This is a genomic window from Empedobacter sp. UBA7248 (genome assembly GCF_002472945.1).
In the GTDB taxonomy this organism is placed as follows: domain Bacteria; phylum Bacteroidota; class Bacteroidia; order Flavobacteriales; family Weeksellaceae; genus Empedobacter; species Empedobacter falsenii_C.
This window is the reverse complement of the sequence record NZ_DKSU01000016.1, coordinates 313330-425846: the sequence shown is the minus strand read 5'-3', so window position 1 is coordinate 425846 and position 112517 is coordinate 313330. Positions and strand designations below refer to the sequence as shown.

Annotated in this window: 98 protein-coding genes, 1 other RNA gene and 2 riboswitches (1 of these 101 running past the window's edge); of the genes, 63 read left to right on the top strand and 36 right to left on the bottom strand. The window is 32.5% G+C overall.

Features of this window, described 5'->3' with window-relative positions; translation table 11 throughout:
* Nucleotides 1-284: 284 nt before the first annotated feature.
* The 5 genes from B4A23_RS16510 to B4A23_RS16490 all read left to right on the top strand — a co-directional run bounded on the left by B4A23_RS16510 (nucleotide 285) and on the right by B4A23_RS16490 (nucleotide 7057).
* Complete coding sequence (locus B4A23_RS16510; protein ID WP_291121521.1) at nucleotides 285-728, top strand: cytochrome c oxidase assembly factor Coa1 family protein; 444 nt, start codon at nucleotides 285-287, stop codon at nucleotides 726-728.
* Nucleotides 729-803: 75 nt separating this feature from the next.
* Nucleotides 804-988, top strand: a riboswitch (cobalamin riboswitch).
* A gap of 99 nt (nucleotides 989-1087) precedes the next feature.
* Nucleotides 1088-3085 (top strand): TonB-dependent receptor, encoded by a 1998-nt coding sequence (locus B4A23_RS16505; protein WP_291121519.1) that lies wholly within the window; start codon nucleotides 1088-1090, stop codon nucleotides 3083-3085.
* Complete coding sequence (locus B4A23_RS16500) at nucleotides 3082-4218, top strand: YncE family protein (RefSeq protein WP_291121517.1); 1137 nt, start codon at nucleotides 3082-3084, stop codon at nucleotides 4216-4218. The genes B4A23_RS16505 and B4A23_RS16500 overlap by 4 nt, the downstream gene beginning before the upstream one ends.
* A gap of 9 nt (nucleotides 4219-4227) precedes the next feature.
* Nucleotides 4228-5400: a PKD-like domain-containing protein gene (locus tag B4A23_RS16495; protein ID WP_291121515.1), complete on the top strand. Its 1173-nt coding sequence runs from the start codon at nucleotides 4228-4230 to the stop codon at nucleotides 5398-5400.
* An 82-nt stretch (nucleotides 5401-5482) separates the two neighbouring features.
* Nucleotides 5483-7057 carry a DUF5074 domain-containing protein gene (locus tag B4A23_RS16490; RefSeq protein ID WP_291121512.1) on the top strand — a complete coding sequence of 525 codons (1575 nt, stop codon included), beginning with the start codon at nucleotides 5483-5485 and terminating at the stop codon, nucleotides 7055-7057.
* A 54-nt stretch (nucleotides 7058-7111) separates the two neighbouring features.
* Here B4A23_RS16490 and B4A23_RS16485 read toward each other — a convergent pair whose 3' ends face one another.
* Complete coding sequence (locus B4A23_RS16485; protein WP_038336827.1) at nucleotides 7112-7573, bottom strand: Lrp/AsnC family transcriptional regulator; 462 nt, start codon at nucleotides 7571-7573, stop codon at nucleotides 7112-7114.
* 106 nt (nucleotides 7574-7679) lie between these two features.
* Nucleotides 7680-7818: riboswitch (cobalamin riboswitch) on the top strand.
* Between the two features lie 86 nt (nucleotides 7819-7904).
* Between B4A23_RS16485 and metE the strand changes: the two genes are divergently transcribed.
* Nucleotides 7905-10226, top strand: a complete 2322-nt coding sequence (gene metE, locus B4A23_RS16480; protein ID WP_291121509.1) for a 5-methyltetrahydropteroyltriglutamate--homocysteine S-methyltransferase — start codon at nucleotides 7905-7907, stop codon at nucleotides 10224-10226.
* Nucleotides 10227-10311: 85 nt separating this feature from the next.
* Here the strand turns inward: metE and B4A23_RS16475 are convergent, their stop codons facing one another.
* From B4A23_RS16475 to leuS, 3 genes are all read right to left on the bottom strand, one after another.
* On the bottom strand, nucleotides 10312-11253 hold the full coding sequence (locus tag B4A23_RS16475; RefSeq protein ID WP_291121507.1) for a hypothetical protein: 942 nt from the start codon (nucleotides 11251-11253) through the stop codon (nucleotides 10312-10314).
* Nucleotides 11254-11259: 6 nt separating this feature from the next.
* A complete protein-coding gene (locus B4A23_RS16470; RefSeq protein WP_291121504.1) occupies nucleotides 11260-11796 on the bottom strand; it encodes a GNAT family N-acetyltransferase in 537 nt (178 codons plus the stop codon).
* A 196-nt stretch (nucleotides 11797-11992) separates the two neighbouring features.
* Complete coding sequence (leuS, locus tag B4A23_RS16465; protein ID WP_291121502.1) at nucleotides 11993-14851, bottom strand: leucine--tRNA ligase; 2859 nt, start codon at nucleotides 14849-14851, stop codon at nucleotides 11993-11995.
* A 110-nt stretch (nucleotides 14852-14961) separates the two neighbouring features.
* Here leuS and B4A23_RS16460 point away from each other — a divergent pair, with 110 nt between their 5' ends.
* On the top strand, nucleotides 14962-15372 hold the full coding sequence (locus B4A23_RS16460; protein ID WP_291121499.1) for a hypothetical protein: 411 nt from the start codon (nucleotides 14962-14964) through the stop codon (nucleotides 15370-15372).
* Here the strand turns inward: B4A23_RS16460 and B4A23_RS16455 are convergent.
* Together B4A23_RS16455 and B4A23_RS16450 are read right to left on the bottom strand one after the other, a co-directional pair.
* Nucleotides 15369-16397, bottom strand: coding sequence for a sensor histidine kinase (locus B4A23_RS16455; RefSeq protein WP_291121496.1), 1029 nt, complete (start codon nucleotides 16395-16397; stop codon nucleotides 15369-15371). The two genes, B4A23_RS16460 and B4A23_RS16455, sit on opposite strands and share 4 nt — an antisense overlap.
* A gap of 9 nt (nucleotides 16398-16406) precedes the next feature.
* Nucleotides 16407-17087: a response regulator transcription factor gene (locus tag B4A23_RS16450; RefSeq protein ID WP_280061925.1), complete on the bottom strand. Its 681-nt coding sequence runs from the start codon at nucleotides 17085-17087 to the stop codon at nucleotides 16407-16409.
* Between the two features lie 148 nt (nucleotides 17088-17235).
* Between B4A23_RS16450 and B4A23_RS16445 the strand changes: the two genes are divergently transcribed.
* The 5 genes from B4A23_RS16445 to B4A23_RS16425 all read left to right on the top strand — a co-directional run bounded on the left by B4A23_RS16445 (nucleotide 17236) and on the right by B4A23_RS16425 (nucleotide 23338).
* The gene (locus B4A23_RS16445) at nucleotides 17236-20043 is read left to right on the top strand and encodes a TonB-dependent receptor domain-containing protein (RefSeq protein ID WP_291121493.1); all 2808 of its coding nucleotides are present in this window, start codon (nucleotides 17236-17238) and stop codon (nucleotides 20041-20043) included.
* A gap of 35 nt (nucleotides 20044-20078) precedes the next feature.
* Nucleotides 20079-21245: a hypothetical protein gene (locus tag B4A23_RS16440; RefSeq protein WP_291121491.1), complete on the top strand. Its 1167-nt coding sequence runs from the start codon at nucleotides 20079-20081 to the stop codon at nucleotides 21243-21245.
* Nucleotides 21246-21441: 196 nt separating this feature from the next.
* Nucleotides 21442-21768 carry an iron-sulfur cluster assembly protein gene (locus B4A23_RS16435; protein ID WP_038336809.1) on the top strand — a complete coding sequence of 109 codons (327 nt, stop codon included), beginning with the start codon at nucleotides 21442-21444 and terminating at the stop codon, nucleotides 21766-21768.
* A 58-nt stretch (nucleotides 21769-21826) separates the two neighbouring features.
* Nucleotides 21827-22798 carry an SPFH domain-containing protein gene (locus B4A23_RS16430; protein ID WP_280061922.1) on the top strand — a complete coding sequence of 324 codons (972 nt, stop codon included), beginning with the start codon at nucleotides 21827-21829 and terminating at the stop codon, nucleotides 22796-22798.
* 162 nt (nucleotides 22799-22960) lie between these two features.
* Complete coding sequence (locus tag B4A23_RS16425) at nucleotides 22961-23338, top strand: hypothetical protein (RefSeq protein ID WP_291121489.1); 378 nt, start codon at nucleotides 22961-22963, stop codon at nucleotides 23336-23338.
* A 64-nt stretch (nucleotides 23339-23402) separates the two neighbouring features.
* Here B4A23_RS16425 and metG read toward each other — a convergent pair whose 3' ends face one another.
* Nucleotides 23403-25439 carry a methionine--tRNA ligase gene (gene metG / locus B4A23_RS16420; RefSeq protein ID WP_180905497.1) on the bottom strand — a complete coding sequence of 679 codons (2037 nt, stop codon included), beginning with the start codon at nucleotides 25437-25439 and terminating at the stop codon, nucleotides 23403-23405.
* A 95-nt stretch (nucleotides 25440-25534) separates the two neighbouring features.
* Between metG and B4A23_RS16415 the strand changes: the two genes are divergently transcribed.
* Entirely contained in the window at nucleotides 25535-26059 is a 525-nt protein-coding gene (locus tag B4A23_RS16415) for a GNAT family N-acetyltransferase (protein WP_180905496.1), read from the top strand.
* 12 nt (nucleotides 26060-26071) lie between these two features.
* Complete coding sequence (locus tag B4A23_RS16410) at nucleotides 26072-26293, top strand: hypothetical protein (protein ID WP_291121486.1); 222 nt, start codon at nucleotides 26072-26074, stop codon at nucleotides 26291-26293.
* Nucleotides 26294-26347: 54 nt separating this feature from the next.
* Here the strand turns inward: B4A23_RS16410 and B4A23_RS16405 are convergent, their stop codons facing one another.
* The 4 genes from B4A23_RS16405 to B4A23_RS16390 all read right to left on the bottom strand — a co-directional run bounded on the left by B4A23_RS16405 (nucleotide 26348) and on the right by B4A23_RS16390 (nucleotide 31765).
* Entirely contained in the window at nucleotides 26348-28684 is a 2337-nt protein-coding gene (locus tag B4A23_RS16405; RefSeq protein WP_286501601.1) for a penicillin-binding protein 1A, read from the bottom strand.
* A gap of 6 nt (nucleotides 28685-28690) precedes the next feature.
* On the bottom strand, nucleotides 28691-29152 hold the full coding sequence (locus B4A23_RS16400; protein ID WP_084106949.1) for a gliding motility lipoprotein GldH: 462 nt from the start codon (nucleotides 29150-29152) through the stop codon (nucleotides 28691-28693).
* On the bottom strand, nucleotides 29136-30809 hold the full coding sequence (locus tag B4A23_RS16395) for a PSP1 domain-containing protein (protein WP_291121484.1): 1674 nt from the start codon (nucleotides 30807-30809) through the stop codon (nucleotides 29136-29138). Before B4A23_RS16395 ends, B4A23_RS16400 begins: the two co-directional genes overlap by 17 nt.
* A gap of 86 nt (nucleotides 30810-30895) precedes the next feature.
* Nucleotides 30896-31765 carry an MBL fold metallo-hydrolase gene (locus tag B4A23_RS16390; RefSeq protein ID WP_291121481.1) on the bottom strand — a complete coding sequence of 290 codons (870 nt, stop codon included), beginning with the start codon at nucleotides 31763-31765 and terminating at the stop codon, nucleotides 30896-30898.
* A 118-nt stretch (nucleotides 31766-31883) separates the two neighbouring features.
* Here B4A23_RS16390 and gltX point away from each other — a divergent pair, with 118 nt between their 5' ends.
* On the top strand, nucleotides 31884-33392 hold the full coding sequence (gltX, locus tag B4A23_RS16385) for a glutamate--tRNA ligase (protein WP_291121479.1): 1509 nt from the start codon (nucleotides 31884-31886) through the stop codon (nucleotides 33390-33392).
* A 53-nt stretch (nucleotides 33393-33445) separates the two neighbouring features.
* Here gltX and B4A23_RS16380 read toward each other — a convergent pair whose 3' ends face one another.
* Nucleotides 33446-33817 carry a DUF779 domain-containing protein gene (locus B4A23_RS16380; RefSeq protein WP_291121477.1) on the bottom strand — a complete coding sequence of 124 codons (372 nt, stop codon included), beginning with the start codon at nucleotides 33815-33817 and terminating at the stop codon, nucleotides 33446-33448.
* 28 nt (nucleotides 33818-33845) lie between these two features.
* Nucleotides 33846-35351 carry an aldehyde dehydrogenase family protein gene (locus tag B4A23_RS16375; RefSeq protein ID WP_286474546.1) on the bottom strand — a complete coding sequence of 502 codons (1506 nt, stop codon included), beginning with the start codon at nucleotides 35349-35351 and terminating at the stop codon, nucleotides 33846-33848.
* A 141-nt stretch (nucleotides 35352-35492) separates the two neighbouring features.
* On the opposite strand from B4A23_RS16375, the gene ssrA reads away from it, so the two are divergent.
* Nucleotides 35493-35890, top strand: a transfer-messenger RNA (tmRNA) gene (ssrA, locus tag B4A23_RS16370).
* Nucleotides 35891-35934: 44 nt separating this feature from the next.
* Here the strand turns inward: ssrA and B4A23_RS16365 are convergent.
* Nucleotides 35935-36774: an HAEPLYID family protein gene (locus B4A23_RS16365; protein ID WP_291121474.1), complete on the bottom strand. Its 840-nt coding sequence runs from the start codon at nucleotides 36772-36774 to the stop codon at nucleotides 35935-35937.
* Nucleotides 36775-36960: 186 nt separating this feature from the next.
* On the opposite strand from B4A23_RS16365, the gene B4A23_RS16360 reads away from it, so the two are divergent.
* Complete coding sequence (locus B4A23_RS16360) at nucleotides 36961-37662, top strand: hypothetical protein (protein WP_280046197.1); 702 nt, start codon at nucleotides 36961-36963, stop codon at nucleotides 37660-37662.
* A gap of 71 nt (nucleotides 37663-37733) precedes the next feature.
* Here B4A23_RS16360 and B4A23_RS16355 read toward each other — a convergent pair whose 3' ends face one another.
* Together B4A23_RS16355 and B4A23_RS16350 are read right to left on the bottom strand one after the other, a co-directional pair.
* On the bottom strand, nucleotides 37734-37964 hold the full coding sequence (locus tag B4A23_RS16355; RefSeq protein WP_038336269.1) for a ferredoxin: 231 nt from the start codon (nucleotides 37962-37964) through the stop codon (nucleotides 37734-37736).
* 13 nt (nucleotides 37965-37977) lie between these two features.
* On the bottom strand, nucleotides 37978-39270 hold the full coding sequence (locus B4A23_RS16350; RefSeq protein ID WP_286486825.1) for a peptidase U32 family protein: 1293 nt from the start codon (nucleotides 39268-39270) through the stop codon (nucleotides 37978-37980).
* Nucleotides 39271-39424: 154 nt separating this feature from the next.
* Here B4A23_RS16350 and B4A23_RS16345 point away from each other — a divergent pair, with 154 nt between their 5' ends.
* Nucleotides 39425-39766, top strand: a complete 342-nt coding sequence (locus B4A23_RS16345) for a DUF4377 domain-containing protein (protein WP_286486826.1) — start codon at nucleotides 39425-39427, stop codon at nucleotides 39764-39766.
* A 39-nt stretch (nucleotides 39767-39805) separates the two neighbouring features.
* Nucleotides 39806-40579 carry a TrmH family RNA methyltransferase gene (locus B4A23_RS16340; protein ID WP_291121470.1) on the top strand — a complete coding sequence of 258 codons (774 nt, stop codon included), beginning with the start codon at nucleotides 39806-39808 and terminating at the stop codon, nucleotides 40577-40579.
* A 62-nt stretch (nucleotides 40580-40641) separates the two neighbouring features.
* On the opposite strand, the gene B4A23_RS16335 is transcribed toward B4A23_RS16340, so the two are convergent.
* The 8 genes from B4A23_RS16335 to B4A23_RS16300 form a co-directional block, all read right to left on the bottom strand.
* Nucleotides 40642-41556 (bottom strand): hypothetical protein, encoded by a 915-nt coding sequence (locus B4A23_RS16335; protein ID WP_291121467.1) that lies wholly within the window; start codon nucleotides 41554-41556, stop codon nucleotides 40642-40644.
* Between the two features lie 29 nt (nucleotides 41557-41585).
* Nucleotides 41586-42059: a ribonuclease HI gene (rnhA, locus tag B4A23_RS16330; RefSeq protein WP_038336544.1), complete on the bottom strand. Its 474-nt coding sequence runs from the start codon at nucleotides 42057-42059 to the stop codon at nucleotides 41586-41588.
* Between the two features lie 3 nt (nucleotides 42060-42062).
* The gene (locus tag B4A23_RS16325) at nucleotides 42063-43913 is read right to left on the bottom strand and encodes a M1 family metallopeptidase (RefSeq protein ID WP_291121465.1); all 1851 of its coding nucleotides are present in this window, start codon (nucleotides 43911-43913) and stop codon (nucleotides 42063-42065) included.
* Nucleotides 43910-44656, bottom strand: coding sequence for a lysophospholipid acyltransferase family protein (locus B4A23_RS16320; protein WP_291121463.1), 747 nt, complete (start codon nucleotides 44654-44656; stop codon nucleotides 43910-43912). The genes B4A23_RS16325 and B4A23_RS16320 overlap by 4 nt, the downstream gene beginning before the upstream one ends.
* 155 nt (nucleotides 44657-44811) lie before the next feature.
* Complete coding sequence (locus B4A23_RS16315; RefSeq protein WP_291121460.1) at nucleotides 44812-47199, bottom strand: GumC family protein; 2388 nt, start codon at nucleotides 47197-47199, stop codon at nucleotides 44812-44814.
* Nucleotides 47200-47201: 2 nt separating this feature from the next.
* The gene (locus tag B4A23_RS16310; protein ID WP_286513759.1) at nucleotides 47202-47963 is read right to left on the bottom strand and encodes a polysaccharide biosynthesis/export family protein; all 762 of its coding nucleotides are present in this window, start codon (nucleotides 47961-47963) and stop codon (nucleotides 47202-47204) included.
* Entirely contained in the window at nucleotides 47953-49893 is a 1941-nt protein-coding gene (locus B4A23_RS16305) for a polysaccharide biosynthesis protein (RefSeq protein WP_291121457.1), read from the bottom strand. Before B4A23_RS16305 ends, B4A23_RS16310 begins: the two co-directional genes overlap by 11 nt.
* A gap of 105 nt (nucleotides 49894-49998) precedes the next feature.
* On the bottom strand, nucleotides 49999-51261 hold the full coding sequence (locus tag B4A23_RS16300; RefSeq protein WP_286486836.1) for an OmpA family protein: 1263 nt from the start codon (nucleotides 51259-51261) through the stop codon (nucleotides 49999-50001).
* Nucleotides 51262-51482: 221 nt separating this feature from the next.
* Between B4A23_RS16300 and B4A23_RS16295 the strand changes: the two genes are divergently transcribed.
* The 4 genes from B4A23_RS16295 (at nucleotide 51483) to B4A23_RS16280 (ending at nucleotide 54180) form a co-directional block, all read left to right on the top strand.
* A complete protein-coding gene (locus tag B4A23_RS16295; protein ID WP_038336277.1) occupies nucleotides 51483-52418 on the top strand; it encodes a ribose-phosphate pyrophosphokinase in 936 nt (311 codons plus the stop codon).
* A gap of 45 nt (nucleotides 52419-52463) precedes the next feature.
* Nucleotides 52464-53048 carry a 50S ribosomal protein L25/general stress protein Ctc gene (locus B4A23_RS16290; RefSeq protein ID WP_038336278.1) on the top strand — a complete coding sequence of 195 codons (585 nt, stop codon included), beginning with the start codon at nucleotides 52464-52466 and terminating at the stop codon, nucleotides 53046-53048.
* Nucleotides 53049-53187: 139 nt separating this feature from the next.
* Nucleotides 53188-53622 carry an RrF2 family transcriptional regulator gene (locus B4A23_RS16285; RefSeq protein ID WP_038336279.1) on the top strand — a complete coding sequence of 145 codons (435 nt, stop codon included), beginning with the start codon at nucleotides 53188-53190 and terminating at the stop codon, nucleotides 53620-53622.
* A 60-nt stretch (nucleotides 53623-53682) separates the two neighbouring features.
* The gene (locus tag B4A23_RS16280) at nucleotides 53683-54180 is read left to right on the top strand and encodes a hemerythrin domain-containing protein (RefSeq protein WP_052217884.1); all 498 of its coding nucleotides are present in this window, start codon (nucleotides 53683-53685) and stop codon (nucleotides 54178-54180) included.
* Nucleotides 54181-54380: 200 nt separating this feature from the next.
* Here B4A23_RS16280 and B4A23_RS16275 read toward each other — a convergent pair whose 3' ends face one another.
* The 3 genes from B4A23_RS16275 to B4A23_RS16265 are packed head-to-tail and all read right to left on the bottom strand — an operon-like array spanning nucleotide 54381 to nucleotide 58544.
* A complete protein-coding gene (locus B4A23_RS16275) occupies nucleotides 54381-55439 on the bottom strand; it encodes a glutaminyl-peptide cyclotransferase (protein ID WP_291121453.1) in 1059 nt (352 codons plus the stop codon).
* 54 nt (nucleotides 55440-55493) lie between these two features.
* Complete coding sequence (ruvC, locus tag B4A23_RS16270; RefSeq protein WP_038336282.1) at nucleotides 55494-56042, bottom strand: crossover junction endodeoxyribonuclease RuvC; 549 nt, start codon at nucleotides 56040-56042, stop codon at nucleotides 55494-55496.
* A 30-nt stretch (nucleotides 56043-56072) separates the two neighbouring features.
* Complete coding sequence (locus tag B4A23_RS16265) at nucleotides 56073-58544, bottom strand: phosphoenolpyruvate carboxylase (protein ID WP_291121450.1); 2472 nt, start codon at nucleotides 58542-58544, stop codon at nucleotides 56073-56075.
* A gap of 215 nt (nucleotides 58545-58759) precedes the next feature.
* On the opposite strand from B4A23_RS16265, the gene B4A23_RS16260 reads away from it, so the two are divergent.
* Together B4A23_RS16260 and B4A23_RS16255 are read left to right on the top strand one after the other, a co-directional pair.
* A complete protein-coding gene (locus tag B4A23_RS16260; RefSeq protein ID WP_291121447.1) occupies nucleotides 58760-59470 on the top strand; it encodes a hypothetical protein in 711 nt (236 codons plus the stop codon).
* Between the two features lie 22 nt (nucleotides 59471-59492).
* On the top strand, nucleotides 59493-63161 hold the full coding sequence (locus B4A23_RS16255; protein WP_291121445.1) for a hypothetical protein: 3669 nt from the start codon (nucleotides 59493-59495) through the stop codon (nucleotides 63159-63161).
* 36 nt (nucleotides 63162-63197) lie between these two features.
* Here the strand turns inward: B4A23_RS16255 and B4A23_RS16250 are convergent, their stop codons facing one another.
* A complete protein-coding gene (locus B4A23_RS16250) occupies nucleotides 63198-64709 on the bottom strand; it encodes a GH3 auxin-responsive promoter family protein (protein ID WP_291121442.1) in 1512 nt (503 codons plus the stop codon).
* A 52-nt stretch (nucleotides 64710-64761) separates the two neighbouring features.
* On the opposite strand from B4A23_RS16250, the gene B4A23_RS16245 reads away from it, so the two are divergent.
* The 6 genes from B4A23_RS16245 to thrC all read left to right on the top strand — a co-directional run bounded on the left by B4A23_RS16245 (nucleotide 64762) and on the right by thrC (nucleotide 71094).
* On the top strand, nucleotides 64762-65553 hold the full coding sequence (locus tag B4A23_RS16245; RefSeq protein WP_291121439.1) for a DUF2797 domain-containing protein: 792 nt from the start codon (nucleotides 64762-64764) through the stop codon (nucleotides 65551-65553).
* 153 nt (nucleotides 65554-65706) lie between these two features.
* The gene (locus B4A23_RS16240; RefSeq protein ID WP_125348889.1) at nucleotides 65707-66135 is read left to right on the top strand and encodes a hypothetical protein; all 429 of its coding nucleotides are present in this window, start codon (nucleotides 65707-65709) and stop codon (nucleotides 66133-66135) included.
* A 216-nt stretch (nucleotides 66136-66351) separates the two neighbouring features.
* Nucleotides 66352-67848: an aspartate kinase gene (locus B4A23_RS16235; protein ID WP_291121437.1), complete on the top strand. Its 1497-nt coding sequence runs from the start codon at nucleotides 66352-66354 to the stop codon at nucleotides 67846-67848.
* A 29-nt stretch (nucleotides 67849-67877) separates the two neighbouring features.
* Entirely contained in the window at nucleotides 67878-68804 is a 927-nt protein-coding gene (locus B4A23_RS16230) for a hypothetical protein (protein ID WP_291121435.1), read from the top strand.
* 3 nt (nucleotides 68805-68807) lie between these two features.
* Nucleotides 68808-69776: a homoserine kinase gene (locus B4A23_RS16225; protein ID WP_291121433.1), complete on the top strand. Its 969-nt coding sequence runs from the start codon at nucleotides 68808-68810 to the stop codon at nucleotides 69774-69776.
* A 10-nt stretch (nucleotides 69777-69786) separates the two neighbouring features.
* Entirely contained in the window at nucleotides 69787-71094 is a 1308-nt protein-coding gene (gene thrC / locus B4A23_RS16220; protein ID WP_291121430.1) for a threonine synthase, read from the top strand.
* 73 nt (nucleotides 71095-71167) lie between these two features.
* On the opposite strand, the gene ilvA is transcribed toward thrC, so the two are convergent.
* The 5 genes from ilvA to ilvD form a co-directional block, all read right to left on the bottom strand.
* The gene (ilvA, locus tag B4A23_RS16215; RefSeq protein ID WP_291121428.1) at nucleotides 71168-72451 is read right to left on the bottom strand and encodes a threonine ammonia-lyase IlvA; all 1284 of its coding nucleotides are present in this window, start codon (nucleotides 72449-72451) and stop codon (nucleotides 71168-71170) included.
* A gap of 217 nt (nucleotides 72452-72668) precedes the next feature.
* The gene (ilvC, locus tag B4A23_RS16210; RefSeq protein WP_291121426.1) at nucleotides 72669-74150 is read right to left on the bottom strand and encodes a ketol-acid reductoisomerase; all 1482 of its coding nucleotides are present in this window, start codon (nucleotides 74148-74150) and stop codon (nucleotides 72669-72671) included.
* 43 nt (nucleotides 74151-74193) lie between these two features.
* The gene (gene ilvN, locus B4A23_RS16205) at nucleotides 74194-74787 is read right to left on the bottom strand and encodes an acetolactate synthase small subunit (protein ID WP_180905464.1); all 594 of its coding nucleotides are present in this window, start codon (nucleotides 74785-74787) and stop codon (nucleotides 74194-74196) included.
* Nucleotides 74788-74793: 6 nt separating this feature from the next.
* Nucleotides 74794-76554, bottom strand: a complete 1761-nt coding sequence (ilvB, locus tag B4A23_RS16200) for a biosynthetic-type acetolactate synthase large subunit (protein WP_291121424.1) — start codon at nucleotides 76552-76554, stop codon at nucleotides 74794-74796.
* Nucleotides 76487-78178: a dihydroxy-acid dehydratase gene (gene ilvD / locus B4A23_RS16195; protein WP_291121421.1), complete on the bottom strand. Its 1692-nt coding sequence runs from the start codon at nucleotides 78176-78178 to the stop codon at nucleotides 76487-76489. The genes ilvB and ilvD overlap by 68 nt, the downstream gene beginning before the upstream one ends.
* 481 nt (nucleotides 78179-78659) lie before the next feature.
* On the opposite strand from ilvD, the gene mfd reads away from it, so the two are divergent.
* From mfd to B4A23_RS16120, 15 genes are all read left to right on the top strand, one after another.
* Complete coding sequence (mfd, locus tag B4A23_RS16190; protein WP_291121419.1) at nucleotides 78660-82028, top strand: transcription-repair coupling factor; 3369 nt, start codon at nucleotides 78660-78662, stop codon at nucleotides 82026-82028.
* A gap of 227 nt (nucleotides 82029-82255) precedes the next feature.
* On the top strand, nucleotides 82256-82621 hold the full coding sequence (locus B4A23_RS16185; protein ID WP_038333379.1) for an NADH-quinone oxidoreductase subunit A: 366 nt from the start codon (nucleotides 82256-82258) through the stop codon (nucleotides 82619-82621).
* 29 nt (nucleotides 82622-82650) lie between these two features.
* The gene (locus B4A23_RS16180; RefSeq protein ID WP_038333376.1) at nucleotides 82651-83223 is read left to right on the top strand and encodes an NADH-quinone oxidoreductase subunit B; all 573 of its coding nucleotides are present in this window, start codon (nucleotides 82651-82653) and stop codon (nucleotides 83221-83223) included.
* Between the two features lie 9 nt (nucleotides 83224-83232).
* On the top strand, nucleotides 83233-83772 hold the full coding sequence (locus B4A23_RS16175) for an NADH-quinone oxidoreductase subunit C (protein WP_038333373.1): 540 nt from the start codon (nucleotides 83233-83235) through the stop codon (nucleotides 83770-83772).
* Nucleotides 83773-83774: 2 nt separating this feature from the next.
* On the top strand, nucleotides 83775-85016 hold the full coding sequence (locus tag B4A23_RS16170) for an NADH-quinone oxidoreductase subunit D (protein ID WP_038333370.1): 1242 nt from the start codon (nucleotides 83775-83777) through the stop codon (nucleotides 85014-85016).
* A 15-nt stretch (nucleotides 85017-85031) separates the two neighbouring features.
* A complete protein-coding gene (gene nuoE, locus B4A23_RS16165; protein WP_038333366.1) occupies nucleotides 85032-85523 on the top strand; it encodes a complex I 24 kDa subunit family protein in 492 nt (163 codons plus the stop codon).
* Complete coding sequence (gene nuoF / locus B4A23_RS16160; protein WP_038333361.1) at nucleotides 85523-86881, top strand: NADH-quinone oxidoreductase subunit NuoF; 1359 nt, start codon at nucleotides 85523-85525, stop codon at nucleotides 86879-86881. Before nuoE ends, nuoF begins: the two co-directional genes overlap by 1 nt.
* A 7-nt stretch (nucleotides 86882-86888) precedes the next feature.
* Nucleotides 86889-87971, top strand: coding sequence for a 2Fe-2S iron-sulfur cluster-binding protein (locus B4A23_RS16155; RefSeq protein ID WP_038333449.1), 1083 nt, complete (start codon nucleotides 86889-86891; stop codon nucleotides 87969-87971).
* A gap of 24 nt (nucleotides 87972-87995) precedes the next feature.
* Complete coding sequence (gene nuoH / locus B4A23_RS16150) at nucleotides 87996-89045, top strand: NADH-quinone oxidoreductase subunit NuoH (RefSeq protein ID WP_038333358.1); 1050 nt, start codon at nucleotides 87996-87998, stop codon at nucleotides 89043-89045.
* 22 nt (nucleotides 89046-89067) lie between these two features.
* Nucleotides 89068-89568, top strand: a complete 501-nt coding sequence (gene nuoI, locus B4A23_RS16145) for an NADH-quinone oxidoreductase subunit NuoI (RefSeq protein WP_038333352.1) — start codon at nucleotides 89068-89070, stop codon at nucleotides 89566-89568.
* A complete protein-coding gene (locus B4A23_RS16140; protein ID WP_038333350.1) occupies nucleotides 89568-90086 on the top strand; it encodes an NADH-quinone oxidoreductase subunit J in 519 nt (172 codons plus the stop codon). Before nuoI ends, B4A23_RS16140 begins: the two co-directional genes overlap by 1 nt.
* Before the next feature lie 16 nt (nucleotides 90087-90102).
* On the top strand, nucleotides 90103-90429 hold the full coding sequence (gene nuoK / locus B4A23_RS16135; protein ID WP_026357457.1) for an NADH-quinone oxidoreductase subunit NuoK: 327 nt from the start codon (nucleotides 90103-90105) through the stop codon (nucleotides 90427-90429).
* A gap of 2 nt (nucleotides 90430-90431) precedes the next feature.
* Nucleotides 90432-92324, top strand: coding sequence for an NADH-quinone oxidoreductase subunit L (gene nuoL, locus B4A23_RS16130; protein ID WP_291121416.1), 1893 nt, complete (start codon nucleotides 90432-90434; stop codon nucleotides 92322-92324).
* A gap of 7 nt (nucleotides 92325-92331) precedes the next feature.
* Complete coding sequence (locus B4A23_RS16125) at nucleotides 92332-93750, top strand: complex I subunit 4 family protein (protein ID WP_038333343.1); 1419 nt, start codon at nucleotides 92332-92334, stop codon at nucleotides 93748-93750.
* A gap of 20 nt (nucleotides 93751-93770) precedes the next feature.
* Nucleotides 93771-95159 (top strand): NADH-quinone oxidoreductase subunit N, encoded by a 1389-nt coding sequence (locus B4A23_RS16120; RefSeq protein ID WP_038333340.1) that lies wholly within the window; start codon nucleotides 93771-93773, stop codon nucleotides 95157-95159.
* 125 nt (nucleotides 95160-95284) lie between these two features.
* Here B4A23_RS16120 and B4A23_RS16115 read toward each other — a convergent pair whose 3' ends face one another.
* Nucleotides 95285-96055 carry an XRE family transcriptional regulator gene (locus tag B4A23_RS16115; protein ID WP_291121414.1) on the bottom strand — a complete coding sequence of 257 codons (771 nt, stop codon included), beginning with the start codon at nucleotides 96053-96055 and terminating at the stop codon, nucleotides 95285-95287.
* 276 nt (nucleotides 96056-96331) lie between these two features.
* Between B4A23_RS16115 and B4A23_RS16110 the strand changes: the two genes are divergently transcribed.
* On the top strand, nucleotides 96332-96496 hold the full coding sequence (locus B4A23_RS16110; protein ID WP_291121412.1) for a hypothetical protein: 165 nt from the start codon (nucleotides 96332-96334) through the stop codon (nucleotides 96494-96496).
* Nucleotides 96497-96528: 32 nt separating this feature from the next.
* Entirely contained in the window at nucleotides 96529-96732 is a 204-nt protein-coding gene (locus B4A23_RS16105) for a hypothetical protein (RefSeq protein WP_135835641.1), read from the top strand.
* 82 nt (nucleotides 96733-96814) lie between these two features.
* Here B4A23_RS16105 and B4A23_RS16100 read toward each other — a convergent pair whose 3' ends face one another.
* On the bottom strand, nucleotides 96815-97312 hold the full coding sequence (locus B4A23_RS16100; protein WP_291121409.1) for a hypothetical protein: 498 nt from the start codon (nucleotides 97310-97312) through the stop codon (nucleotides 96815-96817).
* Nucleotides 97313-97327: 15 nt separating this feature from the next.
* Nucleotides 97328-99397, bottom strand: coding sequence for a phage tail tape measure protein (locus tag B4A23_RS16095; protein WP_291121407.1), 2070 nt, complete (start codon nucleotides 99395-99397; stop codon nucleotides 97328-97330).
* Nucleotides 99398-99584: 187 nt separating this feature from the next.
* On the opposite strand from B4A23_RS16095, the gene B4A23_RS16090 reads away from it, so the two are divergent.
* The 15 genes from B4A23_RS16090 to B4A23_RS16020 all read left to right on the top strand — a co-directional run.
* Nucleotides 99585-100820, top strand: coding sequence for a DUF2586 family protein (locus tag B4A23_RS16090; RefSeq protein ID WP_291121405.1), 1236 nt, complete (start codon nucleotides 99585-99587; stop codon nucleotides 100818-100820).
* 26 nt (nucleotides 100821-100846) lie between these two features.
* Nucleotides 100847-101266 (top strand): hypothetical protein, encoded by a 420-nt coding sequence (locus B4A23_RS16085; protein ID WP_291121403.1) that lies wholly within the window; start codon nucleotides 100847-100849, stop codon nucleotides 101264-101266.
* 84 nt (nucleotides 101267-101350) lie between these two features.
* Nucleotides 101351-101677, top strand: coding sequence for a hypothetical protein (locus B4A23_RS16080; RefSeq protein WP_291121401.1), 327 nt, complete (start codon nucleotides 101351-101353; stop codon nucleotides 101675-101677).
* A gap of 183 nt (nucleotides 101678-101860) precedes the next feature.
* Nucleotides 101861-102568, top strand: coding sequence for a DUF6046 domain-containing protein (locus tag B4A23_RS16075; RefSeq protein ID WP_291121399.1), 708 nt, complete (start codon nucleotides 101861-101863; stop codon nucleotides 102566-102568).
* Nucleotides 102558-103643 (top strand): hypothetical protein, encoded by a 1086-nt coding sequence (locus tag B4A23_RS16070; protein ID WP_291121397.1) that lies wholly within the window; start codon nucleotides 102558-102560, stop codon nucleotides 103641-103643. The genes B4A23_RS16075 and B4A23_RS16070 overlap by 11 nt, the downstream gene beginning before the upstream one ends.
* On the top strand, nucleotides 103644-104129 hold the full coding sequence (locus tag B4A23_RS16065) for a hypothetical protein (protein WP_291121395.1): 486 nt from the start codon (nucleotides 103644-103646) through the stop codon (nucleotides 104127-104129). It begins immediately after the preceding gene.
* 4 nt (nucleotides 104130-104133) lie between these two features.
* Nucleotides 104134-104337 (top strand): hypothetical protein, encoded by a 204-nt coding sequence (locus B4A23_RS16060; RefSeq protein ID WP_291121394.1) that lies wholly within the window; start codon nucleotides 104134-104136, stop codon nucleotides 104335-104337.
* Nucleotides 104337-104624: an oxidase gene (locus tag B4A23_RS16055; RefSeq protein ID WP_291121392.1), complete on the top strand. Its 288-nt coding sequence runs from the start codon at nucleotides 104337-104339 to the stop codon at nucleotides 104622-104624. The genes B4A23_RS16060 and B4A23_RS16055 overlap by 1 nt, the downstream gene beginning before the upstream one ends.
* Complete coding sequence (locus B4A23_RS16050) at nucleotides 104624-104977, top strand: hypothetical protein (protein WP_291121390.1); 354 nt, start codon at nucleotides 104624-104626, stop codon at nucleotides 104975-104977. The genes B4A23_RS16055 and B4A23_RS16050 overlap by 1 nt, the downstream gene beginning before the upstream one ends.
* Nucleotides 104955-105257: a hypothetical protein gene (locus B4A23_RS16045; protein ID WP_291121389.1), complete on the top strand. Its 303-nt coding sequence runs from the start codon at nucleotides 104955-104957 to the stop codon at nucleotides 105255-105257. The genes B4A23_RS16050 and B4A23_RS16045 overlap by 23 nt, the downstream gene beginning before the upstream one ends.
* Before the next feature lie 3 nt (nucleotides 105258-105260).
* Entirely contained in the window at nucleotides 105261-106139 is an 879-nt protein-coding gene (locus B4A23_RS16040) for a hypothetical protein (protein WP_291121387.1), read from the top strand.
* Nucleotides 106129-106626, top strand: coding sequence for a hypothetical protein (locus tag B4A23_RS16035; protein WP_291121385.1), 498 nt, complete (start codon nucleotides 106129-106131; stop codon nucleotides 106624-106626). Before B4A23_RS16040 ends, B4A23_RS16035 begins: the two co-directional genes overlap by 11 nt.
* Nucleotides 106623-107456, top strand: coding sequence for a phage baseplate protein (locus tag B4A23_RS16030; protein WP_291121384.1), 834 nt, complete (start codon nucleotides 106623-106625; stop codon nucleotides 107454-107456). The genes B4A23_RS16035 and B4A23_RS16030 overlap by 4 nt, the downstream gene beginning before the upstream one ends.
* 4 nt (nucleotides 107457-107460) lie before the next feature.
* Nucleotides 107461-110085, top strand: a complete 2625-nt coding sequence (locus tag B4A23_RS16025; RefSeq protein WP_291121382.1) for a hypothetical protein — start codon at nucleotides 107461-107463, stop codon at nucleotides 110083-110085.
* Between the two features lie 324 nt (nucleotides 110086-110409).
* Nucleotides 110410-112517, top strand: partial view of a hypothetical protein gene (locus B4A23_RS16020; RefSeq protein ID WP_291121380.1) — the 5' portion only. 409 nt of this gene lie beyond the right edge of the window; only the first 2108 of its 2517 coding nucleotides appear in the window; it begins with the start codon at nucleotides 110410-110412; the stop codon falls past the right edge of the window.

The window sequence follows — 112517 nt, the reverse complement described above, 5'->3', positions numbered from 1 at the left end:
TTATTTTCTTGAGGCTTTTTTGTGTTCAATAAAGTTATAGGTTTTAAGTGCTACGTTCTACGTATAACATAAAACTTATTACGTAATACTTCATAAACACCCCTATAATCCCCTCAAGGGGATAGTTTGTTTAGATCTTTATTCTGTAAGTCTTAAATCTTACGTCTTATAACTTAAGATTCTTCATTTCGCTACGTTCCAAGTAACAGTATTATTTTTGTTTATAATTTAAATTTAACAAGCGAACGCCCAAATTTATTATCTTTACTTAAAACCTAAACATTATGGAAGAAAATCAGTATGATAATCAATTGTTACCAAAGGAAAGTTGGTTTAAACGTAATTGGAAATGGGTAGTGCCTATTGGCTGTTTGTCGTTTGTGATTTTATTTTTTGCGTTGTTAATTGGAGGTGCTTTTTTGGGTTTTAGTAAGTTGACATCTGATAGTGACGTGACGAAACATGCAATCAATATTATTAATCAAAATCCTGAAGTTCAACAGAAATTTGGTACGGATGTTAAAACGGATGGAATGTTTAGTGGAAATATTTCTGTTTCGAATAATACAGGAGAGGCGAATATTTCTGTTCCGATAAAAGGGACAAAAGGTTCTGGAACTGCAATTATTGTTGGAGAGAAAGAATTTGATAAATGGAATTATGAAAAGATTGCGGTTCAGGTTGATGAAACTGGAGAAGTGATCGAAATAAATAAAGTAAAAGAATAAGCTAACGAATGAGTTAGCTTTTTTTGTTTAGCTATTATTGATAAAGATTTAATTGTTTATTCAAAATAATAATTTTACTTTTGATTAACATTTGGTGCGAACTTAATCGTTCGGTAACAGGGAATCAGGTGAAAATCCTGAACAGACCCGCTGCTGTAAGCTCCATATTTTTTAGATACATATATCCACTGTTCATAAAATGGGAAGGATTTCTAAAAAAGGAGTAAGTCAGAAGACCTACCAAAATGATAAATGTTGAATGCTTTCGGGGACTAAAGCGTGAAGTTCAAATTTTGGATAGGTTCGTCCTTTCAATACTTCTTCATACACTCTCGTTAGCAACAATTGATTATTGCTAAATGAGAAATCTAAAAACTATAATTATTTGTTGCAGCTTGATTTTGCTTTCATGTCGCATTGCCTCTGCGCAAATTATTCATGATAGTATTTTAGAGCTTCAGCAAGTTAATATCTTAAAAAATAATGCAAAAGCCGTTGTTCCTGTTCAGGAATTGAAAGGAGCGGAGCTAGAGGCTTTAAATAGCCATTCTGTGGCAGATGCTGTTCGTTTTTTTGCAGGTGTACAAATCAAAGATTACGGTGGAGTTGGAGGTTTAAAAACTATTGATGTTCGTGGGATGGGATCTCAACATGTTGCAGTTTTTTATGATGGAATTCAACTTGGAAATGCGCAAAATGGAATTGTCGATTTAGGGAAATTTTCTTTAGACGATATGGAAGTGATTTCTTTATATAATGGTCAAAAAAGTAATATTTTTCAATCAGCGAAAGATTATGCTTCTGCTTCTGCTATTTATCTTCAAACCAAAAAAACTGTTTTTATTGGTGATAAAAAAACAAATGCTACACTCCGTTATAAGCTAGGTTCGATTCAATTAATCAATCCTTCAATTCGTATTGAACAAAAAATTACGGATAGATTATCAGCTGTTTTGAGTGCTGAATATGTTAAAACTAATGGTGTATATAAATTCCGTTATCAACGCAAAAATTTGGATGGAACAACTGCATACGATACAGTTTTGAAACGTAGAGATGGACAAGTTGATGCAAAACGTTTGGAATTAGGATTGATCGGAAAAGGAAATCAATCGAATTGGAATGTAAAAGGATATTTATATGATTCTGATCGAGGAATTCCTGCTGCAATTGTTCGTGGTCGATTTGATGGACGTGGACAAACTTTGGTTGATCGAAATTATTTTGTTCAAGGAAAATATGAAAAACGATTCAGAAACTTTCAATCAAAGATAAACGCAAAATTTGCTTATGATTTCACTCATTATACAGATACAGTTTCGACCGTAAAAACAGAAAATAAGTACACACAACGCGAGTTTTATGTGTCTTGGGCAAATCTTTATTCGATTACAGATAATTGGGATGTGAATGTTGCAACAGATTATCAGTTTAATAATATGGGAGCAGATTTAAAGAATTTTTCTTTTCCTACTCGTCATACAAATCTTGTAGCGTTCGCGTCTACTTATCGTCTTGGAGGTTTGAGTTTACAAGGAAGTTTATTAGGAACTTTTGTAAAAGAATCAGTAGAAATGAACACAAGTGCTCCAGATAAAAATGTATGGACGCCAACAATCATCGCCAACTATCAACCATTTAAATCTCATGATTTTAATGTCAGAGCATTTTACAAACGTATTTTTAGAATGCCAACGTTCAACGATTTGTATTATACAAATATTGGTTATTCTAATCTTCGACCAGAATATTCAACGCAATATAATGTTGGTTTTACTTATTCTAAATCAACTCCAAATTTTTTCAAAAATATTACAATTCAAGCCGATGCTTTTTACAATGAAGTAACTGATAAAATTGTTGCTGCGCCTTCGGGAAGCTTGTTTCGTTTTACGATGTTAAATTTGGACGAAGTCAGAATAAAAGGGTTGGATGTTAAAATTCGATCAACATTCCAACTGGGAGAAATAGAAGTTTCACCAATGCTTAACTATGGTTTTTTGCAAGCGTTAGATTATTCGAATCATAAAAAAAGTTACTACAAAAATCAAATTCCATATACACCAAAACATAGTGGCTCTTTTGTTTTAGCGGCTTCTTATAAAACATGGAATTTTAATTACAGTTTTATTTATGTAGGCAAACGTTATGACGTTCATCAAGATAATATCAAAACAAATCGTCTTAATCCTTGGTTTACAAATGATTTAGGAATACATAAAGAATTTAGGTTGAATCAAAATTTGTTCAAAGTTTCTTTTGAATTAAATAATGTTTTGAATCAACAATATGATGTCGTTTATAATTATCCAATGCCAGGAAGACAATTCAAACTAATATTAAGCGCAAACTTATGAGAAATTTCAAACAATTATTCGGCTGTTTTTTAACAGCAATCACTTTTTATGCTTGTCAACAAGATACTTATTTGATTGAGAAAGAAGAAGAAGGTGTAACCGATCCCGAAAAAACTGATGTCGTTGGTTTTTATTTGCTTAACGAAGGAAATATGGGAAGTAATAAAGCAACAATAGATTATATGGATTTTACTACAGGAACCTATAATAGAAATATATATGCAACCGTAAATCCTACTATGGTAAAGGAATTGGGTGATGTTGGGAATGATATCAAAATTTATGGAAATAAGTTATATGCGGTTATCAATGTATCAAACTTTATCGAAGTAATGGATGCAAGAACAGCCAAACATTTGGGAACAATTCCTTTGGAAAATGGTCGTTACATCACGTTTGCAAATGGTAAAGCGTATGCATCTTCGTATGCTGGTCCTGTTACAATCGATCCGAAAGCGCCCTTAGGAAAAGTGGTCGAAATTGATACGATTAATTTATCGGTTACACGACAAGTGACGGTAGGTTATCAGCCAGAAGAATTAGAAGTTGTTGGGAATAATCTGTATGTAGCAAATTCAGGTGGTTATCGAGTTCCTGAGTATGATAAAACAGTTTCTGTGATTGATTTATCAACATTTAAAGAAACCAAAAAAATTGATGTAGAAGTAAATCTTCATCGTTTAAAAAAAGATGCAGATGGTGATTTATATGTGACTTCTCGTGGTGATTATTATAACGTTCCATCAAATTTATATGTGTTAGATAGTAAAACGCATCAAATCAAAAAGAAATTTGATATTCCTGTTTCTAACTTTACGATTGTTGATAACAAACTCTATTATTATTCAAACGAATTTAGTTACACAACTTTCGAATACACAAAAACTTATGGTGTAATTGATACTAAAACAGAACAAGTTATTAACAAAACATTGGTCAATGATCCTGTTATTAATGAAATCGAAACGCCTTACGGAATTGCTGTAAATCCTCAAACCAAAGATCTTTTTCTAACCGATGTCGGAAATTATGTTTCGATGGGTTACATCTATTGTTTTGATAAAAATGGTGCTTTTAAATGGAAAACTGCTGCCGGAAATATTCCTGCTCATTTTGCTTTTGTCTATAAATAAAATTTACATATGAAATATTCTAAAATCTTACTAACCGCATTAAGTTTTGCTTTAATACAAAGCTGTAGTGATGATGAAAACATTATCGAGACAAATCCTGATAATGCTACTTTACAAGCATCTTATGATGCAGCACGTTTAAAAATTGTTTCAATTGAACCAACTGTTTCTGGTTTTGAAAATGCAACATATACATGGAAACTTGGTAATGAAATTATTGGCAATGAGAAAACCTTAGGTTTTGTTTCTGATAAAGTTGGTGCTTATGATTTAACATTAGAAATTACTTCAGGAGCAACTTCTAAAACAATAAAAACAAAGGTTAATGTTACACAAGAATTATCTACTTACAGCAAATATATTTCTCAAGTCTTTGATTATTTGCCTGCAGTTGGACAATTCACAAATGCTTTACCAGCTTATGTAACAGGAGAAACTCAAGCTGATATGACAGCCAAAGCTGCTAAGGCTTTAGTAGGAGAAAAATCTACAATGATTACGCTTGGAGGTTACGGAGGATATGTGGTATTTGGTTTTGACCATACGATTATGAACCAACCAAACAAACGCGATTTTAAAGTTTTAGGAAATGGTTTTGCTGGATCTTCTGAACCTGGAATTGTAATGGTTGCATATGATAAAAATAAAAATGGAAAACCAGATGACGACGAATGGTACGAAATTGCCGGAAGTGAGTATACGAATCCAAATACAATAAAAAATTACACCATAACGTATACTAAGCCAGACGAAAATAAAACACCTGTAAAAGGTACTATTGGATGGCAAACAGATATTGAGTATATAAAATGGTCTGATAATCAAGGAAATTCAGGTTATAAAACTAAAAATTCTTATCATAAGCAATCGTATTATCCATTGTGGTTTGGTTCGGATCAGTTAAAATTTACAGGTACACTTTTACCAAATAACTACACGGATCAAAGTGGAAATGGGACATATTGGGTAGGAAAACAATATGCTTATGGTTATGTAGACAATGCGTCAAATAGCAGCGAAGATTCAAACATTGATATTGATTGGGCTGTTGATAAAAATGGAAATCCTGTTAAATTATTAGGAATCGATTTTATCAAAGTTTACACAGCAACAAATCAAGAAGCAGGTTGGTTAGGCGAAATCTCAACAGAAGTTGCAGGTGCTTATGATTTACATTTATAAATTTTAAAATAACATTCTAAATATTTTTATCCGAGGCTGTCATTTTTGGAATGATGGTTTCGGATTTCTAAAAAAACAATACATGAAGAAATTTTTACTTTCGATTTTTACAATAGTAGCAATTCAAACAAGTTTTGCACAAACAAAGGAATACACAAACGGCGTTTTTATTTTGAATGAAGATTGGTTTGGTCATACAAATGGATCAATCAATTTTATGAATCCAGATTATTCTATCGATTATAATATTTACAAAACTGCGAATACCAATGAAGAATTAGGTGTTACGCCTCCTTTTGCAACAATTTATGGTGATAATTTTTTCATTGTTTCAAAACAAGGAAATCGTTTAGTTGTAGCTGATTCGAAAACTTTACAGAAAAAAGCCAGCTTCGAAACAATTGGTGGAGACGGAAGAAGTTTTGTAGGTGTTGATGCTAAAACAGGATATTTAGGGACTTCAAGTGGACTTTATTTGTTTGATATTGAAAACTTGAAATTAGGATCTTTAATTGAAGGTGCTGATAAATTTGGTGCTTTAGCAAATATTATTCGAACTTCTACTTATGTTTTTGCCGTAACACAAAAGGGTGGAATATTAGTAATTGATCCAAACACTAACAAAATTAAGCAAACGATTGCTGGAAGTTTTATTTCTGTAGTTCAATCTAAAGATGGAAATGTTTGGGGAGCATTGGCAAATAAATTGGTTAAAATAAATCCTGTGACTTTAGAAACGACAGAAATCTCGATTCCAACGAAAACAATTCCGAATACTTGGGGAGCGTGGAATGCAGGAAGTTTTTGTGCATCAACAAAAGAAAATGTGATTTACTTTTTCCCAGGTTCTGGTTGGTCTGTTAGTCCTACAATTGTAAAATATGATGTGGATAAAAATGAATTCAATGAGAATTTTGCTACAATTCCTGGTCAAGATGAGCAATATAAACAAGTTGTTTATGGAGCTGGTTTACGCGTAGATCCTGTGTCAGATGAATTAATTGTAACAACAACAGAAAATGGATATGGAACACATTACCAAAAAAACTGGATCCATAAATTTGATAATAAAGGAAATTTAACGAAAACAATTCCTTTAAATGATTATTATTGGTTCCAATCTTTACCTATTTTTCCAGATAATGCAGCACCAATTATTAATGATTTAGAGACGACTTATCAAATCAACTCAGCAACAACAATTGATTTGAAAGATAAAGTTTCTGATTTAGATAATTTATCAGCAGCAATTGTAAAAGATTTAGAAATTATTGAAAATGATGATGTCGCTGAAATTTCGATTAATGATAAGGAAGAATTAGTAATTAATCCATTAAAAAATGGAACAGCTAAAATTAAACTTTCTTTCAATTCGAATGGAAAAGTTGTTTCACAAAACATCACAATTTCATTAGCTGTTTTAGGAACAAGTGATCTAAATAAATCATCAATTAATGTTTATCCAAATCCTGTTAACAATGTATTGTTTATCGAAACAAATGAAGCTTCAAAAGCCGAAATTTTCGCTATTACAGGAACTAAAATGACAGAGAAAACACTTCAAAAAGGGAAAAATCAATTAGATGTTTCTTCTTTACCAAAAGGTGTTTACATCATAAAAGTTAACAATTCTACTTTCAAAGTAATCAAAAAGTAGTGTGTTATTTATTTGTGGAAAAAAGGTTGAGCATTGCTCAACCTTTTGTTTTTATTAAATATTGATTCCGTACGTATTTTTTATTTCGGCCATCACAAAAGAGCTGTGCGTACTTCCTATACTTTCTAAAGCGCCCAATTTATTGAAAACAAAATCTTGATATTGCTTCATATCCAAAACTTGCACTTTTAAGATAAAATCATATTCGCCCGAAATATTATAACATTCCACCACTTCATCAATCAACAAAATATCTTCTACAAGTTTATTCCCAATCGTGCGATCATGTTGTTTTAGCTTGATGCTGCAAAAAACCATAAAGCCTTTGTTTAGTTTTTCGGCATCCAAAACCGCTCTATAATTTTTGATATAACCTTGTTGTTCCAACCTTTTTATACGTTCAAAAACGGGTGAAGGAGATAAATTAACTAAAGCAGCAATTGCTTTTACTGTCAATTTCGAATCTTTTTGTAGAATTCTTAATAGTTCTAAATCGGTTTGATCTAATGTTTCCATCCAAATAATATTCTTTTCAACACGATATTATATCGTTGTTTAAGTGTTTTGTTTTGTAAAATTAATCATAATAAGTTGTAAAATCTTATTTTTTCAATTTTTTCAATTTTTTATTTTGTCTTATTACATTTGTGAAGAAATAAATAACAAATTATTGGGGAATCGTGTGAGAATCACGAGCTGTCGCGCAACTGTAAGTAATTCAAATTACAAGTCAGATTACCAATAGAAACAAAAGATGATACTTTCGCGATTTGAAGTCTGTCTGTCAAAATAGTTTTACTATTTATCAACTCGCGTTTGTGTTTTTGAACATTAAAAAACAATCAAAATGCAAACACAAATTTTAGGTTATCCAAGAATTGGCGCTAACCGTGAACTAAAAAAAGCCTGCGAAAATTATTGGGCAGGTAAAATTGAACTACAAGCTTTATTGCAAACAAGCCGTACAATTACCAAACAAAATTGGGCATTGCAACAAGCTGCCGGAATTGATTTAATTCCATGTAATGACTTTTCTTTTTACGATCAAGTTTTAGATTTTACATTATCAGTTGGTGCAATTCCAGCGCGTTTCAATACAGTTGCGTTAAATAAAAAGAATACAGAATTAGACTTATATTTTGCGATGGCAAGAGGCTATCAAAAAGATAATTTAGATATTACAGCGATGGAAATGACAAAATGGTTTGATACAAACTACCATTATATCGTTCCAGAATTTGTAAAAAATCAAGAATTTAAATATTTCTCAAACTCAATTGTAAACGAATTTATCGCTGCCAAAAAAGAAGGTTTTAATCCAAAAACTGTTTTAATTGGACCGATTACGTATTTATTATTAGGAAAAGAAAAAGAAGAGGGATTTGATCGAATTGATTTAATTCAGAATTTATTGCCAGTTTACTTTGAAATTATTCATGATTTAATCAATCATGGAGCAAATACAATTCAGTTCGACGAACCTTTTTTAGCTTTAGATTTAGATGAAAAATCAAAAACGGCTTATCAAGAAGTTTACAAAAAAATAAGAAAAGAATTTCCTCAACTTACAATTCAGGTCGCAACTTATTTTGATGGATTGAAAGATAATACAGCTTTAGCAATCAATTTACCAATTGATATTTTGCATCTTGATTTGGTTCGAGACGAAAATCAAATTGATGAAATATTGAATCAAATTCCTTCTCAATTAAAACTTTCTTTAGGTTTAGTTGATGGTCGAAATATTTGGAAAAATGATTTTCAAAAATCGCTTTCAACCATAGAAAAAGTTGTGAACAAAATTGGAGAAAAACGAGTTATTATTTCAACATCTTGTTCATTATTACATTCGCCTTGTGATTTAGATTTAGAAACAAACGAAAAAAATCTTCCGACAACAATCAAAGATTGGTTTGCATTTGCTAAGCAAAAATTGGAAGAAGTTGCTTTCTTAAAAAATTATTTCTCAAACCCGAATGACGAAAAATTGATTCAACAATATGAAGCGAATCAATTTTCGATTAATAATAGAAAAAATTCTCTATTAATTCATCAAACTCAAGTTAAAGAACGAGTAAATGCAATAAAAGATGAAGATTATAATCGTACAAATAGTTTTGGACAGCGAAAAATTGTGCAACAAAATGTGCTAAATCTTCCTCCTTTTCCTACGACAACAATCGGATCTTTTCCACAAACACAAGAGGTGAGAAGTTGGCGTGCGAAGTATAAAAAAGGAGAATTATCTGCCGAAGAATATGATACTTTACTGAAACAAGAAACCAAGCGTACGATAGAATGGCAAGAAGAAATTGGCATTGATGTTTTGGTGCATGGTGAATATGAGCGCAACGATATGGTGGAATATTTTGGTGAAAAATTAGCCGGATTTGTCTTCTCTAAAAATGGTTGGGTTCAGAGTTATGGAACGCGTTGTGTAAAACCGCCTATTATTTTTGGTGATGTTTATCGTCCAGTTCCAATGACGGTTTATTGGTCGAAATATGCACAATCTATCACAGAACAAAAAGTAAAAGGAATGTTGACAGGTCCAGTTACGATTTTGCAATGGTCTTTTGTTCGCGATGATCAGCCAAGATCTACGACATGTAAACAAATTGCATTGGCGATTCGTGATGAAGTTTTGGATTTAGAAAAAGCTGGAATTAAAATTATTCAGATTGATGAGCCTGCAATTCGAGAAGGTTTACCATTGAGAAAAAATGAATGGCAAAATTATTTGAAATGGGCGGTTGATTCGTTCAAATTAGCGTCAAGTAATGTTGAGGATTCTACGCAAATTCATACGCATATGTGTTATTCAGAATTCAATGATATTATCCAAAATATTGCTGATTTAGATGCGGATGTTATTACAATTGAATGTTCGCGTAGCCAAATGGAATTGTTAAATGCTTTTTCAGATTTCAATTATCCAAATGATATTGGACCTGGAGTTTATGATATTCACTCGCCTCGCGTTCCGTCGAAAGAGGAAATGGTTGATTTGATAGAGAAAGCGGCAAAAGTTATTCCGGCAGATCAATTATGGGTGAATCCTGATTGCGGACTAAAAACGCGTCATTGGGAAGAAACTGAAAAAGCATTAATCGAAATGGTTGCGGCGACAAAAGAATTAAGAAAAATATATACGCCAAAAGCGATTTAAGCTTAACATCCTACTTTTATGACTTAAGTAGTGTAGTGTTATTTATTTGTGAAGAAAGGTTGAGCATTGCTCAACCTTTTGTTTTTTAATAATAACTTATCGTTCGTTTTACAACATATTTTAAATCTCCATTTGTTGAAATAGAAGCTTTTATCCAATTATTTTTCGAATCATATTCATACGAAACTTGATAAGAAGTTAAAACAGTTTGTCCATTTCGGAAGGATTGTTTTTTGAAATTGACAATTTCATTTTTCGAATCAAAATCAGCTTGATAAGCCAACGTTTTATTTGTGTCAAATGATTGTAATTTCGAAATATTTCCATTCTCAAAAAACATTATTTTGCTCGAATTTCCAGCAATTTCTTCCTGAAAAATAGGTGTTTCTTTATCGTAAATATAATACGATTTTCGTCCTTTTTTTCCATCAAAAGAAGTCATTTCGTCCAAAACCAATAAGCCATTTTTGTTATACGTCAAATTATTTTCACTAATCGTAGAACCTTCCACCTTTGTTGTGATTTTATCCAACTTATTTGAATAATTAAAAATCGTTTCATAACTCGATTTTGACGATTTTCCTTCAATCTTTTCGGTCAAGTTTATCAACCGATTTTTATTGTCATAAACAAAGGTTTTGTCCGAAGCAATTCGTTTTGGATCTTCACCATTGTTAATAACTATATTCGTCTGTTTATCAATAAAATTTGAGTTATTGTAATCGTAATTAACATAGTTATAAACAGCTAATTTTCCTTGATAATCCAAATAATTTGTTCGCTTTGTTAACAATCCTTTTTGATTAAATTCTAACGAAATTTGATTGTAAAATTCATTCTCCAAAAAAGGTAAAGTTGTGGTATTTCCTTTTGCATCTGTTGCAGTTGAAGTCACTTTTTCTACCTTTCCTTTCAGATTAAAATCAGCTAAAGTTATTTTAACTTCATAATCATTCGTCGAAATTTTTTGTGCAAAACTACATGTCGAAACAAGAATTGTACATAAAAGTATAATAGGATGTTTCATGATTAATTATTTCTTCAATTCATACCAAAAGCAATCCAGATCCCACATGTCCAGATGAAAAGTTTCAGTGACTTCGAAACCTATTTTTTCTAAAACATTTCTTGATGCTGCATTTTCTGTATGTGTTATAGCATTTAGTTTAAAATCAGTCATATTTTCACGGTAAAAATCCATGCAAGCTTTCGCAGCTTCTGTCGCGTAACCTTTTCCCCAAGTTTCTTTTCGGTAACGATAGCCAAAATCTAAGAAATCAAATCGATTATTCATCGCTTCTTTTTCGGTCATGTATTTAAAACCAGTCCAACCAATCATTTTTCCCGATTCTTTCTCCACAACAGCTACACGTCCATGTCCAAGTTCTTGGTATTGAATCAATAAATTTTGGATGATTTCTCTTGTTTCATCAATCGTTTTAATTGGTTGATTTTTCAGAAATATATGAACTTCTGGTTGAGAATCCATCTCATAAAAATCTTGCAAATCATCCATCGTAATTGGACGTATTATTAAACGCTCCGTTTCTAAAGTTGGTAAATATTTCATTGAGTTATAGTTTTGATTAAAGATAGTATAAAAAATAAAATCCTCGCAATTGCGAGGATTTTATATTGGTATTTTGAAACCGTCAATTCGAGTGAAATTCTGAAAGAATTTAGTATCGAGAATAAGGTTTTAAAATTCTGTTCTCGATACAATTTTTATACATTTCATTTCTAAAAATCACTCGAACTGACGAATTTTATCCAACGATATTAATGATTTTTCCAGGAACAATAATGATGTTTTTTGGTGTACGATCACCCAATTGTTTGATTGTACGTTCGTCATTCATTACTATTTCTTGAATTTCATCTTTTGACAACGATAAAGGTAATTCTAATAAGAATTTCATTTTACCATTGAATGAAACTGGATATTCTTTTGCATCTGCAACTAACCATTTTTCTTCAAAAACAGGAAAATCTGCATGTGCAATTGACGTTTCATGTCCTAATTTTGACCATAATTCTTCAGCAATATGTGGTGCATAAGGAGAAATAATAATTGCCAAAGGCTCTAAAATTGCACGTTTAGTTGTTTTTAATTTTCCTAATTCGTTTGCAGCAATCATAAAAGTAGAAACCGATGTATTAAAAGAGAAATTGTTTACATCTTCATCCACTTTTTTGATGGTTTGATGTAAGACTTTCATTTCTTCTTTTGTTGGTTCATCTTCTGTGACGAAGAATGTTTCTTCTGCTCCTGAATGATACAATCTCCAGAATTTTTTCAAGAATGAATAAACTCCAGATAAACCTTGTGTATTCCATGGTTTAGATTGCTCAACTGGACCTAAAAACATTTCGTATAAACGTAAAGAATCTGCTCCATATTGATTACAAATATCATCAGGATTTAAGACATTGAATTTAGATTTTGACATCTTTTCAACTTCGCGTCCTGTGATGTATTTACCATCTTCTAAAATAAATTCAGCTGTAGCATAATCTTCGCGCCATGTTTTGAATTTTTCTGTATCTAATTCATCTCCTCCATCTTTCAACATATTAACATCGACGTGGATTGGAGTTGTTTCGTGTTGATCTTTTAAACCTTTCGAAACAAATGTATTTGTACCATTAATACGGTAAGCAAATGCACTCATTCCCAAAATCATTCCTTGGTTAATCAGTTTTTTTGCATATTCATCTGTAGGAACGAATCCTTTATCAAACAAGAATTTTTGCCAAAAACGAGAATACAACAAGTGACCAGTCGCGTGCTCAGATCCACCCATGTACAAATCTACATTTTGCCAATAATCAACCGCTTCTTTTGACACAAATTCGTTGTCGTTTTTCGCATCCATGTAACGTAACCAATACCAAGAAGAACCTGCCCAACCTGGCATAGTGTTCAATTCGATAGGGAAAATCGTTTCATTGTTGATTAAACTATTGTCTACAACTTCGTTTGTTGTTGTATCAAACGCCCATTTTGTTGCACGTCCCAATGGTGGTTCACCATCTTTCGTTGGCAAATATTCGTCAACTTCTGGTAAAATAATTGGCAATGCAGCTGTTGGAATTGTATAAGGCATTTCGTCCTTGAAATAAACCGGAACTGGTTCTCCCCAATAACGTTGACGAGAGAAAACAGCTTCGCGTAAACGGAAGTTTGTTTTTCCTTGTCCAAAACCTTTTTCTTCTAAAGCTTCAATTGCTTTTGCAACCGCTTGTTTATAATCTAATCCGTTTAAGAAATCAGAATCTTGTAATTCGAAACCACCTTTTTCTGTAAAAGCAGCTTCAGAAATATCTTTCCCTTTGAAAATATTAATAATTGGTAAATCGAAATGATTTGCAAAAGCAAAATCACGCTCATCACCAGCTGGAACAGCCATTACAGCACCAGTTCCATAAGAAGCTAATACATAATCACCAATCCAAATCGGAAGTTGTTTTCCTGTGAAAGGATGAATGGCATAAGCGCCTGTAAATTCTCCTGTAATATTTTTAGCATCTGCTAAACGATCTCTTTCAGAACGTTTTGAAGTATAATCGACATAAGCATCAACTTTTGCTTTGTGCTCTGCAGTTGTAATTTGAGAAACCAAAGGATGCTCTGGCGCTAAAGTCACGTAAGAAACACCAAAAACAGTATCAGGACGAGTTGTAAATACTTCGATTTTATCACCGTCGAAATTAGAAATTTGAAATTCGATACTTGCTCCAGTCGATTTACCAATCCAGTTTTTTTGTGATTCTTTGATCGGATCTGGCCAATCTAATTTATCTAAACCTGTTAATAAACGATCAGCATAAGCCGTGATACGCATCATCCATTGTGTCATTTTTTTTCGCACAACAGGGAATCCTCCACGCTCAGATAATCCGTTAATCACTTCGTCGTTTGCTAAAACAGTTCCTAAATCTGGACACCAGTTTACTTCTGCTTCTGCTAAGAATGTTAAACGATATTTTAATAAAATTGCTTGTTGTTCTTTTTCAGAATAGGCATTCCATTGCTCTGCTGTAAAGATTTCGATATCATCATCCGCCACAGCGTTTACATTCGCATTACCTTCAGTTTTGAATGTTTCAACTAATTTAGAAATTGATTCAGCTTTATCAGTTGAATTATCATAATATGAATCAAATAATTGATTGAAAATCCATTGTGTCCATTTATAATATTCAGGTTCCGAAGTTCTGATTTCGCGATCCCAATCGTATCCCAAACCAATTTTTTTCATTTGGTTTTCGTATCCAGCAATCACATTTCCTTGTTTATCAACTCCACCTTCGATATTCGTTGTTGTTGTAATCGCAGGATGTTGACCTGTTTGAATCGCATATTGTTCCGCAGGCAAACCAAAAGAATCGTAACCCATTGGGTGTAAAACGTTGAAACCCTTTAATTTTTTGTAACGAGAATAAATATCAGACGCAATGTATCCAAGTGGATGGCCTACGTGTAATCCAGCTCCAGAAGGGTAAGGAAACATATCTAATACGTAAAATTTAGGTTTTTCTGATTGATTTTCAGCTTTGAACGTCTTTTCTTCAATCCAAAATTTTTGCCATTTTGGTTCGATTTCATTCGGATTATATTGCATTATTGGAAGTTATATTAAAATTAAATTTATGCAAATTTACATTTTTTATGTATCTTTTAGGATAGAATGGCGATATTTGTACATTAACAATCAACAACTAAACCAAATCCATGAAAAAAGAATTGATATTATATTATATCGGTATCCTTATTTTTTTTACTATCCTTATTTTTTCTGTTAGACATATCGTAAATACAACACGTGTTTTTGTGGGGTACGAAGATGGCTTTAATCCTGTTAATATCAAATGGGATTTTGATGAAAAGGATTCAACACTTCGTGTCAAAGATCCTATTTATGTCAGAAATGATTACTATTTGATTGACTATAAAGACAAAGAATTCTTAAAAAAAGATACAATTCTTTATGCTGAACTTTTTGAGGATTCGTTAGCTGTAAAAGGAAATGTACTGAATTTGAAACCTCCTTATTTCTTATGGAAAGAGGCTAAAAATGACACGTTGAAAGTTTTTAAGCACAACATTACCTTGAAATTTACTAAGAAGCAAGAACAATATTAAGCCTTCTGTAAATAAAACGAAAAAGTAGAACCTTTTCCTATTTTACTTGTCACATAAATTTTCTGTTTATGGGCTTCTAAAATATGTTTTACAATTGCTAAACCGAGTCCAGACCCGCCATTGTTACGATTTCGAGATTTATCAATTCGGTAAAAACGTTCGAAAATTCGGTCAATGTCTTCTTGTTTTATCCCAACACCTTGATCTTTTATCGAGATTTGAATTTTATCATCATATTCTTCAAAATCGATGTCAATTTCTGTATTTGGATTTGAATAATTGATGGCGTTTACAATCAAATTAATCAAAACTTGTTGTATTTTCTGAATATCACCTACAACTTTTATCGGTTGATGAATAGGATAATTTAGTGAAATTTTGATGTTATTTTTTTCAGCTTTAATTTCTAATAAATCAATCACATCTTGTACAAGTGCCGTCAAATTGAAAACCGAAAATTCGATATTGATTCGTCCACGTTCAAGTTCTGCAATCATGTCCAAATCTTTGACCAAATAAATCAATCGATCAACCGATTTATTGATTCGGTTTAAGTATTTATCACGAATAGATTCATCTTCAACTCCGCCTTCTATCAGCGTTAACAAATAACCTTGTACCGAAAAAAGAGGTGTTTTTAATTCATGTGAAATATTCCCTAAGAAATCTCTTCTGTAATTTTCTCGCTCATGCAAAACATCAATTTCTTTGGATTGATCTTCTGTAATTGTAGAAATTTTTTGAGAAAGTTCTTCAAAATCCATTGTACTGGATTGAAATTGTGGAATATTTTTCGAGATTTCAGTAAAATCTTTTTTTCGTTGATTTTTTAAAGAAAACCAATAAAATATTGATAATCCAATCAATAAAAGAAGCATTAAACTGATGAAAAATAGTTTTTCTTGGAGAATAAAATCAATATTTCCAAACCATAAAAAAGAGAACAAAACAAATCCTAAAGCCAAGAATAATGTACTGAGAAAGGCAAATAGAAAAATGTTTTGAACTTTGAAAGTTGAAGCCATTACGAGCTTTTAGTCATTTATTTTGTATCCAATTCCTTTGATTGTTGAGAAACGATCGTTCCCAAATTTTTCGCGTAATTTGCGCATATGTACGTCAATTGTACGTCCACCAACTACAACTTCATTTCCCCAAACTTTCTCCAAAATTTCTTCACGCTTGAAAACACGTTCTGGATTTGAAGCCAACAAAGCAATCAATTCAAATTCTTTTCGAGGTAACAAAAAGTCTTGCCCTTGGTAATTTACTTTATAGGTTTCGCGGTTAATCTCGAAATTATTCAATTTGATAAATTCGTCTTTTGGCGCTTCGTTAGGTTGTTTTAATTTCAATAAAGCATTTAGTTTACTAATTAAAACTTTTGGTTTGATAGGCTTTAAGATATAATCATTTGCACCAGCATCATAACCAGCTAATTGAGAAAAATCTTCGGCACGAGCAGAAAGAAAAACGACCAAAGTATCTTGAAAAGAATCTAATTTTCTCAACTCTGCACACATTTCCATTCCGTCCATTTGTGGCATCATTACATCTAATAGAATCAAATCTGGGCGAAAAATTTTGGCTTGTTTCAAACCTTCTAATCCGTTTTGAGCTGTTTCTACTTCAAAACCTTCTTTTTTTAAGTTGTAACCAATGAATTCTAAGATATCTGGTTCGTCGTCAACTAATAAAATTTTAATGTTCTTCATAATTGTTTGTAATAACTAAATAAAATTAGTCGATGTAAAATTAAGCTTAAATTTTAGGAGAAATTAGGTAAAAACATTTCTTAACATTCATTTAAAGTTACGATAATTTCATAACAATTACCTAACAAAACCTTTACAATTTCTAAAAATGTTTTTCATTGGATTGCAGCAACTTTGCCATCAAACAAACACGAATTATACAATCGCAATGAAACGCAATTTAACTTTACTTTTATTATTAGGTTCGGCAGCACTTTTTGCACAGACTAATATTAAATTAGAAGGAACTTTATTTGATCAAAAAACAAACCAACCACTTTCTGAAAAAACTTTTGTGGTTGAAGGATTAAATATTCAAGCAAAAACAGACGATAAAGGTCACTACGAAATTTCAGTTCCAGATGATACCTACCAATTAGATATTAAAGTAGACGGTTATCAATCTGTTTCTCAAAATTTATCAGATTCGAATACATTAAATATGTATTTGAAACCAGAAGATTTAAAAGATACAAAGATTGATTTATCTACAGCTGTTGTAACAGGTAGAAAAGATAAATCTGGAGAAGCTTCTTTACTTAATATTCAGAAAAAATCTGTAAAAATGGTAGAGAATATTGGTGCAGCAGAATTGGATCGTAAAGGTGTAAGTGATGCGGCTTCGGCAGTTGCGAAAATGGCTGGTGTTACAAAACAAGAAGGTACAGGAGATGTTTTTGTACGTGGATTAGGAGATCGTTATAATTATACTTCATTGAATGGTTTACCAATTCCGTCAGAAAATCCTAGTAACAAGAATATTAAATTAGATTTATTTCCAACAGATGTTATTGATTACATTTCATTGAGCAAAACATTCAATGTAAGAATGATGGCTGATTTTGGAGGAGCAAATATCGATATTGCATCAAAATTATACGAAGGAAATGGTTTATTAGAAAGCGGAACAGGATTAAATTTGAATTCTAACGCGATTACCAATAAAAACTTCAATTTGCAAGATGGACCAAATTGGTTTGGTTTTCAAAAAACAAAAATTCCAGCAAATGCAACAACTGGATATCACTTTACAAATAGTTTCAATCCTCAATCTAAATCTGCTGTAGCGGGAGGTTTCAATATAAAAGGAGGAAAAAGTTACAAGTTTGAAAACGGAGCAAAATTCGGATTCTTTGCAACAGCTGCTTTTGATAACTCAGCGCAAAGTATTGAGAAAGGTTTAGCACGTTCTGTTGATGCTCAAGGAAATAATTTGAAAGGTTTCAATGAGTACACAAAAGATAGTTATAATACGAATACAACAGGAATGGTGAATTTGTATTATGATTTTAATCCAAATAATAGATTAAGAGCAAATAGTATTTTTATTAACAACACTTCTCAAAGTTTACAAGAATACAAAGGATTTATTAGAGATTTAGCGGAAGATAATAATGGATTTATTCGTAGAGGAACTTATGAAAGAAACCAAGTTTTTGTCAATCAATTATTAGGAGATCACAGATTAGATGATAAATCTGAGTTTCATTGGGGCGTTTCTTACAATACAGTGAAACAAGATATGCCAGACCGTTTGCAAAATACAATGCGTTTGGATAAGCAATCTGGACAATATGTGTTAGCTTCTCAAGACGCTTCGTTAAGTAACCGTTATTATCAAAATCTTAATGAGAACGAGGTTTCTGCTAACTTGGAATATAACCGAGTTTTTGGTGGTGATTTGAAAGACTATAAAGCTAAAATTTCTATTGGATACCAAGGTAGACATAAAGAAAGAGATTTTGAAGCGAATCAATTTAACTTCAAAATTTTGAGAAGTGGAATTCAAGTTGACCCAAATAATTTAGATGCTTTCTTCAATCAATCAAATTATGGTTCAGGTTTCGAAATTACAACATTTGATATCAAATCTGACGGAAGCTATAGATCGCAAGTTTACAGTGGACAAAAAGATATACAAGTAGGTTTTGCTGAGGTAGAATATAATTTTACAGATCGATTAACAGCTGTTTTGGGCGTTCGTGCAGAATATCTTAAACAAAGTATTGATTGGTACACAGCTTTATCACAAGGTAAAAATTCTTTCGATCAATTCGAATTATTACCAAGTTTGATGTTACGTTATAAATTAACAGATAACCAAAACTTACGTTTTGCAACATCTAAAACATATACACTTCCTCAATTTAAGGAAACAGCTATGTTTGTTTATGAAGATGTAACAGAAACTTTCCGTGGGAATCCAATGTTATATCCATCAACAAATTACAATGCGGATATTAAATGGGAATGGTTCCCGAAAAGTGGAGAAGTAATCTCTTTGGGAGGTTTCGGAAAATATATTCAAGATCCAATCAATACAACAACAATTGCTTCATCATCTAATGATATTTCCTATGCAAATACAGGAGATTGGGGATATGCAGTTGGTGCAGAATTAGAAGTTAGAAAAGCAATTTTAGATAATAAAACATCTAATCCAGAACAATTAACAGTTGGGTTTAACGGTGCTTATATGTATTCTAATCAAGAGTTAAACAATGAAAAAGTATACAAAGAAACTTTGTTTAATGGACAACGAATCAATACCAACTTTACAAATGCAGAAGATGCATTTACGGGAGCTTCAAAATTTATTACAAATGCAGATTTATCTTATTCTAAGAAATGGGCAAGTGGAGGAAGCGTAATGGCAACTGTGGCTTACAACTATTTCTCTGATCGTATTTATGCGCTTGGAACTGAAACAAGAGGAAATCAAGTAGATAAAGGATTTAGCACATTAGATTTCATTTTACGTTCGAAATTGAATAAAAATATCGGGATCAATTTTTCTGCTAAAAACTTATTAAATCCTACAATAGACCGTGTACAAGAGAATTTGAATGGAGATGTAAAAACATTAAGTTATAAAAAAGGAATGAACTTCGGTTTATCTGTTAACTATCAATTTTAAAACAAAATAAAACAAACACAATAAAACATTTAATTATGAAAAAATCAATTTTAAAACTATTTTTAGTAGGAGCATTTTCTACATTAGCCTTAACAAGCTGTAGTAATAACGATGATAATGGAGACATTAATACAAATCCTTCTGGGTTTGTTGCGAATCCTGCTGATTTTAAAGGTGAATTAAAAAGTGGAGATAAAATTACTTTAGATCCATCAAAAGTATATTATTTAACAGGGAAAATTCAAGTTAACGACGGAGCTGAATTAACAATCCCTGCTGGTACACAAATTGTTGCAAACGGTGGTACATCTTCTTATATTGCAGTTGCGCAAGGTGGTAAAATATTTTCTAACGGAACTTCTGCTAAACCAGTTGTATTTACATCAGACAAAAAAGCACCAGGTTCTTGGGGTGGAGTAGTTTTATGTGGTAAAGCACCAATTAACAAAGCAAAAACAGCTACTGCTGAGGTTTCTGAATTAACATATGGTGGTGATGTTGCAAATGATAATTCTGGTACAATAACATATACTCGTATCGAATACGCTGGAGCTATTTATAATTCTGAAAAAGAGTTTAATGGACTTTCTTTATTTGGTGTAGGTAACGGAACTAAAATTGAATATGTACAAATGTATGCAGGTTCTGATGACGGAATCGAATTCTTTGGAGGAACTGTTAATACTAAATATATCGTATCAAATGAAAACGAAGATGATCAATTTGATTGGACTGAAGGTTGGGTTGGTACAAACGAATATTGGTACGGAAAAGAAGGTCGTAGTAAAGGAAATAGAGGTATAGAGGCTGATAACAATTCAAGTAATCATACTTTAACTCCAATTGCAAATCCTACAATTAGATATGTTACTTTAATAGGTTTAGGTAAAGATTATGTAGGAGAAGGAGAAAACCAAGCAATGAAATTACGTGTTGGTACAAAAGGAAAATTTGAGAATTTTGTTTTAGCAAACTGGGCTAAAGGTATCGATATCGAGCATGATGCTACAATTTCTTGGATTCCGAATGATTTATTCTTGAAAAACGTTCAATTCATAAACGTTGGAGTAGAAGCTACAGGTAAATCTTCTGCTGGTACTGCTGTAGATGTATCGAAAGCTTATGCAAAAGCAGATAATACTGGAGCTGGAAATGGTGTAGATACACCAACTTGGGCAAAAGGATGGACAGTAGGTTTATAATTAAAACTATATAATGATTAAACTTTTCTTATAAAAAAGTTCTTCGTGTTTGTAAATCGCTTTTTTGGGTTCTCCAAAGAAGCGATTTTCTTCTATTATAACTATTTTATTTTAAGTCATTAAAAATAGTTATTTAGAAAAATTCCACGTAAGCTAAACTATTTGTACATTTGCAGAACAATAACAGTTGATAACAATGGCATTAACAGAACAACAATTAGATTCGATTGGTGAAAAATTGGTTGAAAAATTCAAAACAGTTTACGATCCAGAGATTCCAGTTGATATATATGAATTGGGATTGGTTTACGATGCACAGGTGAATGCAGATGGTGAAGTAAAAGTAACCATGACCCTTACATCTCCAAACTGTCCCGTGGCTGAAAGTTTACCTCTAGAGGTAGAACAGCGCGTAGAAGAGATAGAATATGTAACGAAATGTTACGTAGAAATTACGTTCGATCCACCTTGGGATAGAGATATGATGAGCGAAGAAGCAAAATTCGAATTAGGAATGTTATAACTTAACATTCCTAATTTTTTTTGTATCTTAATCCAACAAATTCAAAACACTAAAACTTATGGGATATTTAGGCGTGATCGTTTTTCTTGGAATTATTTTCCTTTTTTTATTCGTCTTTACAGTAAAACAACAAACTGCGGTTGTAATCGAGCGTTTCGGGAAGTTTAATAGTATTCGTAATCCAGGATTGCAATTCAAAATTCCGATTGTAGACAGAATTGCTGGAAAAATGTCTCTTAAAATTCAACAATTAGATGTTGTTGTCGAAACGAAGACAAAAGATGATGTATTTGTTCGATTGAAAGTTTCTGTTCAATATCAAGTCATCAAAACTCAAGTTTATGATGCATTTTACAAATTAGATAATCCTTATACACAAATTACTTCTTTCGTTTTTGACGTTGTTCGAGCTGAAGTTCCAAAACTTCGTTTAGATGATGTTTTCGAGAAGAAAGATGATATTGCAGTTGCTGTAAAAAGTGAATTGCAAGAAGCAATGAATTCATATGGTTACGAAATAGTCAAAACATTGGTAACCGATATTGATCCAGATGAGCAAGTAAAACATGCGATGAATCGTATTAATGCAGCTGAACGTGAAAAATTAGCGGCGCAATATGAAGGTGATGCTGCACGTATTTTGATTGTAGAAAAAGCAAGAGCCGAAGCAGAATCGAAGCGTTTGCAAGGACAAGGTATTGCAGATCAGCGTCGTGAAATTGCAAAAGGTTTATTGGAATCGGTTGATGTATTGAATGGAGCAGGAATTACGTCGCAAGAAGCTTCTGCGCTAATTGTGGTGACGCAACATTATGATACATTGCAAGCGATTGGAGAAAAATCTGGAAGCAAATTAGTTTTGTTGCCAAATTCACCAACAGCAGCTTCGGAAATGCTGAATACAATGGTAACTTCGTTTACCGCAGCACATGAGTTGAATGAACATCAAATAACAAAAGAAGATAATCCGGCTCAACGAAAAAATAAACCAAATCAAGGCGATTCGTTTACTTTTCCAGAACATCCTTAGAAAATTTTTTTAATGATAATTAACGATTTAAATAATCAAGTCGTAAGAATTAACGATTTTAATTCGAATTATATCTCTTTAATTTTTGAGAATATTAATTATCGTTTTGATTTTCTTGGTAAAAAGGAAGCTTTCTTAAAAGAAAAAAATGAATGTAAGTTATTGTTGTTTTCTGATCATCCATTATTAATTGATTACAATGAAAGTTTTTTAGAAATTTTCTTAAATTCAAAACCACAAAACATAGATTTTTTTCTAGAAAATATAGAGAGGATTATTCATAATAGAGTTCTAGGCTTTCGAAAATTAAAAGATTATTTAAACAAATCAAATTTAGATTTTGAAACTTTTTTAAAGAATATAAATGAAGGAAATGGTAAATTTCTGAATGCTCCATTTTCAATAATTGATGAGATAGAGAAATTTTTTATCGAAAATAATATCAAATTTAAAACTTTTGGAGAGCCGAAAAAGTTTGAAAATCAGCTATTAGTTTTAGATAATCAATATGTTATTGCAACTGAATTTAAATTAAAATAAAAACAAAAGCCACTTCATCGAAGTGGCTTTCTAATATCTCAATACTTATATCTAAAATCTAAGTCTACCCAACTTGAACACCGTTTGGCGTTTCTTCTTCTGGATTTACAAACGTTAATTTTCCGTCTGCTTTATCAGCGAATAATAACATTCCGTTCGATTCGATTCCACGAATTTTACGAGGCGCTAAATTTGCTAAAACCATTGCTTGTTTTCCAACGATTTCTTCTAACGTAAAATGTTCTGCAATACCAGAAACAATTGTGCGAACGTCCATTCCTGTATCTACTTTTAGTTCGAATAATTTATCTGCTTTTTCAACTTTTTTCGCTTCTAAAATAGTTCCGATACGGATATCCATTTTTTGGAAATCGTCAAAAGAAATCAATTCTTTTTGAGGTTCTGCGTTTGGATTTGTCATATTATTTTTGACTTTACTTTCGTTTAATTTATTGATTTGTGCTTCGATTGCTTCGTCTTCAATTTTCGCAAAGATTAGTTCAGATTGACCTAATTGATGTCCAGCTTTTACAAATTCGTCTGTTGATTCTAAATCATCCCAACTCATTTTTTCTACATTCATCATAGCCAACATTTTTTCAGAAGCGAATGGAATAAATGGTTCTCCCAATTGTCCTAATGCCACAGCAATTTGCGTCGCAGCATACATAATTCCTTTTACAGCTTCTGGATCATCACCTTTTTTCCAAGGTTCTTGCGCTTGTAAAAATTGATTTCCAAGACGAGCTAAATTCATATATTCTGTCAACGCAGCACGGAATTCATATTTCTCTAAATGATCACCAATGCGCTTTGCAAAATATTTGATTTCAGTTAATTCTTCAAATTCAATTGTTTTTGCAGGAACAATTCCTTCGTAATATTTGTGAGAAAGCACCATTACACGGTTAATAAAGTTTCCTAAAATTCCAACTAATTCAGAATTATTCTTCGTTTGGAAATCTTTCCACGTAAAGTTATTGTCTTTATTTTCAGGCATATTTGCCGTCAACACATAACGCAATGTATCTTGTTGATTCGGGAAATCTTCTAAATATTCGTGTGCCCAAACTGCCCAATTACGAGAAGTTGAGATTTTATCATCTTCTAAATTCAAGAATTCATTTGCAGGAACATTGTCTGGCATAATGTAATCGCCATGCGCTTTCATCATTGTTGGGAAAATGATACAGTGGAAAACGATATTGTCCTTTCCGATGAAATGAACCAATTTCGTTTCTTCATTTTGCCAATAATCTTTCCAGTTTTTACCGTTTTTCTCTGCCCATTCTTGCGTGAAAGAAATATAACCAATTGGCGCATCGAACCAAACATACATTACTTTTCCTTCAGCTCCATCAACAGGAACAGGAATTCCCCAGTTCAAATCGCGTGTCATTGCACGAGGTTTTAAACCATCATCTAACCAAGATTTTACTTGACCATAAACACTCGATTTCCAATCATTTTTGTGACCTTCTAAAATCCACTTTGATAAGAAATCTTGATATTGATCCAATGGTAAATACCAGTTTTTTGTTTCTTTTCTGATTGGAGTATTTCCAGATAAAGCAGAACGAGGATTAATCAATTCTTCTGGGCTTAATGTAGAGCCACATTTTTCACATTGATCGCCGTAAGCATCAGGATTACCACATTTCGGACATTCACCACGAATGTATCGATCCGCTAAAAATTCGTGCGCATCTTCATCGTAAAATTGTTCCGTAACATCTTCTGTAAACTTGTTGTTATCATACAACGTTTTGAAGAAATCTTGAGCAACTTCTCTGTGTTTATCTGATGTTGTACGAGAATAAATATCGAACGTCACACCAAAATTAGCCAATGTATTTTTGATGTTTTCGTGGTAACGATCAACAATGTCTTGAGGCGTAACGCCTTCTTTTTTGGCACGAATTGTAATTGGAATACCATGTTCGTCAGAACCTCCAATAAATGCTACATCTTTTCCTTTTCTTCGTAAAAAACGCGCATAAATATCAGAAGGAACGTAAACACCTGCCATGTGACCAATGTGCAATGGTCCGTTAGCATAAGGTAAAGCCGCTGTAATTGTATATCTTTTTGGTTGACTCATTTGCTTAAAATCTATAAGCTACAAAGATACGATTTGTTGTTTGTTTTGTTAAAACCTTTTTCTAATTTTATAAGGTTAATCAATTGATAGTTGGAATGTTTGTTAGAAAAGAGGAGGAAAAAGATTATAATCAGGTTTTTGAATTGATTGAAAAAGCTTTTGAAAATGAAGAATATAGTGATCATCGTGAACAATTTTTAGTTGAACGATTACGAAATTCTGATGGTTTTGTTCCTGATTTGTCTATTGTTTTTGAAATGAACGGACTTATTGTTGGTTACGTATTATTGACAAAGATTAAAATTAATCATTCTAATTCTTCGTATGATTCTTTAGCGCTTGCGCCAGTAGCGGTTCTGCCTAATTATCAAGGAAATGGAATTGGTGGCCATTTAATAGAATTTGCGCATAAGAAAGCGAGAGAATTAGGTTTTGAATCGATTATTTTATTAGGACATCCAACTTATTATCCTAAATTTGGTTACAGAAAAGCATCTGATTTTGATATTAAGTTACCTTTTGATGTTCCAGTTGAAAATTGTATGGCAATTGAGTTGGTGGAAGATGCGCTGAAAAATGTAAATGGAATGGTAGAATATCCGAAAGAATTCTATCAATAATAAATATTTCTTATGGAAGAAAACGCTGCTGTAACGCCAGATGAGGTGGTAACGGATACAATTACGAACTTATTTACGTATGCTAATTATTTTTTGGTTGCAGCGCTTGTTGTGTTGTTAACGTATATGACGATTCGAGATTTTAAGAAAAAACAACGCGAAAAGAAATTGGCACAAGAACGTGAAGCGTACAACAATCAGTTTGATAACGAAGACGAAAAAGAAGAATTATAAATCATAAAAATAGCCACTCAATTTTGAGTGGCTATTTTGTTTATATCAATTTAATTATTGACCTTCTTCATCAGGAACTTCATAGTTTTCGCCTACGCTTTCACTACCACTTCCTTCGATAATTGGGCCTGGATCATACATTTCATCATATTGATGGAATCCGTATGTATTTGAACAATCCCAGTGTTTTTCAATGTCCTTAGGTTTGTCAAATTTATCTCCAGCTGTTACGCCAAACTTTCCTCCTTCTTTGTAAACGCCTTGCATATAGTAAGCCCAAATAGGTAAAGCTGTATTGGCTCCTTGTCCTGTGGCTGTACTTGCAAAGTGAGCAAATCGGTCTTCTGCACCAACCCAAACTCCAGTAACTAAATTTGGTGTTAATCCCATAAACCAACCGTCAGAGTTTTCGTTTGTTGTACCTGTTTTACCAGCAACTTCCGCTGTGATGTTATATCTATTTCTAAGACGCGAACCAGAACCTCTTTCTACAACACCTTTCATCAAATCAATCATAGTGTATGCTACGTTTTCATTAACAACTTCTCGTGTTTGAGGCGTATAATCTTTGATAACTTTTCCTTGCTTATCTTCTATTCTTAAGATTAATTGGGGTTTAATGTAAATACCACCATTTGCAAAAGCACTCATTGCACCAACCATTTCATACAGTGATAAATCGGCAGAACCTAATGCAATTGTAGGATCTTTTACGATTGGAGATTCAACACCAAGGTCACGAGCCATTTGAATTACAGGTTCTGTACCTGTTTGCATAATCAAACGAGCAGCGACAATATTTGTTGAATAAGCTAATGCAGTTCTTAAATCTTGAGATCCACCATATTTACCGTTAGCATTTCGAGGAGACCAATTTCCTGGAATTCTCTCATTAGAAACGGTATGACAAGGTGTTAATCCTAATTGATTAATCGCTGTTGCATAAACAAATGGTTTGAACGTAGAACCTACCTGACGACGCGCTTGTTTTACGTGGTCAAATTTGAAATAATTCCAATCGATTCCTCCAACCCAAGCTTTGATTGTTCCATCTTTTGGATCCATTGACATCAAACCAGCTTGTAAAATATGTTTGTGATATTCGATTGAATCCATCAACGTTTTCCCTTTTTTGTACTGAATTCCGTTCCATGTAAAGAACTGAACAGAGTCGCGAGGTGTATTGAAAACAGTTTCGATTTCAGCTTCAGATTTTCCTTCGGCTTTCATCTTTTTGTACAAATCTGTACGAGCCATTGCTTGCTTAAAGATTTGCGTTCTTTTTGCAGCAGAAATATTATAAAATGGAGCTAAACTACGTCCACGTTGCTCTCCAAAGAATTGATCTTGTAAAACTTTTAATTGTTTTTTAACCGCTTCTTCAGCTAAATTCTGCATTCTTGAGTCTAATGTTACATAAATTTTTAAACCATCTTTTTCAAGGTTATAAGATTTTCCTGTTTCTTTCTCATAATCAACCATCCATTGTTGAATTTCCTTTCTCAAAGCAGATTTGAAATATGCTGAATGTGATTCATCATGTTTCATAATATCTTGCTTATCTGTAACCAAAGGCGCATTTTGCGCAGCTTCTCCTTCAGCTTGAGAAATCTTGTTGTATTTCATCATTTGCTTTAAGACAAGATTTCTTTGCTTTTTAGAAACTTCAGGATATTTTACAGGATTATACGCTACCGGATTTTGAAACATCGAAACTAATGTTGCAGCTTCATCTAAATTTAATTCTTTCGTTGTTTTGTTGAAATAAACTTTAGAAGCAGATTCAATTCCTTTTGCATTATAAATAAAGTCGAACTTATTGAAATACATTGCAATAATTTCTTCTTTTGTGTACAATTTTTCTAACTGAACAGAAGTTACCCATTCTTTTAATTTCTGTAAAACACGTTTTACTTTATTCGAAGAAGGATCTTTTGTGTACAATTGTTTTGCTAACTGCTGTGTAATAGTAGAACCACCTCCAGATTCTCCTCCAGAAGTAATTGCACGAGCTGCTGCTTTAATGTCTACACCTGAGTGATCAAAGAAACGAACATCCTCTTTTGCTAACAATGCGTCAACCAAATGTGGTGGTAAATCTTTGTAATCGACTGGTGTTCTGCGTTCTGCTTCGAAACGATCTAACAAAACACCATCAGAAGAAATAATTTCTGATGAAACATAAATATCAGGATTTTCTAAATCGCGTACATTGGGAATTTCACCTAACCATCCGTTAGATGTCGCCCAAAAGATTCCGAAAATTCCTAATACGGCACAAAAAAACAGTACCCAAATGGTAACGATTATTTTTTTGGCTAATGAAAAGCTATTGAACTTCTTTTTTGCTTTAGAAGTTGTGCTTGTTTTAGGATTTTTATTGTTTTCCATTCTGTATTATTCAGCTTTATCAACAATCAAACTAATGTCTTCGATTCCTTTCAAATTCTTTGTTCGCATACCTTGCCAAACTTTTAGTTGATAGCGACCAGAGTCTTTTATTGGTAAATTTTCGCGATAAACCAACATCATTTCTTTTGTTGTCATTCCTTTACCAATCCAGCTTCCATCAGGATTTGCAATGTAATACTGTAAGGTATCAATCATTTCATTTCCTTTAGGATCGATGAATTTCGTGAACAAATATAAGTTACTATATTCATACGACGTATTATTTCTTAACACAAATCCAATGTTAACAGCCGAAGGTTTAGGATCTTTTACATCAAACGTAAAGGTTTGAGGCTGATTACTCTTCCATTCGTCTTTCACATCTTTTGTGTCTTGATAATAATGTTTAGCCTCGCAACTAAACAATAAAAAGACTAAAATAAAAAGCAAACTACTGTTGCGTATCATCTGGTTTTGGCCCACGATTAAATCTTTTTTTATTTCGATTCTTCGATTTATTTGGATTCGGTTGAGAATTATTTGCTTTATTCTCGTCCTTAGTTTTCGGTTTTTGCTCAGCATTTTGATTATTTTGCTGAGGTTGTTTTTTTGGTTGTTGAGTTGACTGATTAGCCTGATTTGTTTGATTATTTTGTTGGCTATTATTGCTCGGATTATTTGGTTTTCGCTTTTGTTGATTGCGATTGCGATTATTTCCTTGCGGCTTTTGCTGATCAGTATTTGGTTGAGCTTGTTGCTCTTTCGCCTGAGTTGGCTGTTGCTTCTCTTTTGGCTGATTTTGTTGTTGCTGATTCTGATTAGGATTCGAATTTTTGTTCGGTCTATTTTGATTATTCTTTTTAGACTGATTTGGATTCTTTCCCTGTTTATTTTCAGGACGATTTACTTTTTCTTTCGCTTCGTTAGGCTGTTTTTGTTTTGCCTTCTGAGGTTTCAGATTATTAGCATTCGCCGCAACTTTTTCGTTTCCAGAATTTTGATTATTCTTAATTCTTTTACGTTTTTTGTTTTGTTTTTCTTTACGTTCAAAACGTTCTAAAGAATCTTCACCAATTACATCTGCAAAATCTGGTTTCGATTCCTCTACATTTTTAGCTAAATCTTCTAAAGGTTCAGTTTTTTGACCTTTTGCAGTGATTGCTAAAAACTCTTGAATATCGTCTACCGAAAATTTGTACCAAACAATTCCTCCTTTGTCATAAGCAAACCACATTTCTTTCTTGAAAACGTCTATTTTAACACAATGTGCCCAACCTTTTTCAGTCTCGAAACGGCTTTCCATTGACGGAAAACTATTTAATGCATCTAAATATGAATCTAATTCAAAATTTAAACAACATTTTAATTTACCACATTGTCCAGCTAACTTTTGCGAGTTAATTGACAATTGTTGATAACGTGCCGCAGCAGTACTCACAGAGCGGAAATCTGTTAACCAAGTTGAACAACATAATTCGCGTCCACAAGATCCAATTCCTCCAACTTTTGCTGCTTCTTGACGATATCCGATTTGTTTCATCTCAATTCTTACGCCAAATTTACCTGCGTATTCTTTGATTAATTGACGAAAATCGACACGTCCTTCTGCTGTGTAATAAAATGTAACTTTCGCTCCATCTCCTTGGTACTCAACATCACAAATTTTCATTTCCAAATTAAGGTTTTTCGCCATAATTCGAGAATCAACCATTGTTTGTTTTTCTCTATCACGAAACTCTACCCAAGTTTCTATATCTTTTTGGTTCGCTTTGCGATAAACCTTCTTGACATCTTCCGTAGTCCACGAAAGATTCTTTTTTTTCATCTGGATTCTAACAAGCTCACCCGTAAGTGTAACAACCCCAATATCATGACCAGGTGTTCCTTCAACAGCGATTACATCGCCAATATTTAGAGATATGTTGTTTTCGTTTTTATAATAAAACTTTCGATCGTTTTTGAAACGAACTTCCACAAAATTGAACTTTTCTTGTCCATTTGGAAGTTGCATATTCGATAACCAATCAAAAACTGATAATTTTCCACAACCATCAGTGCCACAAGCACCATTATTGTTACATCCTTTCGGAAGGCCATTAGAAGTTCCACAAGATCCACATCCCATGCTTCTATAATTTTTTTAAATGACAACACAAAGGTATGAAAATATTTTTCTGAATTTGTGAAATCATTTCGGTTATGAAATTGATTTTAAATTGAATCAAAAACTTCTGAAAATGAATAGGTTTGATCTAATCTTACACCTTTTTCTGTTAATTTTAACGTAGCCAATTCGTTGACATGATCGTGTTCGAAAAACAAAATATATTCATTTTCGACTGCTTTTTGTAAAAACGTTCCTTTTTCTTCAACTGTTATTAAAGGTCGTGTGTCAAACCCAATTACATAAATTAACGGGATATGTCCTACAGTTGGGATTAAATCTGAGATATAAACTATTTTTTTGCCTTTGTATGTAATAATTGGCAACATTTGTTTTTCGGTGTGTCCATCCACAAATAAAATATCAAAACCAAGTGGAGAATTTTCTAAAATAGATCCATTTTGAGGTAAATCAATCAAATTAAGTTGTCCACTTTCTTGTAGAGGTAAAATATTTTCTTTCAGGAAAGATGCTTTTTCGCGAGGATTTGGATTTACAGCCCAATCCCAATGATTCGCATTTGACCAAAATTTTGCGTTTTTGAATGAAGCTTCTAAATAATCTTTCTCTTTGTTGTATTGAATTGCACCACCACAATGATCAAAATGTAAATGAGTCAAGAAAACATCAGTAATATCATCGCGATGAAATCCATGTTTGGCTAAAGAATTATCCAAAGTTGCATCACCCCATAAATAATAAAAACCAAAGAATTTTGCATCTTGTTTAGTTCCGATTCCTGTATCAATCAAAATTAATCGTTCGCCATCTTCGATTAATAGACATCTCATGGCAAGATCTATTAAATTTCTATCATCAGCAGGATTGGTTTTATTCCAAATCGATTTTGGGACAATTCCGAACATTGCACCGCCGTCTAATTTAAAATTTCCTGTTTCTATTGTATATAATTTCATTTTTATGTGGTTTTATTTTGTTGAATTTTCGTTTTACGAAGATAAAAAATAGAATATTATTTAAAATAAATATCTATTATAGAATTGAACGACTTAAATTTGCAAAAATTTTGATACAATGGCAAAAGAAGTTCGTGTAAGATTTGCGCCAAGTCCAACAGGTGCGTTACACATCGGAGGAGTCCGTACTGCGTTATACAATTATCTTTTCGCAAAACATAATAACGGAAAATTCTTATTAAGAATAGAGGATACAGACCAAACACGTTATGTGGAAGGTGCTGAACAATATATTATCGATTCGTTGAAATGGTTAGGCTTAACTCCTGATGAAGGTGTTGGTTTTGGTGGAGATTTAGGTTCTTACCGTCAATCAGAGCGTAAAGAAATCTACAAACAATATGTAGACGAATTATTAGCTTCTGGAAATGCATATTATGCGTTTGATACGGCAGAAGAATTAGATGCTGCGCGTGCAAAAGCAGAAGAAAATAAAGAAACATTTATTTATAATTGGTCGACAAGAGGAAAGTTGAAAAACTCATTGTCAATGACAGAAGCTGAAACAAAAGCTTTGATTGAGAATGGAACGCCTTATGTGATTCGTTTCAAAATTGATGATTCACGTACAGTTTTATTGGATGATATGATTCGTGGTAAAATTTCGATTGATGCATCAACTTTAGATGATAAAGTTTTGTTTAAATCTGATGGAATGCCAACGTATCACTTAGCCAATATTGTGGACGATCATTTGATGGGAATTTCTCACGTAATTCGTGGAGAAGAATGGTTACCATCAATGGCTTTGCACGAATTATTGTATGATGCATTTGGTTGGGAAGCACCTCGTTTCGCACATTTACCATTAATCTTAAAACCAGAAGGAAAAGGAAAATTAAGTAAACGTGATGGAGACAAACACGGATTTCCAGTTTTCCCAATGGAATGGAAAACAGAAGAAGGAATTGCAAAAGGATACAAACAAGAAGGTTATTTCCCTGATGCAGTATTGAATATGTTAGCTTTATTGGGATGGAATTCTGGAACTGATCAAGAGATTTTTACAATGGAAGAATTGATTCAATTATTTTCATTAGAAAAAGTTTCAAAATCGGGTGCACGTTTTTCTCCAGAAAAAGCAACTTGGTTTAATCATCAATATTTACAACAAAAATCTGTTGAAGAATTATTACCATCTTTTGAAGAAGTTTTAAAAGATAATGGAATCGAAGCGAATCCAGCTTTAGATGCAAAAGTGGTTGAATTGTTAAAAGAAAGAGCAAACTTTGTAAAAGATATTTTCGAACAAGGTCAATTCTTTTATATAGCTCCTTCTAATTACGATGAAAAAGCTACTAAAAAAGCTTGGAAAGATGATTCAAAAGAGATTTTAGGAAAATTTGTTGAAGTTTTAAATTCATCAGAATTTACTTCAGAGGTTTTACACGATGCAATGGCAGAATTTGTTACAACGCAAGAAATTGGATTTGGAAAAATCGGAATGCCTTTACGTCTTAGTTTAGTTGGTGCTTTACAAGGACCAGATGTTCCTGTAATTATGGCAACTTTAGGAAAAGAGGAAACGATTGCACGTATTAACAAAGCGATTGAAGTTTTAGGATAAAATTATTTCTATCATAAATAAAAAAGCCATTTGCATTGCAAATGGCTTTTCTGTTATAAATTGATTTTGAATTCGTCTAATTGATTAAGTTCTTCTTGAGAGAATATTCGATAATTGACTTTAAATGTTTTGCCAAGCGGAACTTCTAACGAAAAACCTCCTGCGCCAATCGCATCAATCACATCTAATTCGAAATGCGCATGTTTCCAATATTCGAACAGATCTTTGTCAATCCAAAATTCAACTCCATCAATTTCTCCAATGCAAACATCTTTGTATCGAAGATAAAATTCTCCTTTTCTGAAACATTGCGGTTGCGTTCCTTCACAGCAACCTCCCGCTTGATAAAGCATTAAATCGCCATATTTTGCTTTTAATTCATTCAATAAATTAATCGCTTTTTCTGTTGCATCAACACGTTTCATTTTTTGAGATTTTTAATTAATTATTGATTTAGAAGAAACCTAATTTCTTTTTGCTGTAAGAAACTAACATATTTTTAGTTTGACGATAATGGTCTAACATCATTTTGTGGTTCTCACGTCCGATTCCAGATTGTTTATAACCTCCGAAAGGCGCTCCAGCAGGATAACTATGATATTGATTAACCCAAACACGACCAGCCTGAATAGCGCGTGGAACTTGATACAATTGATGTGCGTCACGCGTCCAAACACCAGCTCCTAAACCATAAATTGTGTCATTAGCAAGTTCAATCGCTTCTGCCTCATCTTTGAAAGTTGTTACAGCTAATACAGGTCCAAAAATCTCTTCTTGGAAAATACGCATCTTGTTATTTCCTTTAAATAATGTTGGTTTGATGTAATAACCATTTTCGATATCTCCTTGTAAATGATTAGCATCTCCACCAGTTAAAACTTCTGCACCTTCTTCTTTTCCTAATTTAATATAACTTAAAATTTTGTCATATTGAATTTGAGAAGCTTGCGCACCAATCATTGTTTCAGGATCAAGAGGATTTCCTGCTTTAATCATATTTACACGCTCTACAACTCGCGCAATAAACTTATCATAAATAGATTCTTGAATCAATAATCTTGAAGGACATGTACAAATTTCACCTTGATTTAAAGCAAATAATACTGCTCCTTCAATCGCTTTGTCTAAGAAATCATCATCATGATCCATCACAGATTCGAAGAATACATTTGGTGATTTTCCTCCTAATTCTAACGTAACTGGAATAATATTTTCTGTTGCATATTGCATCACGAAACGCCCTGTAGCTGTAGATCCTGTAAATGCAGCTTTCGATACTTTAGGGTTTGTCACCAATGCGCGACCTAATTCTCCACCAAAACCATTTACAATGTTAACAACTCCTGGAGGTAATAAATCTCCAATTAATTCGAATAAATATAAAATCGAGATAGGAGTAGACTCAGCAGGTTTTAAAACTACGCAGTTTCCAGCAGCCAAAGCTGGAGCTAATTTCCAAACAGCCATCAAAATTGGGAAGTTCCAAGGAATAATTTGTGCAACAACACCAATTGGCTCGTGGATAATAATTGAAACTGTATCTTTATCTAATTCGTTGATAGAACCTTCCTCAGCACGAATTACCGAAGCAAAATATCTGAAATGATCGATTGCTAAAGGAATATCAGCATTCAACGTTTCACGAACAGGTTTTCCGTTATCATAGGTTTCTACAGCTGCAACATTTTGTAAATTTTCTTCGATTCGATCTGCAATTTTATTCAAAATAATGCTTCGTTGCGTTGGCGAAGTTTGACTCCAACTTTTGAAAGCTTCGTGAGCAGCGTCTACCGCTTTTGCTAAATCTTCTTCCGAAGAATGTGCAGCTTTTGTAAAAACTTTTCCAGTAAGTGGTGTTACAACATCAAAGTATTTTCCGTTTGTAGGTGGCGTAAATTGACCATTGATGTAATTGTCATAATGATCTTTGAATGTAGGTACATTAACTAAGTTTCCCATTTTATTAAAATTTTTGTGAACTGAATTTTCTCTAATTTATTCAAATTTGTTCAATAATTATGTTTAGAAAAAGTTAATTCTATTTGGTATAAAATTTGTACATTTGGCATCCGTCAATTATTTATTGACAATTTACTTTATGGGGCTGACTGGTTTTGACAGCAGGGCCAATGGGTAAGTAAGCATGCAGTGATAGGTTGTGTACTCACTTTAATCAGGCACTTCAACTTTTTAACTGGCAACGAAGAGTACGCTTTAGCTGCATAATTCTGAATTTTAGTAAGAATACGCCACGTCTATACTAGGTATAGAAGCTGAATGTCCCTCAAAAGCCTTGACTTACGGCGTTTGATAAAGGGACACGGGAAAGTAAGAATAGAAACCTTAGTGCATCGGATAGGTTTCGAGATTTTAGATGATAAGCGGTTGACAGAGTGTTTATTCTCAGGATATCGTCGAAAATTAATAATAAACTAAGCATGTAGAAAGCTTATTTGTTGCTTGTTTGGACGCGGGTTCGAATCCCGCCAGCTCCACAAACCTCCTTTAAAAAGTTTTAAAGGAGGTTTTTTTATTAAGAAAACTAAGGTTCCCAAATAATACGTGTCATCACATCAAGGTTGGTTCCGGTATGTTTGGTGATAGGAACTCCAGTAACCAAACCAATCATTAAATTGTGTTGAATAGCCAATCTAATTTGAGGTCTTAAAGTATAATGAAATCCATCGCGGTCAATATCCATATTATTTTCAAGTCCAATAAAGTTTTTCGAATTTGGTAAAACATACATCATACTTGCATTTATAGTTGCTCCAATATCTACTTTTTGCTTTTTATAATGATGTTCAAAAACAGGACCTGTATAGATTAACGTGTTGAAATTTTTAAAATTCTTTGCTCCAATAAAAACAGGATTCATTTTCATACCCGTAAATACAGAACCTTGATGTCCTAATTCTTTAAAATTATTAAACTCAAATTCATGAACATAAGCTACAGCTAAAGACATTTTTTGTTTTTCATTTACTAAAAAAGTATATTGAGTTGCTAATTTTAAACCTTCAATTTTATTGTTCGGAACATAAATAGAGCCATCGTTATTATCGCTTTTGTGATTAAAAGAAAAAGGTACTTCAACCTCTAATCCCAAACGATCTGCAACAGCCCATTCATACTCAATAAAACCATTATATTCATTATATCCTTTTTTCGAGGTAACTCCAAATCCTACATTTATCTCAGCTTCTCCTTTTCGTGCGCCCAAATCACGCATCAAATCTGTATAGAGAGGTTCTGCATGTTCAACTTTAGGTTTTAATGTTTTTTGTTGAGGTTGAATGGTGATAATTGAATCATTTTTCGTCTGAGCTATCGTAGTAATTGTTAAGAAAGTGCTTGTAATTATTGTTAAGAAAAATTTCATTTGTTTATTATTTTGAGACAAAGGACAAAGAAGATTTAGGAAGAAATTAGGAATTGAAGTTTTACCCCTTTAAAAATCTAACCTATTAAATTTTGAAGTTTTTTGATACTTATCATTTTAAGAATAATAAAAACTATCTTATCTTAGTCGATGAATTAACACCACATTTAAGACAATCAAACAATTATGAGTTCCTACGAATATTATAACTTTCCGATACAGTTGATAAACGGTTTTTTAGATGATTCTAAAAAAGTTTTGATTGATATTTCACATTATTGTATTTATAGAGTTTTTATAGATAATTTCGAGAAATATTCGGGTTCTTTTACAGGTTACCAGAAGGCTTGTGATGATTTTGGAATCGAATTTAAAAATGTTGCAGCAGCTTATCAAAATGGTAAAGATTTGTATGAAGCAACAATAGATAAAAGTCCGATGGTTGGAATGACTTCTGAAATGTATTGGGATTATATGACCAATGAAAAATCTGAATTTGAGAAGGTTTTATTGCTTGGAGATCTTGCTTTTAAAAGCATTTTAGGTGCAAAATCATATATAAAATTGGATAATAAATATTGGTTTAGCCGAATGAATGGTTCTGTAAAATCAATTGCAAAAGAAGAAATATCTCCAAAACTTCAACGTTATTTGAACGAATATCAAACCAAAAAAATTAAGAATCAATTAATTGCTGGTTGGGGATTAGCTTCGTATTCAAGATATAATCGCGGGTTTTATGTGAGTTATAAAATGACTTTGGATGATTTGGCTTATCATGCAGAAAAGATTAGAAAATCTACACAAGATAAAAAGATCAAAAATGATGTAAAATCTGCTCACGAAAAAGCATTAGAGAGATTAGAGAAAGAAGGAAAAATGAATTAAGATTTATTTTTTACATAAAGCAAAAGTCCATCAAAATTTTGATGGACTTTTTATATAGCTAATGTTTTAATCTATATTTCTTTTACTGTAATTATATTTACAGGGCAAGCTTTGGCAGCACGTTCGCAATTATCTGCGATAGAATGATCAGGATCTTTCAACGTGTGGAAACCTTTTTTATCAATTGCTTTTAATAAAACAGATTTGCCATCTTTTTTTGACATTCTGAATCGTTCTGGTGCTAACTCATAACAATAGTTGCATCCGATGCATTTATCGCGTTGTAACGTAATAATGACCATTGATAACTATTTTTTAATGAGAATAAGCGCCTTCTTCAACACTATTTTGTTGCGTTCCTGGCTCTTCTACTTTTACTAATTTGTATAATTTATCAGAAGGACGAATTCTAAATTCCATCGGAATTGTAATCGAATCACCTTTTTTAGCTGTATCAGATTTTACATCTTCCACCATCATTTCTGTAACCACCATTTCTTTGGCTCCAGTTGTTGGTCCTGTTACTAAAATTAAATCTCCAACTTTCAAATCATACGCATCAATTACAAATTGACCAATGCTTGGTTTTGGGAAGAAATGAACACCTTTTCCGATATAAACTTTTTTCTGAGTTGCCATAGAACCTGGAACAGCAGACCATTCTCCTAATTTTTGACCTAAATAATATCCAGACCAAAAACCACGATTATAAACAGTTTGCAATAATCCCATCCAGTAATCTACTTTTTCTTTCGAATATGTTTTATCCGCAATAGAATCAATCGCTTCTCTATACGCACGAATCACAGTTGCAACGTACTCTGGAGCACGTCCACGACCTTCAATTTTCAATACTTTTACACCTGCATCAACCACTTCGTCCAAAAATTCCATTGTACAAAGGTCTTTTGGCGACATCATGTATTCGTTATCTAATTCGATTTCGAAACCTGATTCTTGGTCGATTACGGTATATTTTTTACGACAGTTTTGTTTACAAGCTCCACGATTTGCAGAAGAATTGTGAGAATGTAAGCTCAAGTAACATTTACCTGAAACAGCCATACACAATGCTCCGTGACCGAAAATTTCGATTTCAACTAAATTTCCACTTGGTCCACGAACATCATCTTTGATAATCTGTTCACAAATCTTTTTCACTTGTTTCAAACTCAATTCACGCGATAATACCATTGTATCAGCAAACATTGCATAGAATTTTACTGTTTCGATATTCGTAACGTTAATTTGTGTCGAAATATGAATCTCAATCCCAATTTGTCTTGCATAGGCAATAACCGATTGATCCATCGCAATAACAGCGGTAATTTTCGCTTCTTTTGCTTTGTCCAACAAGTTTTTGATTAAAGATAAATCGTGATCGTATATAATTGTATTTAAAGTAAGGTAAGAACGCACACCTTTTTCCTCACAACGTTTTACGATTTCTGGTAAATCGTCCATTGTAAAGTTTATTGATGCTCTCGCACGCATATTCAACTGCTCAACTCCGAAATATACAGAATCAGCTCCGTTATCTAAAGCCGCTTGTAATGATTCGAAATTCCCAGCAGGAGCCATCAACTCCATTTTTCCATCTTTGGTCATACGAAAATTCTGATTTTAAGGTGCAAAGGTACAACAAAAAATACAAGTGATTAAGTTATTTATAATCAAGTTAAATTTTTGAGAATGAATTTACTTTGAAGTTTAAGCTAGTTTTTAGCATAATATTTGTTGTCAAACAATAAAATGATATTCTATGAAAAAAATTATTTTATCAAGTATTTTAAGTATCGGTTTATTTGCCTCTTGTGCTTCAACTAAAGAATTGAAACAAGGAGAAGAATTGTTAACAGTTGCTCCAGAAACAAGAGAATGTACCGCAGGAGTTGCAAAAATGCAATGTATGATGGTAAAAGAAGCAAATGCAGCTGAATGGCAATATTTTTATAATCAGATTGAAGGATTTAAGCATGAACCAGGTTATGAATATCAAATTATTGTTTCAAAATCTAAAATTGAAAATCCACCAGCAGATGCATCTTCATTAAAATATAAGTTGGTAAAAGTTGTAAGTAAAAAATTAGCAACAATGAAATAAATTGAATCTACTTCAAAGAATTTCGAGTAATTTTGCAGAATGTTAATAGAAAGTCTTCAAAATCCAAGGATTAAAAACTTGCTGAAATTGCAAGAAAAATCGAGAGAACGTAAAAATCAAGGTTTATTTATTGTGGAAGGAACACAAGAAAATGAATTAGCTGTAAAAGGTGGTTACGAAGCGGTTGAAATTTATATTTGCGAAGATATTTATAACAAATCAATAGATTTTGCACAAGCAAAAGTATTTACAATTACCAAACAAGTTTTTGAGAAGCTTGCGTATAGAAAATCGACAGGCGGAATTATTGGTGTCTATAACACGAAATCTTCGACATTGACAGATTTACAATTACCAGAAAATGCATTGGTTGTTGTTTTGGAAGCTGTAGAAAAGCCTGGAAATCTTGGTGCAGTTTTAAGAACAGGAGATGGAGCAAACGTAGATGCTGTGATTGTTTGTGATGAAACAGTAGATTTTTTCAATCCAAATGTGATTCGTTCTTCGGTTGGAACATTGTTTACCAATCAAATTGCATCAGCAAGTAAAGAGGCTGTTTTGGATTTCTTAAAGTCGAAAAATATTCAAGTGGTTTCAACATTTTTAAGAGAAGAAACGAAGAATTTATACGAGACTGATTTTACAAAATCTTCTGCCATTATTTTAGGAACAGAAGCAACAGGGCTTTCAGATTTTTGGGCTGATAATTCAGCTGTTTTAATCAAAATCCCAATGTTAGGGTTTGTAGATTCGCTAAATGTGAGTAACGCAGCAGCGATTTGTGTTTACGAAGCTGTGAGACAAAGACAATAAAATAGATTATAATAAACACAAAAGCCACTTCGAAAGAAGTGGCTTTTGTTATTTTTATAATATCAACTAAATTTTTTCATTCTCTTTGCAGCTTCATCCAACCAAGGTTGATAATTGCAATGTTTTTGTATTGCTTGATAAATTCCGTTGCTATTCGGATCTGAAGGATCAAGTTCGTAAATTAATGAATTAATAAATCCATTTTTTATCGATTGACTTTTGATGTTTTTCAATAAAGCATCCGCAGAAAGACCTTGATATAATTTTTCTTGTAAGTTTGTTAAGACAATATTGCGGTAACTCTGATACGTTCTATAATCCTCGTCATTATCTAAATCGATTTCATTTAATTCTGTCAAAAAATTAACAGGTAATTGCTGAGAAGCAGGATTGTAATATGTGTACGAATCCTTGTACATGTACAACAAATTAATAAAATCGTAATTTAAATTCGTTTTTTCCGTTTTGATGAACGAAGAATTAACTTCTAATTTCTCTAAATCTTCGAAAACTTTTTGATGAAAATTTTTGATTTGATTTTTGAAATCTGGCGGAGCAAGTTTAAATAATTCGGTATGATCAGTTAAGAATTTATCCGTTTTAAAACTTTTGTCAACCAAATAATTGTTTCGATTTTTTCCTATTCCAGAGAATTTGAAATTATTCTCCAAATGTTTTAAATCTGTATTTAGAATCAAACTATCACCTGGAATCAAATAAATTGTAAATTCTTCTCGTTCTATGGAAAGTGTCTTGTAACCTTCGTCAACTAACTGAATTGTATCCGAAAAGTTTCCATCAAAATCTAAAGCAAAAGCCTTTTCACGATTATTCAATAATAGGTAAATGCTATCTGTTTGCGCATTCGCGATTCGTCCACTAAAGTAGACAAGTTCACCTTTTTCTTTTTTAGGTGAACAACTGTAAATTGTAATTAAAAGTAGTAGGAGAAATCTCCACAACGTCTTCATTTTCATTTTTCTCTCTGCCTCACAAAAGTAGAAAATTATTCTTCGTTTTGATGAATTTCGAAGTAAGAATCTATCTTAAAATTTTCTGGTTTATTTGCTGCCGCAACCGCTAATTTATCAGCTTCTTCATTCCAATGATGTCCAGCATGACCTTTTATCCATTGAAATTTTACGCGATGAATTTTATAAACTTCTAAAAATCTTTTCCACAAATCAGCATTCTTCTTTCCTTTGAAATTCTTTTGCACCCAACCAAAAACCCAACGTTTTTCCACAGCATCTACCACATATTTAGAATCCGTCACAATGGTAATCTCCGTGTTGGTAAACTTTAGCGTTTCCAAAGCCGTAATAACCGCCAGCAATTCCATTCGATTATTTGTTGTTAGTCGAAAACCTTGAGAAATTTCTTTTTTGACTTTTTTCTCGGTTTCCAACAAAATACAACCAAATCCTCCTGGACCAGGATTTCCCAACGACGAACCGTCTGTATATGCTACAATTGCCATATTTTATGGTTTGTAGTTTAACATTGTATCAATTGTTTGACGCGCAACAAAATGATAATTTGGACGCGCATCTTTATAGATATTCTTTGCTAAATCTAATTGATTAGATTCTTTTAAAGCTAAATATAAAGGCTCTAAAAATTTACGACGACCAACATTTACCAAGAATTCTTTCGCATTTGTGTTGACTTTATCGTAATGCATTAAAAATGCTTTTTCGAACCAAGCACATTCAATTTCTGGATTTTTAGAATTTGTAAAATCATAAATTGAATCCAAATAAGCTAAATCTTCTTTTGTGTTTTTAGTTGTATCAATTTGACGAATAAAATGAACCCATTCGTTTGTAGATTTCGTAGAAATCGCCACTTTTTTCGGAGCAACTTTATTTCGTCCGTTTGTAATATCTTGCTGTAACTGCGCTTCTGCTAAATCAAATAATTTTGAAGTTGGTTTTTTCAAATCTTTTGGCCAACCTGTGTTATAAATCCATTCTTGAACAAAAGAATCGTCTCCATTTGTTAAATTAGCTTTCAAATATTCAACAAATTTTTCTGTCGTCATCGTTTGGAAAGCATGCGAAGAAAAATATTGATTCAAGAATTTATCAAATTTTTCACGACCATATTTATCTTCTAACATTTTCAAAAATAAATAACCTTTATCGTACGGAACATCAGAAAAAGCATCATCAGGATTTGCTCCTTTCATGTTCACTTTTAATGAAGTATATTTTTCTGGAATATTTTTCATCGACGTTTCCAAATCTTGAAAACCAATTACTGAAATCATATCCGCATAATCTTTTCCTTCTAATTCTTCCATGATTCGACGCTCAAAATAAACTGTAAATCCTTCATTTACCCAGAAATCATCCCAAGTAGAATTCGTTACTAAATTTCCAGACCAAGAATGAGCCAATTCGTGAGCAATCAAATTCGTCATCGAACGATCACCTACAATTGCAGTTGGCGTAGCAAACGTTAAACGCGGATTTTCCATTCCTCCAAAAGGAAACGAAGGCGGTAAAACCAAGACATCAAATTGTTCCCAAGGATATTTTCCGTACAATTTCTCGGCAGCAGTTACCATTTTTCCCATATCGGCAAATTCCCACGCAGCAGCTTTTAACAAACCAGGTTCTGCATAAACACCCGTTCTGTTGTCGATTGGTTGATATTGTACATCACCAACAGCTAAAGCAATCAAATAAGGTGCAATTGGTTGTGGCATTTTGAAGGTATAAATTCCTTCTGTATTTTTTTCTTTCGGATTGATTGCACTCATCAAAGGCAATAAGTCTTTTGGCGTTTTTACTTTTGCATCGTACGTTAAACGAACACTTGGTGTATCCTGAATCGGAATCCAAGAACGTGTTAAAATTGCTTGTCCTTGAGACAATAAAAACGGATGTTTTTTATCGTGTGTTTGTTGTGGATTTAACCATTGTAAAGCATTTGCATCAGGAGAAGTTTTGTAGAAAACTTTTACAATTGTATCATTTGGCGTAACATCAATGATTAAGGCTTGACCTTTGATCGAATCTTTTTCGCCTAATCTGTATGTTGTTTTTTGACCATTCGCTAATAAAACTGAATCAATTGTTAGTTTTTCTGTATCTAAAATCAATTGTTTTGCTTGATTATTTTCGAATGTATAAGCCGCCGAACCTTTGATTTGATGCGTATCGAAATCAGTTTGGATATCCAAACTCAAATGTTTGATGCGAGCTTTATCTAAATCAGCAAAAGTTTGATTATCCTTTGCTTCAGTTTCTGTGGTAGAAGTGATTTGTTTATTGCAACTAACCGCCGTTAAAGCCGTTCCTAATGCGATATAAACTAAATTTTTCATTGTTCTAAATCTTTTAAAATCATGTTGTAAGCAGCTTCTTTCAAAGCAACTTTATCGTTTTTTACATTCAAATCTTTTGTTTCGAAAGTCGCCAATAATCGGACTTTTATTTTTCCTGGATAACCTCTAAACCAATTAAACGGAAACATTTTATTCAATCCATGAATCGCCAAAACAGCCAAAGGCGTTTGTGTTTCAATCGCAATGTTAAATGCTCCGTCTTTGAAAGGATCCAAATAAATCTTGAATTCTTTGTCGTTTGTTACGCCTCCTTCAGGAAAAATAAAAATACTCAGATTTTTGTCTAATTTTTTCTTTGCTTCGGGATAAACAAGTGCTTTACTACGTGCACTTTTTCGGTCGACAGGGATACAAATTCGTTCGAATATTCGTCCAAAGATAGGGATTTTGAGTAACTCTGCCTTGCCTACAAATACGATTGGATGATGTTTTAGAATCGTCAACATCAACATAATATCCATAATCGAAGTATGATTGGCTATAAAAACATAATTTTCTTTCGGATTGAGAGGAACAAGTTTTTTGTAATCTATTCTGAATCCCGTTCCGTACAACACAAATTTGCCCCAATATCTGATTAACGGATAAATATATGGGAATGTTTTTTCGAAACTTGCTAAAGGCAATACGATAAAAACGCCTATTGTTAAGACATAAATTGCAGCTAAAAATATCATCCAAATGCGCCAAATAAGGACAAAAAAACCTGTGATGTATTTCATTGAGTTGGTTTAGTGGAGTAAAGATAGAATAAATGTCAATCATTGAAAAATGAAAATATTTTGTAACCAAGCGATTATTTTTTCATAATGATTTTTATTTTAAGACGAAGTAAGAGTTAAAAAAAACCTGAAGATCAACTTCAGGTTTTTTTATTTTATTTACGTTTAAAAAGATTTTTTAAAAAACCTCCTTTATTATAGTTATCTCCATAGCCATAGCCATAGCCATAACCATAACCATAACCTTTTGTAAAGTCTACATCATTAATAACCATAGCCATATTCTTAAGTCTATTTTCTCTATATAGATCTCTTGGAATCGCTAGCATACGTTTATCTAAATAATTAGCACGAACTACGTACATTGTAATATCTGCATCGTCTGAAATTAATAGTGTATCAGTTACTAAACTTACAGGAGCTGTATCAACTATTACATAATCATAATGTTCCTTTCCGTATTTAATAATATCATCAAATCGTCCATTCATTAATAATTCGGATGGATTAGGTGCTATTTGACCTGAATAAATAACATCGAATTTATAATGTGCAGGTTTTTTTATGATAATATCATCAATATTAACATCATTAGAAATTAAATATTCAGTTACACCATATTTATGCATATATTGATCAGAAATACCTAAATAATCTAATACTTTTGGACTTCGAATATCAGCTCCGATTAACAACACTGATTTTCCAGACATTGTTAAAATTTGAGTTAAGTTAGTTGATATAAATGACTTTCCTTCTCCACTAGTTGTAGATGTAATATATATACATTGAGGATCTGTTGAGTTCTTTAATAAGAAATTTACATTTGTTCTTAAGATTCGGAAAGCTTCAGCTGCACTTGAGTTATCATTATTTTCTAATATAGAAATATTACTTTTTGGTACTTGTCCTGCGATAGGTGCTCCTACAGCATCTTCTACATCTTCTTTTGAATTAACTGTATTATTTAATAATTTATAGATGTAAATTATTATAAAAGGTATTACAAGGCCTAGAATAAGTGCTCCTAAAAATATAATACTTTTTTTAGGAGAAACAGGTTGTTTTATACCATAAGCATAATCGATTACTTTAATGTTCTCAGGTGTTGCAGCTGCTTTTATTTCATTTTCTTCTCTTTTCTGAAGTAAGAATAAATATAAAGCCTCTACAATTTGTTGTTGACGAGAAATATCTCTAAAGCCACGCTCTTGACTAGGTACTTTTTTAATTTTTCCTGCAATCTGATTTTGCTTCCCTTGTATAGTGCTTAAAATAGTTTGGGTATTATTTCTATATAATCTTAAACTATTTTTTAGATTTCTTTTTACATCATTTATTTGTTCTTGTAACTTAATAACATTTGGATGTTCATTAGTTACAGATTTTAACATATCTTCTTTAGCAAGTACTAATTCGTTGTAAGAAGATATTTCTGATGAAATAGACTTATCATCTAACCCAATATTTGAAGGAAGTAAATCTGTTCGAGACGTATTTAGAGCTCCATTCATGTATTCAACTAATTGGAGCTGTGTAGAAGCGTCTAATAATTTTTTTTCATTATCAGCAGCGCTTTCTAAAAATATGTTTGCTTCAGAAGAGACATCAGTAATATTATTACTTTGTTTGAATTGTTCTAACTGTTTATCAACACCATCTAAATCACCACTAACAATAGCTAATCTAGAATCAATAAACTTAGATGTAGCTTCAGTTAATTTATGATTATCACCAACAATGTCTTTGTTATAATTAATGATTAAATCATTAATAACTTTTTTAGAAATTTCTGGAACAGGACCTATTAATGAGAAGTTAATAATTTTAGAGCTTTTTTCACTGTTAGGATCTATAGCAAGTTTCTTTTGGTAATTATCTACAGTTTTATCAATAGAATTTAAAACAATTAGATATTCATTATCAATTGATTTAGCTAAGTTTTTATTAGGACTAATAACAAAACTTCCAATTTTATCATTTATTTTTTGTCCAAAAGAATACTCTTTTTCTGTTGAAGTTGTTTTGTTTGTTAAAATAAATTTTGTTGTAGATTTTATTTGAACAGTAAATTTAGCTTCTAAATCTTCATTAGTTTTATCAGCTTCGTTTAGAAAAATAATTTTAATAGGAGATTTCTCTTGAGTTAATTCAACTTCAGCTACACGACCTTTGCTAAAGTATTGAATATTTAAATTATTTTCTTCTACAACCTTAGTAATTAATCGTTTTGATTTTAAAACATCAATTTGATCACCAACTTCTGCACTTCCTCCAGAACCCCCTCCAAGCATAGCTTGATCCATTAAACCAGCTAATTCACCTGTTGCAGATTCTTTCTCGTTTAATAATATTTTAGCTGAAACTTGATATTGTTTCTGAGTATATTTAACATATAAAAAGGCTACAATTAAAGAAATAATGACTCCAAATACAAACCATTTCCAGTAATAAAGATATTGTTCTAAAATTTGCCTGATATTAATTGTTTCTTCAGACTCATCGAAGTATTGGTCTTCTACGTTATTTTTATTTTTACTCATTTTTATTTAGAAATAACAGCAATTACAGATATTATAACACCAGCAACAGATATCCATAATGAATAGTTTGGTGTAAATTTAGATGATGAAATTTTAGCACTATTTGGTTCTACATAAATAACATCATTTTGGGCTAAATAATAAACAGGAGAGTTTAGTATTTCTTTGGATGTTAAATCGACATTATACGTTTGTTTTTGTCCGTTTTGTTCACGAATAACCATAATATTACTTCTAACACCATTAATAGTTAAATCACCAGCCATACCTAAAGCATCAAGTATACTTACTCTTTCACTCGGAATTGTAAAATTACCAGGTTTAGCAACTTCTCCTAAAACACTAATTCTAAAATTTGTAAAATTAATATTTACCCCAGGATTAACGATATATTTTGAGATTTTTGATTTTAATTCATTTTCTGCTTCTGTTCTAGTCAATCCACCTACTTTCACATTTCCTATTAACGGATAGTTGATATAACCATTTTCATCAACAGTATAAACCTTAGCATAAGGATTATTTTGCATTCCAGAATTTACTTGATAAACACTTTGTTGATTAAAAGGTTCTGTAGCTTTTATATCAGCAGCACTCACACTGATTGCTAGCATATCAGAAGATTGAATTTTAGGAATATATTCTTCGTATTTTGTAGTAGATTGTTGATCTCCTTGAAAGTAGACTAATTCTTTTTTTGATGCACAAGAAGAAATAGTGAGTATAACTATTACAATTAAAAGATTAAAAATTTTATTTTTCATAAATTAGATTATCAAGTTTTTCAAATTCTGAGTTTTGTGATTTAAATTCTGGTACTATCTCTTTTATTTTAGCTACTAAATGCATGACTTGTTCATGTTTTTCTATAGTTGAAGACATTGAGCATAACTCTTCAATCAACTTTTTATTATCTTGACATTTTGAAGTATTTACTTTAGCAATCATTATTTTTTCATGATGTGTTTTAACTGTATTTTCATCATTGGCTAATAATTCTTCATAAATTTTTTCACCTGGACGTAAACCTACAATTTTTATATCAATTTCTTCAGGATATTTAAAACCACTAAGTCTAATCATCCTTTTAGCAAGATCAATAATCTTCATAGACTCGCCCATATCAAATACAAAAATCTCGCCACCTTTTCCCATTATTGCTGCTTCAAGTACTAACTGACACGCTTCTGGTATTGTCATAAAAAAACGTGTAATATCAGGATGAGTTACAGTTAATGGACCTCCGTTTTCCAATTGACGCTTGAATAAAGGTATTACAGATCCATTAGATCCTAACACATTACCAAATCGTGTGACAATATAATTAGTTTTAGAAATTTCATTTGTACAATTTACATAAATTTCGGCAACTCGTTTAGTTGCGCCCATCACGTTTGTAGGATTTACAGCTTTATCAGTAGAAACCATTACAAACTTTTCAGCACCAAATTCATTTGCTAAATCAGCAATTATTTTTGTTCCATAAATATTTGTGTTGATAGCCTCATAAGGAAATTTTTCCATCAACGGAACATGCTTATATGCAGCTGCATGAAAAATAATTTGTGGATGATATTTATCAAAAAGACTTAGCATTCTCTTTCGATCTCTGACACTCGAAACGATATAATCTATTCTATTTTGTTTTTCTTCAGAAATTTCATTCTTCAAAGATTGTTGAATATCGTAAAGAGCTGATTCTGCTTGATCAATTAAAATTAGTTGATCAAAATCCATCATTGCAATTTGTCTTGAAATTTCGCTTCCGATAGATCCAGCAGCTCCTGTTACAAGTACAACTTTATCCTTGATATTTTCGTTAATGATTGGGTTTTTTAGTTTGATAGATTCACGACCTAATAAATCTTCAATTTTTAATTGTTTGATTTGAGCAGGTTTATATGTTCCATCAATCCAATTAGAAATAGGCGGAATTATTTTTATATTAACATTCAAATCTTCTAATGATTTGGATAGATTTAATAATTGATTCGTTTTAATATTTTGAATAGAAATAATGATTTCTGTAATATCATTTCGTTCAATGAATTTATCATCAATATCATTTATAGAATAAATTTTTACACCATCTATAAACGTTCCAATTTTAGAAGGTTTATCATCAATAAAACCTACAACTTTATAATTAAACTGGGTGTCATTTTGTAAAATATCTCGAGTAATTAATCCGGAATCTCCAGCTCCGTAAATCAATATTTTTTGTTGTTCTTTATTTTTTGAGAAAAAATAATTATAAATCCATTTGTAATATAATCTGGCAATAACCATCACTACGGTCGAAATGAATAAATGAACAAAAATAACAGAGTAAGACATTCTGAAAACATATGAAATAATAGTGTTTTCGGAAATATTAGATTCAATAAATTGTCTATAGATAAAAGAGACGAAGAAAAGAATCAGAAAAGCAGTTGTATTAGAAACAAAAACATTTTCGGCATCTTTTAGCCCAGTTTTTTTTACAATACCTTTATATGTTTTAAAATACAAAAAACATATAGTATAAACTGCTACAACAAATGGTAATTTAAATAATAATTCTTCTAAACTAAAAGAATTTAGAAAGCTATTAAGTATAAAATTGGTTATTACATAGCTAAAGAAAACTATAAGTATGTCTAGCACTAATACTACCCATCTAGGAGCATTAAAGTGTTGGTTAAAAGGATTCAATATTTTAGTAATTTAAGTGGTGATAAAGATAATAAAAAAATCAGGAATAGAGACTCCAAAAACTGGAAAAATCTACCCCTGATTAATATCTTAATAAAGAAAAAATTATTTTACTCTGAAAACAACTCTTCTTGCTAATTGATGAGAAGAAACTTGAGAGTTTTTGAACTCATTATCTTTACCTTCACCAACTGTAGTTAATTGAGAAGCACTTGCTCCTTGACTAACTAAAATAGCTTTTACATTTTCTGCTCTTCTACGAGATAAATCTTTATTGAAAGCATCACCTCCTACTGGATCAGCATAACCTAAAATCTCAATTTGAGCATTTGGTTTAGCTTTTAAGTACTCAGATACAAATTTGATACCTCCTACAGATTGTTGGTATGGTTTATCAGAATTGTAATCAAAGTAAACGTTGATAATACCAGAGTTAATCATTTGCTCTAAGAAATCAGCATCGTTAACGATAGTTGTATTTCCTCCTGCATTTTGTTTAATGTATTCTTCAATATTATCTGGAATTCCGTTTCCATTGTGGTCAATTGTAACACCGTGAGTGTCAACAACAGCACCTGGAGCTGAATCTGGTTCTTGATCTAAGTAATCAGCAACACCATCACCATCAGTATCTTTTAACATTTGTTCGATGTTAGAAATACGATCTTCTAAGTCAGAACGAGTTGGTTCGTAAACCCAGTCAGCATGTTTTTGGTTTTTACCTAAGTAGAAAGTTAAACCTAAAGTAGCATTCCAAATTTCACCTCCAAATCCTGAACCTGAAGTGTTAGCTGTTCCATCAAATGTTACATTTTGACGAATATTTCTTACGTAAGATACATCTCCTGTTAAAACAACACGATCAGTTAATCTTAATTGTGGAGTTAAACCAACCATAACATTTACCATGTTATCATTGTCGTCGAAAACTTTACCATCAGCACCTTTTGTCGCATCATTATTCATCCAAGAGTAACCTGCACCACCATGAGCTAATAATCCAATTCTATTTGTCCATGTTTCAAAATTCATGATTCGTCCTAAGTTTGCAACCCCTTGTAAATCTACACGGTAATAATTAGAACGGAAACGAGCTACATCTTCACCTTCTTTGATACGATCATATCCACCGTCTAATTTTAAACCAAATTTTGGGTTGAACATATAACGTACACCAAAATCAGCATGGAAAAAACTTGGTGTTTCTGAATAATAACCTGGAGCGAATGCTTTTCTTGCTTTTACTGCACCTCCATTGGCCTCGATAGACCATTTGTTGTAATCGTTGTTAACTGTTTCAGTAGTTTCTTGCGCGTGAGCAAAAATCCCTAATCCAATTACACTTAATAGGTATGAAATCTTTTTCATGAGGAAATATTTAATTACAAAATTATATAAATACTTAAAACCAAATCAATAAAAACTGTTAAAAAACCCTATAACTAACGAAAGTCATGATTGTTCTTTATGATTATTTTAACTTGTTTTAGAAGTCCTTCAATAATTGTGCCGAAATTAATTTTTAGTTTTCTTATATCATTTTCAAATCATTTAAATTATTTTTGCACAAATATTTCCCAAAACAAACAATGGAACAATCAGCATTTCTTTTTTCAACCAGAGGATCATTAGAATTAGCACAAAAAATTGCCGATCAATATGGTCAAGAACTTGGTAAATCTAAAATTGTAGAGTTTAGCGATGGCGAATTTGTGCCAGCTTTTGAACAACCAATTCGCGGTGCTCGCGTTTTCTTAATTGGTTCTACAATGCAACCAACAGACAATTTGATGGAATTACTTTTAATGTGTGATGCCGCAAAACGTGCATCTGCTAAAAGTATTACAGTTGTTATTCCTTATTTTGGTTTTGCTCGTCAAGATCGTAAGGATGCACCACGTGTGCCAATTGGAGCAAAATTAGTTGCAAAAATGTTAATGACAGCTGGAGCAACTCGTGTAATGACTATGGATTTACATGCCGATCAAATACAAGGATTTTTTGAAGTTCCTGTTGATCATTTATTCGCTTCAACAATTTTCGTTGAATATATCAAAGGTTTAGGTTTAGATAATATTTGTATCGCTTCTCCAGACATGGGTGGTGCTAAACGTGCAAATACATATGCTAAATACCTTAATGCAGATATCGTAATTTGTCACAAAGAACGTAAAGTTGCGAACCAAGTTGATAGCATGATGTTAATCGGTGAGGTTGAAGGTAAAAACGTTATTTTAGTGGATGACATGATTGATACAGCGGGTACACTTGCTAAAGCTGCTGAATTGATTATGGAAAAAGGAGCAAAATCTGTTCGCGCAATTGCAACGCACGGAGTTTTATCTGGACCAGCTTACGAGCGTCTTGATAACTCTTTGTTAACGGAAATTGCTATAACTGATAGTATTCCATTAAAAAATACTTCCGTATCTAAAATAAAAGTATTATCTTGCGCTCCGCTTTTTGCTGATGTTATGCATTTAGTACATAGCAATAAATCTATTAGCCAACGTTTTGTTATCTAATGATTTAACTTAAAATTAAATTATTTTTATTATATACATATTATTATGAAGTCAATTACAATTCAAGGTGTAAAAAGAGAAGACTTAGGTAAAGTGGCTACACGTAACCTACGTAATGCTGAACAAGTACCTTGTGTGGTTTACGGTTCTGGAGAGCCTATCCACTTTTCAGCTGATGAAAAAGCATTCAAATCATTAGTTTACACTCCAGATGCTCATACAGCAACTATCGAGTTAGCTGATGGAGCTAAAATTCAAGCAATTTTACAAGATATCCAATTTCACCCAGTAACGGATAAAATCTTACACGTAGATTTTTACCAATTAAATGAGGACAAACCAGTAACAATGGAAGTTCCAGTTCGTTTAGTAGGACGTGCTCGTGGTTTAGTAGCTGGTGGGGTTTTACGTTTCAACATGCGTAAATTAAAAGTTCGTGCTATTCCAGCTAACTTACCAGACGAAATCGAAATCGATATCACTCCAATGAGAATTGGTCACAAAATGTATGTAGAAACATTGAAAAATGATAACTACACATTCGCACATCCAGATAACGCAGTAGTAGTAGCTATTCGTACTTCTCGTAACGCTGTTAAGGATGCTGATCAAGACGAAGACGAAGATTAAGAAATTTTCTTTTCAGATAACATTAAACCACTCAATTTTGAGTGGTTTTTTTATTTTTAAAAATTTAATAAGATAAATTTGTCCGAATTAAAATTAGTTGTATATTTGCTTCATAATTTATAATGAATAAAAGAAATTAATGTTTTCTAAAGCGTGCGAATATGGAATTAAGGCTTGTGTGTTTATTGCACAAGAATCTGTAGAAGGAAAGAGAGTCAATTTAAAACAAATTGCAAATTCGATTAATTCTCCAGAAGCTTACACAGCCAAAATTCTTCAACAATTAGTTAAAGCAAATGTGATTTCATCTGTCAAAGGAAAAATGGGAGGTTTCCAAATGGATGCAGCGCATTTAGAAGATATCAAATTAGTGAATATCATCAAAGCGATTGACGGAGATGGTCTTTATCACAGTTGCATTTTAGGTTTAGTAGAATGCGATGCTAACAAACCTTGTGCTTTACATAGCCGTGTTTTTGCAATTCGTAATGATTTGCGAGGAATGCTAGAAAAGACATCGATGTTTAATTTGATTGATGATCTTGAGAAAGGAATTGCTTTTCTTAAGCATTAAAAAAATTTGATTAAAAATAAGATAAAAATATCCGATTATCCGAATTAAAAAATTACAACAATGAACCTATTAATAGAACTTCCTCAAACAACTGCTTCTCATATGAGTTATACTGTAACAGTAAATCTAAATGAAGCGTGCGAAAGACATCATAAGACATTATTTTTTTGTTGGAATATTCGTGCTGGAATAGATAAAGGAGTCGATATTCAACGAATTGTTGATTATGTAAATTGGTATGGGGAAAAAGTGTTATTCAAAAAATTTGAGATAGAAGAGAATTACTTGTTTTCGCTTTTGGATGAAGATCATTACTTGGTAAAAAGAGCATTGAAAGAACATAGACGTTTGAGACGCCTGTTCAAAATAGATGCAAAAAATCCGATGAAAAGTTTGATTTATATCGAAGAAGAATTGGATTTGCATATCAGATTTGAGGAGAAACAAATGTTTCCTGAATTTGAGAAAAATGCAACACAAAAAAAGTTAAAAGTAATTAAAGAACAATTTAATTCTCTTTTAACTAATACAGATTGGAAAGATCAATTTTGGTTATAGATCTTTATAGCTAAAAATTTTTACTTATAATTTTTTAGATGATTTTTGAAAAGAAAAGCTCGATTTTGCAGGTCGAGCTTTTTGCTTTTTTACTTAGAAAAAAATTGTTTCTCCAGCTTTTGTATTTTTTATCTTTTCGATTATTTCTTCACCATCTTCAATGTTCCTATTATTTTGGGTCTGGTTAATCGCATAAGATTCTACTTCTTAATCTTAATTTCAAAGATTTTGTCCCAGTTTTTACCTGTTAATAACATATTTCCGTTGTCTTTGAAAGCGATTCCGTTCAATTCTTGTGCTTGTGGATTTCCTTGTTTTCCTTTCAATTCAGCAAAATTGAACTCAGCTTTTACAGCGCCAGTTTGCGGATCAATTACCACAATATTACTGTTATCTGCATGTCCAGATTTTAGGTAAACATTTGCATAAATTAAACCATCGTGATACTCAATTTCATTCAAATAACTATATGGTTGCGTGCTATCAAAAGCTTGAACAGTTCTAAGGTAGTTAAATTTCTCATCGAAGAAATGAATACGTTGTGAGCCTTCTGTTACAGCTAATTCTTTACCAATAGTAGTAATTCCCCAACCTTCGATAATTTGAGCTGGCATATCAAATTTTTCAACTTGATTAAAGTTTAAATCATATTTATAAATCACACGATCTTGCCATGTTAATTGATAAATAAAACCATTCAGTTCTGTAATTCCTTCTCCAAAAACATCGTCTTTAATTTGATATAATTTTGTAGGCTCAGTTGCACCCAATTTATATTCAATCAAACGTGTTTTTCCTCCGCGAAGTCCAGTTCCTTCGAAAATATTTCCGTTTTTGAAATAAAAACCTTGCGTAAAATAATCTGGATTATGTGGATAAGTTCCTACAATTTCATAATTCCATTGCGCAGCTGGCTCATTTGCATAAACCACAAACGTAAAATCGCGCGAATTTGTTTCTTCTTCTCCTTTGAAGAATTTCAAATTAACCGTATGATTTCCTAATCCAATTGTTTTTCCGTCAATCGTAAAATCAGCAGGAACTTCTTGTCCATCCACCGAAACTACAACTTTCGTAATTCCATCCAAATTAGTTAAAGGAATATCGATTTTGTCGCCAATTTTGTATTTATTTTGTTCAATCTTCGAAACAATTTCAGTGATTGCAGTATTGTTTTTTCCTGTAGAATCTTTACAAGAAAATAACACTGAAGAGAAAACTGTTGCACAAACTGAGGCAGCGATTAAATATTTTTTCATTTGATGTGTTTTATGTTTTATGAATTAGGTTGCTAATTCTGCTACAAATATATTTTATTTTGTTCGATTCGGATTATTTTTTACAAAGGCATCCCAACTCGAATAAGAACTTGATGTTCCAGTTGTTTTACCCGAATTTAGATAATGACAAACCGCAACGGCAAGACCATCTGTGGCATCCAAACGTTTCGGAATTTCTTTCAATCCAAGTAAATGTTGTAACATGCCTGCAACTTGTTCTTTTGATGCATTTCCGTTTCCAGTAATCGCCATCTTAATTTTTTTTGGCGCATATTCTACCACAGGCATATCGCGATGCAGGCAAGCGGCAATACAAACGCCTTGTGCACGTCCAAGTTTTAACATAGACTGAACATTAACGCCAAAAAACTGCGCTTCAATGGCTAATTCATCAGGATGATATTGGTCGATAATGGCTAAAGTTTTTTCGAAAATCTTTTTCAATTTCGTTTGTTGGTTCGGAAGTTTATGCAACAACAATTCGTCTAAAGTAATCAACTTTATTTTGTTGTTTTTGACTTCAATCAAACCAAAACCCATCACCATTGTTCCAGGATCAATCCCTAAAATAATCTTTTCCATCGTTGCGAAGGTATTAAGATATTCTGAAAATTAAGCCGAATTTCGACTCGCATTAATATTTCCGAATAACGAACGCATCACAATTTGCTCATAGACTGATTTGAACTCACTTTCGTGATGAATTTTGTTCAACGAAAATTGTTGAATCGTTAATAATGGTAACACAATTTTTTCGCGCATTTGTACCGAAGATTTGTTCAATGGTTCGTCTTGCATCAATTCTGTGTAACCCGAAATTTCTAAACATAATGCTTTTGATAATTCAAATTCATCATGCAAAATATTCCAAAATTCACCATATTCAGGATCATCTTTCATATAAGAAGTTAATGGAAAATAAGTTTTTTCCATCGACATCATACTATTTTGAATCAAGGTTTTGAAGAAGCTCGAGTTTTTGAATAAATCTTTTACATCCTCTAAATGACCTTGTTTTTTCAATTCATTTATAGCCGTTCCAACACCAAAATATCCTGGAACATTTTGTTTTAATTGACTCCAAGAACCCACAAATGGAATAGCACGCAAGTCATCGAACTCTAATTTTTTATCACCACCTCGTTTACTCGGACGGCTTCCGATATTCGTTTTCCCATAATAGTTAAGCGTACTCATATTTTCCAAATAAGGTAAAAATGAAGGATGCGCTTTCAAATCTTCGTATTTCTGATAACTAATTGTGGCTAATTTATCAATCAAAATTCGCTCATCAGGTGAAATCTGACTTGTGCTTGTCGAGAAAACATCCGAAATAATTCCAGCCGTGTACAATTGTTCAAAATTATATTTTGCCTGCGGCATTGTTCCATAATTCGACGTAATTGTTTGTCCTTGAATTGTAATTTGAATTTCGTGATTCGCAATTGTTTTTCCTTGAGAAGCGTAAAATTCGTGCGTTTTTCCACCACCACGCGCAGGAGGTCCACCACGACCATCAAAGAAAATAACTTCGATTTGATTTTTATCCGAAACATTCGAAAGGATTTCTTTGGTGCGATAAATTTCCCAATTCGCTTTGATGTAACCGCCATCTTTTGTTCCGTCCGAAAAGCCTAACATAATCGATTGACGTTGTTTTCTACGTTCTAAATGTTGTGCATAAATAGGTAAATTATACAATTTATTCATCGTATTTTCAGCACCATCTAAACCTCTAATCGTCTCGAAAAGTGGCATAATATCAAACTTGATTTCGTCATCTTTGTAACCACAAAATTTGAATAAAGCATAAACATTTAAGACATCGAAAATGGTTTCAGAATTTGAAATAATGTATCGGTTAACACCTAATTCACCGTTTCGTTGTTGAATCGTTTTTAATTGATAAACATTTTTGATCGTATCAATCACAATATCATCTTCAAAATCTTCTGGTTTAGCTGTAAAAGACGGATTTGTTAACAATTCGATTTGTTCTGGTTCGTTTAAATCTTTCAGATTAATTCCAGTATATTTTTCAACAATTTGATTAATTACTTTTTGATGAACACGCGAATCTTGACGAATATCCAAAGAAGCAAAATGCAATCCGAAAATATCAACACGTGTGATAAAATCATCTAAAATATCTAAGAAAACACCATTGTGTTGTTCAATTAAAATTGTACGAATCGTTTGTAAGCGCGTTTTGATTTCATCAATTGTAATCGTTCCATTTTCATTGAACATATTTTCGTAAATCAAATTGCTCAACGTTTTTAAAGGCTCTGTAACATGTTTGAACGTTAATCGTCTTTGAACAATTTTTAGATGATTGTAATAATTTTTTAAGATACTTGTTCGCAATAAACTCGCAACTTTCCAAGTAATTTCTGCTGTAACGAAAGGATTTCCATCACGATCGCCTCCAGGCCAAAAACCTAATTGAATGACAGGAGATTTGAGTGGTTGACTTTCTGTAAAAAACAATTGATTGATTTCGTTATACAATCGTCCAATTGTCTGATAATACACATTTCGTAAATAATAAATAATCGAAACTGCTTCATCGTAAGGTGTCGGTTTTTCTTCGTTGATGAAAGGTGTTTTTCCTAATTGTTGCAACAATAAATCAATTTTACTTACCGAATCTTGTTGAATAGCATCGCGTAAATCCTGAATAATTTGTTGAACATTTGTCGGATAAAATTGCGTTGGATGTGCTGTAAAAACAACTCTCGTCACAAAATCTTCGATTCTGGTTTTTACTTGCTCCATTTTACCTTGCGCTTGTGCAATATGGTAAATGCTTTCCAAACTTCCTTTTTCATTTTCGGAATGTAATGACGGAAATGCAGCATCTTCGATACTATCAAACAAAACAACTTGTCGCTCGATGTATTGTATCATTCGAAACATCAAATCGATTTGCTCTTGTTCGGTTTTTAAATCGGTGTATTTCTCAAAAAAATTGTTGATGATTTCATTTGGCGATTTACCTTCAGGTAAACCTTTTTGACTTTCATCGTACAAAAACGGGATCAATGATCCGATGTTTTGCATTTTTTCGTAGGGCAGACTCATAAAGAGACTGTTGTAAATTTGAAACTTATTTTCCACAATTTGGTGGAACTTAAGTTCAGATAAATTCGTACTTCGCATTAATAGGTATTTTTTCTCTTAAGAGTAAATTTAAACTTTAATAATGATTTAATGAGTATAATTAATGGTATAAATTAGTTATCAGTAGCTTATTGATAAATAAAACAATACCTTTGCGCAAAATTTCCAAAAAATTTATGAAAATCAATTTATTATTAGCAATTTCATTTTGTTTTATGAACATTTTGTTAGCACAAGTAGGTATAGGTACATCTAATCCAAATGCAACACTTGATGTAGCTATCGATGTAAATTACAAAAGTGGAGATAAAGCAGGTGTAGCTTTTCCAATGATGAGTGGAAATCAAATAGAGGCGATGTCTATAACAGATTTAAAAGCAGGAACACTTGTTTATGCAAATGCTATTTCGACGAATACAACTCCTGATATTGATGCATTAGGATTATGGTATTGGTCTGGTGATATGACAAAAAAGTGGGAACCGTTAAATTTAGGATATAAAAAAGTTGTTTCTTATTTCTATGCACCTTCTATTGCTTTGCCAACTGATATAGCAGGAGTTTCAACCGATTCGTCTTCTATAATTTGGTATGATAGTGCTACTTCTATGTTTAATGTAAAGTTGTTCGAAATTTATAAAAGTCAATTTGATTTATCAGGAAATGTTAGTGGAGTTAAAAAAAGTGCATTAAAAAGTCCTTCTGCAACTAGTATTCCAGTCTTAAACAAAACAGATTTAGAATACTTTGTAACGTATTTTGATAATCAAGTCTTTGATCCATCTAAAATTACTTTGGACGATAATGGGGTTTTAAAATATTCTATTTTATCTAACCCAATGGTGACTGAAAATACATTTATGAATATTGTATTTAAAGTAAAATAATCCTATTTCTAAAGCTATTTTTATGAAGAAAATTTTAAGTTTTCTAGCATTTCTATGCACTATTTTTACTTTTGCGGCTGATTATTATTGGGTTGGAGGAAGCGGAAATTGGACAGATATTAACCATTGGCGAACAACTTCTGGAGGAGTATCTTTACCGTCTGTAGTTCCAGGACCAACGGATAATGTTTTTTTTGATATTAATTCAGGTTTTTCAGCTTCAAGTAAAACGGTAACGATAGACAATATAGTGAATTGTCATAATATAACCTTTTCTGCGAGTGCAATCGTTCCAATTTTAACACAAATCGGTACTCAAACTTTAAATATTTATGGTTCGAGTGAGTGGCAAGTAGGAATGGGAATGATTAATGTTGCAAAAATTTATTATCGTCACACAGGCGAGGCGAAGACGATAAAAAGTAATGGAACAATTACAGGATCAACAAATTCGATTGTTGTTTTTGAAGAAAGAACTTCAATAAGTTTATTAGATGATTTTCAAGTAGGTTACGAATTATACCATAATGCTGGCACGTGGATCACGAACAGTCATCAAATAAAGATAGACGGACGTTTCTATGCGAACCAAGGAAATACACCAAGAACCATAGAATTTGGAAGTTCTAAAATTTATTTAACAACTTCTACTCCTTATTTTCATACAAACTTTGCTGCTACAACAATTAATGCTGGGACTTCTCATATTTATTTTACAGGAAAAGTAATATCTAATACCTATGGCTTAACAGCTTATCAAGGACAGAATTTTTACAATGTTACTTTTGAAGAACAAGCAAATATAAATTTATCAGGTTCGGCAAATTTTAATCAGGTTGAGTTTAAGGGCAATGGAAGTATTTCGGGGAATAACACATTTAAAGCTTTGATTTTTGCACCTACAAAAAATTATATTATTGAAGCTAATAAAAAACAAACGATTACCAATTTATTTTCTGTGAACACTCCAGCCTGCGAAGGATGGTCTAATATATCATCTAATAGCTACGGAACAACAACTGAAATAGTTGGAGCTTCTGATGTAAGTATAATTGTTTCTGGTACTATTCTGAAAAACATTACAGCATCGGGAGGAGCTAATTTTATTGCTAATAATTCAATTGGAGAAGGTATAAATACTGGTTGGACAATTCCTTCAACTGTAGGGCAAGATTTATATTGGGTTGGTGGTTCTGGTAATTGGAACGATAGAACACATTGGTCCAAAACCTCAGGTGGTACTGGCGGTTACTGTTCTCCTGGTCCTAATGATAATACATTTGCTGATAGAGGATCAGGATTTACGTTAAACGATAAAACAATCACTTTAGATAAAACGTCTTATACTCACAATATTTCTTTTGTTGATAGTTCTAATCCACCAACGTTAACAGAAAATGGATCTCAAACGTTAAATATTTACGGTTCAAGTGAATGGCAAGAAGGAATGGGAGCGATTAATTTGTCAAATATTTTTTACCGTCATACAGGAGAGTCGAAAACTATAAAAAGTAATGGTGTAAAACTAGGCACAGCTAATTCAAGTATTTATTTTGAAGAAGAAAATTCGATTAGTTTGCTAGACGATTTTATTGTAAATTATGAACTTTATCATCAGGCAGGAGTATGGACAACTAACAATCATCAAGTTACTATTAATGGTCGATTTTATGCAATATATGGTTCAAAACCTAAGGTAATAAACATGGGCAGCTCAAACTTCTATTTACCCTACACCGTTCCATATTTTCAAACAAACTCAAGCTTAACCACGATTAATGCAGGAACATCACATATACACTTTACAAATACAACAAGCAATAGTTATGGACTTATAGCAGGTGAAAATCAACGATATTATAATGTAAGCTTTGATAATTCTTCATCGGCTGGATCGATAAGCGCACAAACAGGGACAGCATATTTTAATCAGGTCGAATTTAAAGGGAATGGAACAATCAATGGGAACAATCATTTTTATAACTTAATTTTAGCTCCAACTAAAAACTACAGTTTTCCTGCTGGGGCAACCCAAACTATAACCAATTTATTATCAGCTTCAACACCACAATGTGGAGGCTGGTTAACAATTAATTCTAGCAAATCAGGAAGCTTGGCAAAAATTGAGGCTGCATCTAATGTTACTGTTAATGTATCTGGTGTTATTATGCAAGATATATCTGGTAATGGAGGTGCTACATTTATTGCTCAAAATTCAATTGATAATGGTAATAACAATCCTGGATGGCAGTTTCCTAAGACAGCTGGTCAGGAGCTTTATTGGGTTGGTGGATCTGGTAATTGGAATGATAAAATGCATTGGTCACAGAGTAGCAATGGTATAGGAGGTTATTGTGTTCCTGGTCCATCAGATAATACGATTTTTAATCAAGGTTCTGGTTTTACATCCGCAAACAAGACTATAACTGTAGACAATACTTCTTACACTCGAAATATTACATTCTCCGGAAGTGTAGTTCCTCCAATATTGACACAAACTGGCTCTCAGGCTATCAATATCTATGGATCTAGTGAGTGGCAGAACGGAATGGGAACAATTAATCTCAATAAAATTTTCTATCGTCATACAGGAGAAGCTAAAACAATAAAAAGTAATGATGTGATATCTGGAAGTAGCGCTGTTACTATTTATTTTGAAGAAGAAAATACGATAAGCTTATTAGATAACTATAAAATAGGATATGAGTTGTACCATCAAGCAGGTACATGGATTACCAACAATAATGATGTAACAATTTATGGACGATTTTATGCTAATTCAGGTACTAAACCAAGAACAATAAGTATGGGTTCATCAAATTTTTATTTACCAAACAACTCTCCGTACTTTCATACAAATTCTGCTTATGTTACGATAAATGCGGGGACTTCTCAACTAATTTTTACAGGAAGTACAACAGCAAGTTATGGTTTGTCAACTTATGACGGTCAGTGGTTCAATAATGTGGTTTTTGAAAGTAGAGCAAATGCCAGCATTAATTCGACAAACGGGACAACAAGCTTTAACGCTGTTACCTTTAGAGGTAGTGGAAGTATAAAGGGAATTAATAACATTAAAAATCTAGAATTTTCTTCTGGTAAAAGTTATACTCTAGATGCTTCAAAAACTCAAACAGTAGAAAATTTAATTTTAGGAGGAACGCCTTGCGAGGTTACATTTCTGCAAAGTAGCATTACAGGAACAAGAGCTAATTTGAATATTACAGGTTCGGCAACTAACTTTAATTTTGGTAATCTAAAAGATATCAATGCATCTGGTCAATTGTTACATTTTGGTGAGCAAAGTACAATCGCGAATCAGAACAATAACAATATAACCTATGATCCATATAATCCTGGTGCTTTTGAAGGGTTAGGAGCAGATTGGATTGATCACAAAGTAGATGGTTCTAATCCATTAACTTATATTTTATCAACTAGTAAATTCTATGGAAATAGTTATACAACATACAAATGGTATAAAATTGAAGGATTGAATAGTAGTGCAACTAGTGTTATTAGTACAGATAAAGAAATCGATATCCGAAAATTTGGCTACGGAACTTATGAAGTCAAAGTTGATTATTCAAATGGAAATACAATTACATGTAGAGTAAATGATAATATTTTATTGAAAGGATTACTGAAAAAAGTTTTAGTCAATCCAAGTATTCGAATTCGAGTAAGATAAAACAAAAAAAGAGAATCATATTGATTCTCTTTTTTATTATGATCGATTATTTAATTCAATTAATGGTTCAATAAATTCGCGTGTGTTTGCTAGCCTCGGAACTTTATTTTGTCCACCTAACTTACCGCGAGAAGCCATCCATTCGATGAATAATTTTTTGCGAGCTTTATGTACAATTGGGCGATTAAGCGTCATATTATTGTAACGTTTTGCTTCGTAATCTGAATTAACTTCTTGCAAACCTTTGTCTAAACAATCAATAAATTGCTCAAAATTTTCAGGTTCTTTATCAAATTCGATTACCCATTCATGCGCGCCTTTTTCTTTCCCTTGCATAAAAATTGGACCAGCACTATATTCAGAAACAATTGAATTTGTTTGCATACAAGCACGTTTCAAAGCTTCTTCTGCATTTTCTATCATCAATTCTTCGCCAAATGCATTGATATAATGTTTTGTTCGTCCAGAAACAACAATTCTATGTGGATTAGTTGAGGTAAAACGAACCGTATCACCAATAATATAGCGCCACAAACCTCCATTTGTTGTAATCACCATGGCATAATTTTTACCAACTTCAACTTCTCCAATTGTTAAAAACCGTTGAGTTTCTGAACCAAATTCTTCCATTGGAATAAATTCGTAAAAGATTCCGTTGTCTAATAATAACAATAAATCTTTGCTGTGCAATTGATCCTGAATACCAAAAAAACCTTCGGAAGCATTATATAATTCGAAATAATTTAATTTTTTTTGGGTGATTAAATTATAGTTTTCTGCATAAGGTTTGAAGCTGATTCCACCATGAAAAAACACTTCGAGATTTGGCCATAATTCGTCCAAATAATTCTTTCCGGTTTCGGCTAATAATTTGTTCAATACAACCAGCATCCATGAAGGAACACCAGTTAAAGAACCAACATCTTCATTTTTTGTTGCATTGATAATCGCATTCATCTTCACATTCCAATCAGACATTAAAGAAATCTCACGATTCGGAATATTTTTCATCTCAGCATAAAAAGGTAAATTATCAATCAAAATAGCTGATAAATCACCAAAACGCGTATCATATTTTTGATAAAGTTCACTACTTCCGCCAATTCTTAGGTTTTTGTGCATAAAAATATCCGTTTCGGGATAAGCATTTAAGTACAACGCAAACATTGTTTTTCCTGCTGCGTAATGGCAATCTTCTAAGGATTCATTACTAATCGGAATAAACTTACTTTTCGCATTTGTTGTTCCAGAAGATTTTGCAAACCACTTTATTTTTCCGTACCAAGTGACATCTTTTTCACCTTTTCTCGCTAATTCAATATAAGGTTGAAAATCCTCGTAATGCACCGCAGGAACTTGCTCTTGAAATTTCTGTGTCGTTTTGATTTCGTCAAAATGAAATTCTTTTCCGTAAATAGTCGATTTGGCTTTTTTGATATTCTCAAATAACACACGTTCTTGCGTACCAACTGGATTTTTGATGCTTTCCTCGATGACATTCATTCGGCTACGCATCATAATTTCCATAATCTTATTGACTATTCCCATCCGCTAAAAGTTTTGTAGATTTACACAAAATTAATTAAACTTTTTTAGCAAGATGCAGTTTGAAGGACAAATTCGTAAAATGACAACTGAAAATGGAACGCCAATCAATTATTATTGGAATTTCAAAGATGATTTTATCGTTATGAATCAATTGTTAGGAAAAAAAATCAAGATTAACTTTGATCATTACGAATGTTTAAACTGTCACGAGGACAAAGAGATTTATCAGATGGGATATTGTAAAAATTGTTTTTTTACAGTTCCAGAAGCTAATCCAAGTATCATCAATCCAGAACTTTCAACAGCACATTTGGGAATTGCGCAACGTGATTTAGAGTTTGAAACGAAATTAGAATTGCAACCGCATATTGTGTATTTGGCAAATTCATCGGGAATAAAAGTTGGTGTAACACGTTTAACGCAAGTGCCGACACGTTGGATCGATCAAGGAGCATCAGAAGCTATTATTATTGCACGAACGGATAACCGTTACGAAGCTGGAATGATAGAGGTATCGTTGAAAAATGTTATTGCTGATAAAACGAATTGGCAAAGAATGTTGAAAAATGATGTGCCAGAAATTAATTTGTTCGAAAAGTATCACGAAATCAGAAATGAAGTGAATCCTGATTTTCAACAATTTTTGGTTGATGAGCCAGAAGTTTGGAAGTTAGACTATCCAGTTTTATCTTATCCAGAAAAAGTAAAATCATTAAACTTGAAAAAAACGCCAGAAATAGAAGGTGTTTTGAAAGGAATAAAAGGTCAATACTTGATTTTTGAAGACAATACTGTTTTCAATGTTCGAGGTCATGAAGGTTTTTATGTGAATTTTGAAGTGTAAAATTCATTTTACAATAAAAGATATTCAAAAGTCGATTCTATAACAGAATCGACTTTTTTGTTTCTATCTATTTGATTTCAATAAAAATACTTGTTTTTCATCTTATTTATTTTTACATTAGTTATAATCAATTAACACAAAAAAATAGGAATTATGAAAGCAAGTGCATTACTTATGGTTGGCGGTATTTTGGCTTTAACAGCATGTAATAAAAAATCAGATTTGCCAGATTATAAGGTGAAAGAAGCAGTTTTAGATGTTTACAAATACAGAGCAGATAAACCAGATTCACTTTTTTCGAAAGTAGAAGGCGTAAATGTGGATGATTTGAATGCGGTGGTTAAACAATATGGACCAGTTGATGTCTACAACTTTGAGAAAATGACTCCTCTTGAAGATGGTGACAAAACAGTTTACGAAGCAGTTTATAAAGTGTCTTTTAAAGGAGCGGAAGGAACAGAAACGTTTAAAGTAAGAAAAATTGATAAGTTAGACGGAATTGTTGTTGGCTATGCAAGTGATGTAAAACCTATAGTTGCTCAGTCAGATTCTTTGGCCGTTAAAAAGGATTCGGTGAAATAAATATAAAAAAAGAATAAATACGTAATGATTTATTGAAAAAGTTTGTATATTCGTTATCAATAATGAAACAAAACGGATTAAATACAATCATTTCAATTACGACGACTTCTAGTGTTCACACTTAGAGGAGTCTTGTTATGTATTTAATTCTAAAAAAATAATGCAAAAGCATCTTCTCAAAAGGAAGATGCTTTTTTTATGATCAAAATTTAAATTATGAAAGTTTTAAAATTCGGAGGAACATCAGTCGGATCGGTAGAAAGCATCCGCGCGGTCGTAGAAATTGTTAAACAAGAAAGGCAACAAAATAACTCGATTATTTTGGTTGTGTCTGCTATTTCTGGTTTGACCAATTTATTAACCAAAATGTCCGAAGAAGCTTCATTAGGAAGTTTTGATGAAAATGATTTAAAACTTTTTCAAGACAAACATTTCGAAATTGTAAAAGCTTTAATCGATGTGCCAAATCAAAATCCGATTTTAACAAAATTGAAATTGTTGATGAATGAGTTAGAAGCATTATTAGAAGGAGTAGAAATTTTGAAAGAATTAAGTCCTCAAACAAAAGATCTGATTTTGAGTTTCGGTGAGAGATGTAGCGCTTTATTAATCGCAAAAGTAATGCAAGAGTACGTTGGAGATTCATTAGCTGTTAATGCATCAGATTATATTGTGACAGATCATAATTTTGGTCAAGCGAATGTTATTGAGGAAAAATCATTTCAGAATATTCAACAATTAGCAAAAGGTCATTCGGATAAATTATTGGTTGTTACAGGATTTATTGCGGCGAATGAAGAAGGGCGAGTGACAACTTTGGGAAGAGGTGGTTCTGATTATACTGCGGCTTTGATTGGTGCAGCTTTACATGTAGAACAAATTGAAATTTGGACAGATGTAAATGGAATGATGACGGCTGATCCTCGTTTTGTAAACAAAGCTTTTTCGTTAGAGAATTTATCCTATACAGAAGCGATGGAATTGTCGTATTTCGGTGCAAAAGTGATTTATCCACCTACAATGGCTCCGGCTTTTAAACTCCGAATTCCGATTTTAATTAAAAATACATTTCAACCAGATTTCGAAGGAACAAAAATTCAGTTTGATTCGCAACCAACAGATTTTCCAATCAAGGGAATTTCGTCGATTAAAGATATTGCGTTAGTCAATATAAAAGGAAGTGGTTTGGTCGGAAAATTGGGTTTTAGCGGAAAACTTTTTTCACTTTTAGCGCAACATCATATAAACATTGTGTTGATTACGCAATCTTCGTCAGAGCACAGTATCACGCTTGCGATTCATCATAATGAAGTCGAAAAAGCGAAACAATTAATTGAAGAAGAGTTTTGTCTAGAGATTGCGGCAAAATGGTTGGAGCCAATTGAAGTTGAAGAAAATCTCGGAATTATTGCAATTGTTGGAGAAAATATGAAGAAAACGGTTGGTGTTTCGGGCAAGTTATTTTATGCGTTGGGACGAAATGGAATCAATGTTAGAGCAATTGCGCAAGGTTCTTCGGAGTATAATATTTCGGTTGTGATTAACGAAAATGATTTGTCAAAAGCTTTAAATGCCGTGCATGATGCGTTTTTTAATCACTTGAAAAAAACAATTCATGTTTTCAATGTTGGAGTAGGAAATATTGGTTCGACATTTTTAAATCAATTAGAAAAACAGAAAGATTTTTTAGGAAAAATAATGATATCGAAATAAAATTGGTCGGATTATCAAATTCTAAAAAAATGATGTTTAATGAAAACGGAATCAATTTATCGAATTGGAAAAATGAATTAGAAAATTCTTCTTCATCAGCTGATTTGAATGAATTTATCCAAAAAATGAAACAGTATAATTTGCCAAATTGTGTTTTTGTTGATAATACTGCGAGTTCTGATTTGCCAAATTATTATAAACAAATTTTCGAAAGCAGTATTTCGGTTGTAACATGTAATAAAATTGCGAATTCGTCTTCTTATCAAGAATATAAGAACTTGAAAGAAACTGCTCGAAAATATGGGATTGATTTCCTTTACGAAACAAATGTTGGAGCAGGTTTACCAATTATTAGCGTGTTGAAAGATTTGCGAATGAGTGGAGATCAAATCCTAAAAATTGAAGCGATTTTATCAGGAACAATTTCGTATATCTTCAATCATTTTAAAGGTGAAAATACATTTGCCGAAGTTGTAAAAAAAGCGCAAGAATTAGGTTATACAGAGCCAGATCCTCGAGATGATTTGAGCGGAATAGATTTTATGCGAAAGATGTTGATTCTTGCTCGTGACAATGGTTACGAAGTGGAAGCAGCAGATGTGAAAATTGATTCTATTTTGCCAAAATCTTGTCTTGAAGCTACAACTGTAGAAGATTTTTATAGAGAATTAGTTAACGAAAATGATTATTTCGAAAAGATAAAACATCAAGCAGAAGCAGAACAGAAAGTAATTCGTTACATCGGGATTTTAGAAGATGGAAAAATATCCATTTCGTTAGAATTGGTTGACAATCAACATCCGTTTTATGCCTTGTCTGGAAGCGATAACATTATTTCGTTTACAACAGCACGTTACAAGGAACGTCCTTTGGTTGTGAAAGGTCCTGGAGCTGGCGCGGAAGTTACGGCGGCTGGCGTTTTTGCAGATTTAGTTAACATAAGTTCAATACGATAAAAGATGAATCAAACAATCGAAAATAAATATAAGCTTGATCAAGCGAAGTTTTTAGAAAAAGTACACGTTTTTGCTCCTGCAACAGTTGCGAATATGATTTGTGGATATGATATTTTGGGCTTTGCGGTGGATTATCCAGGTGATGAGGTAATCATGAAAAAGACAGAAAAATTAGGAATCGAAATTCGAACAATTACAGGTGACGAAGGGAAATTACCTTTGGATGCAATGAAAAATACAGTTTCTCATTCGACATGGAAATTATTTTGTGATTTAGGTTTACAAGATTCTTTTGGATTATCGATAGAATTACACAAGAAAATGCCGATTGGAAGCGGTTTAGGCTCAAGTGCGGCGAGTACAGTTGCTGGACTTTTTGCATTAAATGAATTATTAGGAAAACCACTTTCTAAAAATGATCTTTTACCTTATTGTATGGAAGGCGAACGATTGGCTTGTGGCGCTGCTCATGCGGATAATGTTGCGCCATCGTTATTTGGTGGAATTACGTTGATTCCTTCTTACGAGCCGCTTTTGGTGCGTTCTTTGCCTGTTCCAGAAAATTTATATGTTACACTGATTTATTCAAAAGTAGAAGTGCCAACAAAGGATGCGCGCAAATTAATTAAAGATAAAGTACAATTGAGTAAAGCAATAAAACAATGGGGGAATATTGCAAGTTTGGTTGCAGCGCTTTATGAGAAAGATTATGAAGAAATTGGTCGTTCGATGCAAGATGATATTATCGAACCAAATCGTTCTTTATTGATTCCATATTTTAATGAAATGAAAAGTATTTCGCTCGAAAATAATGCATTAACGTTCGGAATTTCTGGTTCTGGACCAACTGTTATGGCGTTATCTAAAAGTAAATTGGATGCAGAAAATATCGCAAAAAAATTAAATGATTTTTTGACAATAAAAGAAATTGAACATTTATCTCTAAAATTAATCAACAAGGGCCTTACATAAAACACTAAAAATGGAATTATACAGTACAAATAATCATAATAATAGAGTCGATTTTAAACAAGCCGTTTTTCAATCTTTGCCAGAGGATAAAGGATTGTATATGCCTTTGTTATTGAAAAAATTAGATGATGAATGGATGAATTCGATCGAGAATTATTCATTTCAAGAGATTGCGAAAAAGGTTACAAATCACTTATTAAAAGATGATTTTTCTGAAGAAACGATTAATAATTTGATTGATGAGGTAATCAATTTTCCTGCGCCTTTGGTATTTTTAGAAGATGATTTAGCTGTTTTGGAATTGTTTCACGGACCTTCTTTTGCGTTCAAGGATTTTGGAGCGAGATTTATGAGTCGCGTGATGGCACATTATTCGAAAAAAGATAATCAATTGTTAGATGTTTTGGTCGCAACTTCTGGCGATACAGGAGGCGCTGTAGCACTCGGTTTTCTGGGAGTAGAAGGAACGCGAGTAACGATTTTATATCCAAAAGGAAGAGTGTCGCCGATACAAGAATTGCAATTAACAGCGAATGGAAAAAATATTCGTGCGATAGAAATTGAAGGAACTTTTGATGATTGTCAAGCATTGGTAAAGCAAGCTTTTTTAGATAAAGATTTAATGAAAAATCTAAATTTAACCTCAGCAAATTCGATTAATATAGCTCGTTTAATTCCGCAATCTTTCTATTATTTTGAGGCATTTGCCCAAGCAAAAAGAAAAGGTTTTGAGAAAGTTTCTTTTGTTGTTCCAAGTGGAAATTTCGGGAATATTACGGCAGGTATTTTGGCTTCAAAATTAGGATTGGAAGTTCAACAATTTGTTGCGGCTACAAATGCGAATGATACTGTTCCGTCGTTTTTAAAAACCGAAAATTATCAACCAAAACCTTCTGTACAAACGTTATCGAATGCAATGGATGTAGGAAATCCGAGCAATTGGGTTCGTGTGATGGAATTTTTTGAGCAAGATGTGGAGCAATTAAAATCAAAAATGGTTTCAAAATCTTATTCTGATGTAGAAACAACAAATGCAATAGTAGAAATTAATCAACAATATAATTATATTGCTTGTCCGCATACGTCGATTGCGTGGTTAGCGGCAAAGGAATATCAAGCGAAAAAACAAGATGAAAAAGAATTGGTGGTGTTTTTATCGACGGCACATCCATGTAAATTTCCTGAAGTTTTTCCGAAAGAAATACGAGATAAAATTGTCTATCCAAAAGAAGTCGAAGAATTGAAATTGAAACAATCAAATAAAGTTGAAATGAATAATAATTTTGATGAATTGAAAAATTGGTTGTTGAATAATTAATAAATTAAAAAGCAAAGTTTCTAACTTAATAGAAGCTTTGCTTTTTTTGAATAATATATTAATGATGGATAAATTATCCAATCATTAATGAAAAAAGTGTGTTGTCTGTGTTAAGATATTGATATTCGAAATGATGATTTTCTAATCTAAAAATTAAACCATCTAAATCTTCTTTTTTGTCTAATTCAATGCCAACTACTGCTGGACCTGTTTCTTTGTTATTTTTTTGTGTGTATTGAAAATAGGTAATGTCATCATTTTCACCCAAAACTTCGTTCACTAATTCTTTTAAAGCGCCGGCACGTTGAGGAAAATTGATAATGAAATAGTGTTTCAAACCTTCATATTGCAAACTTCTTTCTTTTATTTCTTCCATTCGCGTAATGTCGTTGTTGCTTCCGCTAAGCACACAAACCACATTTTTTCCTTTGATTTCTTCCTTAAAAAAATCTAAAGCCGAAACACTCAAAGCGCCTGCTGGTTCTACAACAATTGCATCTTCATTGTACAAACGCAAAATGCTCGAACAAACTTTTCCTTCCGGAACTGCGCAAGTTGTTTCTAAACCTTCTGCACAGATTTTATAGGTTTTTTCGCCTGCTTTTTTTACAGCTGCACCGTCCACAAAAGGATCAATCTTCGCTAATGCAACAGATTTTTTTTGTTTGATAGCTTCTGCCATACTTGCTGCTCCACTCGGTTCTATACCAATAATTTTGGTGTTTGGACTTAATGATTTTAAAACAGAAATAACACCAGAAGCTAAACCACCTCCACCAATAGGAACGAAAATATAATCGATTGATTGATCGCATTGATTCAAAATTTCTAATGCAACTGTTCCTTGTCCTGCAATTACTTTTTCATCATCAAAAGGATGAATAAAAGTAATATTTCCTTCTTGTGATAATTGATGCGCAAAAGCTGAAGCATCATCAAATGTATCGCCATGTAAAATGATTTCGATTTGATCTTTCCCAAACCATTTTACTTGTTTTATTTTTTGTTGAGGTGTCGTGGTTGGCATCACAATTTTACCTTTAATGTTTAATTGTTGACACGAATACGCCACACCTTGTGCATGATTTCCTGCACTTGCGCAGATCACACCATTATTTTTTTCTTGTTCTGATAACTGAACGATTTTATTATAAGCACCACGCAATTTGTACGAACGGACGACTTGTAAATCTTCTCGTTTTAGATAGACATTCGCTTCAAATTGACGACTTAAATTTTCATTGAAATCGAAAGGAGTGTTTTTGGCAACTCCTTTCAAATTCATTTGTGCTAAGTTTACTTCGTCAAGCGAAACGCCTAAGGTCTCAGTTTTTTCATTTCTAAGTCCATTTGCCATAATTCACTCTTTGTTAGTTATTTATAACCTATTGTGCATTTTGATAATTTTAGCAATAAAACCGTCAGTTCGAGTGGAATTCTGTATCGAGAATAAGGTTTTAGAAGTTGAAATTCTATTCTCGATACAATTTTTATTCAGTTTGTACTGAACTAAAAATCACTCGAATTGACGAATTTTAATTCAAAATGCATAAGATGTTTATTTTAATATTTGACTATGCCGTTTTTATAGTTTTCATAGTAGTCATTGCTTTACGAAGTTTTTTTCCTACAGTTTCGACAGGATGACTACGTAAAACATCATTTATATGTACCAATGTCGCATTATCAACAGCATTGTCTTTTCCTTCGTTGTAATTTTTCCCAACAACATCTACGTTTACTTTTGTCATGAAATCTTTTAACAAAGGTTTACAAGCTTGATCGAAAAGATAACAACCATATTCTGCTGTATCAGAAATCACACGATTCATTTCGAATAATTTTTTACGAGCAATTGTATTCGCAATCAATGGTGTTTCGTGTAATGATTCGTAGTAAGCTGATTCAGGTTTAATTCCAGCTTCTACCATTGTTTCAAAAGCTAATTCAACTCCAGCACGAACAAAAGCAACCATTAATGTATAGTTATCAAAATATTCTTGTTCTGTAATATTTGCGTCGCCTGCAGGTGTTTTTTCAAAAGCAGTTTCACCAGTTTCAGCTCTCCATTTTAATAAGTTTTTGTCATCATTAGCCCAATCTTCCATCATTGTTTTACTAAATTCACCCGAAATAATATCATCTTGATGTTTTTGGAATAATGGACGCATAATATCTTTTAGTTCTTCTGATAATTCAAAAGCTTTCACTTTAGCAGGATTACTTAATCTATCCATCATACCGCTAACTCCACCATGTTTTAAGGCTTCTGTTATTACTTCCACACCATATTGAACCAATTTTGAAGCGTAACCTGGGTCAATTCCGTTTTCAACCATTTTATCGAAAGAAAGAATAGAACCTGTTTGTAAAAGACCGCATAGAATGGTTTGTTCTCCCATTAAATCAGACTTTACTTCTGCAACAAATGACGATTTTAAAACTCCCGCTCTATGACCACCAGTCCCTGCACAATATGCTTTTGCTTGGTCAAGTCCTTTTCCTTCGGGATCATTCTCTGGATGAACAGCAATTAATGTAGGAACTCCAAATCCTCTTAAATATTCTGCACGAACTTCTGAACCAGGACATTTTGGAGCAACCATGATTACCGTAATATCTTTACGAATTTGCACACCTTCTTCTACGATATTGAATCCATGAGAATATAAAAGTGTAGCGCCTTCTTTTATAAGAGGTTGAATAGTATTAACTACTTGCGTGTGTTGTTTGTCTGGTGTTAAATTTGCCACAACATCAGCATTTGGGATTAATTCCTCGAAAGTACCAACTGTAAAATTATGACTTGTTGCATTTTTCCAAGAATCTCTTTGTTGTTCAATGGCTTCTTTACGTAACGCGTACGAAACGTCTAAACCGCTGTCGCGTAGATTTAATCCTTGGTTTAATCCTTGCGCACCGCAACCTACAATTACAATTTTTTTGCCTTTTAATGCGTCTGTACCTTTTGCGAATTCAGAGTTATTTAGAAATTCTGCTTGTCCAAGTTGATATAATTGATCTCTTAATGATAGAGAATTAAAGTAATTAGTCATTTTTGTATTTTTTAATAAAATTTATTTGTTGAATTGTTCGTCTTTACATTGTGAAAACTGAGGTTCCTTCGTTTAGGAATTCATTTTCGATTACTTCTTTTGATGGCTCGTCTTTCTCGAATTGTAATAATTTTTCATGAAAACCAGCACTCGCTTTGATAATCGCTATTCTGGCTCCTCTAACAAATTCTATTAAGCCATATTTCGTTAATTCTTGTGTTAGATTATCAATTTCTTCACGATGACCAGCTGTTTCAAAAACCGTATAATCATTGCGAATCACAACTGTATTTGCACCATATTGACGCAATAAACGTTCTACGTATGCCTTTTCAGCAATAATATTCGTTGGCACTTTGTATAAAGCTTGTTCTTGCCAGATTAATTCATCATTATTATTGAAATAAGCTTTAAGAACATCGATTTGTTTCTCGATTTGCATACAAAGTTTTCGAACGACTTCTTCAGATTCTTCAATCACAATTGTAAATCGGTGTACATTTTCTATTTCTGATGGAGAAGTGCTTAAACTTTCAATATTAATTTTTCGTCGAGTAAAAATTCCTGCAACTCTTCCTAAAATTCCTATGGAATTTTCTGTATATAACGTAATTGTATATTCTTGTTTTGAGTCCATAATAATTTATTTTAATCTAATTTCAGAAACACTTGTACCTTGTTCTACCATAGGAAATACATTATTTTCTTTTCCTACTATAACTTCTAAAAGATATGAACCATCATGTTCTAACATTTCTTTTAATGCATTTTTCAAGTCATTTCTCGCCTCTATTTTTTGACCTTCTATTTGATACGCTTTTGCAAGCGCAACAAAATCTGGACTTGTAATATCTACGAAAGAATAGCGTTTGTCGTTGAATAATTCTTGCCATTGACGCACCATTCCAAGGAAGCTATTGTTTAGAATTAACATTTTTACTTTAGCTCCGAATTGCATAATCGTTCCCATTTCTTGTAACGTCATTTGGAAACCACCATCTCCACAAACCATGACAATGTCTTTTTCTGGTGCTCCGTACCATGCTCCAATTGCAGCAGGTAATCCAAAGCCCATTGTTCCTAATCCGCCCGATGTAACCAAAAGTTTAGAGTCTTTGAATTTAGCATAACGACAAGCCGACATTTGATGTTGCCCAACGTCTGTCACAATTACTGCTTCTCCGTTTGTTAACTCATTTAAGGTGTTAATAACTTCAGCCATAGACATCACATCAGTTGTTGGATGGAATTCTTTTTCAATAACTTCTGTACGTTCTTCTTTTTCGAGATCTCTAAATTCTTTTAACCATTGAGAGTGATCATTAGGATCAATTAAATTTGTTAATAACGGAAGTGTTTTTTTACAATCTCCCCAAACCGGTACAGCAATTTTTACATTTTTTCCAATTTCTGCAGGATCAATATCAAGATGAATGACTTTCGCTTGTTTTGCATATTTGTCTAAACGTCCGGTTACGCGGTCATCAAACCTCATCCCAATAGCAATTAATACATCGCAATCATTTGTTTTGACATTCGGCGCATAATTTCCATGCATTCCCAATAAACCAACATATTGTGGATGATCTGTATCCAAAGAACTTAATCCCATTAAAGTTGATGCGACAGGAATTCCAGATTTTTCTAAGAAATCTTTTAATTCTTGTTCAGCCTTTCCAAGCATAATTCCTTGACCAATAATTGCAAATGGTTTTTTAGCTTGATTAATAAGTTCTGCAGCAGCTTTTATATATTTAGTTCTTATTTCTGGTTCTGGCCTATAACTGCGGACGTGTGTGCATTTCTCATACTTTTTCTTTTCGATAAGTTGTATTTGAGCATTTTTTGTAATGTCAATCAACACAGGTCCTGGTCTTCCAGAGCGTGCGATATGAAAAGCTTTTGCTAAAACATCATTGATTTCTTCCGCATCAGTAATTTGATAATTCCATTTCGTGATGGGATTAGTAATGTTGATAACATCAGTTTCTTGAAAAGCATCCGTTCCTAAAAGAGAAGCGAAAACTTGTCCTGTGATACATACGATAGGATTACTATCAATCATGGCATCAGCAATTCCGGTTACTAAATTCGTTGCGCCTGGCCCACTCGTAGCAAAAGCTACACCTACTTTTCCTGAAGTTCTTGCATAACCTTGCGCAGCATGAATACCACCTTGTTCATGACGAACTAAAATGTGTTCTAATTTATCTTTGTAATCATACAAAGCATCGTATATAGGCATAATTGCACCACCAGGATAGCCAAAAACTGTTGAAACTCCTTCTGCTAATAAAGCATTAATAATTGCTTGTGAACCTGAAATTTGAGTTGGTTTATTGGTCAGTAAGACATCCTTCTGAAGCGTTTCCGACTTGCTTTGCGTATTTGTATAAGACTCCATTTTTTACTTTTAATGCGGGTTGTTTCCAGTTATTTTTTCGATTTTCTAATGTTTTTTCATCAACCAAAAGGTTTAATTCATTCTTGTTGATGTCAATTTCTATGAGGTCATCATTTTCGACTAATGCGATTGGACCTCCTTCAAAAGCTTCTGGTGTGATGTGGCCGACGACAAATCCGTGCGTTCCGCCACTAAATCGTCCATCAGTAATTAAAGCGACTTTATCTCCTAATCCTGCGCCGATAATGGCAGAGGTTGGTTTCAACATTTCTGGCATTCCAGGACCTCCTTTTGGTCCTTCGTTTCGGATGACGATAACACTTCCAGCTTTGATTTGTAAATCTTCGATTGCTTTCAGAACTTCAACTTCGCTATTAAAAACTTGTGCTTTTCCTTTGAAATAGAAACCTTCTTTTCCAGATATTTTTGATACTGATCCGCCTGGAGCAAGGTTTCCGTAAAGCATTTGTAAGTGTCCAGTTTCTTTTACGGGATTAGATAATGGACGAATAATATTTTGCTTAGAGAAATCTAAATCAGGAACTGATGCTAAATTTTCTGCTAATGTTTTTCCAGTAACCGTTAAACAGCTTCCATCGATTAATCCTTCTTGTAACATGTATTTCAAAACCGCAGGAACTCCACCAACTTTACTCAAATGTTCCATCAAGTATTTTCCACTAGGTTTTAAGTCTGCTATTACTGGTGTTTTATCGTTTATTGCTTGTATATCATCCAATGATAATTCGATGTTCATTGTAGCCGCAATTGCTAATAAGTGCAAAACAGCATTTGTACTCCCGCCTAAAACAACAATTGTTTTAATCGCATTCTCTAACGAATTCTTCGTGATGATATCACTTGGTTTAATATCTTTTTCTAATAAAACTCTTAGATAATGCGCTGCAGTTGTACATTCATTTTTCTTTTCTTGACTAAGCGCGGGATAAGATGAAGAATAAGGTAAACTCATTCCCATTGCTTCAATCGCCGCTGCCATTGTGTTTGCTGTGTACATTCCGCCGCAAGCACCTGGACCAGGACATGCATTCTGAATGATTCCACAAAAATCTTTGTCATCAAGATTTCCGTTTAATTTTTTACCTAATGCTTCAAATGCAGAGACAATGTTTAATTCTTCTTCTTTGTAATGTCCAGGAGCAATTGTTCCACCATAAATCATGATTGAAGGACGATTCAAACGTCCCATTGCCATAATCGATCCAGGCATGTTTTTATCACAACCTGGTATTGTGATTACTCCATCGTAAAAGTGTCCTGCACAAACAGTTTCGATTGAATCTGCGATGATTTCTCTACTTACCAAAGAGTAGCGCATTCCAGAAGTTCCGTTGGTAATTCCATCGCTAATTCCGATAGTATTGAACTTCAATCCGATCAGGTTTTCGGCTTTCATTCCGTCTTGTACCAACTGTGCAAATTGATTCAGATGCATATTGCAAGTATTTCCATCGTACCCCATACTTGCAATTCCAATTAGTGGTTTTTTTAGGTCTTCGTTGGTTAGGCCAATCCCATGTAACATCGCTTGTGACGCGGGTAAAGTGTCATTTTGCGTAACGGTTCGGCTGTGTTTGTTTAGTGCTTCGTTGTTGTTTTTCATCACTGTTTATTTGACATTGTTTGTATTAAAAACATAAAAAAGCCACCTTAAATTAAGGTGGCTCATAAAAAATCGTTCAAAAAATTCGTCATAAAACCACCTTTCCTAATCGTAAGACTAAGACTAAAATAATAATGATAATAATGACGAAATTGTTTTGCATAATATTGTTTAATTAATTTTTCTCCATAAAAAAAAGCCACCTCGTTAAGAAGTGGCTTTAATTGTTATTTTGTACGTACACAACTAATTACCACTCCTTGGAATAAGAATGACTAAAATAATCAAGTTGATAATGTTGTGAACTAATTTCATTTTCTTTTTTTGATAAATCAAAGCTAGGATTAATTTTTTTAACTTAGCTCAACTTTTTTTATAAATTTTCCGAAAATTTTTTATTAATTAAAAATTCGCATTTTAACATTGCTTTTTTTGAAGATTGTTTAAAAATAAGTTTATAAAATTTTATATTTGCAAAACTTTGGAACAGAAAACTATTCACAACGTTTTTAGCTTATACGATTCTTCAGATTTCGTACAGAAGCTTATTGTCAATTTTAAAAATAATCCACAGCATAAAGTCAATATCAAAGGTTTTTTAGGTTCAGGATTGAGCATTTTAACGGGTCATTTATATGATCGTGTTGCGCGACCAACGATTCTAATTTTTGATGACAAAGAAGAAGCGGCTTATGTGTTGAATGATTTGGAAACTTTGTTTGATAAAGAACAAATTCTATTTTTCCCGTCATCTTACAAGCGTCCTTACGAAATTGAAGAAGTAAATAATGCGAATGTTGTCATCAGAACAGAGGTTTTAAATGTGTTATCGCATTCGAAACGACCAAAAATTGTGGTGACGTACGCAGAAGCCTTGTCTGAAAAAGTGGTAACAAAAAAAGCGCTTTCTACGAATACGCTTAAAGTAAAGGTTGGGAATGATTTGGGGATTGATTTCTTAACGGAAGTTTTATCCTCTTATAATTTTCATCGTGTTGATTTTGTTTCTGAGCCGGGAGAATTCTCGATTCGTGGAGGAATTATAGATGTTTTTTCGTTTTCGAATGAACACCCTTATCGTATTTCGTTGTTTGGTGATGAGGTGGAAACCATCAGAACGTTTGATATCGAGAATCAATTGTCTATTGCAACGACAAAAGAAATTACGATTATTCCGAATCTCGAAAGTAAATCGATTAATGAAAAGCGAGAGAGTTTTTTAGAATATATTTCAAAAGATAGTTTAATCATCGCCAAAAATATTTCTGTTTTAGCAAAACAAATTACTAAGAATTTTGAACAAGCGGAGGCTGCTTTTTCAGAATTACAAGGAGAAATTAAACAAGCAGAACCGAATCAATTATTTTTGAATGAAAATGGTTTTCTTCAACAAATTTCATCGTTTGGAGTGATAGAATGTTCGATGAAATCTTATTTTGAAACAGTTGAAGAAATAGAATCACCATTCAAACCTCAACCAAGTTTTAACAAGCAATTCGAATTATTAATTGATGATTTGAATGAACACAAAACCGAAGGTTTCAAAAATGCACTGATTTGCTCCAATGAAAATCAAATCAAACGTTTCGAAGAAATCTTTGATGATATCGGAAAAGAAGTTTCGTATATTCCGGTTTTGGGTTCTATTTATCAAGGTTTTATTGATGAAGAAATCAAATTAGCATGTTATACAGATCATCAGATTTTTGGTCGATATCATAAATTTAATCTTCGAAATTCATTTTCCAAAAAAGAAGCGATTACGCTAAAGGAAATTAATTCGTTGCAAGTTGGAGATTTTGTGACGCATATTGATTATGGGATCGGGAAATTTGCTGGTTTGGTAAGATTGAATAATAATGGCGTAACGCAAGAATCAATCAAATTGATTTATCAAAATAATGATATTCTGTACGTTAATATTCATTCGTTGCATAAAATTGCGAAGTTTAGAGGAAAAGATGGCGCTGAGCCAAAAATCTCGAAACTTGGTTCGCCAGCTTGGAAAAATTTAAAGAATAAAACCAAAGCGAAAGTAAAAGAAATTGCCTTCGATTTGATTAAATTATATGCGAAACGTCGTGCTAGAAAAGGTTTTGCGTATTCGCCTGATACGTATTTGCAAAATGAGTTGGAAGCATCTTTTATTTATGAAGATACGCCTGATCAGTACAAAGCGACGCAAGATGTAAAAGCTGATATGGAATCGGAACGTCCAATGGATCGTTTGGTTTGTGGAGATGTTGGTTTTGGGAAAACAGAGGTTGCGATTCGTGCGGCCATGAAAGCTGCGGTAGACGGAAAACAAGTTGCTGTTTTGGTTCCAACAACGATTTTGGCTTTTCAACATTTCAAAACATTTTCAGAGCGTTTACGAGATTTGCCTGTGAAAGTTGCTTATCTCAATCGATTTGTAACAGGGGCAAAGAAAAAAGCGGTTTTGGATGGCTTAAAATCTGGTCAAGTTGATATTGTGATTGGGACGCATCAATTGGTTAATCCAAAAATTGAGTACAAAGATTTAGGATTATTAATTGTGGATGAAGAGCATAAATTTGGTGTTGGTGTAAAAGATAAATTGAAAACACTTCGCGAAAATATTGATACATTAACGTTGACAGCAACGCCAATTCCGCGTACACTTCAATTCTCGTTGATGGCTGCGCGAGATTTATCGGTCATCAAAACTCCTCCGCCCAATAGACAACCTGTCGATACGCAATTGGTTGGTTTTAATGAAGAGATTTTTCGTGATGCGATTATGTACGAAATGCAACGTGGTGGACAAGTTTATATCATTCACAATCGTGTGCAATCGTTGAAAGATATTGCAGGAATGGTGCAACGATTAGTTCCTGATGCGCGTGTGGCGATTGGTCATGGACAGATGGATGGAAAAGAATTAGAGGCTGTTTTGCTCGATTTTATTGATGGTCGATATGATGTTTTTGTGTCCACAACTATTATCGAATCTGGTTTGGATGTTCCGAATGCGAATACGATTTTAATTAATGATGCGCAGAATTTCGGTTTGGCAGATTTGCATCAAATGCGTGGACGTGTTGGTCGTAGTAACCGCAAAGCGTTTTGTTATTTGGTTGCGCCCCCACTTTCGGTTTTAACGGACGAAGCGCGTAAACGTTTGCAAGCAATCGAGCAGTTTTCTGATTTAGGTTCTGGATTTAATATTGCAATGAAAGATTTAGAAATTCGTGGAGCAGGAAATCTTTTAGGTGCTGAACAAACAGGATTTATGATGGATATCGGTTTCGAAACGTATCAAAAAATCTTGAATGAAGCGATTGAAGAATTGAAAGAAACAGATTTCAAAGATTTGTTCGAAGATAAAAAATCGGGAGAGGTAAAATCATATGTTTCGGATGTACAAATTGATTCGGATTTACAGATTATGTTCCCAGATGAGTACATTGAAAGTTCGGAAGAACGTTTGTTGTTATACAAAGAATTAGCTGATATCGAAACTGAAACAGATTTACAAACGTTTAAAAATAATTTGATCGATCGCTTCGGAAAATTACCAATTGAAGCCGAAAATTTATTGGAATCAATTCAATTGAAATGGATCAGTAAAAAATTAGGTTTCGAACGTTTGGTGATGAAAAATGGAGTTTTATTGGCTTATTTTATTAATAAACCACAAAGCGAATTTTATCAGTCAGACGAATTTAGATTAATTTTAAATTACGTTCAAAATAACCCTAAAAACATCAGTTTTAAGGAAAAATCACCCAAAAAAGGAGAAGAGTATCCAACATTGTTAGTACGATTTGAGCATATCAAAACTGTGCACGAAGCACTACAAAATCTACAAAATTTATTAATTCATTAACTTTTTTAAGTTTTAATTAGTAATCTAATAAAATACATAGGGAGAATTGACCAAGTTGTTAGTTCTCCTTTTTTTATTCAATCATCAAACTTCCGATATAGATAAATAATATATAATTTATCATATAAAGAACTATAACTAGCTGAAAACTAATTTACATAAATAATATGATATTTTATTATTATTTTTATCGATAAAATATTAGTTGGAAAAATAGTAAAGTAGTTATGGAAACAGCATCAAGTTATATTCCTATTCTCATCCTTTTTGTGGTTGCTTTTGCGTTTGTAGCGGGTACTATCGTTGCGACACATTTGCTTGGGCCGTCCAGAAAGACAGACGAAAAATTAGAGAATTTCGAGTCTGGGATTGAGAAAGTAGGAAATGCAAGACAGCCATTTGCAATTAAATACTTCCTAGTAGCCATTTTGTTCGTGTTATTTGACGTAGAGGTGATCTTCTTTTACCCGTATGCAGCGAATTTCAAAGAATTAGGTTGGGAAGGTTTTGCAGCAGTTGTAACATTCGTTGGATTATTCTTTGTGATGTACTTGTATGTACGCAAAAAAGGAGCTCTTAATTGGGAAAAATAGAGCGATTAAAATTCTAAAATAATAGTATAATGATTCATAATAAAAGACCAGTAACACACAATACCAATGTGAAGATTGTAGAGTCTCCAGGTGGTTTTGAAGGTGAAGGTTTTATGGCAATGCAACTATCAAAAGTAGTTGGATTAGCGCGTAAAAACTCTATTTGGCCTTTACCATTTGCGACAAGTTGTTGCGGAATCGAGTTTATGGCGACTATGGGTTCGACATACGATTTGGCACGTTTTGGATCTGAACGTTTGGCTTTTACGCCTCGTCAGTGCGATTTGTTGATGGTAATGGGTACAATTTCTAAAAAAATGGCGCCAGTTCTGAAGCAAGTTTACATTCAAATGGCAGAACCTCGTTGGGTAATTGCTGTTGGAGCTTGTGCAAGTTCGGGAGGAATTTTTGATACATATTCAGTTTTACAAGGAATTGATGAAGTAATTCCAGTAGACGTTTATGTGCCAGGTTGTCCGCCTCGTCCAGAAGCAATTATCGATGGTGTAATGCGTATTCAGGAGTTGGTAGAGAGCGAAAGTGTTCGTCGTAGAAGTAGCGAAGAATATCAACAACTTTTAGCAAGTTATGGAATTAAATAAGTTGAAATAATGGACAATTCATTTATAAAAGACCGTTTGGTTCAGAAGTTTCAAGAAAATATATACGGATACGAAGAGCATTTCGGTGTATTGACTTTATACGCTAACAAAGATTTCAATCTAAAGATTTTACAATATTTATATGATGATGAGCAATTGTCTTTCAAATTTTTGAAGGACTTAACAGCGATTCATTATCCTAATAATGTTGGAGAAGAATTGGTTGTAACCTATTTAGTTTATAATCTATACGAAGGAGTTGAAGTTCGATTAAAATTTGCTTTACCAATCGAAAAACCTTCGATTTTTACAGCAACTAAATTATTCGAAACGGCTAACTGGTTAGAGCGCGAAGCGTATGATTTCTATGGAGTTGATTTTGTAGGACATCCAAATTTGATTCGTGTCATGAATGTTCCAGAAATGGATTATCATCCATTACGCAAAGAGTTCCCATTAGAGGATCAAACGCGTAAAGACAAAGACGACGATATGTTTGGTCGTGGTGGTGATTTCAATTATGGAGGTTTTAATGTAAAAGCAAATTAACCATGGGAAAAGAGAAAACTAAAAAATTAAAGCATCTTGATCTTCCAGATGGTTCGTTAGAAAAAAGCACAATTACCTTAAACTTAGGACCTACACATCCTGCAACACATGGGGTATTTCAAAATATTTTAGAGATTGATGGTGAAATCATCAAATCTGCGGTTCCTACAGTTGGGTATATTCACCGTGCTTTTGAGAAAATTGCTGAACGCAAACCTTTGTACCAAATTACACCTTTGACAGACCGTTTGAATTATTGTTCAGCGCCGTTAAATAACTTAGGTTGGCACATGACAGTTGAGAAATTCGTTGGAATTGAAGTTCCAAAACGTGTTTCTTATTTGCGTGTTATCATTATGGAATTGGCTCGTATGGCAGATCATATCGTATGTAATTCGATTATGGGTGTTGATACAGGAGCATTTACAGGATTCCTTTATATGATGAAATATCGTGAGTTGATTTATGAGATTTACGAAGAAATTTGTGGTTCTCGTTTAACAACAAATATTGGTCGTATCGGTGGTTTCGAACGTGATTTTTCTGAAGTTGCTTGGACAAAAATCCATCGTTTCGTGAGAGAGTTTCCAGATGTCTTAACAGAGTTTGAAAATTTATTTTTACGTAACCGTATTTTTATGGATCGTACACAAGGAGTTGGAGGAATTTCGGCTGAGCGTGCATTAAATTATGGTTTCACAGGACCAAATTTACGTGCGGCTGGTGTAGATTATGATGTTCGTGTAGCGAAACCATATTCTCGTTACGAAGAATTCGAATTTGATATTCCAGTTGGTACAACGGGTGATTGTTACGATAGATTCTTAGTTCGTGGTCAAGAAATGTGGCAAAGTTTAAGTATCATCAAGCAAGCAATTGCAAAGATTGATGCATTAGAAGGAGAAGAAGCTACGCAATATCATGCCGATGCTCCAGACTTCTATTTACCACTAAAGAAAGATGTTTACACAAAAATGGAAGCGTTAATCTATCACTTCAAAATTATTATGGGAGAGGTAGATATGCCAAAAGGAGAAATTTATAATTCAATAGAAGCTGCAAATGGCGAGTTGGGTTATTATTTTGTTTCTGATGGTGGACGTTCGCCATACCGTTTACATTTCCGTAGACCTTGTTTCATTTATTATCAAGCTTATCCAGAATTGATCGAAGGATCAATGATTTCAGATGCCATTATTACAATGAGTAGTTTGAATTTGATCGCTGGAGAATTAGATGCTTAATAAAAATTATTAAAAATGGCAATTCAATTTTCAGAAGAGACACAACAAAAAGTAGATAAAATCATTGCACGTTATCCAGAGGATAAAAAACAAAGTGCATTGATTCCTTTGCTTCATGTGGCACAAGCTGAGTTTGGTGGTTGGTTAGACACACCTCATTTAGATTATGTTGCAGAAGTATTGAATATTTTACCAGTAGAAGTTTACGAAGTAGCTTCATTTTATTCGATGTTTAACTTAAATCCTGTAGGGAAATTTGTGTTAGAAGTTTGTCAAACAGGACCTTGTATGTTAAGAGGTTCAGACAAAATTATCGAGCACATCAAAACAAAATTAAATATCGAAGCTGGAGGAACTTCGGCAGATGGTTTATTTACATTAAAACCAGCCGAATGTTTAGGAGCATGTGGTTACGCGCCAATGCTACAGTTAGGAAAAACGTATCGTGAGAATTTAACGATCGAGAAAGTAGACGAATTAATCGAGGAATTGAAAAAATTAGCATAATGGGACAAAAATTACTGTTAAAAAATATTGATGTTCCAGGTATTCGTCATTACCAAGCTTACCGCGAAAATGGTGGTTATGCAAATGCTGAGAAAGCATTTAAAATGACAACGGATGAAATCTTAGAAGAAGTAAAAACTTCTGGTTTAAGAGGTCGTGGTGGAGCAGGTTTCCCAACTGGAATGAAATGGAGCTTTTTGGCAAAGCCAGAAGGTGTTCCAAGACACTTAGTAGTAAATGCAGACGAATCTGAACCAGGAACGTTCAAAGACCGTTTCTTGATGGAATATATTCCTCATTTATTAATTGAAGGAGTGTTAATTTCATCATTCTGTTTAGGTTCTAATACATCATTTATTTATATCCGTGGAGAATATGCGTGGGTTGCAGAAATTTTAGAAGAAGCAATCGACGAAGCAAAAGCTGCAGGTTGGTTAGGAAAAAACATTCAAGGAACTGGTTTCGATTGCGAAATTTATGTTCAACGTGGAGGTGGAGCTTATATCTGTGGTGAGGAAACGGCATTGTTAGAATCGTTAGAAGGTAAACGTGGAAATCCACGTCTAAAACCACCTTTCCCAGCTGTTAAAGGTTTATGGGGAAGACCAACAGTTGTAAATAATGTAGAAACTATTGCTGCAATTGTTCCAATTATTGAGATTGGAGGAGAAGCATATTCTAAAATTGGAGTTGGGCGTTCTACAGGAACAAAATTAATTTCAGCTTGTGGTAATATTAATAAACCAGGCGTTTATGAAATTGATATGACCATTACGGTTGAAGAATTTATTTATTCAGATGAATATTGTGGAGGAATTCCAAATGGAAAACGTCTTAAAGCATGTATTCCCGGCGGAAGTTCTGTGCCAATTGTTCCAGCAAACTTATTGTTAAAAACTGCCGAAGGTAAACCTCGTTATATGAATTACGAAAGTTTATCAGAAGGAGGTTTCCAAACAGGAACAATGATGGGGTCTGGAGGATTTATCGTGTTAGACGAAGATCAAGACGTTGTTTATCATACATATACATTAGCTCGTTTCTATCGTCACGAATCGTGTGGACAATGTTCACCATGTCGCGAAGGAACAGGTTGGATGGAAAAAATCTTGAAACGAATCGATGAAGGAAAAGGAAAAATGTCTGATATCGAATTGTTATGGGATGTGCAACGTAAAATCGAAGGGAATACAATTTGTCCATTAGGTGATGCAGCGGCTTGGCCAGTTGCAGCGGCAATTCGTCATTTCCGTGATGAGTTTGAATGGCATATTAATAATCCAGAAGAATGTTTGACGCGTAATTTTGGTTTAGCACATTATGCTGATCCAATCGAAATTAAAGAAACCGCAAATTAATACGAAGATGGCAGAAGAAACACCATTATTTAAAGTTACCATCGATAACGAAACGATTGAAGTGCCTGCGGGAACAACGATCCTTCAAGCCGCTCGTATGATTGGTAAAGAAGTAGCACCTCCAGCGATGTGTTACTACGGTAAATTAGAAAATACAGGAGGAAATTGTAGAACGTGTTTGGTAGAAGTATCAAAAGGTAGTGAAGCAGATCCTCGTCCAATGCCAAAATTGGTTCCGTCTTGTCGTACAACAGTTATGGACGGAATGGTTGTAGGCAATAAAACATCTGAGCGTACAGTTGAGGCACGTAAAGGGATTGTTGAATTATTATTAATCAATCACCCTTTAGATTGTCCAGTATGTGATCAGGCAGGAGAATGTAAGTTACAAGATTTAAGTTACGAGCACGGAGCAGAAGCAACGCGTTACGAATTTGATCGTCGTACATTCCCAAAAGAAGATTTAGGTCCAAATATTCAGTTGAACATGAACCGATGCATTTTATGTTATCGTTGTGTAAAAACTGCGGATCAAATCACAGGTTGTCGTGAGCATGGTGTAATGAATCGTGGAGATCACGCTGAAATTTCAACTCATATCAACAAAAGTTTAGATAATGAATTCATCGGAAATATTATTGATGTTTGTCCAGTTGGAGCTTTAACAGATAAAACGTTCCGTTTCAAAAATCGTGTTTGGTTCTTGAAACCAGTTGATGCTCATCGCGATTGCCCTACTTGTTCAGGTAAAGCACAAGTGTGGTTCCGTGGAAATGAAGTTTTCCGTGTAACAGCTCGCAAAGATGAATTTAACGAAGTAAAAGATTGGATTTGTAACACATGTCGTTTCGATAAAAAAGATATCAACGATTGGACGTTAGAAAAACCATCAGAAATTTCTAAAGATTCTGTTGTTCGTCAAGGTCATTACTTTGAGAATAAAGTGGAGCCAAAAGAAACACTTCCGAAAGTGATCAAACGCGATCCAAAAATTTTATTAGATATTCACTCGGTTTCAGAAGTAAATGAACCAAATCGTGATTTATCTAAAATTGATGGACCGGCAACAAGTAAAGATTTTAAAGATTAATCATTCGTAAATAAAATTAACAAAATGACAGAAGAATTTATTGCTGATGCATTAGAAAAGTTAGCTTTAGTAGGCGTAATGATTGGTTTTGCATTAGTTGTTGCCATGTACTCTACTTGGGCTGAGCGTAAAGTTGCAGCATTCTTACAAGATCGTATCGGACCAAACCGTGCAGGTATTTTTGGTTTATTACAACCACTTGCTGATGGTTTAAAATTATTCTCGAAAGAGGAAATTACACCAAAAGATTCGAATAAATTTTTATTCATCTTAGGTCCATCTTTGGCAATGATTGTAGCTTGTATGACAGGTGCGGTTATTCCATGGTCGACAGCTTTCGAGATTGGAGATCGTGTAGTTGTTCCTCAAATTGCAGATGTTAACATCGGATTTTTATACATTTTAGGTGTATTAAGTTTAGGTGTTTATGGAATTATGATCGGTGCTTGGGCATCGAATAACAAATACTCTTTAATGGGAGGTTTGCGTGCAGCTTCGCAGATTATTTCGTACGAATTACCGATGGGAATCGTGTTAATCACCATTTTGATGATGACAGGTTCTTTAAAATTGAGTGATATTGTACATTATCAACAAGAGCATGCGTGGTTTATCTTATTACAACCATTAGGATTTATTATTTTCTTAGTGTGTTCGTTCGCAGAAACTAACCGTACGCCGTTCGACTTACCAGAAGCAGAAAATGAGTTAATTGGAGGTTATCACTCAGAATATTCTTCGATGAAGATGGGATTCTTCTTATTTGCAGAATACATCAACATGTTTATCAGTTCTGTGGTAATTTCTACCTTATATTTTGGTGGATACGATATCCCATTTGTAGACGATGCAACATTAGTAAACTCTATCGGAGTAAATGGAACGGCAATTCTTAATTTCCTTTCATTATTCGGTAAAGCTTGTTTCTTCATCTTCTTCTATATGTGGGTGCGTTGGACGATTCCTCGTTTCAGATATGACCAATTAATGGATTTAGGTTGGAAAAAATTATTGCCTTTAGCATTAATCAATATGTTAATTACAGGCTTAGTGATTTTATTATTAAACAAGTAGAATCATCAAAATCATTAAAAGTATGAAACCAATTACAAATAGAGTAAAACAAGTAGAACGTAAACCCCTTACTTTTTGGGAAAGTATCTATTTGATTTCTATCGCAAAAGGGTTGATGATTACATTGAAGCACTTCTTTTCGAAGAAAGCAACAATTAGTTATCCAGAAAAACAAAGACCGTTTAGTCCTGTATTTAGAGGATTACACGTTTTGAATAGAGACGAAGAAGATCGCGAAAACTGTACGGCTTGTGGACTTTGTGCTTTGGCTTGTCCAGCAGAAGCGATTACAATGGAAGCGGCAGAAAGACTTCCTGGCGAAGAAAATCTTTACCGCGAAGAAAAATATGCTGCGAAATATGAAATTAACATGTTACGTTGTATTTTCTGTGGATTCTGTGAAGAAGCTTGTCCAAAAGATGCTGTTTATTTATCGCAAACAGTTCCACCAGCAAGTTTCAAACGTCAAAACTTTATCTATTCGAAAGAAGATTTATTAATCCCGAAAAAAGCTACAAATTAATGGAATTACCTATCATTTTATTCTATGTTTTGTCGAGCTTAACGGTGTTAAGTGCGCTACTAATGGTGTTCAGTAAAAATCCTGTACATTCCATTTTATATTTAATCGTAACATTCTTCTGCATCAGTGGACATTATGTATTGCTAAACGCACAGTTTTTGGCAATTGTAAACGTCATTGTCTATGCCGGAGCAATTATGGTATTGTTCTTATTCGTGGTGATGTTGATGAACTTGAATAGTGAAAAGAAATCATTTGGTCGACCAGCAAAAATATTAGCAGCGAGTTTAATCTCTTTGTTATTTGTTGCCTTGACAATTGGTATTTTCTCACAAAATCAAGCTTCTGCAAACACAGCAGTAGAAATGGGAACAGGTGATTTAGGATTGATTCACAACTTAGGATCATTGTTGTATTCAGAATATGTTTTACCATTCGAGTTGAGCAGTATTTTGTTTATTTCTGCAATGATTGGAGCGGTGATGTTATCGAAAAAGGACGAAGAATTATTGGATTAAATATAAAAAGTAAAAGATGTTACCAATCAGTTATTATATTACTTTATCATTAATCCTATTCGGAATAGGAATGGCTGGCGTAATGATTCGTCGTAACGCAATTGTCATTTTTATGTGTATAGAATTGATGTTAAATTCTGTGAATTTGTTGTTAGTAGCGTTCTCAAAAATGCACTATCACGCAAATCCAGCATTAGAAAAAGGAACAGATGCACAACTTTTAGTATTCTTTATTATGGTTGTAGCTGCGGCTGAGGTTGCTGTAGGATTATCAGTGATAATTTTATTGTTCCGCAAAGTATACTCGGTAGATATTAATGTGTTAAATCGTTTAAAAGGTTAAGAATGGAGCAGTATATATGGTTAATTCCTTTGATTCCATTCATCGGATTTTTAATTAACGGTTTAGGACGAAATGTACTTTCTAAAAGCTTAGTGACTTTCATTGGAAGTGGAGCAGTTTTGGCAAGTTTCATTTTATCAATCATGGTTTTTATGTCAGTTCCATCAGGAGCAGATGCGCAACCATTAATTTTTAAGGCATTTGATATTATCAATATTCCAACTTTACAAGTTCCGTTTGCATTTCAAATTGATGCATTAACGAGTTTGTTCTTGTTAATTATTACAGGAGTTGGATTTTTAATTCACGTGTATAGCTCGGCTTACATGAGCGAAGACAAAGGATTTGCAAAATTCTTTTCTTACCTAAATTTATTCATTTTCTTCATGTTGATTCTTGTTATGGGAAACAATTTTGTAATGATGTTTATTGGATGGGAAGGAGTAGGATTATGTTCATTCTTGTTAATTGGTTTTTGGTTTACAAATCCAGAATATATCAAAGCAGCGAAGAAAGCCTTCATCATGAACCGTATCGGAGATGTTGGATTTTTATTGGCGATGTTTTGGATTTTCAAAGAATTTGGAACGTTAGAATATGTAAAAGTATTCAGCCAATTAGCAATTGATCCATCTGCATTTACAGGTTTTGTATTAACAGGAATCACATTATTGTTATTCTTAGCAGCAACAGGTAAATCGGCTCAATTACCATTATTTACATGGTTACCAGATGCGATGGCAGGACCAACGCCAGTTTCAGCACTTATTCACGCTGCAACAATGGTAACGGCAGGTATTTTTATGATTACACGTTGCAACGAATTATTTTCGGCAGCGCCAATCACCTTGCAAGTTATTCAGTATGTAGGAATTGCAACAGCTTTTGTTACTGCAACTATTGCAATGCGTCAAAACGATATCAAAAAAGTATTGGCTTATTCTACAGTTTCTCAATTAGGATTAATGTTTGCAGCAATTGGATCTGGAGCGTATATCGCAGCAGTTTTCCACGTAATGACGCACGCATTTTTCAAAGCATTATTATTCTTAGGAGCAGGTTCTGTGATTCACGGAATGCACCACGAGCAAGATATGCGCAAAATGGGAGGTTTAAGCAAATACATGAAAATTACTCATATCACTTTCTTGATTGGATGTTTGGCAATCGCTGGTATTCCAGGATTATCAGGTTTCTTCTCGAAAGACGAAATGTTATTAGGAATGTTTGTTTCTAATCCAGTTGTTTACGGAATCGGATTTATCGTTTCTGTGATGACAGCATTCTATATGTTCCGTTTATATGCAATGACTTTCTTAGGAGATTTAAGAGATAAAGATGCTCATCCGCACGAAAGTCCAGCAGCAATGACAATTCCATTAATCATCTTAGCAGTTCTTTCTGTATTAGCAGGTTATGTAGGAATTCCAGCATTGTTTATGCAAGACGGACATAAACTTCAAACTTTCTTAAGTGGAGTTGTATCAATCGGAGAAGCTCATCACGTTTCTCATGCAACAGAATGGATGATGATTGGAGCTTTATTACTTTGTGTGCTTGGTGCAATTTATTATGCGATCAAGAAATACACAAACCATGTAGATGGTGAAGCAACTGGAATTGCAAAATTCTTTGAAGATAAATGGTACATCGACGAGTTATACGACAATGCAATTGTAAAACCATTGTTCGAGTTAGGTGATGTCTTGAAAAAATATGTAGAAAAAGCAGGAATTGCAGCTTTTGTTTTAGGAGTTGGAACTGTTTCTGGTCGCGCATCAAAAAATGTACGTCAGCTACAAAACGGGAATGTAGGATTCTATATTATGCTAATGGTTGTAGGAATCGTGGCAGGTATCGCAATCTTTTTTATGGGGTATTTAATTTCAAAATAGGTTAGTAATGCTTTTATCTTTATTTATCATTTTACCATTAATAGTAGGAGTTTTTATGCTATTAATGCAAGGTCAAAAACCACAAAGATGGTTAGGAGCATTCGTTGGTGGAGCGTTGTTGGCGTTGTACTTGTTTATCACTTGCAAAGGTGGAAACAACGAGTTAACGTTTCAAACACAATGGTTCAATTTCAACAGCGTTAAAACTTATTTCGCGTTAAATGCTCAAGGTTTGGGAGGATTAATGATTTTATTAACTAACCTTACTTACTTAGCTCTTTTTGTTTATTTATCAACAACAAAACAAAAATATAGCAATACATTCTACGGATTATTGCTAATCACTTTAGCAGGATTAAATGGAGTTTTCTTAGCAGAAGATTTAATTTTATTCTATTTTTTCTGGGAAGTTGTTTTAATTCCAGTTTATTTCTTAATTGGATTATTCGGAATTGGAAAAGACAAAATTCGCGCAAATATGACATTCTTCTTATACACGATTTTAGGATCGATGTTTATGTTAGGAGGAATTATTTACATCGGATTTTTCTTACAACCAGCATCGTTTTTATTAACAGATGTTGTACAAGTTACAGGACCGCATTATTCAACAAACACAGCGTTGGCATTGTTATTCTTAATCGCTTTTGTGATTAAAATTCCAATCTTTCCATTTCACACATGGCAACCAACCATCTACAAAACATCTCCAACTCCATTAACAGTTGTACTTTCAGCTTTGATGGCAAAAATGGGATTATTTGCAGTGGTTACTTGGTATTTGGGAATGTTTCCAACGATTTCAGAATTGTTCAAATACATTACGTACATCGCAATTTTCGGATTAGTTTATGCTTCGTTAATCGCTTTGAGTGCAAAAAATGTAAAGAAAATTATTGCGTATAGCTCGATTGCTCACTTAGCTTTAATTTTTGTTTCAATATTTTCTGAATTAGCAAATGGTGTAACAGGAGCTTATTTCCAAATGTTTTCGCATGGTTTAGTTGTTTTAGGATTATGGTTATGTGTTGATATTATGGAAAGAAAATATGATTTGACAGATATTAAATCGATTGGTGGTTTAGCGAAAGTTGATCCAACATTATCTATCTTATTCATGATATTCGGTTTAGCAAACGTAGCATTACCATTGACAAGTTCATTCATCGGAGAGTTTATGATGCTTTCAGCATTGTTTACACACAATCCAGTTTTATGTGTTGTGGCTTGTTTAGGTGTTATTTTATCTGCCGTTTATACGTTGAGATTATCAAGCGCATTATTGTTTGGAGAAGTAAAAAACATCAAACAAAAAGATGCTCAAAAAGGAGGTTTTGGACCAATTGCAGTTTTATCAGTAATCGCAATCATAGTGATTATTTTAGGAGTTTATCCAACACCAATTTTTAATTTATTAGCACATTAATCATTTTTGAATAAATAGATATGAATACGATTATTTTATCAGCACTTTCAGGTATTATTTTGATGTTTAGTGGATTCTACATCAAAAATAATCGTGCCTTAAATATACTTTCTGTTGTTCTGTTTTTCGGAATGATTGTAGGAGGAATTTTCGATTTGAAAGGTTGCTCAATGTTTGCAGGAAAATTCGATAACATGATTGGACAATCGCTTTACGGCGTTTCGTTCTTTATCGCATTGGCGGGATTGGCAATTTTTTACTTATTGTTGAACAAAGATTCGTTTGGAAAAGTAGGAAAACATGTGGCAGAATATTATGCCTTAATTTTCTTCTCTTTTACAGGAATCGCAGTTTTAGCACAATTCCATAACTTAGTAATTATGTTCTTAGGAATCGAATTAATGTCAATTCCAATGTACATTATTGCAGGAACAAACAAAGAAAGTCTTAGAAGTACAGAAGCTTCTGTAAAATATTTCTTGATGGGAGCTTTCTCAACAGGAATTTTGATGTTAGGTGTAACATTTTTGTATGGCGCAACAGGAACTTTTATGGTTGATCAATTGGTGAACTATAACAAAGATTTCGAAACAATTTATTACGCAGGATGGTGTTTAATCATCTTCGCATTTTGTTTCAAAGTTTCTGCAGCTCCTTTCCATGCGTGGACACCAGACGTTTACGACGGAACACCAACTGTGTTTACATCGTTTATGTCGACAATCATCAAAGGAGGATCATTTTTAGGATTTATTTTAGTCTTAAAATCATTCCCAACAAATGTAGAATATGCCGAATATTACCGTTTATTATTTGCGTCAATCATCATTTTGACGTTATTTATCGGAAACTTCGGAGCAGTTTCTCAAAAATCTGTCAAACGTTTGATGGCTTATTCATCAATCGCGCAAGCAGGTTTCATGTTATTTGTTTTGTTCAACATCAATTCAGCTTCTAAAGAGGCTTTGATGTTCTATACGATTGCTTATTCGGTTGCGAATTTCATTATTTTCTATACGATTGATCAATTCAAAAATCCAAAATTTGAAAGTTTCATTGGTTTAGGAAAAGCAAATCCAGTTCTGGCTGCAGCGATGACAATTTCTTTGATTTCGTTAGCAGGTATTCCATTAACAGGAGGTTTCTTCGCGAAATTTATGGCATTAAGTATTGGAGGAACAAACGATAAAAACCTATTTTTGATTGTAATTGCATTGGTTATGGCAGTTTTGAGTATGTATTATTACTTCAAAATCATCAACTATATGTATTTCAAAAAAGGAAAAAACAAATTAAAAACACAAGACGGATTAACGAATTTCCTTTTAATCATTGGAATGGTTATCTTAATTGTGATGGGAATTTTTCCAGGAATATTATCTTCATTTTTGCAAACGCCAATGTGGTAATTGTAGAATGATTATTATATAGTTTTTTATTATTTATTATTTAAAAGCTCGTGTCAAGTACTTGACACGAGCTTTTTTTGGAATAAGATTATTCTTAACCATTTCAAGCTTTTTTTGTATTAGGTTTAATATGATCTTTTAATTACATGGAAAATTTGTTTTACATCCTCTATTGGATATGAGAAGGGGGTGAACTCAGGATTTCTTGATGTTAGTACAATCATTCCGTCATCTGTAAGATCAGCAATGTCTTTATGAAAAATACCTGTTTTAGTGATGATGATAAAACCATAAGTTGTTTTATGAAAACCATCTTTCCATAAATGACGTCCTACTTCTCTACCTAAAATATCTGCACCAGAAGGTGTATCGTATCCTCCTTTGTTCCACATGCTATCTCCAATAGATTCAAAACCTAAATAATAGCCTCTTCCTATATGGTCTACTTTAAAAGAAATTGTAGAAAAATCTTCTTTTAATTTTATTTCATCAAAACAACTTTCTATATAAGAAGCATAAGCTGGAAATGGAATTTTTAAAACTTCTATTCTAATTGTTTGATCAGGATAGATGTAAAATTTATTACCATGAGTATTTGTAAATATTTCTGCATTTTGGTTTGTATCGAATAGCCTTACTTCTTCTGTTATATTATCTGTAACATCACTTTTTTCTATTTCTTTATTCTGATTAGTAAACATAGCTCCTTCTCCTGTTACTAACCAACTAGGATTGATATCTGAGTATGTGTTGAGTATTTGCTCTATTTTTGAAGCTCCTATATCTTTTACTTTATCTAGAAAACCATTTGAAAGACCAGTTTCAATATAAAATTTGTTTTTTGATATTTTTTTTAATTCTATGATTTTCAGAATTCTATCTATTATTGTGTTCATAAATTTAGATTATTCACTATGTTTGTTTTGATTTATTAGATTATTTACTATAAATTTGCTTTATATATTAATCAAAAGTATGAAAAAATATCTAATTTATCTAAAATTATTACTCTAAAAGTTTAATAATATAGAATATAATCTATTTCATAAGTAGTCATTAATTGAATAATTAACTGACCAGGAATCTTATTGATTATATTTTTCTTTGTTTAATACAGTTTAATGTATTTATATATAGTGTTTTATGTGTGTTTTGAATTTAAAATAATATTAATGCAGTTAAATAATGAATTAACTCGATTTGGGAAAAAGAGACAGAGAGCAAAAGCTCAAAGAGCCTTAAAAAAGGCTCAGGAAATTGAAAAAAGACAATTAGAGAATGGTTACAGATATGTAAGAGAAGGAAAAATCATTCGACTAAAGAAAGTAATAAACTAACCAATTAAATAAAATTTATAATCTAAATAGCTATGGCATATCATCGAAAAAATTATTTAGAAAAAGTTCTGAAAGTACAACAAATTACTCTTGAGCATCGTAAACAAGGATTGTATTTTAAAGAAATTTATTATCAATATATAGAAAATTCGTTCAATATAAGTAAACGAACATATGACTCTTATTTGGGAATTAATGTCAAAAAACAACTTAAAGAACTTACAGAGAATGTATAAAATTTTAATGAGTTAAAGAAAAACAGCTATTTATAAGAAAATATAAATAGCTGTTTTTTTTGATTATTACTATATTGATAACTTAGAAATCATACTTTAATTCATTTTTTAAAGTTACTTTATCATAAGTACCTATGCGTTCAATAGTGTTATTTCGCCCAAAATAACTACATTCATACTGTAATAAATAAACATTAAGTGTTGATTTTTCATCATGATTAAACCCTTCATCAATTAAATTTAGTTTTCCAGTAGATTTAGTTTCTAAACCTTTTAAAACTTCATGAACTTTATCTATATAAGTTAAGAAGAAATCATCTGTTCCGTGCTCAGAAGTATTATGAAATTGTCCATATGATAATCTACATACAAGAGTTGCTATAGGAGATTTTTCTTTATGATTAACAGTCCAATCAATTAATAAATTATTTTTTGTTAGAAGTTCAGTATTTGTTTGATCTAAATCTTGTTGACTATATAAATCAATATATTGTGGTTGCGAAATTCCTTCTTTCGTAAAAATATTGATAACATCTTCTTTGGAAAATTCATTGATGATTTTGTGATATAATTCTTTCATTTTTTATAAATTTTATTAGTTTGTAGCATTTTCTGCATTGATGATGATACGTTGAAACATTTCTTTGAACCAAGTTTCTAAATCTGTGGAACTCATCCCATTTCCTTGACCATTATTAGAAACTTGAACCCCACCTTTGATGAAAGAATCAATCTTAATCTCAATTCGTTTTTCTTGGCTTGCTTGTTGTGTTACACTATTGATATCTTCCTTAGTTTTTTGAGGAGTAAAACCTTTTGATTTTCCTAATCCTCTGTCTGTTTTATTACCATCATATAAATTTTTTTGTTCTACTGTTGCTTTTTGATTAAGATTATTTTGATTGAATGGGTTAAAATTAATAGGATTTTCGATTTTCACATCATTCAATTTAGTAGGTTCTCCTATGTTTGATTTAAGAGGAGATGAAGGTAGCTGACCTCCCTTTTGTTCTTCGTCTGTAATTAATTTGTTTTCAACTCTAATTTGATGAATGCGTTTTAAAGCTTTTGTTGATAATCCTGTAGGATCAAACTGTTCGATGGTTTCTAATATTTGTTTTAATGGTTTAAGAAATGCATCAATTAATACAATACGAATACGCATAAAACCTCCAATTATTCCATTTATTCCACCTACTTTGAATGCTTCTACAATGCTGTCCCAATGATCTTTTATAGCCATAAAAGCATTAATAACCCATCCTATAGGACCTAAGAATTGTAACATAGCTGCTCCCCATTCATCATAATAATTGATAGCAATAGCAATATAAGCTACAAGAGCTATAATAGCTAAAACTATAAGACTTACAGGATTTAATGCCATAACTCCATTCAGAAAACCTTGAACAATGGCCCAAGCCTCTGTCAAAATAGTTGTTATTGGAATAATTTTATTTAAACTTGTTAAAGTAGACATAACTGGAGAAATTAATTCATTCATAGAAGAAAAGGCTTCTAAATAAGGTAAAATACCGCCTGCTTTATCTGCAATATAAGATTCTACACTTGCCATCATGTCTTTTATTCCATCTCCAGTTCGTTTAAAATTTTCTAATTTACTTGGATCTACATCAGTACCACCGAGTCCTAACATAAAATTAATACCAGCCTCTTGTCCTGTTTCAGTAAAGATTGAAGTTAAAGCTGTTTTTTTTACAGGATCATTTGCTTCTTTTAACATGGTTTGTAAAATATCAAAAGAAGATTTTCCTTCTAAATTTTGAGCGTCAATATTTAAGGTTGAGGTTATTTCGTTTAACCTATTTTTATCTAAGCTTTCAATAGCTGCAATAGATTCTTCTAATCCTTTAAAAGTATTCTCAGATGACATTCCTTTTTTAGCTCCATTGGTCATCACACCTAAATAATCTTCTACACTCATTCCCATTTTCTTTATCTGAGGTAAAGAATTTTGTAATTGCTCAAGCATATCCCCATTTAAATTTCCTCCTTTTTCGTAGAAATTCTCTAATGTACTCATACTCATTTCCATTGAATATCCAAGTCCTTGTGACATTGCATTGGCTGTTTTAAGTACGCTATTACTTGCATCTCCCCATCTTTTTTCAAGAGAATGTGCTTGAGCATTAACTTCTTCTGGGTTTGTAACGCCCATTTGTCTAAGCATAGTCTCATTATCTTGTAATCCTTTTGTGAATTGCAACTTTTCAGTTAAATTACTTACTGAATTAGAGAAATTTTCAAAAGCTTTAGGAGAGTCTTTTTCTATTTGAAGTACGAATCCTTTACTAAAGTCCTTTAAAGAATTAAAACTTTCATTAACATTAGAGCTAAAAGATCTTACTTTTTCTAGGGATTTATCTAAAGATTTATTTATATCTTTTTGAATCTTTTTAAAAGAATTTCCAATCTTATCACTAGAACTATCAAGTTTATTTGACATCTTTTTTACTGCATCAATTATTTTATCAATACGATTATAAAGCTTTGAGAATATCTTTTCTACTTTGTCAGAGAAATCTTTTAATCTCTCTTGCATTTTACTGGTGACCTTGTCTAATTTTTTTTGCATTTTGTTTAATGAGTTATTAAACAGCTTGTCAGATAATGCATTCATGCTTTCTAATTTGTTTACTGCCATATTTATTTTTTGAGTTAATATTTTACTTGACTTTAGCTATATCGTTTGATATATAAAGTTTTCTGATGCAAAATTCCAAGAAAAAACAAGCGATTTACTAATAAGATTGCAACCCTTGCCGACTATTTTTGATTGGGTGAAATTCCGTCTAATCTTTGCCTTGTCAAATAAATAATTTAATAACTCAATGAGCAATCTTAACGGAATTACAATTCAAAAAGGAAAATTAGGAGTAAGTAGAAGAAACAATAAAAGAAGTGTCTCTGCTTTGATTATTAGCTCTGCTGTATTAGCAGAATTAGCATATAATACACCTATTACAATTTACAGTACTGAAGATTTAGAGCAGTATGGATTAACAACAGAATTTGATACGACAAATAATGTTCATGTTTTTAGACATGTTTCAGAGTTTTATCGAATGGCTGGAGTAGGAACTGAATTACATTTAATGTTGGTTCCTCAAACTGAAACACTAAAAACAATTTTACAAAGCGAAGGAGCAAAAACTTTATTAGCTTCTGCTGATTTTGAAATCAGACAACTAGCTATTGCTGTAAATCCTACAGCGGCACCTACTCTTGTAAAAGGTTTACCAGAAGATTTATTAGAGTCTATTTCATTGGCTCAAGGATTAGCAGATTGGGCACTTAAACAGAATATGCCTTGTCATATCTTTTTAGAAGGTAATCATTTAGATGGTGCATCCAATGCAGTGGAGAATTTACGTGAAATTGAAAATGTTCAGGCAACAAAAGTTTCTGTAGTAATTGGACAAGATTGGAAATACGCAGAAACAAAAACAGGGCTTGCTCAAAAATTTGCAGATGTAGGAACTGTATTAGGAGTATGTTCTGCCGCATCTATTGAGCAAAATATCGGAGATAATGAAGCTTTTGATATTAATGATGCAAGAAAAGATGCATGGATGATTCCAGGTCTATCTAGTCATAAAAAGAATACTGAGGTTTATTCTCAGCTTCAAACTTTTGAAGATAAAGGATATATTTTCGGTCTTAGTTATTCTGGTTTAGCAGGAATTCGTATTAATAATGATCACGTATGTGCTCCGGTAGTTGTAGATCAAGAAGGAAATATGAACGAGCATACTATTGCTTATGGTCGTATTATGGATGATGCAATTAGACAATTAAGGTCTGTTTACTTACCAAAAATCAAAAAAACATATCCAGTAGATGAAAACGGAAAATTGTTACCAGGATCTCTTGTTTCATTAGAAGGTGTAGGAGATAAAGTATTTGAAGATATGGTTGCTTCTGGAGAAATTTCTTATGGAAAAACAACTATTGATTCAACAAGTGATTTATTAGTAGAAAAAGAACTTATTGTAAGCTTTACGATCGTACCGATGGGAAGTATCGGAGAAATTAAGGGTACAATTAATATCAAAAATAACATTTAATAATAATCAAATAAAAATAACATTTAATGGCAACAATTAATAGAAACGGAAAAACATATGATAGTGTTGATGTAACAGCATTTATTGATGGGATTCCAATCGAAGTAACATCTTTAACATATGGAAACGAACAAGAACACCAATTAAATTGGACGTTAGGATCTTCGCAAGCAACAAGTTGGAGTGCAGGAAAACGTACTCCTTCGGCAACAATGGGGATTATGATGCACGATATTGCTCCAATTGAAATGGCTGCTAAAGGAAGTATTTTGGATATCAAACCATTTAAGTTAATTGTAAGTTTTACAAATGAGTTTAATGCTCCTGTTTTTGATGAATTAACAGTTAAGTTTCAGAATGAAGGTAGAGAAGTTACTGGAGAAATGGGCTTGAAAAAAGAATATACAATGTTCGCACTGTCAGTGAAATTAAACACAAAACCTTAATCAATAATTAAAATTTTATAAAGCCTGTTTTAGGCAGGCTTTATTACTTAATAATTTTTAAAATAATCAAAAAATATAAATAAAATGGCAACAAATAAAAATCCAAAAACAGTATCTCAAGAAACAATTGATAAAGTAGGAGGGAAACAAAATTTAAGACGATTGGTTTTACGTGATGAATTTCAAGATTTAGAATTAGAAGTTATTAGCCGTATTCCGGATCGTACAACAATGGGAGAATATTTGAAATATGCGAATGTAAATCCTAAAAAAGCGCAAGAAGTATTGGTAAATGGGTGCTTACTAACTGATCGAGATGAGGTTTTGTCAAGTGATGCTCTATTTAATTCTTGTGTTGCAGGTATTGCCGAAACAATCCCTATGGCTGCAGCAAAAGTGGAAAAGTACTAACCGATTGTACAGGTTTGATAGATGATGACGAATATGATCAGATTTTCAAAATTAATGCATTCATCAGTCATTTTCTACACATACCATTTCCTGAACAATTGGATGATGATACATGGGCCCTAAAATGGGCTCAAGTAAAATGGTTGATGGAAAAAGGAATTATAACCCCTAAAAAAGCAGAGAATGGCTTATAAAAATTATAGCAAAATTTTAAATGATAGCATCAAATCTCCTCAGAATATAACCATTGATTTAGCATCTCGTTTTGCAGCAGCTTTTGGATTAAATGCAGCATCTAAAGTAGTGTCTAAGGTTTTTGGAGAAAAAATGGCAGGTAAAATAAAAGGATTCGAGTACTATCCTTCAACTAATACGAATGTAGAGTATGTTAAACTAATAACTCCTCAAAAAGATTCTTTAGAATTTTCTGCAGTGTTAGATAGTGCTAGAGGTAACGTTTTTGCACCACCATTAATGATGACTTTTTCTCAAGAAAAATCTTTGATTGAAACAGAGGTTAATGATGACGATCCTATTGTAATAGAACGATGGGGAACAAAACCCTGGAATATAGAAATGAAAGGTCTACTTATCGATTTAGATAACCGAATTTATCCAACAGAAGAGATTAAAAAATTAAAAAAAGTCTGGAGTTATAATGGAGTTATAGCTGTTGAAGGAATACAATTTCAAGAAAAAGGAATAGATAGTATTTATTTCAAATCGATTGATTTTTCACCTATAGAAGGATTTCAAGATACTATACAAGTAAGTATTAGTGCAAGTAGTATTAAGGATGTAAATTTTACATTGAAAGATCCAAATGTATTTGCAGGTCCTGCTAAAGAAGATCCAAGCTCTATTTATGAAAATAACGAATATGAGGAATGAAATAGGAAATTATCTCTTTCATAATATTAATGTCCGTATATCTATTGAAAGAGACGAAAAATTATTATTGTTTTTTTCTAGATGTACATCTATTCAAATCGAAAAAAGTGTTCAGAATTTAACAAGTACTGCTAAAATTGAATTACCTCGTGAATTTAGAAATGCCTTAGATGAATCTGACAAGCAGAAAAATAGAACTATAAATATGGAGCGTCGTTCTATTTTAGATTTCATTAGGAAAGGAGATGGGATTAAGATAAGATTCGGTTATGATGGAGAATATAACTTAGAGTTTGTAGGGTATATAACAAAAATAAGTGCTGATACTCCTTTAATTATTGAATGTGAAGATGAAATGTATCAATTAAAAAAAGCAAAAAGATATTCAGGTTATTTTAAATCAGGAAACCTCAAAGAAATCTTAGAAGCTGTATTACCTGAAAATTTTCAAAAGAGATATTTTTTGGAATATGATGCAAATTATAATGTTGGAAAATGGAAAATTGAAAATTCGACACCTTATGAAGTATTGCAACAATTGAAAGAAAAAACATTTATTCGATCTTGGTTTTCTAGAGCAGAAGGAGACGAGTATGCTAAAAGATTGAATATAGGAATGACTGCTGATTTTTTTACAAGAGATTTAAAAACACATAAACTCAATTTCTCTCAAAACATTAGAAGAGGCTCTGATATCAAATTTATAAATGATAAAAATGACACAAAATTATTTTTAACTGTAAAGTCTAAACAAAATAATGGAAAAATTTTAGAAGGAACTGCTGGAGAAAAAGGAGAAACAGAAGAGTCTGTAGAAATGCCTCCGAATATTGATAAAGCTACTTTGCAAGATATGGCGAAGAAATTACATAAAGGTAGAGTAACAAATAGACTTGAAGGTTCTATCAACACTTGGTGTTACCCTATTGTACAGCCAGGTGATGCCGTGGATATTGTTCGCCCTTTTTATCCTGATAAACATCAAGATGGAAGATATTTTGTGGAGGGAGTTACTATAAATGTTAACGCTTCAGATGGAATAAAACGAAATGTAAAAATTAGCTATATACTATAAATGGAACTAGGAGAATTATTTGAACAAGCCGTAAAGCTAACTACCAAAAAAGGAGTTCGAAGGTTTCCATTAATGATGGAGACTGTTGTTGCAGTAGATGAAAATACTTGCGAAACTTCAGATGGAATAGATGATATAAAACTCAATGCGATAGACGATAAATTAGGATCCAAATTAACTGTTTATCCAAAAATAGGTTCTCAAATTATCTATGGAAGGTTAAACGATACAGATGATTTATTTGTGATTAAATATTCAGAAATAGACCGTGTGGTAATCAAAATAGAAGAGCAGGAATTCGAAATGAAAGAAGGAAAATTCAGAATTTTAAACAAAGAAGCTAATCTAAAAAATATTCTAAATGATCTTTTCCAAACACTCGAAAATGCAATTATTCAGACTCCATCTGGTGCAGGAAAATTTATAGAAGTGAATACACAAGTGTTTAAAGACTTAAAACAAAAAACAAATCAACTTTTATTTTAATCATATGGCTTTAAATAAAGAACAGTTTGTGCAAAATATAATTGCAATTCAAGATGAAATGATTAGATCTGAAGATTACGAATCAGGAAAAAGAATTTATGCTCAGAAATTAGCATTAGCTATTGAAAGCTATTTATTATCAGCAACTATTCAAATTACAGGAACATCTAATCAAGGACCATTTACAGGAACAGGAAAAATTGAATAATGAAAGATTTTTTAAGAAATGAACAAAACGATTTAGTAATTAACAAATTAGGAGATTTTGATTTAGGAGAAAGTGATCAGCAACATGTAGGAGATATTTTTATTGCTCAGAAAGGAGAGTTTAAAGAGTTTCCCTTACTAGGATTTGGAGCTATAAATTATGTAAAAACATCGATATCTGAATACCAATTTGCAAGAGAACTGAGTATCCAACTTGAATATGATAATTACTTAAATCCTACAATTGATACAACAGAAGGTATTGAAAAAACAAAAATTATAATTTAATGAATGAGATACTCATAACAATAACAGGATTAATCAGTGTTGGAGGCAGCGCTTTTTTTGGATGGATTTTCGGAAGAAGAAAATCAAATGCAGAAGCTCAGACTACAGAAATAGACAATGAAATACGAATGTCAAATTATTATAAAGAAATGCTTGATGATTTACGCAATCGTTATGAGAAGAAATATCAAGATTATGAAGCATTAATGAATTCGAAAGAAAAAGTACTGAGAGAAGAAGTGACAATCCTCAATAGGAAAATAGAAATGCTACAGACTGAGAATACTGAATTACGTAAAAGAGTAGTAGAATTAGAAAGATTAACAAAAAATGCAAATAAAAGTCTTACATAATCAAACCTTACTGGATGTTTCTATCTATCTATTCGGAACCTCCAAAGGAGCATTTCAGTTAGCAGAACTTAATAATTTATCTGTAACAGATGATATTATAGCTGGACAGATTTTAGAAATTCCGAATGACTTAGATTTTGGTGAACGCTTAACTGTAGAATATTATCAATTAGAAAACTTAAAACCAGCAACAGCTATACAGTTAGAGACCTTAGAAATAATTGAATTACCATCAGGTATCGATTATTGGGCAATACAAATTGACTTTGAAATACAATAAATTATGAGTGTAGAAAGCTATAAAAATGAAATGATTGCAGCTAAAGAAAATAATAGTTCTTTAAGAGGATTAACTAGTAATTCTAAAACTTCTATTTGGGGACAAATGTTTTATGTAATGGCATATAGTCTTGATCTTTTAGCGCAATTATTTACAACACATCGAAAAGAGATTGATGAAAAAATAAAAACACAAAAAACACATCGGTTAGAATGGATTAGACAGTTATACCTCAACTTTCAATATGGTAAAGCAATAGGAAAAGATATTTATCTAAAACCTGAAACGGATATTTATGATAACACTGGGTTAACAGAAGATCAGATAGAGAGATCTAAAATTATCAAATATTGCGCAGTAAGCGAAAGTGACAGTCAAAAGGAAGTTTTGATAAAAATTGCTACAGAAAATGAAGATAAGGAATTGTCTCCAATTACAGACCAAGATGTTATAAAAGCAGTAGAAGCTTATACTAAAGAAGTAAAAGGAGTTGGTATTCCCTATCGTATCATCAATTCTTTACCAGATTTATTACAATTGATAATTACAATCTATAGAGATCCTCTTGTATTAGATAGTCAAGGAGGATTTGAAGGAGAGTATCCTGTAAACGAAGCTCTAAAAGAATTTATGAGAGAACTCCCTTTTGACGGAGAGTTAAGACTTCAAGACTTATCAAATAAGTTAGAAAAAATAGATGGAGTAAAATTAGTTGATATAGAGGCTGCTAATAGTTCTTGGATTGATGCAAATACTCGTTCATACGGAGGACTTATAAACTTTAAAGTAAGAAAGACACCTGCAAGTGGATATTTCAAAATAACATTTGATAAATCAGAAGAATCAATCGATTATAAATCAATTATTAAATATGCGGTATAATATAGATTTTAATAAACTAATAGTATTACTGCTTCCTACTTTTCTTAGAAATTCTCGTTTAATAGGTTTTTTGAGAGCAGCTGTTAATCCTTTGTCTAAGTTATATGATGATTTTAATAAATATAGAACTGAAGATCATAAAAGATTAGATCATAATTGGCAAAAATGTTACTTCGAAAAAAGGTTAAATGACATTTATGATTCGACAGAGAGAAAAATAAAAATTATAGAAGGTGAAAAATATTCTAGAGAGTATATCTATACTCATGGAGAAAAAAAGCCAATAAATCTAGGTATTATTTACATAAGATCAAGTAATGATTTTGCGGATACAGGCTCTGATTTTACAATAGATATGAATAAGGTAGGAGCAAATGAAGATGATTTGAATGCACAAATTAACTTTTACAAATTAGCAGGAACGAGATATAATATTATTAATCTTCCTAAAAGATTTCAATTAACAGACAATATTCAAAGAATATGAATAAAATAGATTTTCAACAAACAGGAGGATTTCCTCTAGAAACAGATACACTAGATGCTATGCAAACAGCTTACAATATTTTCAATTCTTTAGGAAATATTATAGCTCCCTTAGCAATTATTAGTGGTTGTGACCAAATAGGAAACCAAATATCTAACGGTATAGTTTACATAAATGGAGAGGTTATCGAGTTTCGTGGAGGAACTCCTACACAATTTGTTATCATTGGAGAAGAAGTTAAAAGCAGGCTTTTTTATGAAGAGACTAAAGAAAAATCTGTTTACCGCACACGTTATGCAACATTTGGAGAAAGTGCAGGGAATATAAATTACAGATGGTCAGATTTTCATCGTCCATTTTCTTTAAAAGAGATAGGAAATCGTTTAGTACATCCAGGATTTATTCAGGATTATTATGGAGATATTAACCAAATTCCTTATGGTTGGGTTTTATGTGATGGAACAAATGGTACACCAGATTTACGAGGAATGTTTGTCGTAGGATATGATAACCGCAATGCAGAATACAATACAATAGGAAAAACTGGTGGAGCAAAAGAAGTTATGTTAACAACTCAACAAATGCCAAAGCATACCCCACTTGGAACAGTTAGTATTCCAGATCATACTCATACTTATCAATTAGCAGTAAAAGGACGTGGTTATCAAACAAAGTCTGATGATAATCCATTAACTACTAATCAAAATAGCCAAACGACAAGTTCTGGAGGAGGAACATTTAATCTTTCTATGAATGAAATTGGGGGAAATCAAGCACATGAAAACAGACCTCCATACTATGTATTAGCAAAAATAATGTATAAAGGATAAGATAATGGCGCTAGACAATAACACACAACCAGAATATAAGTATACAGAAAAAAGTACTTTAAAAAATTGGTTCAAAAGCAAATTAAAACCCACTCAAGCTCAATTTTGGGCTTGGATGGATAGTTATTGGCATAAAGGAGAAAAATTACCAATTAGTACAATTGATGGATTGGGAGAAGCAGTAGATGGTAAAGCACCTATTGTGCATTATCATGATCAATATGCAACGAACGATGCAAATTCATTATCAAGCGAAAATGTAGAACAATGGAAACAGAAATTGGATGTTGATAATTTACAGTTTGATGATCAAGCAATTTCTTTAACCAATGAATATGCAGATTTTGGATTAACCAATGATTCTAAACAAGCTCAGTTTAATCAGTCGATTTATAATGCAAATCAAACCAAATTAAACAAACCAAGTTATGAAGGAACTACAGAAGAATATCCTTATTTAGTAGGTATTGATGCAGAAGGATATTCTGCAAATATTTCCATAGATCAGGTAGGTAAGTTGAAAACGGTAAATAATCAAGAACCTGATGAGAATGGTAATATAACAGTAAATACAGAAGTATTAAAAAAATCTTATGGTTATGCTATAAAAGGTAAAGAAGAATCTACTGGAAAATATTTTGACTTAACAGGTAAAACTTGGTCGCTTGGAGAGTCTGCTTTTGACTTTTCTATAACTAATAAAACAGATAAAGAATATGGTTCAGATGGTAATCTTTCACAAGTATTAATAGGTACTAACCTTGTAGCTAAAGGTGGAGGGGCTATTACTTTAGGTTATAGTAATACAGCAGGTACTCAAGGTTCAGTTGTATTAGGTATGAATAATTCAGTCACTAGAACAGTTGCTTCTGGAAACAATAATTCTTCCATTTTAAGTGGACAGATGAATACGATAGTTGATTCCAATTTATCTACCATTATAGGTGATTGGAATACCATATCTAATTTAGATAGAACTTTTGTTGCGGGTACTAATAATGACATTCAAGTAAATATAACAGGAAATCAAGATAATACAAATTTAGGTATTTTGAAACCTTATTCTAATTTTATAACAGGTCAGAATAATAAAATATCTTTAAATGAAAATCCTGGTAAATTAGTATATCCAGCTTTTTCTCAAATTGGCGGCAGTAGTAATGTTATATCAGGAAGATATCAATTTGTTCATGGTTATAAAAACGAAGCAGTTTCAGTAAATGAAGTTTTATTTGGAACAAGAGCAACTATTCAAGATAAAACAAGATTCGATGGTAATACTCTTGACTTCGAAAGTAGAATTTTTGGAATAGGTGTTGGATATGGAGAAAGTAATGGAGTAGATATAAGAAGAGACGGATTTAATGTTTATAGAAATGGTCTTGTAACCCTTCCAACAGTAACCAATTCACTTATAGAAGCTAATACAAAGGCTCTTACAACAAAAGAATTCGTAGATAATAAAATATCTAATTTTTCTTTACCAACAAATTGGACAAATGCTTCTCACAAATTTACTGCTATACCAAACAAAAGTAAAGTAGCAACAGCATCAGAGTTTATTGTAAGAGATTCAGTAACTAAAGAGCTAGCTTATGCAGATGATATATATAGTGCTTTGATAACTAATGTAGATAATTGGACTGATATGCAAAAAAATAGTTTAGCTTCTAAATTGAATGGAGGTTATACTACAAAGACAATGAATGTTAATGCCATTTTACCTTTAGTTATAGATAAAGGTAAAAATCTTATAAGTAAAGTAATTTTAAAAGGTGCTAATTTGAACCTTACAGATAATAATAAAATAGAAATATTAGATGAATTAAATAATGTATTAGGTACAGTAAATAGTTCTGAGATACAACTTAATCCGAGCGGTTATTTTCTATCTTTTGATTACAACTTTTACAATATTGCTCAGGCATATGAAAGAATAAAATTTAAAATTTATAATGGTGTTGTAAATTACACTACTACTAAATTTATGAGATTTGTTAGTGATATTGTACCTTTAGATTTATCTTCTACAACTTATACAACAGCAACTACAACTTTAAGAGAAGGAGCTACTTTTGATATAATTGCACAAGGTAATAATGTTGACCTAAATATGAATTATTCAGGTTATGAATATTATGGTTTAGGTGCTACAGGTGATGCTGAATATAGTATAAAAACTACATCTAGTAAAATAGCTGAAATATCAGAAAATTTATATTTAGAGTTTACTGCACAAGTTTATGCTAATAATGCTTATGCACAACAACACTTAACTAATAAAAAAGATATTATTGGTATAGTTACTTCTGACATAAATAAAGATGTGCTTATTCGTGATACTGTTGCAGGTATTTTTGGAGGTCCCTATATGAATAGTAATGGAAAGACTATCAAATTATTAAATAGTTTACAGACTGGTTTAGATGTATCAGAGCAATCTGTTTATACATTCAATTTTACAATATTTAGCCAGAATGGAGTGATAACTACTTTATTAGGTTCAAACTTCGAAGAAACTGAAATCCCTTTATCTGCTACAGGTATTTATTTAACAGCACTAATGAATGGTAGTTATTTTGGTTCAAGAATAAGTTTTAATGTACAAGGTTATAAATATAATATTTAACCATGGAGTAAAAAATACAATAATCCTCAGTAGTAACATAACTTACTGATGAAATTATAAATGATAATCCTGCACACAAAGTATTATATGTGAGAGATCATGATTTGATGAAGAGAATACAAACTATTTGTAAAATTAATTTAAAACAGTTCCTGTTATTACTTAGTCATCGGATTTTCGGTTCAATTTCTTCTTTATAGAAAAATAACAATTTAAATAGCATTTAGATCAATTTAAAGCATGTGTAAAATTACACGTACAGGATAAACTCATTTTTAAAAATTAAGATATGAGCATAGAAAAATGGAACCTAACTTATAAAATATGGCAAATATAGAAAATCAACAACCAGAATATAAGTATACAGAAAAAAATACTTTAAAAAATTGGTTCAAAAGCAAATTAAAACCTACTCAAGCTCAGTTTTGGGCTTGGATGGATAGCTATTGGCACAAAGGAGAAAAACTACCAATTAGTACAATTGATGGATTGGGAGAAGCTGTGGATGGAAAAGCTCCTATTGTGCATTATCATAATCAATATGCAACGAATGATGCAAACTCATTATCCGTAGAAAATGTTGAACAATGGAAAAAGAAATTGGATGTAGATAATTTACAGTTTGACGATCAAGCAATTTCTTTAACCAATGAATATGTAGATTTTGGTTTAACAAGCGACTCTAAACAAGCTCAGTTTAATCAATCGATTTATAATTCAAATCAAACTAAATTAAACAAACCAAGTTATGAAGGTACTACAGATGAATACCCTTATTTAGTAGGTATTGATACAGAAGGATATTCTGCAAATATTTCAATAGATCAGATAGGTAAAGTAAAAACTATAAACAACCAAGACCCTGATGAAAATGGTAACATAAAAATAGAAGAAGAGTTTGTAAAAAATGGTACTGGATGGTCTTTAAAATATAGAAAAGACAACCCTTCATTTTATGGTACATTAGGTCAAAATGCTTTAGACTTAAGTTATACTACATCAGCTAATACATTTGAACCAGATAGATTTTCTTGGGGTGCTAATGGTATGAATAGTTTTACAGTAGGATATAAAAATTCTGCTATGGGTAATGGTTCCATAGTAGCAGGTTCTATTAATTATTCACAAGGTCAAACAAATCATATAATTAGTTACAGAAGTGTTATTCGTGAAGATAGAGGTTCTGCTAATAAAGGTAAGTATTCAAATGGAATATTTGCTGGTGAAGGTAATGAAATTACCAACAGTATGTTTAGTGTCATATTAGGTAGTAATAGTAGTAGTGTAGTTGGAGAAGCTAATGCTAATAATAAGAATTATTATAATGCACTTAATGCAATTTTAAGTGGCTCTCAAAATAAAATTACAAGTAATGCAAATTGTAGTGTAATTTTAGGAGGAGCACTAAATGTATCGCAAGGAATTAACCAATTAGTTAGTGGTTCAAGAAATCAAGCAGTAACTTATGGTGAGACTTTAGTAGGTGTATATGGAACTGTTCAAGATACTTCTCTTCCTCCTTCAGATTATGTATCAAATGCTAGAATGTTTAATGTTGGTGTAGGTACTTGGTATGGTCAGAATCAAGATGATTTTATAAGAAAAGATGGGCTTTCTGTATTCTGGAATGGTCTTGTCACAGCACCTACAGTAAACAATGTTGATATAGAAAATAATTCTAAAGCTTTAACTACAAAAGAATTTATAGAGAATAAAATATCTAATTTTCCATTACCTACAAACTGGTCTCATTCATCTCAACGTTTTTCAGGATTATTAGATAAATCAGCAGATGCTACGTATAACAATTTGTTAGGAATTGACAGTAACGGAAATGTTGCAAAAGTAGGATTAAATGCTTTGACTAATGTAATGGCAAAAAGTAGTGATGCACAAAAAGAAGCTTTTAGATTAGCTAGTAGAAAAAGTACAGAAACTTATAGTGTTGGACAAGCTCGCGTAGATTTTGTTAATCCGCCTATTATTGATAAAACGAAAAATTATAATCAATATGTTACCATCATTGGTATCAATTTATTTTTAAATCCTGCCACCACTATATTAAAATTTCGCCATCAATCTACACAAGAAGTTAGGCAAATAACTAATTTTCAAACACAACAAACTAATGCACAAGTGTTAGTTATTAGTGAATTGTTTTCAGATTGGACGGATGGAAATTGGGAGATTTTAATTGAGAACAATGGTATTAATAATATAGTTAATAATGTTACTCTAGAAATTGCTCAAAATTTAATTAGTTCGCCAGTCAATTTAACATGGGAGAATTTGAAAGTTTCAAATGATGCGATGCCTGAAAATATGGCTACAACAGCAAATAGTATTAATATGACAGGATCTGTGAGCCAGGACTTAACAGTGCATTCATCTGTATTAGTATCAGAAATTGAGAAAGAACAAGGTTGCATGAT

Excerpts from the sequence above, each read along its gene's own strand:
- B4A23_RS16295 (WP_038336277.1), top strand. The coding sequence starts at position 51,483 with ATGGAACAATCAGCATTTCTTTTTTCAACCAGAGGATCATTAGAATTA.
- B4A23_RS16280 (WP_052217884.1), top strand. The coding sequence starts at position 53,683 with ATGAACCTATTAATAGAACTTCCTCAAACAACTGCTTCTCATATGAGT.
- B4A23_RS16375 (WP_286474546.1), bottom strand. The coding sequence starts at position 35,351 with ATGGGAAACTTAGTTAATGTACCTACATTCAAAGATCATTATGACAAT.
- leuS (WP_291121502.1), bottom strand. The coding sequence starts at position 14,851 with ATGCAATATAATCCGAATGAAATCGAACCAAAATGGCAAAAATTTTGG.
- B4A23_RS16090 (WP_291121405.1), top strand. The coding sequence starts at position 99,585 with ATGAGCAATCTTAACGGAATTACAATTCAAAAAGGAAAATTAGGAGTA.
- nuoH (WP_038333358.1), top strand. The coding sequence starts at position 87,996 with ATGACAGAAGAATTTATTGCTGATGCATTAGAAAAGTTAGCTTTAGTA.
- B4A23_RS16075 (WP_291121399.1), top strand. The coding sequence starts at position 101,861 with ATGGCTTATAAAAATTATAGCAAAATTTTAAATGATAGCATCAAATCT.
- B4A23_RS16450 (WP_280061925.1), bottom strand. The coding sequence starts at position 17,087 with ATGAAGAACATTAAAATTTTATTAGTTGACGACGAACCAGATATCTTA.
- B4A23_RS16315 (WP_291121460.1), bottom strand. The coding sequence starts at position 47,199 with ATGAGTAAAAATAAAAATAACGTAGAAGACCAATACTTCGATGAGTCT.
- B4A23_RS16485 (WP_038336827.1), bottom strand. The coding sequence starts at position 7,573 with ATGGAAACATTAGATCAAACCGATTTAGAACTATTAAGAATTCTACAA.
- B4A23_RS16470 (WP_291121504.1), bottom strand. The coding sequence starts at position 11,796 with ATGAAATATTTACCAACTTTAGAAACGGAGCGTTTAATAATACGTCCA.
- B4A23_RS16435 (WP_038336809.1), top strand. The coding sequence starts at position 21,442 with ATGGCATTAACAGAACAACAATTAGATTCGATTGGTGAAAAATTGGTT.
- B4A23_RS16110 (WP_291121412.1), top strand. The coding sequence starts at position 96,332 with ATGCAGTTAAATAATGAATTAACTCGATTTGGGAAAAAGAGACAGAGA.
- B4A23_RS16235 (WP_291121437.1), top strand. The coding sequence starts at position 66,352 with ATGAAAGTTTTAAAATTCGGAGGAACATCAGTCGGATCGGTAGAAAGC.
- nuoK (WP_026357457.1), top strand. The coding sequence starts at position 90,103 with ATGTTACCAATCAGTTATTATATTACTTTATCATTAATCCTATTCGGA.
- B4A23_RS16340 (WP_291121470.1), top strand. The coding sequence starts at position 39,806 with ATGTTAATAGAAAGTCTTCAAAATCCAAGGATTAAAAACTTGCTGAAA.
- B4A23_RS16060 (WP_291121394.1), top strand. The coding sequence starts at position 104,134 with ATGGCTTTAAATAAAGAACAGTTTGTGCAAAATATAATTGCAATTCAA.
- ilvA (WP_291121428.1), bottom strand. The coding sequence starts at position 72,451 with ATGGCAAATGGACTTAGAAATGAAAAAACTGAGACCTTAGGCGTTTCG.
- B4A23_RS16410 (WP_291121486.1), top strand. The coding sequence starts at position 26,072 with ATGGAAGAAAACGCTGCTGTAACGCCAGATGAGGTGGTAACGGATACA.
- B4A23_RS16460 (WP_291121499.1), top strand. The coding sequence starts at position 14,962 with ATGAAAAAAGAATTGATATTATATTATATCGGTATCCTTATTTTTTTT.
- B4A23_RS16095 (WP_291121407.1), bottom strand. The coding sequence starts at position 99,397 with ATGGCAGTAAACAAATTAGAAAGCATGAATGCATTATCTGACAAGCTG.
- B4A23_RS16240 (WP_125348889.1), top strand. The coding sequence starts at position 65,707 with ATGAAAGCAAGTGCATTACTTATGGTTGGCGGTATTTTGGCTTTAACA.
- B4A23_RS16275 (WP_291121453.1), bottom strand. The coding sequence starts at position 55,439 with ATGAAAAAATATTTAATCGCTGCCTCAGTTTGTGCAACAGTTTTCTCT.
- B4A23_RS16080 (WP_291121401.1), top strand. The coding sequence starts at position 101,351 with ATGGCAACAAATAAAAATCCAAAAACAGTATCTCAAGAAACAATTGAT.
- metE (WP_291121509.1), top strand. The coding sequence starts at position 7,905 with ATGCAAACACAAATTTTAGGTTATCCAAGAATTGGCGCTAACCGTGAA.
- B4A23_RS16115 (WP_291121414.1), bottom strand. The coding sequence starts at position 96,055 with ATGAACACAATAATAGATAGAATTCTGAAAATCATAGAATTAAAAAAA.
- B4A23_RS16260 (WP_291121447.1), top strand. The coding sequence starts at position 58,760 with ATGAAAATCAATTTATTATTAGCAATTTCATTTTGTTTTATGAACATT.
- B4A23_RS16245 (WP_291121439.1), top strand. The coding sequence starts at position 64,762 with ATGCAGTTTGAAGGACAAATTCGTAAAATGACAACTGAAAATGGAACG.
- B4A23_RS16120 (WP_038333340.1), top strand. The coding sequence starts at position 93,771 with ATGAATACGATTATTTTATCAGCACTTTCAGGTATTATTTTGATGTTT.
- B4A23_RS16445 (WP_291121493.1), top strand. The coding sequence starts at position 17,236 with ATGTTTTTCATTGGATTGCAGCAACTTTGCCATCAAACAAACACGAAT.
- B4A23_RS16320 (WP_291121463.1), bottom strand. The coding sequence starts at position 44,656 with ATGAAATACATCACAGGTTTTTTTGTCCTTATTTGGCGCATTTGGATG.
- ilvD (WP_291121421.1), bottom strand. The coding sequence starts at position 78,178 with ATGAAAAACAACAACGAAGCACTAAACAAACACAGCCGAACCGTTACG.
- B4A23_RS16395 (WP_291121484.1), bottom strand. The coding sequence starts at position 30,809 with ATGGGATGTGGATCTTGTGGAACTTCTAATGGCCTTCCGAAAGGATGT.
- B4A23_RS16325 (WP_291121465.1), bottom strand. The coding sequence starts at position 43,913 with ATGAAAAATTTAGTTTATATCGCATTAGGAACGGCTTTAACGGCGGTT.
- B4A23_RS16255 (WP_291121445.1), top strand. The coding sequence starts at position 59,493 with ATGAAGAAAATTTTAAGTTTTCTAGCATTTCTATGCACTATTTTTACT.
- B4A23_RS16290 (WP_038336278.1), top strand. The coding sequence starts at position 52,464 with ATGAAGTCAATTACAATTCAAGGTGTAAAAAGAGAAGACTTAGGTAAA.
- B4A23_RS16085 (WP_291121403.1), top strand. The coding sequence starts at position 100,847 with ATGGCAACAATTAATAGAAACGGAAAAACATATGATAGTGTTGATGTA.
- B4A23_RS16175 (WP_038333373.1), top strand. The coding sequence starts at position 83,233 with ATGGACAATTCATTTATAAAAGACCGTTTGGTTCAGAAGTTTCAAGAA.
- B4A23_RS16170 (WP_038333370.1), top strand. The coding sequence starts at position 83,775 with ATGGGAAAAGAGAAAACTAAAAAATTAAAGCATCTTGATCTTCCAGAT.
- B4A23_RS16070 (WP_291121397.1), top strand. The coding sequence starts at position 102,558 with ATGAGGAATGAAATAGGAAATTATCTCTTTCATAATATTAATGTCCGT.
- B4A23_RS16500 (WP_291121517.1), top strand. The coding sequence starts at position 3,082 with ATGAGAAATTTCAAACAATTATTCGGCTGTTTTTTAACAGCAATCACT.
- B4A23_RS16040 (WP_291121387.1), top strand. The coding sequence starts at position 105,261 with ATGAGTGTAGAAAGCTATAAAAATGAAATGATTGCAGCTAAAGAAAAT.
- ilvB (WP_291121424.1), bottom strand. The coding sequence starts at position 76,554 with ATGGAGTCTTATACAAATACGCAAAGCAAGTCGGAAACGCTTCAGAAG.
- B4A23_RS16390 (WP_291121481.1), bottom strand. The coding sequence starts at position 31,765 with ATGAAATTATATACAATAGAAACAGGAAATTTTAAATTAGACGGCGGT.
- B4A23_RS16180 (WP_038333376.1), top strand. The coding sequence starts at position 82,651 with ATGATTCATAATAAAAGACCAGTAACACACAATACCAATGTGAAGATT.
- thrC (WP_291121430.1), top strand. The coding sequence starts at position 69,787 with ATGGAATTATACAGTACAAATAATCATAATAATAGAGTCGATTTTAAA.
- ilvN (WP_180905464.1), bottom strand. The coding sequence starts at position 74,787 with ATGGACTCAAAACAAGAATATACAATTACGTTATATACAGAAAATTCC.
- B4A23_RS16475 (WP_291121507.1), bottom strand. The coding sequence starts at position 11,253 with ATGAAACATCCTATTATACTTTTATGTACAATTCTTGTTTCGACATGT.
- B4A23_RS16100 (WP_291121409.1), bottom strand. The coding sequence starts at position 97,312 with ATGAAAGAATTATATCACAAAATCATCAATGAATTTTCCAAAGAAGAT.
- B4A23_RS16285 (WP_038336279.1), top strand. The coding sequence starts at position 53,188 with ATGTTTTCTAAAGCGTGCGAATATGGAATTAAGGCTTGTGTGTTTATT.
- B4A23_RS16495 (WP_291121515.1), top strand. The coding sequence starts at position 4,228 with ATGAAATATTCTAAAATCTTACTAACCGCATTAAGTTTTGCTTTAATA.
- B4A23_RS16440 (WP_291121491.1), top strand. The coding sequence starts at position 20,079 with ATGAAAAAATCAATTTTAAAACTATTTTTAGTAGGAGCATTTTCTACA.
- B4A23_RS16055 (WP_291121392.1), top strand. The coding sequence starts at position 104,337 with ATGAAAGATTTTTTAAGAAATGAACAAAACGATTTAGTAATTAACAAA.
- B4A23_RS16045 (WP_291121389.1), top strand. The coding sequence starts at position 104,955 with ATGCAAATAAAAGTCTTACATAATCAAACCTTACTGGATGTTTCTATC.
- B4A23_RS16300 (WP_286486836.1), bottom strand. The coding sequence starts at position 51,261 with ATGAAAAAGATTTCATACCTATTAAGTGTAATTGGATTAGGGATTTTT.
- B4A23_RS16125 (WP_038333343.1), top strand. The coding sequence starts at position 92,332 with ATGCTTTTATCTTTATTTATCATTTTACCATTAATAGTAGGAGTTTTT.
- metG (WP_180905497.1), bottom strand. The coding sequence starts at position 25,439 with ATGAGTCAACCAAAAAGATATACAATTACAGCGGCTTTACCTTATGCT.
- B4A23_RS16430 (WP_280061922.1), top strand. The coding sequence starts at position 21,827 with ATGGGATATTTAGGCGTGATCGTTTTTCTTGGAATTATTTTCCTTTTT.
- B4A23_RS16050 (WP_291121390.1), top strand. The coding sequence starts at position 104,624 with ATGAATGAGATACTCATAACAATAACAGGATTAATCAGTGTTGGAGGC.
- ruvC (WP_038336282.1), bottom strand. The coding sequence starts at position 56,042 with ATGGAAAAGATTATTTTAGGGATTGATCCTGGAACAATGGTGATGGGT.
- B4A23_RS16310 (WP_286513759.1), bottom strand. The coding sequence starts at position 47,963 with ATGAAAAATAAAATTTTTAATCTTTTAATTGTAATAGTTATACTCACT.
- B4A23_RS16265 (WP_291121450.1), bottom strand. The coding sequence starts at position 58,544 with ATGAGTCTGCCCTACGAAAAAATGCAAAACATCGGATCATTGATCCCG.
- B4A23_RS16405 (WP_286501601.1), bottom strand. The coding sequence starts at position 28,684 with ATGGAAAACAATAAAAATCCTAAAACAAGCACAACTTCTAAAGCAAAA.
- B4A23_RS16105 (WP_135835641.1), top strand. The coding sequence starts at position 96,529 with ATGGCATATCATCGAAAAAATTATTTAGAAAAAGTTCTGAAAGTACAA.
- B4A23_RS16140 (WP_038333350.1), top strand. The coding sequence starts at position 89,568 with ATGGAATTACCTATCATTTTATTCTATGTTTTGTCGAGCTTAACGGTG.
- B4A23_RS16025 (WP_291121382.1), top strand. The coding sequence starts at position 107,461 with ATGGCGCTAGACAATAACACACAACCAGAATATAAGTATACAGAAAAA.
- B4A23_RS16400 (WP_084106949.1), bottom strand. The coding sequence starts at position 29,152 with ATGATACGCAACAGTAGTTTGCTTTTTATTTTAGTCTTTTTATTGTTT.
- B4A23_RS16030 (WP_291121384.1), top strand. The coding sequence starts at position 106,623 with ATGAATAAAATAGATTTTCAACAAACAGGAGGATTTCCTCTAGAAACA.
- nuoI (WP_038333352.1), top strand. The coding sequence starts at position 89,068 with ATGAAACCAATTACAAATAGAGTAAAACAAGTAGAACGTAAACCCCTT.
- B4A23_RS16365 (WP_291121474.1), bottom strand. The coding sequence starts at position 36,774 with ATGAAATTTTTCTTAACAATAATTACAAGCACTTTCTTAACAATTACT.
- B4A23_RS16455 (WP_291121496.1), bottom strand. The coding sequence starts at position 16,397 with ATGGCTTCAACTTTCAAAGTTCAAAACATTTTTCTATTTGCCTTTCTC.
- B4A23_RS16510 (WP_291121521.1), top strand. The coding sequence starts at position 285 with ATGGAAGAAAATCAGTATGATAATCAATTGTTACCAAAGGAAAGTTGG.
- B4A23_RS16505 (WP_291121519.1), top strand. The coding sequence starts at position 1,088 with ATGAGAAATCTAAAAACTATAATTATTTGTTGCAGCTTGATTTTGCTT.
- B4A23_RS16380 (WP_291121477.1), bottom strand. The coding sequence starts at position 33,817 with ATGAAACGTGTTGATGCAACAGAAAAAGCGATTAATTTATTGAATGAA.
- B4A23_RS16355 (WP_038336269.1), bottom strand. The coding sequence starts at position 37,964 with ATGGTCATTATTACGTTACAACGCGATAAATGCATCGGATGCAACTAT.
- B4A23_RS16490 (WP_291121512.1), top strand. The coding sequence starts at position 5,483 with ATGAAGAAATTTTTACTTTCGATTTTTACAATAGTAGCAATTCAAACA.
- gltX (WP_291121479.1), top strand. The coding sequence starts at position 31,884 with ATGGCAAAAGAAGTTCGTGTAAGATTTGCGCCAAGTCCAACAGGTGCG.
- B4A23_RS16345 (WP_286486826.1), top strand. The coding sequence starts at position 39,425 with ATGAAAAAAATTATTTTATCAAGTATTTTAAGTATCGGTTTATTTGCC.
- B4A23_RS16065 (WP_291121395.1), top strand. The coding sequence starts at position 103,644 with ATGGAACTAGGAGAATTATTTGAACAAGCCGTAAAGCTAACTACCAAA.
- ilvC (WP_291121426.1), bottom strand. The coding sequence starts at position 74,150 with ATGACTAATTACTTTAATTCTCTATCATTAAGAGATCAATTATATCAA.
- B4A23_RS16350 (WP_286486825.1), bottom strand. The coding sequence starts at position 39,270 with ATGACCAAAGATGGAAAAATGGAGTTGATGGCTCCTGCTGGGAATTTC.
- B4A23_RS16225 (WP_291121433.1), top strand. The coding sequence starts at position 68,808 with ATGAATCAAACAATCGAAAATAAATATAAGCTTGATCAAGCGAAGTTT.
- B4A23_RS16360 (WP_280046197.1), top strand. The coding sequence starts at position 36,961 with ATGAGTTCCTACGAATATTATAACTTTCCGATACAGTTGATAAACGGT.
- B4A23_RS16335 (WP_291121467.1), bottom strand. The coding sequence starts at position 41,556 with ATGAAAATGAAGACGTTGTGGAGATTTCTCCTACTACTTTTAATTACA.
- B4A23_RS16185 (WP_038333379.1), top strand. The coding sequence starts at position 82,256 with ATGGAAACAGCATCAAGTTATATTCCTATTCTCATCCTTTTTGTGGTT.
- B4A23_RS16035 (WP_291121385.1), top strand. The coding sequence starts at position 106,129 with ATGCGGTATAATATAGATTTTAATAAACTAATAGTATTACTGCTTCCT.
- nuoL (WP_291121416.1), top strand. The coding sequence starts at position 90,432 with ATGGAGCAGTATATATGGTTAATTCCTTTGATTCCATTCATCGGATTT.
- B4A23_RS16230 (WP_291121435.1), top strand. The coding sequence starts at position 67,878 with ATGATGTTTAATGAAAACGGAATCAATTTATCGAATTGGAAAAATGAA.
- B4A23_RS16155 (WP_038333449.1), top strand. The coding sequence starts at position 86,889 with ATGGCAGAAGAAACACCATTATTTAAAGTTACCATCGATAACGAAACG.
- B4A23_RS16250 (WP_291121442.1), bottom strand. The coding sequence starts at position 64,709 with ATGGGAATAGTCAATAAGATTATGGAAATTATGATGCGTAGCCGAATG.
- nuoF (WP_038333361.1), top strand. The coding sequence starts at position 85,523 with ATGGGACAAAAATTACTGTTAAAAAATATTGATGTTCCAGGTATTCGT.
- rnhA (WP_038336544.1), bottom strand. The coding sequence starts at position 42,059 with ATGGCAATTGTAGCATATACAGACGGTTCGTCGTTGGGAAATCCTGGT.
- B4A23_RS16415 (WP_180905496.1), top strand. The coding sequence starts at position 25,535 with ATGTTTGTTAGAAAAGAGGAGGAAAAAGATTATAATCAGGTTTTTGAA.
- nuoE (WP_038333366.1), top strand. The coding sequence starts at position 85,032 with ATGGCAATTCAATTTTCAGAAGAGACACAACAAAAAGTAGATAAAATC.